The organism is Brevibacterium sp. HMSC063G07 (assembly GCF_001810665.1).
In the GTDB taxonomy this organism is placed as follows: Bacteria; Actinomycetota; Actinomycetes; order Actinomycetales; family Brevibacteriaceae; genus Brevibacterium.
In genome coordinates, this window is sequence record NZ_KV802350.1 from 125,306 (window position 1) to 225,409 (window position 100,104).

General features: G+C 62.9%; 97 protein-coding genes (1 of these 97 running past the window's edge). 77 read left to right on the plus strand and 20 right to left on the minus strand.

Annotation, left to right across the window (positions count from 1 at the left end):
- The 3 genes in view from HMPREF2757_RS12215 to HMPREF2757_RS05945 are tightly spaced (at most 22 nt apart) and all read left to right on the plus strand, a layout consistent with a single transcriptional unit that may run on beyond the window.
- Nucleotides 1–408: the 3' portion of an ATP-binding protein gene (locus HMPREF2757_RS12215; RefSeq protein ID WP_370919387.1), read on the plus strand. It extends 213 nt beyond the left edge of the window; 408 of the gene's 621 nt are visible here — the last part of the coding sequence; its start codon lies off the left edge, out of view; the stop codon is at nt 406–408.
- On the plus strand, nt 405–1,613 hold the full coding sequence (gene dprA, locus HMPREF2757_RS05940; protein ID WP_070574249.1) for a DNA-processing protein DprA: 1,209 nt from the start codon (nt 405–407) through the stop codon (nt 1,611–1,613). The genes HMPREF2757_RS12215 and dprA overlap by 4 nt, the downstream gene beginning before the upstream one ends.
- A 22-nt stretch (nt 1,614–1,635) precedes the next feature.
- Nucleotides 1,636–2,598, plus strand: coding sequence for a tyrosine recombinase XerC (locus HMPREF2757_RS05945; RefSeq protein ID WP_070574251.1), 963 nt, complete (start codon nt 1,636–1,638; stop codon nt 2,596–2,598).
- A gap of 20 nt (nt 2,599–2,618) precedes the next feature.
- Here the strand turns inward: HMPREF2757_RS05945 and HMPREF2757_RS05950 are convergent, their stop codons facing one another.
- A complete protein-coding gene (locus HMPREF2757_RS05950) occupies nt 2,619–3,629 on the minus strand; it encodes a peptidoglycan DD-metalloendopeptidase family protein (RefSeq protein ID WP_070574253.1) in 1,011 nt (336 codons plus the stop codon).
- Nucleotides 3,630–4,022: 393 nt separating this feature from the next.
- Between HMPREF2757_RS05950 and rpsB the strand changes: the two genes are divergently transcribed.
- Entirely contained in the window at nt 4,023–4,880 is an 858-nt protein-coding gene (gene rpsB, locus HMPREF2757_RS05955; protein WP_070574255.1) for a 30S ribosomal protein S2, read from the plus strand.
- A 41-nt stretch (nt 4,881–4,921) separates the two neighbouring features.
- Nucleotides 4,922–5,749 carry a translation elongation factor Ts gene (gene tsf / locus HMPREF2757_RS05960; RefSeq protein WP_070574257.1) on the plus strand — a complete coding sequence of 276 codons (828 nt, stop codon included), beginning with the start codon at nt 4,922–4,924 and terminating at the stop codon, nt 5,747–5,749.
- Between the two features lie 148 nt (nt 5,750–5,897).
- Here the strand turns inward: tsf and HMPREF2757_RS05965 are convergent, their stop codons facing one another.
- A complete protein-coding gene (locus tag HMPREF2757_RS05965) occupies nt 5,898–6,920 on the minus strand; it encodes a YeiH family protein (protein ID WP_070574259.1) in 1,023 nt (340 codons plus the stop codon).
- A gap of 165 nt (nt 6,921–7,085) precedes the next feature.
- Here HMPREF2757_RS05965 and pyrH point away from each other — a divergent pair, with 165 nt between their 5' ends.
- The 6 genes from pyrH to HMPREF2757_RS05995 all read left to right on the plus strand — a co-directional run bounded on the left by pyrH (nt 7,086) and on the right by HMPREF2757_RS05995 (nt 11,988).
- Nucleotides 7,086–7,829: a UMP kinase gene (pyrH, locus tag HMPREF2757_RS05970; protein ID WP_070574261.1), complete on the plus strand. Its 744-nt coding sequence runs from the start codon at nt 7,086–7,088 to the stop codon at nt 7,827–7,829.
- Nucleotides 7,830–7,856: 27 nt separating this feature from the next.
- Nucleotides 7,857–8,414, plus strand: a complete 558-nt coding sequence (gene frr, locus HMPREF2757_RS05975; RefSeq protein ID WP_070574263.1) for a ribosome recycling factor — start codon at nt 7,857–7,859, stop codon at nt 8,412–8,414.
- A gap of 19 nt (nt 8,415–8,433) precedes the next feature.
- On the plus strand, nt 8,434–9,333 hold the full coding sequence (locus tag HMPREF2757_RS05980; RefSeq protein WP_256278277.1) for a phosphatidate cytidylyltransferase: 900 nt from the start codon (nt 8,434–8,436) through the stop codon (nt 9,331–9,333).
- Nucleotides 9,334–9,399: 66 nt separating this feature from the next.
- A complete protein-coding gene (gene rlmN / locus HMPREF2757_RS05985; protein WP_070574267.1) occupies nt 9,400–10,728 on the plus strand; it encodes a 23S rRNA (adenine(2503)-C(2))-methyltransferase RlmN in 1,329 nt (442 codons plus the stop codon).
- A gap of 41 nt (nt 10,729–10,769) precedes the next feature.
- The gene (locus tag HMPREF2757_RS05990) at nt 10,770–11,327 is read left to right on the plus strand and encodes a DivIVA domain-containing protein (protein WP_070574268.1); all 558 of its coding nucleotides are present in this window, start codon (nt 10,770–10,772) and stop codon (nt 11,325–11,327) included.
- A gap of 10 nt (nt 11,328–11,337) precedes the next feature.
- The gene (locus HMPREF2757_RS05995) at nt 11,338–11,988 is read left to right on the plus strand and encodes a hypothetical protein (RefSeq protein ID WP_070574270.1); all 651 of its coding nucleotides are present in this window, start codon (nt 11,338–11,340) and stop codon (nt 11,986–11,988) included.
- Between the two features lie 126 nt (nt 11,989–12,114).
- On the opposite strand, the gene HMPREF2757_RS06000 is transcribed toward HMPREF2757_RS05995, so the two are convergent.
- Complete coding sequence (locus tag HMPREF2757_RS06000) at nt 12,115–13,311, minus strand: acyl-CoA dehydrogenase family protein (RefSeq protein ID WP_070574272.1); 1,197 nt, start codon at nt 13,309–13,311, stop codon at nt 12,115–12,117.
- Between the two features lie 130 nt (nt 13,312–13,441).
- Between HMPREF2757_RS06000 and dxr the strand changes: the two genes are divergently transcribed.
- From dxr to HMPREF2757_RS06030, 6 genes are all read left to right on the plus strand, one after another.
- The gene (gene dxr / locus HMPREF2757_RS06005) at nt 13,442–14,647 is read left to right on the plus strand and encodes a 1-deoxy-D-xylulose-5-phosphate reductoisomerase (RefSeq protein WP_070574274.1); all 1,206 of its coding nucleotides are present in this window, start codon (nt 13,442–13,444) and stop codon (nt 14,645–14,647) included.
- The gene (locus tag HMPREF2757_RS06010) at nt 14,644–16,077 is read left to right on the plus strand and encodes a M50 family metallopeptidase (protein ID WP_070574276.1); all 1,434 of its coding nucleotides are present in this window, start codon (nt 14,644–14,646) and stop codon (nt 16,075–16,077) included. Before dxr ends, HMPREF2757_RS06010 begins: the two co-directional genes overlap by 4 nt.
- A gap of 171 nt (nt 16,078–16,248) precedes the next feature.
- Nucleotides 16,249–17,253: a TAXI family TRAP transporter solute-binding subunit gene (locus HMPREF2757_RS06015; protein ID WP_070574278.1), complete on the plus strand. Its 1,005-nt coding sequence runs from the start codon at nt 16,249–16,251 to the stop codon at nt 17,251–17,253.
- A gap of 94 nt (nt 17,254–17,347) precedes the next feature.
- On the plus strand, nt 17,348–19,399 hold the full coding sequence (locus tag HMPREF2757_RS06020; protein ID WP_083304136.1) for a TRAP transporter permease: 2,052 nt from the start codon (nt 17,348–17,350) through the stop codon (nt 19,397–19,399).
- 83 nt (nt 19,400–19,482) lie between these two features.
- The gene (ispG, locus tag HMPREF2757_RS06025; RefSeq protein ID WP_070574448.1) at nt 19,483–20,631 is read left to right on the plus strand and encodes a flavodoxin-dependent (E)-4-hydroxy-3-methylbut-2-enyl-diphosphate synthase; all 1,149 of its coding nucleotides are present in this window, start codon (nt 19,483–19,485) and stop codon (nt 20,629–20,631) included.
- On the plus strand, nt 20,628–21,509 hold the full coding sequence (locus tag HMPREF2757_RS06030; protein ID WP_070574280.1) for a GNAT family N-acetyltransferase: 882 nt from the start codon (nt 20,628–20,630) through the stop codon (nt 21,507–21,509). Before ispG ends, HMPREF2757_RS06030 begins: the two co-directional genes overlap by 4 nt.
- Before the next feature lie 76 nt (nt 21,510–21,585).
- On the opposite strand, the gene HMPREF2757_RS06035 is transcribed toward HMPREF2757_RS06030, so the two are convergent.
- Nucleotides 21,586–21,978, minus strand: a complete 393-nt coding sequence (locus tag HMPREF2757_RS06035) for an RNA-binding S4 domain-containing protein (RefSeq protein WP_070574282.1) — start codon at nt 21,976–21,978, stop codon at nt 21,586–21,588.
- A 102-nt stretch (nt 21,979–22,080) separates the two neighbouring features.
- On the opposite strand from HMPREF2757_RS06035, the gene HMPREF2757_RS06040 reads away from it, so the two are divergent.
- On the plus strand, nt 22,081–23,904 hold the full coding sequence (locus HMPREF2757_RS06040; protein ID WP_070574283.1) for a proline--tRNA ligase: 1,824 nt from the start codon (nt 22,081–22,083) through the stop codon (nt 23,902–23,904).
- Nucleotides 23,905–24,001: 97 nt separating this feature from the next.
- On the opposite strand, the gene HMPREF2757_RS06045 is transcribed toward HMPREF2757_RS06040, so the two are convergent.
- Together HMPREF2757_RS06045 and HMPREF2757_RS06050 are read right to left on the minus strand one after the other, a co-directional pair.
- Nucleotides 24,002–25,021, minus strand: coding sequence for an aminoglycoside phosphotransferase family protein (locus tag HMPREF2757_RS06045; protein WP_070574285.1), 1,020 nt, complete (start codon nt 25,019–25,021; stop codon nt 24,002–24,004).
- Nucleotides 25,018–25,905 (minus strand): DUF4439 domain-containing protein, encoded by an 888-nt coding sequence (locus HMPREF2757_RS06050; RefSeq protein WP_070574287.1) that lies wholly within the window; start codon nt 25,903–25,905, stop codon nt 25,018–25,020. The genes HMPREF2757_RS06045 and HMPREF2757_RS06050 overlap by 4 nt, the downstream gene beginning before the upstream one ends.
- Before the next feature lie 107 nt (nt 25,906–26,012).
- On the opposite strand from HMPREF2757_RS06050, the gene rimP reads away from it, so the two are divergent.
- The 10 genes from rimP to HMPREF2757_RS06100 all read left to right on the plus strand — a co-directional run bounded on the left by rimP (nt 26,013) and on the right by HMPREF2757_RS06100 (nt 35,230).
- Nucleotides 26,013–26,480: a ribosome maturation factor RimP gene (gene rimP, locus HMPREF2757_RS06055; RefSeq protein ID WP_070574289.1), complete on the plus strand. Its 468-nt coding sequence runs from the start codon at nt 26,013–26,015 to the stop codon at nt 26,478–26,480.
- A gap of 64 nt (nt 26,481–26,544) precedes the next feature.
- Nucleotides 26,545–27,504, plus strand: coding sequence for a transcription termination factor NusA (gene nusA, locus HMPREF2757_RS06060; RefSeq protein ID WP_070574291.1), 960 nt, complete (start codon nt 26,545–26,547; stop codon nt 27,502–27,504).
- A 41-nt stretch (nt 27,505–27,545) separates the two neighbouring features.
- Nucleotides 27,546–27,827: a YlxR family protein gene (locus HMPREF2757_RS06065; protein WP_070574293.1), complete on the plus strand. Its 282-nt coding sequence runs from the start codon at nt 27,546–27,548 to the stop codon at nt 27,825–27,827.
- Nucleotides 27,828–27,937: 110 nt separating this feature from the next.
- Nucleotides 27,938–30,829 (plus strand): translation initiation factor IF-2, encoded by a 2,892-nt coding sequence (infB, locus tag HMPREF2757_RS06070; protein ID WP_070574295.1) that lies wholly within the window; start codon nt 27,938–27,940, stop codon nt 30,827–30,829.
- Between the two features lie 23 nt (nt 30,830–30,852).
- Nucleotides 30,853–31,308: a 30S ribosome-binding factor RbfA gene (rbfA, locus tag HMPREF2757_RS06075; RefSeq protein ID WP_070574297.1), complete on the plus strand. Its 456-nt coding sequence runs from the start codon at nt 30,853–30,855 to the stop codon at nt 31,306–31,308.
- 103 nt (nt 31,309–31,411) lie between these two features.
- Entirely contained in the window at nt 31,412–32,248 is an 837-nt protein-coding gene (locus HMPREF2757_RS12125; protein ID WP_070574299.1) for a VldE C-terminal domain-containing protein, read from the plus strand.
- On the plus strand, nt 32,245–33,177 hold the full coding sequence (gene truB, locus HMPREF2757_RS06085) for a tRNA pseudouridine(55) synthase TruB (RefSeq protein WP_070574301.1): 933 nt from the start codon (nt 32,245–32,247) through the stop codon (nt 33,175–33,177). The genes HMPREF2757_RS12125 and truB overlap by 4 nt, the downstream gene beginning before the upstream one ends.
- Nucleotides 33,178–33,244: 67 nt before the next feature.
- On the plus strand, nt 33,245–33,826 hold the full coding sequence (locus tag HMPREF2757_RS06090) for a hypothetical protein (protein ID WP_070574303.1): 582 nt from the start codon (nt 33,245–33,247) through the stop codon (nt 33,824–33,826).
- The gene (locus HMPREF2757_RS06095) at nt 33,819–34,217 is read left to right on the plus strand and encodes a hypothetical protein (RefSeq protein WP_070574305.1); all 399 of its coding nucleotides are present in this window, start codon (nt 33,819–33,821) and stop codon (nt 34,215–34,217) included. Before HMPREF2757_RS06090 ends, HMPREF2757_RS06095 begins: the two co-directional genes overlap by 8 nt.
- Before the next feature lie 29 nt (nt 34,218–34,246).
- Nucleotides 34,247–35,230: a bifunctional riboflavin kinase/FAD synthetase gene (locus tag HMPREF2757_RS06100; protein WP_370919388.1), complete on the plus strand. Its 984-nt coding sequence runs from the start codon at nt 34,247–34,249 to the stop codon at nt 35,228–35,230.
- Here the strand turns inward: HMPREF2757_RS06100 and mtnN are convergent.
- The gene (gene mtnN / locus HMPREF2757_RS06105) at nt 35,159–35,902 is read right to left on the minus strand and encodes a 5'-methylthioadenosine/S-adenosylhomocysteine nucleosidase (protein ID WP_070574306.1); all 744 of its coding nucleotides are present in this window, start codon (nt 35,900–35,902) and stop codon (nt 35,159–35,161) included. The genes HMPREF2757_RS06100 and mtnN overlap by 72 nt on opposite strands.
- Entirely contained in the window at nt 35,902–36,360 is a 459-nt protein-coding gene (locus tag HMPREF2757_RS06110) for an S-ribosylhomocysteine lyase (RefSeq protein WP_070574308.1), read from the minus strand. The genes mtnN and HMPREF2757_RS06110 overlap by 1 nt, the downstream gene beginning before the upstream one ends.
- 124 nt (nt 36,361–36,484) lie before the next feature.
- Between HMPREF2757_RS06110 and rpsO the strand changes: the two genes are divergently transcribed.
- The 5 genes from rpsO to HMPREF2757_RS06135 all read left to right on the plus strand — a co-directional run bounded on the left by rpsO (nt 36,485) and on the right by HMPREF2757_RS06135 (nt 42,897).
- Entirely contained in the window at nt 36,485–36,754 is a 270-nt protein-coding gene (gene rpsO, locus HMPREF2757_RS06115) for a 30S ribosomal protein S15 (RefSeq protein ID WP_070574310.1), read from the plus strand.
- 192 nt (nt 36,755–36,946) lie between these two features.
- Nucleotides 36,947–39,160 carry a polyribonucleotide nucleotidyltransferase gene (locus HMPREF2757_RS06120; protein ID WP_070574312.1) on the plus strand — a complete coding sequence of 738 codons (2,214 nt, stop codon included), beginning with the start codon at nt 36,947–36,949 and terminating at the stop codon, nt 39,158–39,160.
- 8 nt (nt 39,161–39,168) lie between these two features.
- On the plus strand, nt 39,169–40,449 hold the full coding sequence (locus HMPREF2757_RS06125; protein WP_070574314.1) for a M16 family metallopeptidase: 1,281 nt from the start codon (nt 39,169–39,171) through the stop codon (nt 40,447–40,449).
- A 66-nt stretch (nt 40,450–40,515) separates the two neighbouring features.
- Nucleotides 40,516–42,174, plus strand: coding sequence for a thiamine pyrophosphate-binding protein (locus HMPREF2757_RS06130; protein WP_070574316.1), 1,659 nt, complete (start codon nt 40,516–40,518; stop codon nt 42,172–42,174).
- A 96-nt stretch (nt 42,175–42,270) separates the two neighbouring features.
- Nucleotides 42,271–42,897 carry a superoxide dismutase gene (locus tag HMPREF2757_RS06135; RefSeq protein WP_070574318.1) on the plus strand — a complete coding sequence of 209 codons (627 nt, stop codon included), beginning with the start codon at nt 42,271–42,273 and terminating at the stop codon, nt 42,895–42,897.
- 116 nt (nt 42,898–43,013) lie between these two features.
- Here the strand turns inward: HMPREF2757_RS06135 and HMPREF2757_RS06140 are convergent, their stop codons facing one another.
- The gene (locus HMPREF2757_RS06140) at nt 43,014–44,507 is read right to left on the minus strand and encodes a DUF1846 domain-containing protein (RefSeq protein WP_070574320.1); all 1,494 of its coding nucleotides are present in this window, start codon (nt 44,505–44,507) and stop codon (nt 43,014–43,016) included.
- A 63-nt stretch (nt 44,508–44,570) separates the two neighbouring features.
- Here HMPREF2757_RS06140 and dapB point away from each other — a divergent pair, with 63 nt between their 5' ends.
- Entirely contained in the window at nt 44,571–45,311 is a 741-nt protein-coding gene (gene dapB / locus HMPREF2757_RS06145; RefSeq protein WP_083304137.1) for a 4-hydroxy-tetrahydrodipicolinate reductase, read from the plus strand.
- Nucleotides 45,311–45,760: a hypothetical protein gene (locus tag HMPREF2757_RS06150; RefSeq protein WP_070574321.1), complete on the plus strand. Its 450-nt coding sequence runs from the start codon at nt 45,311–45,313 to the stop codon at nt 45,758–45,760. The genes dapB and HMPREF2757_RS06150 overlap by 1 nt, the downstream gene beginning before the upstream one ends.
- Before the next feature lie 66 nt (nt 45,761–45,826).
- On the opposite strand, the gene HMPREF2757_RS06155 is transcribed toward HMPREF2757_RS06150, so the two are convergent.
- Nucleotides 45,827–46,966: a heparan-alpha-glucosaminide N-acetyltransferase domain-containing protein gene (locus tag HMPREF2757_RS06155; protein ID WP_070574323.1), complete on the minus strand. Its 1,140-nt coding sequence runs from the start codon at nt 46,964–46,966 to the stop codon at nt 45,827–45,829.
- Nucleotides 46,967–47,039: 73 nt separating this feature from the next.
- Here HMPREF2757_RS06155 and dapA point away from each other — a divergent pair, with 73 nt between their 5' ends.
- Together dapA and HMPREF2757_RS06165 are read left to right on the plus strand one after the other, a co-directional pair.
- Nucleotides 47,040–47,957 (plus strand): 4-hydroxy-tetrahydrodipicolinate synthase, encoded by a 918-nt coding sequence (gene dapA / locus HMPREF2757_RS06160; protein WP_070574325.1) that lies wholly within the window; start codon nt 47,040–47,042, stop codon nt 47,955–47,957.
- A complete protein-coding gene (locus HMPREF2757_RS06165; RefSeq protein WP_070574326.1) occupies nt 47,954–49,654 on the plus strand; it encodes a ribonuclease J in 1,701 nt (566 codons plus the stop codon). Before dapA ends, HMPREF2757_RS06165 begins: the two co-directional genes overlap by 4 nt.
- A gap of 83 nt (nt 49,655–49,737) precedes the next feature.
- Here the strand turns inward: HMPREF2757_RS06165 and HMPREF2757_RS06170 are convergent, their stop codons facing one another.
- A complete protein-coding gene (locus HMPREF2757_RS06170) occupies nt 49,738–50,466 on the minus strand; it encodes an IclR family transcriptional regulator (RefSeq protein WP_070574328.1) in 729 nt (242 codons plus the stop codon).
- 145 nt (nt 50,467–50,611) lie between these two features.
- On the opposite strand from HMPREF2757_RS06170, the gene HMPREF2757_RS06175 reads away from it, so the two are divergent.
- Together HMPREF2757_RS06175 and aceB are read left to right on the plus strand one after the other, a co-directional pair.
- Nucleotides 50,612–51,997: an FAD-binding oxidoreductase gene (locus HMPREF2757_RS06175; RefSeq protein WP_070574330.1), complete on the plus strand. Its 1,386-nt coding sequence runs from the start codon at nt 50,612–50,614 to the stop codon at nt 51,995–51,997.
- Nucleotides 51,998–52,117: 120 nt separating this feature from the next.
- On the plus strand, nt 52,118–53,716 hold the full coding sequence (gene aceB, locus HMPREF2757_RS06180) for a malate synthase A (protein WP_070574331.1): 1,599 nt from the start codon (nt 52,118–52,120) through the stop codon (nt 53,714–53,716).
- A gap of 117 nt (nt 53,717–53,833) precedes the next feature.
- Here the strand turns inward: aceB and HMPREF2757_RS06185 are convergent, their stop codons facing one another.
- Together HMPREF2757_RS06185 and HMPREF2757_RS06190 are read right to left on the minus strand one after the other, a co-directional pair.
- The gene (locus HMPREF2757_RS06185; protein WP_070574333.1) at nt 53,834–54,604 is read right to left on the minus strand and encodes a fructosamine kinase family protein; all 771 of its coding nucleotides are present in this window, start codon (nt 54,602–54,604) and stop codon (nt 53,834–53,836) included.
- A gap of 21 nt (nt 54,605–54,625) precedes the next feature.
- Nucleotides 54,626–55,042 carry a hypothetical protein gene (locus HMPREF2757_RS06190; RefSeq protein WP_070574335.1) on the minus strand — a complete coding sequence of 139 codons (417 nt, stop codon included), beginning with the start codon at nt 55,040–55,042 and terminating at the stop codon, nt 54,626–54,628.
- A gap of 49 nt (nt 55,043–55,091) precedes the next feature.
- Here HMPREF2757_RS06190 and HMPREF2757_RS12130 point away from each other — a divergent pair, with 49 nt between their 5' ends.
- From HMPREF2757_RS12130 to HMPREF2757_RS06235, 10 genes are all read left to right on the plus strand, one after another.
- The gene (locus HMPREF2757_RS12130) at nt 55,092–55,217 is read left to right on the plus strand and encodes a hypothetical protein (protein WP_256278278.1); all 126 of its coding nucleotides are present in this window, start codon (nt 55,092–55,094) and stop codon (nt 55,215–55,217) included.
- Nucleotides 55,218–55,410: 193 nt separating this feature from the next.
- Nucleotides 55,411–58,140: an FtsK/SpoIIIE family DNA translocase gene (locus tag HMPREF2757_RS06195; protein WP_070574454.1), complete on the plus strand. Its 2,730-nt coding sequence runs from the start codon at nt 55,411–55,413 to the stop codon at nt 58,138–58,140.
- A gap of 17 nt (nt 58,141–58,157) precedes the next feature.
- Nucleotides 58,158–58,766: a CDP-diacylglycerol--glycerol-3-phosphate 3-phosphatidyltransferase gene (pgsA, locus tag HMPREF2757_RS06200; RefSeq protein WP_070574458.1), complete on the plus strand. Its 609-nt coding sequence runs from the start codon at nt 58,158–58,160 to the stop codon at nt 58,764–58,766.
- Nucleotides 58,767–58,771: 5 nt separating this feature from the next.
- Nucleotides 58,772–59,383 (plus strand): CinA family protein, encoded by a 612-nt coding sequence (locus tag HMPREF2757_RS06205; protein WP_083304140.1) that lies wholly within the window; start codon nt 58,772–58,774, stop codon nt 59,381–59,383.
- Between the two features lie 163 nt (nt 59,384–59,546).
- Nucleotides 59,547–59,861 (plus strand): helix-turn-helix domain-containing protein, encoded by a 315-nt coding sequence (locus HMPREF2757_RS06210; protein WP_070574337.1) that lies wholly within the window; start codon nt 59,547–59,549, stop codon nt 59,859–59,861.
- Nucleotides 59,862–59,871: 10 nt separating this feature from the next.
- Nucleotides 59,872–60,099: a DUF3046 domain-containing protein gene (locus tag HMPREF2757_RS06215; RefSeq protein ID WP_070574339.1), complete on the plus strand. Its 228-nt coding sequence runs from the start codon at nt 59,872–59,874 to the stop codon at nt 60,097–60,099.
- A gap of 292 nt (nt 60,100–60,391) precedes the next feature.
- On the plus strand, nt 60,392–60,967 hold the full coding sequence (locus tag HMPREF2757_RS06220) for a hypothetical protein (protein WP_218079077.1): 576 nt from the start codon (nt 60,392–60,394) through the stop codon (nt 60,965–60,967).
- A gap of 464 nt (nt 60,968–61,431) precedes the next feature.
- Nucleotides 61,432–61,857, plus strand: coding sequence for a PKD domain-containing protein (locus tag HMPREF2757_RS06225; protein ID WP_070574344.1), 426 nt, complete (start codon nt 61,432–61,434; stop codon nt 61,855–61,857).
- Nucleotides 61,858–62,102: 245 nt separating this feature from the next.
- Complete coding sequence (gene recA, locus HMPREF2757_RS06230) at nt 62,103–63,179, plus strand: recombinase RecA (protein ID WP_070574346.1); 1,077 nt, start codon at nt 62,103–62,105, stop codon at nt 63,177–63,179.
- Nucleotides 63,172–63,741: a regulatory protein RecX gene (locus HMPREF2757_RS06235; protein WP_070574348.1), complete on the plus strand. Its 570-nt coding sequence runs from the start codon at nt 63,172–63,174 to the stop codon at nt 63,739–63,741. The genes recA and HMPREF2757_RS06235 overlap by 8 nt, the downstream gene beginning before the upstream one ends.
- A 40-nt stretch (nt 63,742–63,781) precedes the next feature.
- On the opposite strand, the gene HMPREF2757_RS06240 is transcribed toward HMPREF2757_RS06235, so the two are convergent.
- Nucleotides 63,782–65,296 (minus strand): phytoene desaturase family protein, encoded by a 1,515-nt coding sequence (locus HMPREF2757_RS06240; protein WP_070574349.1) that lies wholly within the window; start codon nt 65,294–65,296, stop codon nt 63,782–63,784.
- Nucleotides 65,297–65,382: 86 nt separating this feature from the next.
- Here HMPREF2757_RS06240 and miaB point away from each other — a divergent pair, with 86 nt between their 5' ends.
- Genes miaB through dapF form a run of 4 tightly spaced genes read left to right on the plus strand, consistent with a single transcriptional unit; the run spans nt 65,383 to nt 69,378 of the window.
- A complete protein-coding gene (gene miaB / locus HMPREF2757_RS06245; RefSeq protein ID WP_070574351.1) occupies nt 65,383–66,870 on the plus strand; it encodes a tRNA (N6-isopentenyl adenosine(37)-C2)-methylthiotransferase MiaB in 1,488 nt (495 codons plus the stop codon).
- A gap of 47 nt (nt 66,871–66,917) precedes the next feature.
- Nucleotides 66,918–67,520 (plus strand): hypothetical protein, encoded by a 603-nt coding sequence (locus tag HMPREF2757_RS06250; RefSeq protein ID WP_141750198.1) that lies wholly within the window; start codon nt 66,918–66,920, stop codon nt 67,518–67,520.
- Nucleotides 67,517–68,440, plus strand: a complete 924-nt coding sequence (gene miaA / locus HMPREF2757_RS06255) for a tRNA (adenosine(37)-N6)-dimethylallyltransferase MiaA (RefSeq protein WP_070574355.1) — start codon at nt 67,517–67,519, stop codon at nt 68,438–68,440. The genes HMPREF2757_RS06250 and miaA overlap by 4 nt, the downstream gene beginning before the upstream one ends.
- Nucleotides 68,437–69,378, plus strand: coding sequence for a diaminopimelate epimerase (gene dapF, locus HMPREF2757_RS06260; protein WP_070574357.1), 942 nt, complete (start codon nt 68,437–68,439; stop codon nt 69,376–69,378). Before miaA ends, dapF begins: the two co-directional genes overlap by 4 nt.
- A 44-nt stretch (nt 69,379–69,422) precedes the next feature.
- On the opposite strand, the gene HMPREF2757_RS06265 is transcribed toward dapF, so the two are convergent.
- Nucleotides 69,423–70,040 (minus strand): class I SAM-dependent methyltransferase, encoded by a 618-nt coding sequence (locus tag HMPREF2757_RS06265; protein ID WP_070574358.1) that lies wholly within the window; start codon nt 70,038–70,040, stop codon nt 69,423–69,425.
- Between the two features lie 61 nt (nt 70,041–70,101).
- Between HMPREF2757_RS06265 and hflX the strand changes: the two genes are divergently transcribed.
- On the plus strand, nt 70,102–71,790 hold the full coding sequence (gene hflX / locus HMPREF2757_RS06270) for a GTPase HflX (protein WP_070574361.1): 1,689 nt from the start codon (nt 70,102–70,104) through the stop codon (nt 71,788–71,790).
- On the plus strand, nt 71,787–73,754 hold the full coding sequence (locus tag HMPREF2757_RS06275) for an ATP-dependent DNA helicase (protein ID WP_070574363.1): 1,968 nt from the start codon (nt 71,787–71,789) through the stop codon (nt 73,752–73,754). The genes hflX and HMPREF2757_RS06275 overlap by 4 nt, the downstream gene beginning before the upstream one ends.
- Here the strand turns inward: HMPREF2757_RS06275 and lexA are convergent.
- Nucleotides 73,751–74,503: a transcriptional repressor LexA gene (lexA, locus tag HMPREF2757_RS06280; protein WP_070574365.1), complete on the minus strand. Its 753-nt coding sequence runs from the start codon at nt 74,501–74,503 to the stop codon at nt 73,751–73,753. The genes HMPREF2757_RS06275 and lexA overlap by 4 nt on opposite strands.
- A gap of 269 nt (nt 74,504–74,772) precedes the next feature.
- Between lexA and HMPREF2757_RS06285 the strand changes: the two genes are divergently transcribed.
- From HMPREF2757_RS06285 to HMPREF2757_RS06310, 6 genes are read left to right on the plus strand one after another with little or no spacing between them, the layout of a single operon-like run.
- Nucleotides 74,773–75,105, plus strand: a complete 333-nt coding sequence (locus tag HMPREF2757_RS06285) for a LysM peptidoglycan-binding domain-containing protein (protein ID WP_070574367.1) — start codon at nt 74,773–74,775, stop codon at nt 75,103–75,105.
- 54 nt (nt 75,106–75,159) lie between these two features.
- A complete protein-coding gene (gene hisB, locus HMPREF2757_RS06290) occupies nt 75,160–75,765 on the plus strand; it encodes an imidazoleglycerol-phosphate dehydratase HisB (protein WP_070574369.1) in 606 nt (201 codons plus the stop codon).
- A complete protein-coding gene (locus HMPREF2757_RS06295; protein ID WP_070574371.1) occupies nt 75,762–76,358 on the plus strand; it encodes a hypothetical protein in 597 nt (198 codons plus the stop codon). Before hisB ends, HMPREF2757_RS06295 begins: the two co-directional genes overlap by 4 nt.
- Nucleotides 76,355–76,975, plus strand: coding sequence for an imidazole glycerol phosphate synthase subunit HisH (gene hisH, locus HMPREF2757_RS06300; RefSeq protein WP_070574373.1), 621 nt, complete (start codon nt 76,355–76,357; stop codon nt 76,973–76,975). The genes HMPREF2757_RS06295 and hisH overlap by 4 nt, the downstream gene beginning before the upstream one ends.
- Before the next feature lie 8 nt (nt 76,976–76,983).
- On the plus strand, nt 76,984–77,721 hold the full coding sequence (gene priA / locus HMPREF2757_RS06305; protein WP_070574375.1) for a bifunctional 1-(5-phosphoribosyl)-5-((5-phosphoribosylamino)methylideneamino)imidazole-4-carboxamide isomerase/phosphoribosylanthranilate isomerase PriA: 738 nt from the start codon (nt 76,984–76,986) through the stop codon (nt 77,719–77,721).
- On the plus strand, nt 77,718–78,578 hold the full coding sequence (locus HMPREF2757_RS06310) for an SseB family protein (protein WP_070574377.1): 861 nt from the start codon (nt 77,718–77,720) through the stop codon (nt 78,576–78,578). The genes priA and HMPREF2757_RS06310 overlap by 4 nt, the downstream gene beginning before the upstream one ends.
- Nucleotides 78,579–79,098: 520 nt before the next feature.
- Here the strand turns inward: HMPREF2757_RS06310 and HMPREF2757_RS06315 are convergent.
- The 3 genes from HMPREF2757_RS06315 to HMPREF2757_RS06325 form a co-directional block, all read right to left on the minus strand.
- Entirely contained in the window at nt 79,099–80,598 is a 1,500-nt protein-coding gene (locus tag HMPREF2757_RS06315; RefSeq protein ID WP_070574379.1) for a catalase, read from the minus strand.
- Between the two features lie 22 nt (nt 80,599–80,620).
- Nucleotides 80,621–81,052 (minus strand): Fur family transcriptional regulator, encoded by a 432-nt coding sequence (locus HMPREF2757_RS06320; protein WP_070574381.1) that lies wholly within the window; start codon nt 81,050–81,052, stop codon nt 80,621–80,623.
- Nucleotides 81,053–81,185: 133 nt separating this feature from the next.
- Nucleotides 81,186–81,584 (minus strand): DUF1844 domain-containing protein, encoded by a 399-nt coding sequence (locus HMPREF2757_RS06325; RefSeq protein WP_070574383.1) that lies wholly within the window; start codon nt 81,582–81,584, stop codon nt 81,186–81,188.
- Nucleotides 81,585–81,856: 272 nt separating this feature from the next.
- On the opposite strand from HMPREF2757_RS06325, the gene infC reads away from it, so the two are divergent.
- From infC to HMPREF2757_RS06360, 7 genes are all read left to right on the plus strand, one after another.
- The gene (infC, locus tag HMPREF2757_RS06330) at nt 81,857–82,492 is read left to right on the plus strand and encodes a translation initiation factor IF-3 (RefSeq protein WP_070574385.1); all 636 of its coding nucleotides are present in this window, start codon (nt 81,857–81,859) and stop codon (nt 82,490–82,492) included.
- A gap of 82 nt (nt 82,493–82,574) precedes the next feature.
- The gene (rpmI, locus tag HMPREF2757_RS06335) at nt 82,575–82,775 is read left to right on the plus strand and encodes a 50S ribosomal protein L35 (RefSeq protein WP_019174918.1); all 201 of its coding nucleotides are present in this window, start codon (nt 82,575–82,577) and stop codon (nt 82,773–82,775) included.
- A 51-nt stretch (nt 82,776–82,826) separates the two neighbouring features.
- On the plus strand, nt 82,827–83,216 hold the full coding sequence (gene rplT, locus HMPREF2757_RS06340) for a 50S ribosomal protein L20 (RefSeq protein ID WP_070574386.1): 390 nt from the start codon (nt 82,827–82,829) through the stop codon (nt 83,214–83,216).
- Between the two features lie 96 nt (nt 83,217–83,312).
- The gene (locus HMPREF2757_RS06345) at nt 83,313–84,224 is read left to right on the plus strand and encodes a TrmH family RNA methyltransferase (protein ID WP_070574387.1); all 912 of its coding nucleotides are present in this window, start codon (nt 83,313–83,315) and stop codon (nt 84,222–84,224) included.
- A gap of 50 nt (nt 84,225–84,274) precedes the next feature.
- Entirely contained in the window at nt 84,275–85,315 is a 1,041-nt protein-coding gene (gene pheS / locus HMPREF2757_RS06350; RefSeq protein WP_070574388.1) for a phenylalanine--tRNA ligase subunit alpha, read from the plus strand.
- Nucleotides 85,315–87,843 (plus strand): phenylalanine--tRNA ligase subunit beta, encoded by a 2,529-nt coding sequence (gene pheT / locus HMPREF2757_RS06355; RefSeq protein ID WP_070574389.1) that lies wholly within the window; start codon nt 85,315–85,317, stop codon nt 87,841–87,843. The genes pheS and pheT overlap by 1 nt, the downstream gene beginning before the upstream one ends.
- Nucleotides 87,844–87,853: 10 nt before the next feature.
- Entirely contained in the window at nt 87,854–88,666 is an 813-nt protein-coding gene (locus tag HMPREF2757_RS06360) for an SDR family NAD(P)-dependent oxidoreductase (RefSeq protein ID WP_070574391.1), read from the plus strand.
- A 69-nt stretch (nt 88,667–88,735) separates the two neighbouring features.
- Here HMPREF2757_RS06360 and HMPREF2757_RS06365 read toward each other — a convergent pair whose 3' ends face one another.
- Nucleotides 88,736–89,707 carry a quinone oxidoreductase family protein gene (locus HMPREF2757_RS06365; protein ID WP_070574393.1) on the minus strand — a complete coding sequence of 324 codons (972 nt, stop codon included), beginning with the start codon at nt 89,705–89,707 and terminating at the stop codon, nt 88,736–88,738.
- Nucleotides 89,708–89,780: 73 nt separating this feature from the next.
- Here HMPREF2757_RS06365 and argC point away from each other — a divergent pair, with 73 nt between their 5' ends.
- From argC to tyrS, 9 genes are all read left to right on the plus strand, one after another.
- Nucleotides 89,781–90,878, plus strand: coding sequence for an N-acetyl-gamma-glutamyl-phosphate reductase (gene argC, locus HMPREF2757_RS06370; RefSeq protein ID WP_083304142.1), 1,098 nt, complete (start codon nt 89,781–89,783; stop codon nt 90,876–90,878).
- Complete coding sequence (gene argJ, locus HMPREF2757_RS06375; RefSeq protein WP_070574397.1) at nt 90,875–92,026, plus strand: bifunctional glutamate N-acetyltransferase/amino-acid acetyltransferase ArgJ; 1,152 nt, start codon at nt 90,875–90,877, stop codon at nt 92,024–92,026. The genes argC and argJ overlap by 4 nt, the downstream gene beginning before the upstream one ends.
- Complete coding sequence (gene argB, locus HMPREF2757_RS11440; protein ID WP_083304143.1) at nt 92,023–92,958, plus strand: acetylglutamate kinase; 936 nt, start codon at nt 92,023–92,025, stop codon at nt 92,956–92,958. Before argJ ends, argB begins: the two co-directional genes overlap by 4 nt.
- Nucleotides 92,951–94,147 (plus strand): acetylornithine transaminase, encoded by a 1,197-nt coding sequence (locus HMPREF2757_RS06380; protein WP_083304144.1) that lies wholly within the window; start codon nt 92,951–92,953, stop codon nt 94,145–94,147. Before argB ends, HMPREF2757_RS06380 begins: the two co-directional genes overlap by 8 nt.
- On the plus strand, nt 94,144–95,082 hold the full coding sequence (argF, locus tag HMPREF2757_RS06385; RefSeq protein WP_070574401.1) for an ornithine carbamoyltransferase: 939 nt from the start codon (nt 94,144–94,146) through the stop codon (nt 95,080–95,082). Before HMPREF2757_RS06380 ends, argF begins: the two co-directional genes overlap by 4 nt.
- Nucleotides 95,079–95,600: an arginine repressor gene (locus HMPREF2757_RS06390; RefSeq protein WP_070574403.1), complete on the plus strand. Its 522-nt coding sequence runs from the start codon at nt 95,079–95,081 to the stop codon at nt 95,598–95,600. The genes argF and HMPREF2757_RS06390 overlap by 4 nt, the downstream gene beginning before the upstream one ends.
- Before the next feature lie 44 nt (nt 95,601–95,644).
- Nucleotides 95,645–96,853: an argininosuccinate synthase gene (locus HMPREF2757_RS06395; protein WP_070574405.1), complete on the plus strand. Its 1,209-nt coding sequence runs from the start codon at nt 95,645–95,647 to the stop codon at nt 96,851–96,853.
- An 83-nt stretch (nt 96,854–96,936) separates the two neighbouring features.
- Nucleotides 96,937–98,346 carry an argininosuccinate lyase gene (gene argH, locus HMPREF2757_RS06400; RefSeq protein ID WP_070574407.1) on the plus strand — a complete coding sequence of 470 codons (1,410 nt, stop codon included), beginning with the start codon at nt 96,937–96,939 and terminating at the stop codon, nt 98,344–98,346.
- A gap of 110 nt (nt 98,347–98,456) precedes the next feature.
- On the plus strand, nt 98,457–99,746 hold the full coding sequence (gene tyrS / locus HMPREF2757_RS06405) for a tyrosine--tRNA ligase (protein WP_070574409.1): 1,290 nt from the start codon (nt 98,457–98,459) through the stop codon (nt 99,744–99,746).
- Nucleotides 99,747–100,104: the final 358 nt, after the last annotated feature.

Genomic DNA, 100,104 nt, shown 5'->3' on the forward strand with positions numbered 1-100,104 from the left:
CGCTACCGGGCCAAGCTGTCCGGGCCCCTGATGGACCGTGTGGATATTCAGCTGACGGTCCAGCCGATCAGTCCGGCGGACCTGCACAGAAAAGAAAAGCGAGAAGGCTCGGCAGAAGTCGCGCGGCGGGTAGCTGAAGCACGGCGGGTGCAGGCGCAGCGGTATCGCGATGACGGCTTTGCACTCAATGCGCGCGCTCCCGGCAGTCGACTCCGTGAGATCTTCCGCTTCACCCCGCAGGAAACAGCACACCTGGACACCGCTTTGGAACGCGGCACGCTCTCCATGCGCGGCTATGACCGGGTGCTGCGCATTGCCGCGACAATTGCCGACCTGCGCAGCATTGATCGGCCGGGCCGTGATGATCTCATGGCGGCGGCCGCGCTGAGAACCCAGGAGCAGCTATGACCGACCCAGCCGAACTGAGAGCCGCGGCAAATCTCATGCGCACCGCTGAACCGACTGACCGGATGCTCGCGGTGTGCATACGCGCGGAAGGACTGACCGAAACGTGGCGCGCCCTCAGCAGCACCGCCCGCGACGACGGCCCCGATAACAGCAGGGCACGAAGCTTCATAGCAAGCTGCGCGGCCGGCTTCGGCATCACCGTGAGCACAGAAGCGGTGACGAAAGCCGCCGAGCGGTGGAAAACCAGAATCACCGGACAGGACTGTGATGCTGACCGCGACCTGCGGATTATGGAACGGCTGGGCGCTCGCCTCATTGCACCGGGCTGTGCCGAATGGCCACAACAGCTGGACGATCTCGGCCTGGACGCTCCCACCGCCCTGTGGGCGCGGGGGCCGGGAAACCTGAACGACCTGACTTCTGTTTCGTGTGCCCTCGTCGGTGCGCGCGCGGCGACCGGCTACGGGACAGCACTTGCCAAGAACACGGCGTTCGAACTGGCCCGTGACCGGGCGACCGTCATTTCCGGCGGTGCGTTCGGCATCGACGCGGCAGCCCACGCCGGAGCCCTTGCCGCATCGGTCGGACAGGCCTCAACGATTGCACTTATGGCCGGGGGAGTGGACCGCATGTACCCGCGCGGCAATGCGGATCTGCTGGAAGAACTGTGCCGAAATCACCTGGTGGTCTCAGAGTGCCCGCCGGGTGCCACGCCGATGCGGCACAGATTCCTTGCCCGCAACAGGCTGATAGCAGCCCTGTCAACTGCGGTTGTGGTTGTTGAAGCGGGGTGGCGTTCCGGTGCGATCAACACCGCGCACCATGCGGCTGAACTCTGTCGACCCCTGGGTGCTTTTCCCGGACGGGCCTCCGATGCTGAGTCCGCCGGATGCCACAGGCTCATTCGGGAAGGAGGCGCTGTGCTCGTGGCCGAACCAGACCACGTGCGCGAACTGCTCGGCACCGCAGATGTTGCAGAACTGTTCAGTCGCGAAAGTGCCCGAGCGCAGCGCGAACCGGCTGACGGGCTGAGCGATGCTGAGCTCAAAGTGTTCTCCGCGCTTCCCGTACAGCGCGGAGTCGACTGCTTAACCCTCGCGGTACGCGCAGGGCTGGACCCGCAGAGCACACGGGCTGCGCTCGCCGCACTCGAACTTGCCGGACTGGCACACCGCAGCGGTGACGCGTGGCAGAAGGGTCGCTGACCCAAGCCGCTATCCTGGGCCTATGACCTCGAACCTTCCCCACGAGGCACTGCCGACCGAGTACGCCTCGGCGCTGGAGGACTACGAATCCGAACTCACGGTCCACCAGACAGTGTCCGAGCACACGCGGCGTGCTTACTGTGCAGATGCGCGTTCCGTTCTCGAATTCCTTGTGCGCGCAGCCGGCGGTCAGCCGATCGCCCTGCGTGACGTCGAACTGGCAAACCTGCGCCAGTGGCTCATGGAGATCCACGAACACGGAGCTTCTGCCAGCACAGCGGCACGCCGCATAGCGGGAGTCAGGTCGTTCTTCACCTTTTTGCGCCGCAGTGGCCGCATCGAAGCATCGCCCGCCGAGCGCCTGCAGGCGCCGAAGAAGCCCGGCCGCCTGCCGGCGGTGCTCAAACAGCGCGCTGCGGAAACCGTACTTGCCAACACTGGGCAGACAGCTGGTGAAGACTCGGAGCAGGCGTCGGATCCGAACCCGGTTCAGCTGCGTGACCGTGCCATGGTCGAACTGCTCTATGCCACGGGCATGCGCGTATCTGAGCTGACGAGCCTCAACCTGGACTCCGTTGACTTCGCAAACAAGCTCATCACGGTGCTCGGCAAGGGCCGCAAAGAACGCCGGGTGCCTTTCGGCGGTCCATCAGAAGCAGCGCTGAACGCATGGCTGGACGAGGGGCGGGAAGCTCTGGCTGCAGAGCCTGAAGCCCTGTTCGTCGGTGTGCGCGGAAAGCGCATTGACCCGCGCCAAGTTCGCGAAGTCGTGAGCAGGGCAACGGCCGGCTACAGTGATTCCCCGCGGCTGTCACCACACGGACTGCGGCACTCTGCGGCCACGCACATGGTGGAAAACGGAGCTGACATTCGCCAAGTGCAGGAAATGCTGGGGCACGCCAGTCTGAGCTCCACCCAGATCTATACCCACGTTTCCCTGCAGCGGCTCAAAGACACCTACCGGCAGGCCCACCCGCGCGCATAAGAACCGGAACCAGGTGGAGGTCAGCCCGCGCGGAACTCCCAATGCCACGGTTCAGGCAGCGAACCCGACGGCTGGGCCCAGGGCGGGTGCACCCACCCGAACCGGGATGCGTTCGCCTTCATCCACTTATGCTGCGCGGTGCCGAAGCTGTTGATGCCTGAGCCTAGGTCCACAGCCAATGCCCACCCGTGGTTGGAACGCCCAGGGGTTGCCGCCCACTTGCCCTTGCGTGCTTTCAGCGTCACCTGTGTCTGGTAGTCGCGGTAGGAATCTGTCACCGAAATCGGATGGCCGAACCTCTGGGCAAATGCCGCAGAGAGTGCATCGAAGCCTTTTGCGGCATCACACCGCAGTCGGTGGCCGGGAGCTGACCGCAGCGGGCACAGCGCCACAGTGGGAATGCGGCCGTTGCTGTAGCCGCCCCACGCGCCGGCCCCTGACTTCCCGACTGAGGTTCCCTGTGCCGCGGCAGGCAGGCGGTCAGGTGCTTGCGCCTCGGGCAGCAAGATTGAGGCATCGGAAACAAAGAAACCAGCCGGATTCACATAGTCCTTAGCCCGGTCCGCCTTCCAGACCCCGACGTGCACACAGCCGTCAGCGCAGTGTGACGTATCCGCAACAGTGCCGATCACCTGCCCTGCAGCAACCTGATCGCCCTTGCGCACAGTGCCCGCGACGGGTTCGAACGACACTGCGTAGCCGCCCACCTCGAGACTGATAACCGGTTTGCCCGCGACTTTCCCGACAAACCGGACTGTGCCGGCAGCGGGGGAGCGGATCGACTCACCGACTGCTGCGGCAACATCGATCCCACGGTGGCCCGCATTCCAGTTCTGTGCGGGCTTGTCGAAAGCCCGCACAATCTGCAGACCCGGAACGGGGGTCAGCCAACGGTGCGCAGCGTCGACTTCGGCGCCGTCGGTGTTCTGCGCGTAGGCAGAATGTGGCCCACCCACCGCGATCAGTGCGGCAAACACAGAAGCTATGGCAACAGAAACAGCAGCAGATAGAGCAGAGGTGATGACTTTCATGCGGACAGTTCAGCGCGCATCATGCCCTACCCGCGAGACCCGGAAGACAGCTGTGGGAAACCCCGCCGCAATCCCCAGACACGAGAACGGGAGTCACATTCACCCCTGAATTCCACCTCGCGAGCCTCTGCACTCAGCTGCCCGTTTTGCCCAGGTTGAGCGACACCGTAGAATAGAACCAGCAGAAGCGTGTCTGCTTCTGACTTCGCGCATCCGATTGAACCGATCTGCCGCAGGTGCGCGCTGTCCACAGCCAATGGATCCCAAGTCCAGTGGAAAGCGCGTCGGCAGATCCGCGGGTGCCAGGACCAACCGAAACCCGTTCCGCGATCGAGTCCCAAAGCTCACCGCAGGAACCCTAGGCGCGCAAGCGCACAGAAAGGAGACCACGGCATGGCCGTCGTCACCGTTCGCCAGCTGCTCGAATCCGGCGTTCACTTTGGTCACCAGACCCGCCGGTGGAACCCGAAGATGAAGCGCTTCATCTTCACCGAGCGCAACGGCATCTACATCATCGACCTGCAGAAGTCGCTGGGCTACATCGACACCGCCTACGACTTCGTGAAGGAAACCGTCGCCCACGGCGGTTCGATCCTCTTCGTCGGCACGAAGAAGCAGGCCCAGGAAGCAATCGCAGAACAGGCAGCGCGCGTGGGCCAGCCCTACGTCAACCAGCGCTGGCTCGGCGGTATGCTCACCAACTTCCAGACGATCGCCGGTCGTCTGCGCCGCCTGAAAGAACTCGAAGAAATCGACTTCGAGGACGCCGCGGGCGAAGGCCGCACCAAGAAGGAACTGCTCATCCTGTCCCGCGAAAAGGACAAGCTCGAGCGCACCCTCGGCGGCATTCGCGACATGCAGCGCACCCCGTCAGCAGTGTGGGTTGTCGACACCAAGAAGGAACAGCTGGCCGTTGACGAAGCTCGCAAGCTCGGCATTCCGGTCATCGCCATCCTCGACACCAACTGCGACCCCGACGTTGTCGACTACCCGATCCCGGGCAACGACGACTCGATCCGCTCCGTCAAGCTGCTGACCCGCGTGGTTGCAGACGCAGTCGCCGAAGGCCTCATCAAGCGCCACGGCGGCAGCGAAGAGGGCGAAAAGAACGTTTCCGCCGTCGAACCGATGCCCGAATGGGAGCGCGAACTCCTTGAAGGCAAGTCCGAGGGCGCCGCAGACAAGGCCGAAGCTGACAAGACTGAAGCTGAAAAGTCCGAAGACAAGGCCGCTGACAAGCCCGAAGCCTGACCCCACGTCCCTTCGACCCCGTATCTTCCAAAGGAGATTCCATGGCGAACTACACCACAGCTGACATCAAGGAGCTGCGCGAAAAGACCGGCGCAGGCATGATGGACGTCAAGAAGGCACTCGACGAAGCCGAAGGCGACAAGGCCAAGGCCGTTGAGATCCTCCGCGTCAAGGGCCTGCAGGGCGCTGCCAAGCGCGAAGGCCGTTCCACCTCGGACGGCGTTGTGTTGGCCCGCGTTGAAAACGGCGTCGGCACCATGATCGAGTTCAACTCCGAAACCGACTTCGTCGCCAAGTCCGACACCTTCAGCAAGCTCGCTGAAGAGGTTCTTGACCTGGCCGTGTCGAACAACGCCGACAACGCTGAGACCCTGCTGAACACCGAAATCGACGGCAAGCCGGTTTCGCAGATCATCACCGAAGGCGGGGCATCGCTCGGCGAGAAGGTCGACCTGCGCCGCGTGGGCCGTATCGAAGCTCCTTCGATCGCGCAGTACATGCACCGCACCAACAAGGACCTGCCCCCGCAGGTCGGCGTTCTCTTCGCCTACGAAGGCGGAGACGACCAGGTTGCACACGATGTCGCAGTGCACATCGCAGCCATGTCGCCGAAGTACTTCTCGCGCGAAGACGTCCCGGCTGAGATTGTCGAAAAGGAGCGCGAAGTCGCCCTGGAGACCGCCAAGAACGAAGGCAAGCCGGAACGGGCCATCCCGAACATCGTGGAAGGCCGCGTGAACGCATTCTTCAAGGACAACTGCCTGCTGGACCAGGGCTTTGCCAAGGAGCCCAAGACTCCGGTCTCGGCTGTTCTGAAGGACGCCGGTATCGACGCTCAGGGCTTCCTGCGCTTCCGCGTGGGCGTCTGATCGTCTGAACTGCTGAAGAAATGCCCCTCGGCTGACTGCCGAGGGGCATTTCTGCGTCTGCGGTTCTTCTGTCCGGTGGTCGGCAGGATATGCGGGGAAGACTCACGAGGTGCCGCTTGGCTTCCGCTGCTTCTTCCCGCAGTACCTCTCAGGCCACGAGAAGCGCGCCGCTCAGCGCGGCTGAGGCGACACCCAGGGTCACGAGGGCTGCCAGGATGAGAGGACGCAGGCCCATGCGAACAAGGGACCGGAAATGAACACCGAGGCCCAAACCAAACATGGCCGCGGTCAGAAAGATCTTCTGGACCCAGTCGGCGCCGGTGAGGAACCATCCGGGCAGAGGCAGGAACGTTGTCGTGACAGCCGCGACGATGAACAGCGCGACCCACAGCGGAACGAGAGGGGGACGTTCGGAAGATTCCCTGCTGTCGGAAGCTCCGCCTCGTACCATCCAGCGGCCCAGGAAGAACACGACCGGAGCGAGCATGAGCACCCGGGCGAGTTTGACGATGACCGCGGGTTCAAGGGCTGCCGGACCCAGAATGCCGCCGATCGCAGCGACCTGCGCGACTTCGTGCACACCGGCCCCCGTCCAAATGCCCGCTGTGCGAGGGGCAAGGTCCCACAGACCGGCAAGCGGGGGCACCACACCGATCATGATGGTTCCGAACAGAACCACGAGCGCGACGGCAGCCGCCGTGTCTTCTTTCCGAGAGCGCAGAGTGCTCTGCGCGCCGCCGACTGCTGCTGCACCGCAGATCGAGAAACCGCAGCCTATCAGCATTGACAGGTCACGGCCCACTCCCAGCAGTCGGCCCAAGCCGACGCTTAAGAAGAAGCCTCCCGCAACAAGCACTATGACCAGCACGATCACGAGAGGGCCCAAGGCCGCGATGTCCGTCAGCGACAGCTGAAAGCCCAGGGCGATGATTGCCGCGCGCAGCAGCGGTTTTGACGCAAAGGCAACCCCGGGGTCAAAGCGCGCCGGCAGCGCAGGCAGCAGGTTGCGCACCAGCACGCCCAGAACAATGGCCATGAGAACCGAACCCGTGTGCGGAATTGCAGCGGCTAATGCGAAAGCAATACCTGCGGCAAGGCCGCACAGCAGAAGACCCGGCAGCAGCTTCAACAGCGCGGACAGTGAGGGGAGTGAGTGGACGGATGTATTCACGCCCTCTACTATGCTCCCCGCGGGTGTCGGCACCGCACTCGGCCCGGTGGATTCGGACGCTGAGAGCGGCTGCGGGGCGCCTGTCTGCGTGCCACAAGGCGGAATGCAGAATCGGCAGGCGCGGATGGGTAGACTGGGAGCGATCCAAACGAAGGAAGGAAGCAGATGCCGCACACCGTGAGTGAGAGTCCGAAGCCCGAAGCCACACATCGGCGCAGGGTCCTGCTCAAACTCTCCGGCGAAGTGTTCGGCGGCGGCTCGGTCGGAGTGAACCCCGATGTCGTCGCATCTGTCGCTCGTGAAATCGCGCCCACTGTCGGCGAAGTCGAAATGTCGATTGTCGTCGGCGGCGGCAACTTCTTCCGCGGGGCCGAACTGCAGAACGGCGGCATGGACCGCACGCGCGCTGACTACATGGGCATGCTCGGCACCGTCATGAACTGCCTTGCACTGCAGGACTTCCTGGAACAGCTCGATGTGGACACCCGCGTGCAGACGGCGATCCCCATGCCGCAGGTGGCTGAAAGCTACATTCCGCGCCGAGCCATGCGACACATGCAGAAAGATCGCGTCGTCATCTTCGGCGCCGGTGCGGGCCTGCCGTTCTTCTCAACCGACACCGTCGCCGCTCAGCGCGCGCTGGAAATCCACGCGGACGAAGTTCTCGTGGCCAAGAACGGAGTCGACGGCGTCTACACGGCCGATCCCAAATCCGATCCGACGGCGCAGAAGCTCGACAGCATCTCCTACCAGGACGCTCTGCAGCGCGGGCTCAAAGTCGTCGACGCGACAGCTTTCAGCCTGTGCATGGACAACAACGTTGCTATGCGCGTCTTCGGTATGGAAGGCGAAGGAAATCTGCGCTCGGCCATCATGGGCGAGAACATCGGCACCGTGCTCTCTGCCTGAGAGCCAGCACTATTCATAGGAGACACAATGATCGATTCTGAGCTCAAGGACGCACGCGGCCGCATGGACGGCGCCGTAGAGGCCACCCAGGAGAACTTCGGTTCCGTGCGTACCGGCCGCGCGAACCCGCAGCTGTTCGCCAATATTCAGGTTGAGTACTACGGAGTGCCGACCCCGCTGCAGCAGCTGGCCTCCTTCCAGGTGCCCGAAGCTCGCACCCTCCTGATTTCACCGTTCGACCAGTCGGCATTGGGCAACATCGAGACCGCCCTGCGCAACTCCGACATCGGCGCCAACCCCGCCAACGACGGCAACGTCATCCGCGTGGTCCTGCCGGAGCTGACCGAAGAACGCCGCCGCGAGTACGTCAAGATTGTGCGCGGCTACGCGGAAGACGGCAAAGTGGCCATCCGCAACGTCCGCCGCCGAACCAAGGACACCCTCGAGAAGTTCCAGAAAGACGGCGACCTCGGCGAAGACGAAGTCCGGGCGGGCCTGGCCGAACTCGACGAGCTCACGAAGCGCAAGACCGACGAAATCGACACGCTTCTTGCGGCCAAAGAAAAAGACCTGATGGAAGTCTGACTTGACTGCTCAATCACCCTTGACTTCCTCAGACGACAGCGCGGAAGCACAGCAGACGCCGTCGCCTGAGGAAGTCACACCTCCGGCGGAAAAAGACTACGGAAAAGCAGGACGGAACCTGCCTGCCGCAATCGGGGTCGGCGTGGGCATCGGCGGGACCGTGCTGGTCAGCCTCCTCGTCTACCCTCCGGCGTTCCTTGTCATCGCCGTCATCGGGGTTCTCGCCGCCACGTGGGAACTGTCCACCGCACTGTCTCGCTCCGGGGCAGATGTCTACCGGCCGCTGACCATGACCGCAGCTGCCGGCCTTGTGCTGTCGAGCTGGTTCGGCGGGCGCGAAGCCGTATGGGTCGCATTCACCCTTTCAGCGGGCATCATCATGCTCGTCTCGCTTATGACCGGGCGGCCCAATCCGGTCAAAGAAGTGTCCCTGTCGCTGTTCGCCCTGACCTATGTCGGGCTCATGGCGGCGTTCATCGTCTACATCCTCCACCAGCCGCAGGGCAATCTTCTGCTCATCACGTTCCTGGCCCTGGCCGTGTCCTCTGACACCGGGGGATACGTGTTCGGCGTGCTGTGGGGCAAGCACCCCATCGCACCGAAGATCTCGCCGAAGAAATCCTGGGAGGGGTATGCAGGTTCGACCGTGTTCGCCGTGACCGTCGGAATCTGCATGGCCGTTTTCGCCTTCCACGTGCCCTGGTGGGAAGGCGCTGTTCTCGGTCTGGTGATCCCAGCCTTCGCAACGCTCGGGGACTTTTCGGAATCCATGATCAAACGCGATCTGGACCTCAAAGACATGGGCAATCTGCTGCCGGGCCACGGTGGTGTCATGGACCGATTGGACTCGATCCTGCCCAGCGCCCCCGTCGTTCTCGTGCTCTACACAATTCTGCCGGGGTTCATCACCACAGGCTGATGAGGACGACGATCACACGCTCCCCTCGGGCCACTGGCGCGGGAGCTTTGGAATAATGGGGGAGTCATGAGCAACACGCGTCGCAAGCAGGTCCGCCCCGTCGTCGAACACGAAGACGGCTCAACATCCAAGACGCCTACCCGCGATGGCCGCCCGCTGCTGAACTTTCGCGCACCGCGCGTGACCCAGCCGCCGCGGCACTTCGCCGACATGTCGATGGAGGAACGACAGGACGCCGTGCGCGAACTCGGTCTGCCCGCCTTCCGCGCCAAGCAGCTGTCCAATCACTACTTCCAGCGCAACATCACCGATCCTGCGCTCATGACAGACATCCCGGCCGATAAGCGCGATGCTCTTGCCGAAGCCTTCTTCCCACCGCTGCTGAGCGAGGTCCACCGGCTGAAGACCAAGAACGGCGACACCATCAAATTCCTGTGGCGTCTGTTTGACGGCGCACTCGTCGAATCCGTTCTCATGCGCTACCGCAATCGCATCACCCTGTGTGTGTCGTCCCAGTGCGGCTGCGGTATGAACTGCCCGTTCTGCGCCACCGGCCAGCAGGGGCTCACCCGCAACATGTCAACAGCCGAAATCGTCGAACAGGTCATCCGAGCCAACCAGGCTATCGCCGCAGGGGAACTCGCACCGACCGCGGAGCCGGACATCAACATGCTCGGCGAACAGGCAGCCGCGGTCGGCGACGAATCCGGCGAATCCGACGTAGGCGCTCAGACCGGTGCGCACACCAGCGCTGGCGACAAACCCTCTGCCACCCAAACACCCGCTGGCCAAGAGCGGGTGACGAACATCGTGTTCATGGGAATGGGCGAACCCCTTGCCAACTACAAACGCGTCATGAACGCCATCCGCCGCTTCACCGACGCCGCCCCGCACGGCCTGGGAATGTCGCCGCGGCGCATAACGGTTTCAACGGTGGGGCTGGTGCCGGGCATCCGCAAACTCATGAGCGAAGATATTCCCGTCACATTCGCCCTGAGCCTGCACGCACCCGATGACGGCCTGCGCAATGAGATGATTCCGGTCAACACACGCTGGAATGCCGACGAGGCGATTGACGCCGCCTATGACTACTACCGCACAACGGGCCGTAGGGTGTCGATTGAATATGCCCTCATCAAAGACATGAACGACCACGCGTGGCGGGCAGACCTTTTGGCAAAGAAGCTCAATGCCCGAGGCAGGGGCTGGGTGCACGTCAACCCGATTCCCCTTAACCCCACTCCGGGCTCGGTGTGGACCGCATCTGAACCGCAGGTTGCCCAGGAATTTGTAGACCGCCTGGTTTCGGCCGGAATTCCCACCACTATTCGCGACACCCGCGGACAGGACATCGACGGTGCCTGCGGTCAGCTGGCAGCGTCCGGCGAGGACTGAGACAAGCCGAACACAGCACGCATCACCTAAGAGGAGACCACATGGAGAAGAGCTTCCCCAGGATGTCGGGGTGGAAGTCCGGCTATGATCCCGGACAGGTTGACAGCTTCTTCAAGCGAGCCCGCGAATCCTATGAGCGCGAACAGCCCGGCCCGGGTGATCTCGATGCTCGCGCAGTGCGCACCGTGGGCTTCGATTTGGTGCGCCGCGGCTACCACGTCGGTGTTGTCGACGCGGCTCTCGACCGTTTGGAGGACGCGTTTGCCAAATCGTCTCGCGAACGGCTGATTGCCGAAGAGGGCGAAAAGGCGTGGATGGACAGACTGTCTTCTGCAGCCGGGTCGCTGCAGGCCCGTTTGGAGCGTCCTCGCGGTGAGCGGTTCGAACTTGCCGCCGACCGCACCATCGGCTATGACCTCGCTGAGGTCGACGAACTGTGCGACAAGATCAGCGCCTACTTCACACAGGGCCGGGCGATGAGCGTCGACGAGGTGCGCCGAGTTCTGTTCCGCACCCGCCGCGGGGAGCGAGCCTACGATGAAGACGAGGTCGATGCGTTCATCGACCGTGTCGTGGAAGTCATGGCCTCTGTCGACTGAGGGGATCTCTGTGAACGCCGATCTGCATTGGTTCCGCAAGCCTGCGACCAACGGTCCACGGGACAAGGGGACGTTCAACCCTGTCTTCGAACTGCTTGACCACCCGATTGCTGTGGGCCGCGGTGGGGAGGCATTTGCCTCTGGCGAGTGCGAACTGAGCTATGAGGACGCATTGGATCGCGCTGCGAAGTTCGCCGGGATTATGCGCGCTGTGTCCGAACCGGCCCCGCAGATGCTCATTGTTGAAGACGGGCTGAAGCCGACAGCTCTGCTGCTGGCTGTTCTCGGGGCAATGCGCGTGGGCACGTGCGCTGTCATCGGTTCAAAGGGACTGACTCCGCGGCAGAAAGCAGAAGCGCCGATTCTGCGGTCGGCATCTTCTGCAGCCATGCAGCATCAGGCGCAGGCCGTTGCTGAATCGCAGGCGCGCGCTGGAATGCACACTGCCACTCGGTCACTCGATACGCACTTTGAGGGTGCGGAGCTGCTGGCCGATGGGCCGGACAGCGCACCGTCTGCTGTGGACACGCTCATGAAGCAGGCGGCCTTCAAACACGCGGCCGCCGAGCCGCTGGGACCCGGACGTACGCTCATGCGCCTTGACGGCATTGAGGTTACGGCCCTGGAAAGCCTCGAAGCAGTGCGCACTCTGCTGCGCTGATCAGAGCGAACCGAACTCACAGCAGGCGGCCTGGCTGTCGCCGCATCAGCCCTCACAGCCGCGAAAAGGCCCCGCTCCCTGTTCGGAAGCGGGGCCTTCTCGCGTTAGCAGTGCCTCAGCTGTGGATCAGGCGAAGGCGTTGATGCCGGTGAGCGCACGGCCCAGCGTGAGCTGGTGAACTTCGTGTGTGCCTTCGTAGGTCAGCACGGTTTCGAGGTTGATGGCGTGGCGCAGCGGCGAGTATTCGCTGGTGATGCCCGAACCGCCGAAGAGTGCGCGCAGGTCGCGGGCGATGTTCATAGCGGTGTCGACGTTGTTCATCTTGCCAAGCGAAATCTGCTCGGGGCGCACGCCGTCCTTCGAGTCCTTGAGATCGCCGAGGTGTGACGCAAGCAGGGTGATGTTCGAGTACTGGCCGAAGGCCTTCGCCAGTTTCTGCTGCGAAATCTGGAAAGCGGCCAGCGGCTTGTCGAACTGGATGCGGCTGCCGGTGTACATGAGTGCCTGTTCCAGGGAGTCGCGAGCAGCACCGGTGACACCCCAGACGATGCCGTAGCGGGCTTCTGAAAGGCAGGACAGGGGTCCCTTGAGTCCCTCTGCCTTCGGCATGACGGCCGAACCGGGCAGGCGGACGTTGTCCAGGACGATTTCACCGGTGATGGAGGCCCGCAGTGACAGTTTGCGCTGGACGGTGGGGGTTTCCACGCCGGGGGTGTCGGTGGGAACCACGAAGCCGCGGATCATGGGACGGCCCTTGGCATCGGTTTCGTCGGTCTTGGCCCACACGACGGCGACGTCTGCGACGGGGGAGTTGGTGATCCACATCTTGGCGCCGTTGAGGATCCAGTCGTCGCCGTCGCGCTTGGCGGTGGTGCGCATGTTCGACGGGTCCGATCCGACATCCGGTTCGGTCAGGCCGAAGCATCCGATGGCCTTGCCTTCGCCCATGCGGGGCAGCCATTCTTCCTTCTGCTCTTCCGAGCCCCAGTGGTGAATGGCGAACATCGCCAGCGAACCCTGGACTGAGACAAGCGAGCGCAGGCCCGAGTCGACTGCTTCGAGTTCACGGCAGGCGATGCCGTACATGCGGGCAGAAGCGCCGGGCAGCGTGTAGCCGTCCAGGTGCATGCCGAGCAGGCCGAGCTCACCGAGGCCTTCAGCGAGTTCACGCGCGGGAATGGTGCCTTCGAGGTACCAGTCGCCGATTTTTTCGCGCACGTTTTCATCCAGCCAGCTGCGGACGATGCCAGCCCATTCGCGCTCTTCTTTCGAGAAGAGGTGATTGAGTCCGAGGATTTCGTCCGGGTGTGAGGTCTTGGCCATTTCACTCCTTTGTTCAGAGGGCTCAGGGAGGACTTCCAAAAAAGAGTATAGCCGAGATATGTATTTTCTGTGACGAATATCCCCTGGTCCCTCTGAGCGCGGGTTCAGCGACGTCTGCCAAGATAGCCGGGTGCTTCACATCTCAATTCTCGGCTCGACCGGTTCCGTTGGGACGCAGACCCTCGACGTCGTCAGCGCCCACCCTGACCGCTTTCAGATAGTCGGTCTCGTCTGTCACACGAATATTGCCGCCGCAGCCGCGCAGGCCGTTCGCTTTCGCGCAACTGCCCTGGGTGCTGTCGGTGCCGCATCGGCTGACGAGGTGGAGCGGGCCGTCGCATCTGCCGCGGCCGCCGCTTCGGTTGCGAACCCCGTGGAGCGGGTGTTCGTCGGGCCACGGGCAGCTGACGATGTTGCGAAGCTCGAAGTCGATACGGTCCTCAACGCCATCACGGGTGCTGCCGGTCTGACGGCGACTCTGGCTGCCCTTGAGCGCGGCACAGATGTCGCGCTGGCAAACAAAGAGTCGCTCATCATCGGCGGCGATGTCGTCATGGAAGTCGCTGCGCGAACGGGTGCGCGCCTGCTTCCGGTCGATTCTGAGCACTCTGCCGTGTGGCAGGCCCTACGGTCTGGCCGCCGCGAAGAAGTCAGCCGTTTGGTGATCACGGCAAGCGGGGGGCCCTTCCGCGGGATGACGGAGTCTGAACTTGAGGCGGTCACACCGCAGCAGGCGCTGAAACACCCCACGTGGGACATGGGCAAGGTCATCACGACGAATTCGGCAACGCTTGTCAATAAGGGTTTGGAGGTCATTGAGGCGCATCTGCTCTTCGACATTCCCTACGAACAGATCAGTGTGGTCGTCCACCCGCAGTCGCAGATTCACTCCATGGTCGAATATGTCGACGGCTCCACGATCTCGCAGGTCAGCCCGCCGGATATGAAGCTGCCGATCGCCTACGCCCTCGGCTATGAGGAACGGCTGTCGAACATCACGGCACCCAACCGCTGGGACGAGCCGACACAGTGGACATTCGAACCGGTTGACCACGATGCGTTCCCCGCCTTGCGCTTGGCCGTGCGCGCCGGCCGGATCGGCAGCACCGCACCGGCGGTCTACAACGCGGCAAACGAAATCCTGGTGGATGCCTTCCACGATGGGAAGGTCTCCTTTCTCGACATCAGCAGGGGGCTGAGTGCAGCACTCGATGCGCACACACCGCACAACGGGAAGCTGACGGCCGAGCTTGTCTTGGCGGCTGATGGCGAGGCCCGCACGTTCGCCCAGCAGTGGGTGGCCGAACGGGCAGCGCACGGGGGAGAGCGTTCATGACCGCCCTGCTGTACGCATTGGGAATCGTCTTCATGCTCGCAGTCGTCGGGCTGTCCATTGGGCTGCACGAACTGGGACACCTGGTGCCCGCCAAGCGCTTCGGGGTGAAGGTCACCCACTTCATGATCGGCTTCGGCCCGACCCTGATTTCGTTTAAGCGCGGTGAAACCCGCTACGGCATCAAACTGCTGCCGCTGGGCGGCTTCATCGCCATGCCGGGCATGTATCCGCCGAAGCAGGCGGTTCACGCTCGGGCTGAGGAGCTGCGCGGAGTCGAATCAGCACACGACATTGTGGAGGCCGACGCCCAGCGCCGGGCGGTTGAAGGCGTCTGCGGGCAGCAGGGCGCCGGACGAAAGCGCGTGTTCGAACAGAGCGCGGAGGACGCCCGAGAATTCTCCAATCGAGGAATCGCACCGGGAGAAGAAGGCCGCACCTTCTACGCCCTGTCGGTTCCCAAGCGCTTGGCCGTCATGTTCGGCGGGCCCGCCGTCAACCTCGTCCTCGGGATCGTCTTCTTGGGCATTGTGCTCATGGGCATCGGCGTTCCGGGACTGTCCACCCAGCTGTCCGGGGTTGTTGAATGTGCCGTCGACGCCGAAACCGCACAGAAGCGCGGGCCCGATGCCGAATGCCAGCCGGGTGATACTCCCGCCCCGGCAAAGGCTGCCGGTCTCAAACCGGGAGACACGATCACCGCCGTCGCCGGTACGCGGGTAGACACCTGGGAGCAGGTGCAGAAGATCATTGCCGACAGCGCCGGCAGGACCGTCACCGTGGCTTACGAACGCGGCGGCGGTGAGCACACTGTGCAGGTGCCTATCATCGAAACTGAGCGCGCGGTCTACGACGACGATGGAAAACAGAAGTTCACTGCCGACGGAAAGCCGGAAACCGCCACCGTCGGCTTCTTGGGGGTCTCACCGCAGAAGAAGCACTATCCGCTGTCACCGGCGCAGTTCCCGGCCGAAGCGGGCAAGGCACTCGGGCAGACCTTCGCTGCGTTGGCGACTCTGCCGGTCAAACTCGTTCAGATCGGGAATGTCGCTCTCGGGGGAGCGGAGCGCGACCCCAACGGGCCGATGGGCATGGTCGGTGTGGGCCGAGTTGCCGGCGAAATCGTGTCGGCAGACGCTTTCGCGGTGGTCGACAAGGTGCAGCTGGGCCTGAGCCTGGCGGCATCGCTCAATCTGTTCCTGTTCGCGTTCAACATGGTTCCGCTTCTTCCTCTGGACGGCGGGCACATCGCGGTCGCCCTCTACGAAGGAGCTCGCCGCAGGATCAACCTCTCTCGCGGTCGAGGACTCATCGGCCCGTTCGACACCGCAAAGCTGCTTCCCCTGACCTACGGGGTCGTGGGAATTCTGCTGTGCATGACAGCACTGCTCGTCTACGTCGACATCGTCAAGCCCGTCAGGCTGTTCGGCTGACACCTGCGGCTGAGCCCCGGGGCTGGAGAACTACCGGCAGGAAGCTTGTCTGAGCGCCCGCTGAGGGATTTCTGGCAGTGCGCCCAGAAGATGCGCTATTCTTCTCACAGCCATTTGGACGTATGACCTGCCGCACGTTTCTGCGTCGGCGGGCCCAGACATAGGAGCCTCATGAAGAAGAGCGTTCTTCTCAAGATTGCAGCTGCCGCAAGCGCAGCCGCTCTCGTACTCACCGGATGTGAGCGCGGCGGAGCCGAGGGCGGCTCGGCGGCACCGGAAGAGAACTTCACCAAGGACCTGACTTTCGGCACCGGCGGCACCGCGGGCGTCTACTACCCGCTGGGCAACGAATACGCCCGCCTCCTGCAGGACACGGACGCAGACCTGAAGGTCAACGCCGTCGAAACCGACGGTTCTGTCGACAACCTGGGCCGCATTGCCAAGGGCGACGCTCAGCTGGGCTTCACCCAGTCGAACACCGCAAACGATGCCGTGCGCGGAACCGGCGATTTCGAAGAGGTCGGCAAACTCAGCAACGTCGGCTGGATGGGCCAGCTGTACCCGGAAGCCGCCCAGATCATCACGCTTGAGAAGAGCGGCTTCGACTCGGTTGAAGACCTCAAGGGCAAGAAGATCGCCGTCGGCGCACCCGGTTCCGGCACCGCCGCGGTTGCCAAGCTCATCCTCGACGCCTACGGCTTCAAGGAAGGCGACTACGAACCCTACGAAGAGAGCTTCGCGGATGCCCGCTCCAAGGTGCAGGACGGCAACATCGACGCCTCTATCGAAATCCTCGGCGTCCCGGCTGCCGCGCTGTCGGAACTGTCTGCCAACGCCGACGTCAAGCTCCTTCCCATCGACAAGGACAAAGCCGAGAAGATCGCAGCTGAATCCGAATACGAAAGCTACGAAATCCCCGGCGGCGCCTACGACTTCGCCAAGGACCCGGTCCAGACGGTGACCGTGTTCGCAACGATTGTCGGCTCGACCAACCAGATCAGCGAAGAAGACGGCTACGCCATCACCAAGTCGCTGTACGAAGACGCCGGTAAGATCTCGCTGGCGCAGGGCAAGCTCATCAAAGTCGAAGACGCTCTGCTCGGCCGCGGCGATGTCCCGCTTCACCCCGGCGCTAAGAAGTACTTCGAAGAAAAGGGCGTCGAGGACCAGAACTGATCCTCTCACCCTCGGCTGACAACCGCGGCGACGGCGCGCTGAGCGCCGTCGCCGCGTGGGCCGTCTAGACCATCCCCACGACAGGCAGAAGATCATGACTCCCTCCGATACCGCCAAAAACCCGGACCCAAGTCCCGTCGCTGACACGGCGCCCATGGACCAGAAACAAGCGCAGGACCTCGCAGACAAGGTCATGCGCGACCTGGACAGCGCTTCGCGTCACCGCATCAACTCCGACATGGGGCCGTGGCGCATTGCCGTCTTCGTCCTGTCTGTCGCACTGACCGTCTTTCAGCTGTACACAGCGCTCTTCGGCACTCGCCCCACACTGATCCAGGGCTCGATCCACGTTGGCGGGGCCATGGGCATCATCTTCCTGCTGTACCCGCTGCACAGGAGCCTGTGCCTGAAATCTGATAAGAACCGCAAGGCCTACTACACGGCTCTCTCCGTTGACACTGTGCTGTCGCTGCTGGCAATGGGAACCTCCGTTTACCTGCTTGCCAACTACACCTATCTGACGGGTGTCGGCGTGCAGATCCACGGCTATTCGACTCTCGACACGATCGTCGCGCTTGTTGCGATCCTCCTGATCCTCGAAGCCACCCGCCGCTGCGTGGGCCTGCCGATCGTGATCATCGCCGTTGTTGCGCTGCTGTACTTCTGGCTGGGCAACTACTCGCCGATCATGCGCTACCACGGCACCACGTGGCAGAACATGGTGCAGCAGACCTACTATTCGTCGCGCTCGATCTTCGGCGTGCCGATCCAGGTGTCCTCGAGCTTCATCTTCCTGTTCCTGTTCTTCGGCGTCATTCTGGTGCGCACCGACATCGGCGCCTACTTCAATTCGCTTGCATTCCGCCTGACCGGCCGCTTCGCCGGCGGCCCGGCAAAGGCTGCAGTCGTCGCCTCGGCAATGCAGGGAACCGTGACCGGCTCATCGGTCGCCAACGCTGTGACGTCCGGTTCTTTCACGATTCCGCTGATGAAGAAGGTCGGCTTCGGCCCGAAGTTCGCCGCTGCGGTCGAAGCAACCGCGTCGACCGGTGGTCAGATCATGCCGCCCGTTATGGGTGCGGCCGTGTTCATCATGGCCGAGTACACGGGTGTTCCCTACTCGCAGATCATCCTCATTGCGATTGTCCCGGCGTTCCTCTACTTTGCAGGCGTGATGCTCGCGGTGCACTTCGAAGCGCGCCGTCTGCGCATCGAAGGCTACTCAAAGGACGAACTGCCGCGCTGGAAGATGCTGCTCAAGCGCCTTGACCAGCTGCTGCCGCTGGGCGTGATCATCGTGACGCTTCTGGCTGGCACCACGCCGCAGAAAGCCGCACTGTGGGGCATTCTCATTGCCTTCGTCATCAGCCTTCTGCGCGCCAGCACTCGCCTGGGCTTCAAGGACACGATCCTGCTGCTGGAAGAGGGCGCGAAGACCGCTCTGCCCGTCATTGCCGCCTGTGCGACTGCGGGTATGGTCGCAGGCATTGTGACCGCCACCGGTCTGGGCGGCCGTCTGGCCGATGGCATCCTCACCGCCGCGGGTGAGAACTTCTTCCTCGTTATGTTCTTCACCATGATCGCCTGCCTGGTGCTCGGCATGGGCTTGCCCACCACCGCCAACTATGTCGTCACGGCCACCGTGGCAGCGCCGATCCTCATTTCGAATTTCGATGTGCCGATTCTGGCTGCGCACCTGTTCGTGTTCTACTTCGGTCTGCTTGCCGATGTGACCCCGCCGGTCTGCCTTGCTGCCTACGCGGCTTCGGGCATTGCCGGTTCGAACCCGCTGAAGTCCGGTGTCACGGCGCTCAAGGTGGCTGTCGCCGGCTTCCTCGTGCCCTATGTCTTCGTGATGGAGCCGGTGCTGCTGTTCCAGGGCGACCAGAATCCGCTCATGTTCATCCCGGTGTTTGCGACAGCGCTGCTGGGCATGGCTGTGCTTTCAGCGGCTGTCGCAGGGTTCTACTTCCGCAAACTCGTTGCGTGGGAATCCGTCATCCTGGCACTTGCAGGCCTTCTCCTTGTCTACCCGGTCATCGCAATGTCGCTTCTTGGCCTGGCTATTGCGGTCGTCATGGCCATCTACCAGCGGATGACCGAGCGAAAGAAGACTCTCGGCACATCCACAGGAGCCGGGGTCTAGAATCGTTCTGCGGGCCGCAGGCTACGGTCCAGGCCCGCAGAACTGTGCACATCCCCGCAGCCTCGTTCGAAAGGGAACCGCCTGTGACATCGGTCAATCTGGGAATGCCGAAACCACCCCCGCCTGTTCTGGCTCCCCGCCGCAAGACCCGGCAGATCAAGGTCGGAAGCGTCGGAGTGGGATCGGAATCCCCGGTCAGCATCCAGTCGATGACGACCACCAAGACCACTGACATCAACGGCACGCTGCAGCAGATCGCTGAGCTCACCGCTGCCGGCTGCGATATTGTGCGCGTAGCCTGCCCGTCTGCTGATGACGCCGAAGCGCTTCCCGCGATCGCCCAGAAGTCGAAGATCCCGGTCATCGCTGACATCCACTTCCAGCCGAAGTACGTCTACGCGGCCATTGACGCTGGCTGTGCCGGTGTGCGCGTCAATCCCGGCAACATCCGCAAGTTCGATGACCAGGTCAAGGAGATCTCCAAAGCTGCCGCGGACGCCGGAGTGTCGCTGCGCATCGGCGTCAACGCCGGTTCGCTCGATAAGCGGATCATGGAGAAGTACGGTTCGGCCACCCCGGAAGCCCTCGTTGAGTCCGCAGTGTGGGAAGCGAGCCTTTTCGAAGAGCACGATTTCCACGACTTCAAGATCTCGGTCAAGCACCACGATCCCGTCGTCATGGTGCAGGCCTACGAAATGCTCGCCGAGCGCGGCGACTGGCCGCTGCACCTGGGCGTGACCGAAGCCGGTCCGGCATTCCAGGGCACGATTAAGTCTGCAACCGCCTTCGGCGCCCTGCTCTCCAAGGGCATCGGCGACACCATCCGCGTGTCGCTGTCCGCACCGCCGGTTGAAGAGGTCAAGGTCGGCGAACAGATTCTGCAGTCGCTCAATCTGCGTCCGCGCAAGCTTGAAATCGTGTCGTGTCCGTCCTGTGGGCGCGCTCAGGTTGATGTTTTCGAACTTGCAGAAAAGGTCACGGCCGGCCTTGAGGGCATGGAGATTCCGCTGCGCGTGGCCGTTATGGGCTGTGTTGTCAACGGCCCGGGCGAGGCTCGCGAAGCCGACCTCGGTGTTGCCTCCGGCAACGGCAAAGGCCAGATTTTCGTCAAGGGCGAAGTCATCCGCACCGTACCGGAATCGAAGATCGTCGAAACGCTCATCGAAGAGGCCCACCGCATTGCCGAAGAGTCCGATCAGCCTTCCGGTCCGCCCGAGGTCATCGTCGGGTGACGACGCTTGCAGCCCCGCTGCTGCATGAGCACACCGACTGGTTCGCCGCGGAGATCGCCCGTGATCCCGCGGCGAACGTCTTCCTGCAGGCACTGCTGGAACGCTCGCGCACAGTGGAGATAGCCAGTCCCGCGGGCCGGATGGTGGGGTGTTTTCGCGACGGACGGCCGGTTGCCGCCTACTGGCTGGGCAACACGATAGTTCCCCTGGGCGCGGATCCTGAGAGCAATTGCGTTATGGCTGGAATCCTCAACCATGAGGGGCGCAGGCCGTCGTCTTTTGTCGGGCCCGCCGAGCAGATTCTGGATCTGACCTCCCGGCTGAACTGGGGCCCGCCCCGGGACCGCAGGCCCAACCAGCCGCTGCTCAGTGCGCTTGCCGCCCCGACCGCTGTGCCGGACCCCCTGGTCCGGCAGTTCTCCCCGTACGAGGCGGAGGTCGTGTTTCCGGCGTCTGTCGCCATGTACGAAGAAGAGGTGGGTCACTCACCTCTGGAAGGCGGAAGCACGGGCTATCGCAGGCGGGTCGAGTCTCTCATTGCCGGGGGTCTGTCGCTTGGCTACACGGCACGCACCGGGCCCACCGGGCAGCCTATGCCTCTGTGGCCCAACCGAATGTCTGACGAACAGGTCGTCTTCAAGGCCGATATCGGGATCGGCTCGGGTGTGTCAGTTCAGGTGCAGGGTGTGTGGGTGCACCCCGAGTATCGCGGCAGGGGACTCGCTTCGCGCGCCATGGCTGCTGCAACCGCTCTCATTCGGCGTCGCTTTGCTCCGACAGTCACGCTGTACGCCAACAGCCACAACGTGCCGGCCCTGCGCGCATATGCAAAAGCCGGGTTCGTTCCCGTGGGCACATTCGCGACAGTCAACTACTGAGATCCAAGCGGGTCTGCTTTCGTGAGAAGCCGGTGCAGGCGAGCAGACAGCGGGACCGGGGCGGCACCTCGTGAGTTCAGCGGGAAGTGCGGCCGCGCAGCCGGTCCCAGGCCCGGCGGTCTTTTTTCGTGGGTCGACCGGCGCCCTTTTCGCGCTTGGGCACCGGGGCGCGCAGCAGGGGGTTCGGCGGGGGAGACGTGTCGATGTAGCAGGCCGCGGCCATAGAAGCCGGTCCTCGAGTGTCGAGAAAGCCCTGCACCGTGAGCACTCGCTCAGCGCCCGGTCTGCGGATGACGACAACTTGGCCGATCTTAACCTTGTCCGCGGGTTTGGCGCGGTCGCCGTCAATGCGCACGTGCCCGGATTTGATCTGCTTCTGCGCCAAAGACCGGGTTTTGAACGCGCGGACGGCCCAGAGCCACACATCGATCCGCTGGCTTGCACCGGCGTCAAAGTTCAGCTCGGGCATAGGCCTCCTTCCGCTGTGGTCGACCGGGTGGTGAAGATGCTGCGAACAACTGTAGCGCCGGTGATAATCTTGCCCCGATACCTGCCCGATAAAGGAGCCCACATGACCCTGCGGCTGTCGAATCTGTTCGTCCGGACACTGAAAGAAGATCCGGCCGATGCCGAAATCAAAAGCCACAAACTGCTGCACCGCGCCGGCTATATTCGCCGAACCTCGCCCGGTATCTTCTCGTGGCTGCCGCTGGGCCTGAAAGTCCTTGAACGCGTCGAAGCGATTGTCCGTGAAGAAATGGAGCGGGCAGGAAGCCAGGAAGTCCACTTCCCGGCGCTGCTGCCGGCTGAACCCTATGAACAGTCCGGCCGCTGGTCCGCGTTCGGCGAGGGCATATTCCGGCTCAAGGACCGCCGTGAGCACGACTACCTCCTGGCTCCGACCCACGAAGAGGTGTTCACCATGCTGGTGTCCGACCTCTACTCGTCCTACAAGGACCTCCCGTTGAGCCTGTACCAGGTTCAGACTAAGTACCGCGATGAAGCTCGCCCGCGAGCGGGCCTGCTGCGCGGGCGCGAATTCATCATGAAGGATGCCTACTCCTTCGACATCGACGACGCAGGCCTCGACGTTTCCTACGAAGCCATGCGCCGGGCCTACATCAACGTCTTCACGCGTCTGGGACTGCCCTACGTCGTGGTTGAAGCAACCCCGGGTGCGATGGGCGGTTCCGGCACTCACGAATTCCTCTACCCGACGGAGGTCGGTGAAGACACCTACGTCCGCTCTGAAGGCGGCTACACCGCCAATGTCGAGGCTGTCACCACGCCGCTGGCCGCCCCGGTGCCCTTTGACGGTCTGCCAGAAGCGCAGGTCATCGAAACGCCGGATTCGCGCACCATCGAAACTCTCGTTGCAAGTGCGAACGAAGTCTTCCCGCGCGCCGAGGGCCCGTGGACGGCGGCGGATACGCTCAAGAACGTCGTGTGCGCTCTCATCCACCCCGACGGCGAACGCGAAGTCATCGTCATCGGCCTGCCCGGCGACCGTGCGGTCGACCTCGACCGCGCTGCCGGAACCGGTCTACTCGGCGATGGTGAAATCGACCTTGAACCGGCAACCGAAGACGATCTCAAAAAGCATCCGGGCCTCGTGGCCGGGTACATTGGCCCCGGAAACTCGCTGGACGCCGCTGTTCTGGGTGCGGAGAGCTCGACGGGCATCCGCTACTTCCTCGACCCCCGGGTCTCCGAGGGCACGCAGTGGATCACCGGAGCGAACGAAGACCGCAAGCATGTCTTCAACCTCACCGCCGGCCGCGACTTCACCGCAGACGGCTATATCGAGGCGGCTGAGATTCGCGAGGGCGACCCCGCCCCGGACGGCTCGGGTCCGCTGCAGTTGGCCCGCGGTGTTGAAATCGGCCAGATCTTCAAACTGGGCACCCGCTACGCAGAAGCTCTCGGCTTGAACGTGCTTGATGAAAACGGCAAGTCCCGTGTTGTCACAATGGGCAGCTACGGCATCGGCGTCACCCGTGTTCTCGCCTGTCTGGTCGAAGAGTTCGCCGATGACAAGGGTCTGCTGTGGCCGGTGCACTTGGCTCCGGCGGACGTTCACATTGTTGCCACCGGCAAGGGCGACGAACCCCTGGAAGCTGCTGAGAAGCTCACCGCGGCCATCGAAGAAGCCGGTTTCCGGGTTCTGCTCGATGACCGTCCGAAGGTTTCACCGGGCATGAAGTTCGGCGACGCCGAACTGCTGGGCGTGCCGAACGTGCTCGTCGCAGGCCGCGGCCTGGCAGAAGGGCTCGTAGAGCTGCGCGATCGCTTCACGGGCGAATCGACCGAACTGCCTGTTGACCAGGCAGCCGACGCAGTCATCGCCCGTCTGCGGCAGCAGTACGCCGAACAGGACGCCATCGAACTTCTGTAGCCGTCACGTGCTGGCACTCGAAGCGTCAGCTGCAGGCCAACGCCCGCGCCCCACGCGAAAAGGCTGGGCCACCGGCGTTGGCTCTGTGATCGGCGGCTCAGCCCAGCGGTTTGAGCTGCTGAGCGGTGATTCCCTGCACGCTGACTCCGGTGAGCGCGCGGGCAACCCACAGCGAGCGCTCTGCGTCTTCGAGCAGCCGGGGACTGCCCTCTGAGGCAGCGCGCAGATACCAGAACATGTTCTGGACTTCGCGAGCGACGGACGCGCCCATCGCCCCGCTGGGATTGATCTGTGCGCAGTGCGATAGCTCTGCAGCGAAGCCGCGCAGCCAATCAGCCTGCCCTTCGGGATCTGCCCCTGGGATTTCGCCCAGCCGGTTCCACATGAGCGGAGCAAGCATGTATTCGGTGGGGCCTGTCAGCGGCTGAGGGTCGATGGCCTTCCACGTGGCGATTCCGGCGGCATCGGGATTGCCTGCAAGGATGTTGTAGTAGTGCAGGTCGGCGTGCAGCAGCCAGCTGTCGGCAGCGCCGGCGAGCTCTTTGGTCCACGACAGGGCCGTAGCGATCACCTGTTGGTCGGCGGGTGTGAAGGCGGGGAAGTCCTCAACCAGGCGGACATCGACATCAAAGCGCTTGAGCCACGCCGCGGCAATGTCCTGCACGCGCACGAATCCGCTGGTGCCGGGCACCCGCAGCGCCTGCACAAGCTGGCCCCAGATGGGTGCTACGGCGTGCAGCGGTTCTGTCGACAGATTGACTTCGGTGCGCAGCCTTTCCTGCAGGGTGGCGCGCAGGGACGGGTCGTCTTCGATGATGCGCACGGCACCGTGTCCGCCCCAGGCGCGCAGCGCCCGAATGGTCTGTTCGTGCACGGTCGGATTGTCGGCGTTCGGGGCGGCTATGCGCAGTGCGGCGGGAAAGCCGTCGTGCAGCCGAACCGGAATGACGAGGCTTTCAGCGCCCGCCCAGGGTGAGCCTGGCTGGGGGTCCGCCGTGAGCTTCCACCGGTCGAACAGCTCGAACACGATGTGGTCCAGCGCCGCAGCCCAGGCCTGTGCGCGTTCTTCGCCTTGGGTCTGCGTTGCCGAATTGAGCAGCACTGCGGGCACTTTCACTGGGCTTCTCCTTCGTAGCGCAGCAGCTGAAAGCCGCCGAAGCCGATGCGAGCGTCAGCACTCGCTTTGAGTTCGCGGCTGGCCAGGGACACCGCAGCGGGGTCTTCGAACACCCCGAACAGCGCGGCAGCGACGGTGTCTTCCAGTTGTTGGGCGAGTTTCCGCGCTGATGCCGGATCAGACGGATTGTGCGGCAGGCGCCACGCGGGCCGGTTTGCGGCTTCTTCGCGTTCGGCCTGCTTCAGGAGCGTGTTGGCGTCTGCGGCGGCGTTGGCCAGTGCTTCCATGCGGGTGGTTGCCAATGTGCGCTCGCGGCTGTCGGGTTTCACTGCAAGGGCCGCCTGGGAATAGCCGTAGGAGGCTTTGAACGCGGCCTTGGCGAATTCGCGCAGGGGGTCGGTGCCGCCGTCGGGGCGGTATGTCGGTCGGTTTGAGAGTTCCGGGAAGCCCTGTGCGGGAAGCTTGGCGAAGCGCTCCTGGATTGGCTTCCATTCCGGTACGAGGTTCGATGCGCCGACTGCCACGTCGATGATGATTGCCGTCTGCGGGCCGCCGAGTGTGTGAATGTCGCGCAGCACGAGGTCGACGATGGAGTGCATGGCTGAAACAAAGCTCTGCGGCTGTGGAGTCTCTGCGGAATCGGCTCTGTCTGAAGACCACGGCGGACCGATCGCGGCGGTGAGCCTGGTGCGCTCTTCTTGGTGGTCGTGGTCGTCTATGGAGGACAGCACTGCGGCAATCCGGCCGCGGGAGGACTCTTCGGCTTCTGCCTGCATGCGGTCTTCTGGCGAGCCCAGGCGCAGGCCGCATCCCGACAGCGCAGCAGTCGCGCTGAGCACGAGGAATGCGCGCCTGCTGGTGTGCTTTGGACGGGTGTTGGCCATCTGCTCATCCTACTCGCCGCGCGTGCCCAGCTGTGAAGTGAAAGCCCGTCCGCGGCCTGTCGGAGGGTGCGTTGTCCCTGTGTTCGGCGTGCAGCAAGAATAGGGGCATGGCTTATTCAGAAGACGACATCGCCCAGGCAGCCGCGGGCCCCCTGGAAGAACTGGGCTTGTTGGTGGAAGAAGTGAAAATGCACGCCGCGGGTGTTCACCGGCGATTGACGGTCACAGTGGATCTTGCAGGCGACACGACTGAGGCCGTCTCTTCGGATCTCATCGAACAGGCCACTCGCGCCATTTCCGATGTGATCGATCCGCTCCCGCTGTTCAACGACAAGCCCTATGAACTCGAAGTGTCGTCCCCGGGCGCGCTGCGACCCCTGACCGAACCGCGTCACTTTCGCCGCAACGTCGGACGCACCATCGAAGTAAGGCCTGTTGGTGGAAGGAAAACAGCCGGTGTTCTGACCGCGGTGACCGGATTGGGCATTGTGCTCGAACCCGGTTCGGGCCGTGAACCGGTGGAGTTCTCATTCGACGGAATTGAAAAAGCCCAGGTGGTTCTCAAGTTCCGCTGATGCGGCACTGCGCCAGCATGAACTAGGGTTGAACAGGACCGACAGGACAGAAGAGGAGCGGGCAGTGGACATCGATCTTGGCGCACTGAGGCTGATTGAAAGCGAGCGCGAAATCCCGATGACGACGCTGGTGGGCCTGATTGAGCAGGCTCTGCTGAGCGCGTACCACAACATGGAGGGCCACTACCCGGACTCCCGTGCGGACATCGACCTGACAACCGGCAAAGCCACCATCTGGGCCACGGAGTTCGACGCTGATGACAACCCCATCGGAGAGTTTGACGACACACCTGAGGACTTCGGTCGGATTGCCGCTATGACGGCCCGCAATGTTATCCACCAGCGTCTGCGGGCAGTTGAAGACGAAGGCGTGCTCGGATCGTTCCGCGACAAAGAGGGCGAAATCGCCTCCGGCATCATCCAACAGGGACGCAACGCCGCCATGATCCAGGTGGACCTGGGTGAAGTCGAAGCTCTGCTGCCGCCGCACGAACAGGTTCCGGGCGAAGACTATCCGCACGGACGGCGCATCCGCGTGTTCATCGCTGACGTTCGCCCTGGAAACAAGGGGCCGTCGATTACGGTTTCGCGTACGCACCCGAACCTGGTGCGCAAGCTGTTCGCCCACGAAGTTCCCCAGATCGCCGACGGTTCGGTGGAGATCGTCTCGGTTGCGCGCGAAGCTGGGCACCGCACCAAACTCGCCGTGCGGGCGACCGTGCCGGGGCTGAACGCCAAGGGCGCCTGCATCGGGGAAATGGGCACTCGAGTGCGCGCGGTGATGAATGAGCTCGGTGCAGAGAAGATCGACATCGTCGACTACAGCGAAGACCCGTGCGCCTTCATCGCCAACGCTTTGAGCCCGGCAGAAGTCGAGCGGGTCGAAGTCCTGGACGCCGACTCGAAGATGGCACGAGCCTATGTGCGGCCGGACCTTCTGTCGCTTGCAATCGGCAAGGAAGGACAGAACGCCCGCCTGGCCGCCAAGCTGACAGGGTGGAAGATCGACATCGTCGAAGCCTAGTGCCCACAGGCTGGCCGAGCCCGTGCTGTAGACTGAACGGCGTGGTCTCTTCAAACAGCGCGCCCGAACGCATGTGCATCGGGTGCCGTGCAAGAGCACCGCAGAACGACCTCCTCCGTCTGGTGCTGCAAACCGAGCCCCTTCGGATTGCAGTCGATGAGGACCGAGCGCTTCCCGGCAGGGGCGCTTGGATTCATCCGCAGGCAGACTGCCTTGAAAAGGCAGTGAAGAAGAGCGCATTCGCAGCTGCCTTCAAGCAGAGAATCCCGCGCAGCGCATACGAAGATCACGGAAAGTGGTTGCAGAAGATGGATAACAAGTAGTGAGTGCTCAGAAATGACACCCAAGACTTACGGACGTGGACAGTGAAATGAGCACTGTTCCGACTCGATGAGGTTCTCTCCTGTCTGGAGGGGACCCGGACAGGAGAAAAGTGGCTAAGCCCCGTGTTCACCAGCTTGCAAAAGAGCTGGGAACGACAAGCAAAGAAGTGCTTGCGAAGCTTCAGGAAATGGGCGAGTTCGTAACATCGGCATCGTCAACCCTGGAAGCTCCCGTCGTGCGCAAGGTCCGCGAGGCCTTTGACGGTGCAGACAAGCCCGCAGCCGACGCAGCGTCGGCTGCTGAGAAACCGGCGGCGAAGAAGCCCGCCGCGAAGTCGGCCAGCACAAAATCGACGGCAGGCAAAAAGCCGGCAGCCAAGCCGACCCCAGCAAAGGCGACAACTGCTGAATCGACGGCCGCTGAGAAGCCGGCAGCGAAGTCGACCGCCGCGAAACCGGCTGCCCCCAAACCCGCACCCAAGTCGGCAGCTCCCAAGCCCGCCGCACCCAAGCCGTCGGCCCCGGCTGCCAAGAAGCCCGCGGCTCCCAAACCAACTCCCAAGCCCGCAGCGAAGCCCACTTCCAAGTCGGCGGCAAAGAGCGAAGAAGCCCCGGCACCTCGTCCGGCAGCACCTCGGCCCGGTGGCTCACGCCCCGGCAACAACCCCTTCGCTCCCAAGCAGGGAATGCCCACGCCCGGTCCTCGTCCGGGGGGGCCCCGCCCTGGCCCGCGGCCCGGTGGCTCACGCCCCGGCAACAACCCCTTCGCTCCCAAGCAGGGAATGCCGAAGGGCGACCAGCGTCCCGGCGGGCAGGGCGGCAAGCCCGGACCGAAGCCCGGCGGCGGTCGCCCCGGTCCTCGTCCCGGTGCTCCTCGCCCCAACCCGGCGATGCTCAAAAACTCAGCGCTCAACCAGCCCGCACCCGGTCGCGGCCGCGGCGGGCAGGGCGGTCCCGGAGGCCCCGGCGGTCCCGGTGCACCCGGTGCTGGTCGTCCGGGCGGTCCTCCGCGCGGCGGCGGTCGTCCCGGCGGAGGCCGTCGCGGTCCCGGCCGCGGTGGAACACAGGGTGCTTTCGGACGCGGTGGCCCCTCCGGTCGCCGGCGCAAGTCCAAGAGGGCTAAGCGTCAGGAAATGGAGGAAATGCAGGCGCCGTCAGTCGGCGGCGTCAAGGTTCCCCGCGGTGACGGCTCCACACCGCTGCGTCTGCGCCGCGGTGCGTCGCTGGCGGACTTCGCCGAGCGCATCGAAACCGATCCCACAAACCTGGTGACGATTCTGTTCCACCTGGGTGAGATGGCGACTATCACGCAGTCGCTGGATGAAGACACCTTCAAGGTGCTGGGCGAAGAGCTCGGCTACAGGATCGAAATCGTCTCGCCCGAAGACGAAGACCGCGAACTGCTCGAAAGCTTCGGCTATGACCTCGAAGCAGAAGAGGCTGAAGACGAAGACGACGACCTCCTGCAGCCTCGCCCGCCGGTGGTCACCGTCATGGGTCACGTCGACCACGGTAAGACGCGCACGCTGGATGCGATCCGCAAGACGAACGTCATTGACCGTGAGTCCGGCGGCATCACCCAGCACATCGGCGCCTACCAGGTTACGGTCGAACACGAAGGCGAAGAGCGCAAGATGACCTTCCTCGACACCCCGGGCCACGAAGCCTTCACGGCTATGCGTGCTCGCGGTGCGAAGGCCACCGACGTCGCGGTCCTCGTTGTGGCAGCCGACGACGGCGTTATGCCGCAGACCATCGAAGCGCTCAACCACGCGCAGTCCGCCGGTGTGCCGATTGTCGTGGCGGTCAACAAGGTCGACAAGCCCGAGGCCAACCCGGACAAGGTCATGCAGCAGCTGACCGAGTACAACCTCATTGCCGAAGAGTACGGCGGTGACACCATGTTCGTGAAGATCTCGGCAAAGCAGGGCACCGGGATCGACGAACTGCTCGAATCCGTGCTGCTGACCACCGACGCCGCCTTGGACCTGCAGGCCAACCCGGACCGGGAAGCACGCGGTGTCGCCATCGAAGCGAAGCTCGACCGCGGTCGCGGTGCTGTCGCAACCGTGCTCGTCGACTCCGGAACCCTGCGCCAGGGCGATGCGATCGTCTGCGGATCCAGCCACGGCCGCGTTCGGGCCATGTTCGATGAAAACGGCAACACGGTCGAAGAAGCCGGTCCGTCGCGTCCCGTGCAGGTGCTCGGTCTGTCGAGCGTGCCGCGGGCAGGCGATTCGTTCATGGTCGTCGGCGATGACCGCACGGCGCGTCAGATCGCTGAGAAGCGCGACGCTCTTGAGCGCAACGCGGCAGCTGCGCGCAGCCGCAAGCGCATCAGCCTCGAAGACTTCACGAAGGCGATCGAAGAGGGCAAGATCGACATGCTCAACCTCATCCTCAAGGGTGATGTGTCGGGTGCTGTCGAAGCTCTCGAAGACTCGCTGATGAACATCGAGGTCGGCGACGGCGATGAAGTCGGCCTGCGAATCATCCACCGCGGTGTCGGTGCAATCACCGAAAACGACATCAACCTCGCAACGGTCGACAACGCAATCGTCATCGGCTTCAATGTCCGCCCCGAAGCCAACGCTCGCGACCTCGCAGATGCCGAAGGCGTTGACGTTCGCTACTACTCGGTGATCTACGACGCGATCGATGACATCGAAGCAGCACTCAAGGGCATGCTCAAGCCGGAATACGAAGAGGTGCACATCGGTTCTGCCGAGATCCGCGAAGTGTTCCGCTCCTCGAAGTTCGGCAACATCGCCGGTTCGATCATTCGCGACGGCTCCATCAAGCGCAACGCAAAGGTTCGTCTGACCCGCGACGGTGTCGTCATCGGCGACAACCTCTCCGTCGAATCGCTGCGCCGCTTCAAGGATGACGTCACGGAAGTCCGCGAGGGCTACGAATGCGGTATCGGTTTGGGCAAGTTCAATGACATCCGCGAAGGTGACATCCTCGAAGCCTTCGAGATGCAGGAAAAGCCCCGCGACTGAGACTGGAATAAGGAGCCTCTGACATGAGTGATCCCACACGCGCCCGCAAGATTGCCGACCGGATCAAAGTCATCGTGGCTGAAACTCTCGAAACCCGGGTGAAGGATCCGCGGTTGGGCTTCATCACGATTACGGACGTCCGCGTAACCGGTGACCTGCAGAATGCAACCGTGTTCTACACCGTCTTCGGGGACGACGAGCAGCTGGCATCAACGCAGGCGGCGCTGGAATCAGCACGCGGTCTTATCCGCTCGGCAGTGGGCAAGGGGCTGGGCATTCGCCTGACCCCGACTCTCGAGTTCACTGCCGACGCGGTTCCGCAGGCCGCCGAGGACATTGAAAATCTCCTGGCGAAAGCCCAGGCTCGCGATGCCGAAATCGCTGCAGCATCGAAGGGCGCTGTTCCGGCGGGAGACGAAGACCCCTACCGCAAGCCCAGGGAACGCCAGCCGAAAGACGAATTCGATTTCGACGGCTGACCGAGTGTGACGAAACTCGTAGGGGGCGGCTTTGCATTGTGCAAAGTCGCCCCCTATGCTTTTATAAAGCTTCGGTAACGTTGATAAAGGATTGGAAACATCAGTGGGTAAACACTCGGCACCTAAGAAGAGCGCTTTCGCTGACGTCGCTGATCTTTTCGGAGCGCTTCGCCCCTCCAAGCCCGGCCGTCGATCGGCCCGTCATGACGCAGAGCCCCTGACGTCCGCCGGAATTCTCAGCAAGATCAACCGCCGGCCAGTGCTCTCGGCCATCGCCGTCCCTGTTGCAGCCAGCGCCGCAATTGCAACATCCGCGGCCGTTATGACTTCCAAGGGCTCCGGCGAAGACAATCCGGCCGCGTTTGCGTCGAAGCTCGCGCCGGAAGCCGAGACCGTTTCTGCCGAGGCTCCCAAGGACGCCGACAAGGACGTAGGGCCCGGCGCGGTCTCCATTGCCGAACCGGTCCAGGAGAGTTCTGACGAGCCCGCGGGCTCCAATGGCGAAACCTCGAGCAGTGCATCCTCCGGCAGCAAGGGTTCCTCCGGCAAAGCCTCATCCGGTGGTTCCGCTGCGGCTTCGGGCAGCGTGTCCGGCGAGAAGTGCTCCGTGTCCTCGTCGATTGAGGGCGGACTCACTCCCAACGCGATTTCCGTCTACCGTGCTGTCTGCGCCGAGTTCCCGCAGGTGAAGTCCTACGGCGGTCGCCGCAATGATCCCGGTTCGGACCACAACTCCGGTAACGCCGTTGACATTATGATCACCGGTTCGACCGGCGACGCCATTTCCGACTACCTCATCAAGAACTCCTCTAAGCTCAACGTCAAGTACATCATCTGGGAGCAGCGCATCTGGATGCCCGGCCGCGGCTGGAAGCAGATGGAAGACCGCGGCGGAGCGACCGCGAACCACTTCGATCACGTTCACGTTTCGGTGAAGTGACGAAACCCGCTTCTGGTCCCACCGGCCTTCTGCTGATTGACAAGCCCGGCGGGATCACCAGCCACGACGCGGTTGCGCGCACTCGTCGCTGGTATGGCACCCGCAAGGTAGGCCACGCCGGAACTCTTGATCCGATGGCCACGGGCCTCCTCGTGCTGGGCTTGGGGCAGGGGACCAAACTGCTGACCTATGTTGTCGGGGCTGACAAAACGTATACCGCGACTGTGCGCTTGGGCTCTTCGACGCCCAGCGACGATGCCGATTCTTCACCCGACCGCTTCGCGGACCCCGCAGTTCTGGCTGCGGTGACCGAGGCAGACGTCAAGGAAGCAGTTGCGAGGCAGACCGGGTCTGTTCAGCAGGTGCCGTCGGCCGTTTCGGCTGTGAAGATTGCGGGCAGAAAGGCCTATGAGCTTGTGCGAGCCGGCGAAGACGTCGAACTCAAAGCCCGCTCTGTGACGGTTTCGCGCTTTGATATTCACGATGTCCGGCGAAGTGAGTCGCACATTGACGTTGATGTTTCCGTGGACTGCTCCACGGGAACCTATGTTCGCGCTTTGGCCCGCGATATCGGCGAGGACCTTGGCGTCTACGGTCACCTGACCGCGTTGCGCCGGACGCGGATCGGCCCTTTCTCTGTTGAGGATGCTCACCGCCTGCCGGACCGCGACCGGGTTGACGAGGTGCCTCCGCCGCAGCTGTTGGACCTCGGTTCGGGTGCGTCTGCACTTATGCCCGCGGTGACGATGGATGCGGCAGCGGCCCGGGGGCTGCTGCAGGGGCGCTTTCTGCCGATTGCAGGGGCTGATTCGTCTGTGGAGAGGTGCGCGGCGATCGCTGACGGGAGACTTGTGGGAATTGTCGAACCTCGGCAGGGCCTCTGGAAGATTGCGGTGGGCACAGCATCTCTCGATGAGTACAAGCGCTAACAGCTTGTAAATGCATAAACAAGTTATTTCGCTTGTGCGTTCAGATCCCTATTGCAATACTGTAGATATGTTCGTCATCAACGCCGACCAACGCAGCTCTCGTACTGAAGCAGACCGTGTTCCGCAGCTGCTTACGGCCGCTGCGGACTGTGCGGCTGCTTTGCCCTTTGAGCGGACAGTCGGCGACGAGGTCCAGGGTGTGTTCGCCAGCGGAGCGGACGTACTGGCCGCCTTGGAGATCATTCTTCGCAGCGGTCGCTGGTCTGTCGGGATCGGCATCGGCGCCGCGCAGCTTGCTGATCGGCCTTCAGCTTCCAGGGGAAGCGCTTTCATCGCTGCACGTGATGCAGTTGAAATCGCAAAGAACCGCTGGCAGGAAATCGCCGTGTGCTCACCGAATGGCACTGTGGAGCCAGCGCAGACGCTTGCCTGCTTGACCGGTCATTGGATCGAGAGGGCCAGTGAAAGGCAGTGGTCCGTTCTGCGCTTGGCTCGAAACCACACTCAGAGGCAAGTCGCCGCACAGCTGCAGATTTCGCAGCAGGCTGTATCCGACTCTCTGCGAGCTTCAAAGGCTGCGGCGATCGACGAGGGGATGACGCAGCTGGAGGTGCTTCTCGACCGAGAGGACGGACGCTGTGATGTATGAACTGCTCGCCGCTTTGGCTGCGGGTGTTGCCGCGTCGCTTATCGGCTGGCCGGTGACATCGCTCATTCTGCGGGCTGCTGCAAGCAGGCGGGAGCAGCCGGGCCTGGACATCAGGGAAGAGCCGACACTGCAGGACACACCGGCTATTGACTCTCCGGGCCTGCTGCGAGGGGGACTGTGGATTGGCCTGCTTGAAAGGTTCACTGCGGCAGTCGCCATTGCGCTGGGCCAGCCCGAGATTCTCGCCGTTATCGTCGCGCTCAAGGGGCTCGGGCGCTTTCCCGAACTGCGTGCATCCCGCGCCGCCGGGGAGCGGTTCATCATCGGCAGCCTGGCATCGCTGGCGGTGGCCGGTGTGCTGGGTGAAACAGCCCGCTTTCTCGTGCGCTAGGCTTAGCCCGTCCCAAAGAAAGGAGCGTCGTGGAGATTTTCCGGTCGACAGCAGAATTTGCTGCCGGGCCCAAGCGCCTGCAGACGGCTAATGCCGTGACGATCGGCAATTTCGACGGTGTTCACCGAGGTCACCGGTTGGTGCTGGGCGAACTGGCCGCCGCGGCTGAACGACTTGACGTTCCCTCCGTCGTGCTGACTTTCGATCCGCACCCGGCGGCCGTGCACAGTCCCGAACACGCTCCGAAGCTCATTATGGGACTGCACGAGAAGCTTGAGAAGATTGCCGAAACAGGCGTTGATGCGGTTCTCGTCCAGCACTATACGCTCGACTTCGCGCAGGCGAGCCCTGAGGAGTTCATCCGCGACTATCTGGTCGGGCAGCTGCACGCCAGCGCTGTTGTCGTCGGCAGCGACGTGCGCTTCGGCCAAGGAAACTCGGGCGACCTCGAAACACTGCGCACCTACGGAAGACAGTGCGGAATCGACACCGTCATCGGCCTTGACGACCTCGGCGATGACGGTGGGCGGTACTCCTCGACGGAGATCCGCGCGCTCATCGACGCAGGCGATGTCGAAGCTGCAGCCGGCATCCTGGGTGAGCCGCATTCGGTGACGGGAACGGTCGTCCACGGCAATGCCCGCGGGCGCGAACTCGGCTTTCCCACGGCCAACCTGGGTTTGGTCGACGGCATGATTCCCGCAGACGGGGTCTATGCGGGCTGGACTCGCTTCAACGGCGGCGAGCGCATGCCCACGGCAATATCTGTGGGATCGAACCCCACGTTCTACGGTGACGACCGGCGGGTGGAAGCGCACATCATCGGCGTGGACTTCGCAGACTTGGATGTCTACGGCGAAGAGGCCGAAGTCGAATTCACCCATCGCATTCGCGGCCAGGTTGTCTTCAGCGGTCTGGATCAGCTGATCGAGCAGATTGCCCTAGACGTCCGCGATATCTGTACAGCGCTGGGAATTGAATGCCCGCAGCAGGCCGAGAGTCGCTTGGGCTGATATGCGGGCAGCCTCGTCGAGGCTGAGAGAAAAGTCCTGGCCGGCCTTGGGTCCGCACAGATCAGAAACCGCCCGCACCCCGGCAAAGGGAATGCCGAAGGTGTGGGCCGTCTGCGCTATGGCAGCTGTTTCCATGTCCGTGCTCAGTGCTGCGGGGAACGTGGTGCGCATATGGCCGATATTGGCTTCCGTGATGAACGACGCGCCGGATAGGGCTTCGCCGAACTTCACATGGCCTTTGCCGTCAGCCCACTGCCGAGCCGCGGTCAGCAGGCGGGCATCTGCCGGATAGTCGGTCGGCATATTCGGCACCTGGCCGGGTGCGTAGCCGAAAGCCGTCGCATCAGAATCGTGGAAGCGAACGCTGTCGGCCACCACGACATCGCCCACAGAAGTGTCTTCTCCGACCCCGCCTGCCGAACCGGCTGAAAGAACAGCGCTGGGTCGGTAGAGCATGGCGGCCTGGGTCGTCGCGGTCGCCGCATTTGCAAGGCCGATGCCGCTGCGAACGAGCACGGCCGTTCCGAAGTCAAAGCCCAGCAGCTGAAAATCTGCTGGGCCCTGCGTGCGCAGATGCTCGTGGGATTCTGCCGCAGCCAAAAAAGGTGCGGCCTCTTGGTCCATGGCCACCTGAATGACAAAAGCGTCGTTCGGCGACTGGCGTGAGATCATCAGGCAAACACCCGGTCCCAATCGCTGCGCTTGGCGAGGAAGTCCCGCACTGCGGTCTTAGCGCCGTCAAGAGAATGGCTGGCTGCCCAACCGCACTGCTTTTCATTTGCAGCCGGCACCGAATCGGCTTCGAGGAGGTCGTCGAACGCCTTTTCGAGGATGGGAAGGAACGCATCCGGTTCGAGGCCGTTGGTCAGCGCGTAGAAGCCGGTCTGGCAGCCCATGGGGGAGAAGTCAACGAGCGCGTCGGTGTGATTGCGCATGTGGTGGGCCGTCATGTGCTCAATCGAGTGAATCGTCGCCATGTCCAGGTGTTCCCTGTTGGGCTGGCAGAATCGGACGTCGTATTTGATGAGTTCGACTCCGCCGGGAAACTCCGAGCGGTCGGCAACGCGCACATAGGGTGCGGCGACGGCGGTGTGATCGAGGCTGAAGGATTCTACGTTCGTGGTGTCCATGGCTCGATTATCGCAGAGGGGAGCGAACGTGTTAAGGTGGACTCCGCCGTTTTGCCGGCCGCGGTCTGATAGGGCATTCGCACCAGGCGAGTGCGCCGCGCAGCGATTTCTGAAGGAGAACCGCATGGCACTTGACAAGTCCGTTAAGCAGGAAATCATCAAGGAATACGCGACCCACGAAGGCGACACCGGTTCCCCGGAAGTTCAGATCGCCGTCATGAGCCGCCGCATCAAATACCTCACCGAACACTTCAAGGAGCACAAGCACGACCACCACTCGCGTCGCGGTCTGCTCCTGCTGGTCGGTCAGCGCCGTCGTATGCTCAAGTACCTCGCTGAAACCGACATCGAGCGCTACCGTACGCTCATCGCGAAGCTCGGTCTTCGCCGCTGATCATCTGATTTTCAACCGCCAGCCCGCCTGCATCCCGCAGGCGGGCTGGTGTGCTTGATACACTAAACAGTGTCCAAGCCCGCATGCTGCCGGTGATCGACAGTGGCCTCCGCAACTGAGAGTGTGCGTGGGCTTCGATCGAGCACCGGGTGCGGGGACACTTCAAGTCATCCCCTATGAACGGAGACTCTTTTGGGTATTCACCCTTATTCTTCAGTTGCCCACATTGACAACGGGCGCTTCGGATCGCACACCGTGCGCTTCGAAACTGGTCGCCTGGCCCAGCAGGCCAACGGTTCGGCCGTTGCCTACCTCGACGACGACACCATGCTGCTGTCGACCACGACCGCCAGCAAGAACCCGCGCGAAGGCTTTGACTTCTTCCCGCTGACCGTCGACGTCGAAGAGCGCCAGTACGCAGCCGGCAAGATCCCCGGTTCGTTCTTCCGCCGCGAAGGACGCCCCACCACCGACGCGATCCTCACGTGCCGCCTGATCGACCGTCCGCTGCGCCCGTCCTTCGTCAAGGGCCTGCGCAATGAAGTCCAGGTGGTCGTCACGGTCATGTCGATCAACCCCGACCACATCTACGACACGCTGGCCATCAACGCCGCCTCGATGTCCACCCAGCTGGGCGGACTGCCGTTCTCCGGCCCCATCGGCGGTGTGCGCATCGCACTCATCGAAGACCAGTGGGTTGCATTCCCCAACCACTCCCAGCTGAAAGACGCTGTCTTCAACATGGCGGTTGCCGGTCGGGTCGTCGACGGCGACGTGGCCATCATGATGGTCGAAGCCGAAGCCGGCGACCAGGCGTGCGACCTCATCAAGGCAGGCGGCCAGAAGCCCACGGAAGAAGTCGTAGCCGGCGGCCTGGAAGCCGCTAAGCCCTTCATCCGCGAACTGGTTCGCGCACAGGAAGAACTCGCCGAGAAGGCAGCCAAGCCGGTCGCTGAGTTCCCCATCTTCAAATCCTATGAAGACGATGTCTACGAAGCCGTGAAAGAAGCTGCCTACGACAAGCAGGCAAAGAACTTCCAGATCGGCGACAAGCAGGAGCGCGAAGCCGCCGCTGACGCTCTGCTGGACGAACTCTACGAGCAGCTGGGTGAGAAGTTCGACGGCCGCGAAGCTGAAATCGCCGGTGCCCTCAACGCCATCACGAAGGACATCATCCGCCAGCGCATCCTCACCGAACAGGTGCGCATCGACGGACGCGGCCTGAAGGACATCCGTCCGCTGTCGGCCGATGTAGACGTTCTGCCCCGCGTTCACGGCTCGGCCCTGTTTGAGCGCGGCGAAACCCAGATTCTCGGCGTTTCGACCCTCAACATGCTCAAGATGGAGCAGCAGATCGATTCGCTGGCGCCGGAAACCTCCAAGCGCTACATGCACCACTACAACTTCCCGCCCTACTCGACGGGTGAAACCGGTCGTGTGGGAAGTCCCAAGCGCCGCGAAATCGGCCACGGTGCTCTCGCTGAGCGCGCCCTCGTTCCGGTTCTGCCCAGCCGTGAAGAGTTCCCGTATGCCATCCGCCAGGTGTCGGAAGCCCTCGGTTCGAACGGTTCGACCTCGATGGGGTCCGTGTGTGCTTCGACCCTGTCGCTGCAGGCAGCCGGTGTGCCGCTGCGCGCACCCGTAGCGGGCATCGCCATGGGCCTTGTCTCGGACATCATCGAAACCGAATCCGGACCGCAGCGCGCCTACGCTGCGCTGACCGACATCCTCGGTGCCGAAGACGCTTTCGGCGACATGGACTTCAAGGTCGCGGGAACGGAAGACTTCATCACTGCAATCCAGCTGGACACCAAGCTCGACGGCCTGCCGGCCTCCGTGCTGGGTGCCGCCCTGAAGCAGGCGAAGGAAGCTCGCCAGGCCATCCTCGAAGTCATGCACGAGGCCATCGACGGTCCCGCCGCGGAAATGGCGCCCACTGCTCCGCGCATCCTCTCGGTTGTCATCCCTGTTGACAAGATCGGCGAGGTCATCGGCCCCAAGGGCAAGATGATCAACCAGATACAGGAAGACACCGGCGCGGAGATCTCGGTCGAAGACGACGGCACCGTCCTGATCGGCTCGACCGACGGCCCGTCGGCCGAAGCTGCTCGCGATGCCATCAACGCTATCGCCAACCCGCAGGTTCCGGAAGTCGGCGAACGCTACCTGGGCACCGTTGTGAAGCTCATGAGCTTCGGTGCTTTTGTGTCGCTGAGCCCCGGCAAGGACGGTCTGCTGCACATCTCTGAGCTGCGCAAGCTCAACGGCGGCAAGCGCGTTGACGATGTCGAAGACGTCATCGGCGTCGGCCAGCCCATCCAGGTTGAGATCTCGAAGATCGACGACCGCGGCAAGCTGTCGCTGGTACCGGTCATCGACGAAGAACAGTCCTCCGACGAAGACTGACTCCGGTCTTGACTGAACCTCTTCACCGGGAGGACAGTGCGGTTACCCGCACTGTCCTCCCGTCTGGTATTCGCGTCATTACGGAGACGATGCCGGGTCTGGGCTCGGAGACCATCGGCATCTGGGTCGGCTCGGGTTCGCGCAGCGAAACAGAACGTACTGCCGGTTCCACTCACTTCCTCGAGCACATGCTGTTCAAGGGAACCCGACAGCGCACGGCAAGGGACATAGCGCGGGAATTCGACAGGCTCGGAGGGGAAGCCAATGCGGTGACCGCAAAGGAGTACACCGCCTACTATTCTCGCTGTCTCATCGACGACCTCGACCGTGCAGCTGAAGTGCTCTGCGACATGGTGTTCAATTCGCTTCTGGACCCAGTGGAGTTCGAACGCGAGCGCAAAGTCATCATCGATGAACTGGCAATGGCGGCTGATGATCCGGTCGATGTTCTCTACGAGCACTACGATTCGATCATCTACCGCGGTTCCGGCCTCGGCCGGCCCGTGGGAGCCACGAAACAGCGGATCGAACAGCTGGACCAACGCGAACTCGTCGAACACTACGCGCACGCCTACACCGGTCCGCGCATTGTCATTGCCGCCGCCGGAGGAGCAGGGCACGAAGCCGTAGTTCAGGCGTGCCGGCGGGCAGCGGAGCATCTGCCCGCCCCGGTGGGCGGCACCTCGTCAGCTGTGCACGCAGGCGAACCGGCACCTGTCTTCCACGCCGATCGCAGCGCCTTGGTCAAGCCGACCGAACAGCAGGTGCTGCTGGCAGGGGTTGAGGGCCTGCACCTGGGCCACCCGGACCGCTTCACTCTTGCGGTTCTGCAGATGCTTTTGGGAGGGGGAATGTCCTCGCGGCTGTTTCAGAGCATCCGCGAAGAGCGCGGCCTTGCCTATTCGGTGCACTGCGCGGGCTCCCAGTTCAGCGATATCGGTGACTTCGGCATCTACGCCGGCTGCGCCCCGGAAGATGCCCCAGAGGTCCTGCGGCTGATCCGAGCGGAATGCGCCGAACTGGCCGAAAACGGGCCGACCCCTGCCGAGGTGGCAGACACCGCCTCTGCCAGCGCGGCTTCGGCTGTGCTCGCCATGGAGAGTTCGGCGGTTCGGATGAACCGTTTGGGCCGCAGTGAGCTGACCGGACAGCCGCTGCTGACGACTGACGAAATCGTCGAGCGGACCCGCTCGGTGACCCCGGAGGACGTGCGGGAACTCGCCGCGCGTCTTTTCAGCAGCGAGTGGGCCCTGGCGACGGTCGGTCCGCGTGACGACCTCGACTTCTGATACTTCGAACACCCTTCCCCATCAACAGCTTCTGCGCACTCGATGCCACTGAGCGAAAGGACGACGATGAACACCACCGGCGGACGCCAGCTTGCCGCGGCCCTCAAAGCACACGGCATTGAACAGGTGTACGGCATTCCCGGCACGCACAACCTTGAGATCTTCGCGGGCCTGCACAGTGAGGGAATACGCGTCATCACGCCTCGGCACGAACAGGGCGGCGGCTATGCGGCCGATGGTTCGGCACGGGTTTCAGGCAAGCCGTCTGTGCTCATCACAACTACCGGACCAGCTGCGCTCAACGCTGCGGCAGCCATGCTGCAGGCGCACTCGGATTCGGTTCCGGTGCTGTTGATCAGCCCGGGTGTTCCCGTGCGCCACCCCGGTCTGGGCAATGGCCTGCTGCACGAGGTCCGCTCGCAGTCGGGTGTTTTCGATTCGATTGTGGAATCGTCGGTGCGTGTGACATCGCCCGGTGAAATCCCACAGGCGGTCGCTTATGCGTTTGCGACGATGACTACGGGCCGGAACAAGCCCGTCTACTTGGAAATCCCACTGGATGTCATCGAGGAGGACGGCCCGCACACACCCGTGCAGCCGGTGTCCGCAGATGTGCGGCTGCCGCTGGACGAGGCTGCCCTGGACTCTGCTGCCGCGGCACTTGAAGCCGCAAAGAAGCCGCTGCTGATAGCAGGGGGAGGTTCACGAGGTGCCGGTCGGGCAACCGCGCAGCTGGCGGAAGCGCTGGGCGCTCCAATTGTGGAGACTACCGCGGGAATGGGAGTTCTCGAATCGCCCAACCGGATCGGCGCTATCGGCGGCCTGGCAGCCTTCCACACGTTGCTGGGGGAATCGGATGCGCTCATCGCGGTGGGCACGGAGCTCGCTCCGAGTGAATTCTGGGACCCCGGCATGCGGCTGCCGGAAACCGTTGTGCGCATCGACATCGACCAGCGCGCCATGATCACCAACGCCGCACCGTCACATCAGCTTCTGGCCCGTGCCGAGGAGGCTGTGGCCGGTCTTGTCGACAGGCTCACCGGGCAGCCTGCGGAAGGCGAGCTGTGGTCGCAACCGCTGACACAGGAAATCGAAGCTGAACGCTCTGAGTGGCACAAACCGTTTAAGGCCCTGACTGAAGCACTCAACATTCACCGGCAGACGATTGACGGTTCGCTGACTTTGGTGGGCGATTCGTCCATGTCGTGCTATTACGGTCTGCAGCTGGGTGTCCGACTGCGTGAAGGTGACCGCTATCTGTACCCGGCAGGCGGCGGAACTCTGGGCTATAGCCTGCCGGCCGGCATCGGCGCCAAGTTCGGCCGTCCGAGTGATGAGGTCATCGCGGTTGCAGGCGACGGCGGGGCGATGTTCACTATCCAGGAGCTCATGGCAGCGGTGGAGCACCGGCTGGCAGTGTCGTTCATCATCATCGACAATGGCGGCTATGGCGAAATCGCCCGCGAAATGCTCGAACGCGGTGATGCGCCGACAGCCGTTGCGCTGGGCAGGCCGGACTTCGTTGCCCTGGCGAACGCGCTGGGTATGCAAGCGCAGAAAGTCACCGACGCCTCGCAGTTGGCGACAGGTTTGGCCGAGGCGCGCGAAGCACAAGCACCCCGCCTGTTCGTCATGGACGAACATTCGCCCACAGCCGAGTATCTGGTCAACAATCCGCAGTTCGGCAAGTCAAAACCGTCGGCGCGTCCGGTGCATATGGAATAACGGGCCGGACAGGCGCCGTTGTAGCAGGTGACGAGCTTCGATAGGCTCGAAAGCGATAGCGACAGACGTCGCTCGTTGACTTCTTAGGAGGAAGACATGACCGTCAAGTACGAACTTCCCGATCTTTCCTACGACTACGCAGCTCTGGAGCCGCACATTTCGGCACAGATCATGGAGCTGCACCACAGCAAGCACCACCAGACCTACGTCAACGGTGCGAACACTGCACTTGAGAAGCAGGCCGAAGCACGCGACAAGGGCGACTTCGCAGCCGCTGCCAAGGCATCGAAGGACCTCTCCTTCAACCTCGGCGGCCACGTCAACCACTCCATCTTCTGGAACAACATGTCCCCGGACGGCGGCGACAAGCCGACCGGCGAACTCGCTTCGGCTCTCGATGACGCCTTCGGCGATTTCGACAAGTTCCGCGGTCACTTCGAAGCTGTTGCCACCAGCATCCAGGGCTCCGGCTGGGCTGTTCTCGGTTGGGACCTGCTGGGCCAGGCTCTCACCATCGAGCAGCTGTATGACCAGCAGGGCAATGTGCAGATGGGCTACGTCCCGCTGCTGCAGCTGGACATGTGGGAGCACGCTTTCTACCTCGACTACAAGAATGTCAAGGCCGACTACGTCAAGGCCTGGTGGAACGTTGTGAACTGGGAAGACGTACAGGCTCGCTTCGAGCGCGCACGCAAGCAGGGCGAAGGCCTCCTGCTGGGCTGATAGCTCCACGCACAGAAGGCGGGGAACAGTCTCACTGTTCCCCGCCTTTTCTGTGTCTGTCCGTCTCGTGTGCTGGGCACGGCGGCTGCACTGCCGCTGCGCCAGCCCGCTCAGATTCAGCGCTTGTGGTAGAGGGACTTTCGCTGGTATTTGGGGTCTGAGGTCACGCGCATCTGCAGATTGCGGAACACCTCTTGGTCGACCGAGCCGAGCAGAGTTGTTGTGTGCACATCGCAGCTGCGCAGCTCTTTGAGCCTATCCAGCGCAGCGGCGGCGTGGTGGTCAGCCGTTGCCGAGGCAGACAGCGCAATGAGGACTTCGTCCATGTGCAGACGGGGGTTGCGGCTGCCCAAATGCTGGGTCTTGAGCGTCTGTATGGGCTCAATGTTCTCCGGCTGCAGCAGGTGGACGTCCGCGTCGATGCCCGCCAGGTGCTTCAGAGCGTTGAGCAGCATCGCCGCGGAACACCCCAGCAGTTCGGAGGTTTTGCCGGTGATGATCGTGCCGTCGTGCAGCTGCATGGCCGATGCGGGCTGACCGGTTGATGCTTCGAGGTTCTGGGCAATGCCGATGATCGGCCGGTCCGCCTCAGTGATGTGTGCTTTGCGCATGATCACGGCAATCCGCTCAGAAACGGTGTCGTCGAGGTTTTCTCGGCGCTCGTCGGCGAGTGCGGTGAAGTAGCGGCGGATGATCTCCTGCTCGGCGGCCTGGCGGACGATGTCGTCATCGCTGATGCACATGCCCGCCATGTTGACGCCCATGTCGGTGGGGGACTGGTAGGGAGATTCCCCGTAGAGCTCTTCGAGGGTGGCTTTCAGCAGCGGGAACACTTCAATATCGCGGTTGTAGCTCGTAGCTTCCCTGCCGTGGGCGCGGAGGTGGTAGGCATCGATGACGTTGATGTCGTCGAGATCAGCCGTCGCGGCCTCGTAGGCGAGATTGACCGGGTGGTCCAGGGGAAGGTTCCAGATGGGAAAAGTTTCGAACTTCGCGTAGCCGGAGGTGATGCCGCGGCGGCTGTCGAGGTAGAGCTGCGACAGGCACGTGGCGAGCTTGCCCGATCCCGGGCCGGGGCCGGTGACGACGATGAGGTCCCGGGTGGTTTCGACCCAGTCGTTTTGGCCGAAGCCGTCTTCGCTCATGATGAGCGAGGTGTTGCTCGGGTATCCGGGAATGGTCACGTGTCGGGCAACGGTGAGCCCCAGCCGTTCGAGCTTGGTGATGAATTCGCGGGCTTTGAGGTTGCCTTCGTCCAGCTGCGTCATGACGATGTTGTCCACGGTGAAGCCCTCTTCGCGGAAGGCGTCGATCAGGCGGAGAACGTCGTCCTCGTAGCTGATTCCCAAATCAGCGCGCATTTTGTGGCGGTCCAGATCGCGGGCGCTGACGCAGACGAGGATTTCGAGTTCGTCTTTCAGTTCGGCAAGCATGGCCAGTTTGTTGTTCGGGGTGAAGCCCGGCAGAACCCGTGAGGCGTGATGGTCGTCGAAGAGCTTGCCGCCCATTTCGAGGTAGAGCTTGCCGCCGATGTCCCGGCGTCGCTGGGCAATGTGTGCTGACTGTTGGCGGATGTATTCTGCGCTGTCGAATCCGAGGGGAGCCTGCATGGTCTTTGATATTAACACCGCGGTGGGATGACAAAATGGGTCTGACCAACAGAAAGGAATCACGTGGCAGTCAAAGTCGGAGTCATCGGAGCATCAGGACGTATGGGCTCGCACGCCGTCGAAGCAGTGAAGGCAGCCGACGGCATGGAGTTGGTGGCGACGATCGGCCGTGAAGACGATCTTTCGTCCGTCGTAGAAGCCGGGGCTGAAGTCGCTGTTGAACTCACCGTGCCCAAATCAACGGAGGACAATGTTCACTTTCTGGTCAGCCGCGGCATTCACTGTGTTGTCGGCACGACCGGGTGGAGTGAGGAACGTCTGCAGCGCCTGGCAGAGCTTGCGCAGCAGCATCCGGACGTCGGTGTTCTCATCGCCCCGAACTTTTCAATCGGTGCGGTCTTGGCCATGCAGTTCGCTGAACTTGCCGCGCCCTATTTCGAATCCGCGGAGGTCATCGAAATACACCACACGCGGAAACTCGATGCCCCCTCCGGCACAGCAGTCTCAACAGCCCAGCGGATTGCCGCGGTGCGCAGCGATGTAGGCCTGCCGGACGTTCCCGATGCAACCGAAGAAGACCCTCACGGTGCCCGTGGGGCCGTGGTCGACGGCATTCATGTTCACGCCGTCCGCCAGCTGGGGATGAACGCCTCAGAGGAGATCCACTTCGGCTCGGCACATGAAGCGCTGACCATCCGCACCGATTCGCACTCGACCGAGGCCTTTATGCCGGGAATCATCACGGCTGTCAGAAAGGTTGATCAGCACCCCGGTCTGACGGTGGGGCTCGAAAAGTACCTCTGATGTCCAAGGCGAAGATCGGGGCGACAGTCATTTCGGCGCTGCTGGCCCTCTACCTCATCTTCATGGTGCAGCGAGGCGCCATCATGCTGCGTGAACCCAGCATCGTCGCGAAGGTGCTTGCCGTGGCACTGCTCGCGCTGCCGATCATCGGCGCGTGGGCGCTCATCGTCGAGCTCCTCTTCGGTGCTCGCATTGAGCGCCTGGGCAGGCAGCTTGCCGCGGAAGGCGGTCTGCCGCCCGACGATCTTCCTCGCACGCCGGGCGGGCGGATTGTTCGCGAAGCCGCTGACGAGCAGTTTGAACTCTTCGCCCGCGAAGCAGAAGAAGCCCCCGGCGACTGGCGCTCGTGGTTCCGCCTGTCGATGGCCTATGACGCGGCGGGGGATCGTCGGCGCGCCCGCAGCACCATGCGCAAAGCCATCAGCATGGAGCGAACCACCCGCGGCTGACTACGGCGGCTGCCTGAAATCTGACCGCAGCCAGTCTCAGCTCAGGCGGTCCCGCATTATTCGACTTCAGCGCACCGTCAGACGCACAGCCGCGGATGCAGCTGCCTCCAGCGGTCCGCGCCGTGAGATGACAGCCTTCCACACCACGGCAATGCCGATGAGCACGACCGCGTGGACGGCGTACTCCGCGGTGGGGTCCATGCCCTTCGTCAGTTCAAGCAGAACGACGTGCAGCGAATATACGGTGAGTGTCATTGAGCCCGGTGCGTGCAGCGGCAGCAGCAGCCGCGCGGCGGCCACGGGGAAGCTGATGAACAGCAGGCAGAACACGCCGATGGCCGCCGCCGCTGCCCCCGCTGTGCCGATGAGGTCCAGGGGAGTGCCGGTGTGCGGTCCGCTTACTGCTAGCCACCACGGGGTGTCGGTGGGGACGGTTCCCCAGTTGCCGTAGATCGTGGCCTGTTCGAGAAGGCCCGGTTTCTCGGCTGCCGAAGCCGAAAGCACCTCCCAGCCGTGCCACACCATCAGCAGGCTCGAGACGGCTGAAGCCATGACGGCTGCTCCCAAGCCCGCGGCTGTTGCTGTTATCGCGGACTTCCGTGACCAGCGGACGTGCGCTAAGGCCATGCCCACGAGGATGTAGCTCATCCACTGCAGCGCCGGGTAGTAGCCGGTGAGGACAATCGACTGCAGAAGGCCCACCGGATCGAAAAGCGAATAGAGGCTTGGGACCGCGAGGTCCTGTTCGAGCTGCCAATGCGCACGGATGGCGTGGGAGGCGAAGGGGGAAGCCACAAGCCACACGGCAGCCAGTGCTGCCAGCGTGCGCCCGCGCAGGGGCAGCAGGACAGAGGCTGCGATGAACAGGAAACCGTAGACGGTCAGAATGATTGCCAGGCGAGTGCTGATGGTGCCGAGCAACAGACCTACCGTGAAGATGATGACCCCGCGAACAACCGCGGCTGCGATGGCTTTGCCCGGGGTGGACAGTGATCGTGACTGTGAGGCCAGAACGAGCGAAAACCCGGCCAGAACAGCAAACAGGGCGCTTGAACGACCGGCGAACATCACGGCCCAGGTCGGTTCGAAGTCGTCAGTATTGAGACGGTAGACATGGGTGACGACCATGCCGAAGAGAGCTGAGCCGCGGGCCGCATCAATCCAGAGCAGACGCCCCTGCGGAAAGACCCTGTCAATCGGGTTCATGCTTGTGATTGTGCCACGGTCCGCCGCCGAGTGAGGAAGCACAGCCCCAGCCGCTGACGGTACAGTAGGAGGCATGGCTACACAGGGAGATTCACAAGCAGCGCAGGCGACCGCCGCTTTCGGTCGCGTTGGTACGGCTATGCTGACGCCCTTCAAGGGCGAAGACGTCGACTTCGATGCGGCGCAGGCGGTGGCCGAACACCTGGTGAACACGGGCAACGACATGCTGGTCGTCTCCGGCACCACTGGCGAATCTCCAACAACGTCATTTGACGAAAAGGGCGACCTGCTGCGCGCGGTGAAAGAAGCTGTTCCCGAGCACGTGCGCATTGTCGCGGGCATCGGCACAAACGACACGCGCAGCAGTATCGCCAATGTCGAACAGGCCGTCGAAGCCGGAGCCCACGGACTTCTGGCCGTCACCCCGTACTACTCCAAGCCATCGCAGGCGGCGATCGCTGCGCACATGCGGGCAGTCGCCGGGGCTTCGGACCTGCCGCTGATGCTCTATGACATTCCAGGCCGTTCGGGTGTTCCCATTGAAGCCGAAACGCTGATCGAGCTTGCCGATTGCCCTACAATCCTGGCGGTCAAAGATGCCAAGGGCGATATCGCATCGTCTATCGAGGTCATGGCGAAAACCGACCTCGTCTACTACTCGGGCGAAGACGCCCTCAACCTGCCGCTGCTTGCCGCCGGCGCCGTCGGCGTAGTGTCGGTCGCCGGGCACGTAGTCGCCCGCCCTCTGTCTGAAATGGTGGATCTGGTCGCTGCGAATGACATCGCCTCGGCTCGCCGCCTGGCCCTGGACCTTGTTCCTGTGGTCGACGCAATCATGAATCACATGCCCGGGGTGGTTTCCGCTAAGGCCTGTCTTGAACTCATGGGCGTGATTCCCTCCCGCGCAGTGCGCATGCCTCTTCTGCCGGCCACGCCAGAACAGGTCGACTTCCTGCGCCGAACATTGGAAGGACACGGTTTTCTTCAGTGATTGAACTGCCAACCGACCTCGGAACACCCCCGAAGGTCGACACAAACGCCCTGCGGATCGTAGCTCTCGGCGGTCTCGGTGAGGTTGGGCGCAACATGACGGTCTTCGAGACCGGCGGCAAGCTCCTCATCATCGATGCCGGTGTGCTCTTTCCCGAAGAAGAACAGCCGGGAGTCGATCTCATCCTGCCGGACTTCTCGTACCTCGACGGGCGGGAAAAAGACGTTGTCGGCATTGCGCTGACCCACGGCCACGAAGATCACATCGGTGCTGTGCCGTATTTGCTGCGCAAGCTGGGCCGCGACGTCCCGATCCTCGGCTCGACTCTGACACTGGCTCTCGTGGAGCCGAAGCTCAAAGAGCACCGCGTGAGGGCCAGAACGAAAGTCGTGTCCGAAGGCGACCGCGAAAAGCTCGGTCCGTTCGACCTTGAATTCATTGCCGTCAACCATTCGATTCCTGATGCTCTTGCCGTTTTCCTGCGCACAGACGCGGGAACCATCCTGCACACCGGCGACTTCAAAATGGACCAGCTGCCGCTGGATGGGCGGATAACAGACCTGCGCTCTTTCGCCAGGGTCGGAGAAGAAGGTGTTGACCTTTTCCTCACTGATTCCACGAATGCGGAAGTTCCCGGCTTCACCGCTCATGAGCGCAATATCGGGCGGGTCCTCGAACAGCAGTTCAGCCACGCATCGCGCCGGGTGATCGTGGCGTCCTTTGCATCGCACGTCCACCGCGTGCAGCAGGTTCTCGAAGCCGCAGTCGCCCACGGTCGCAAAGTGGCCTTTGTCGGCCGCTCCATGGTGCGGAATATGAAGATCGCCCAGGAGCTCGGCTATCTCAAAGCGCCCGCGGGCTCCATCATCGATCTCAAACAGGTTGACGATCTTCCCGAAGACCAGGTTGTGCTCATGTGCACCGGTTCTCAGGGCGAGCCCATGGCCGCACTGTCGCGCATGGCCAACGGCACCCACCAGATCGACCTCAACGAAGACGACACCGTCATCTTGGCAAGTTCGCTTATCCCCGGGAACGAAAACTCAGTGTCCCGCGTGATCAACGGTCTGATGCGCTTGGGCGCAACCGTCATCCACAAGGGCAACGCCGCGGTTCACGTCTCCGGCCACGCTTCGGCAGGTGAGCTCCTGTACGCCTATAACATCGTCAAACCCAGAGGCGTTATGCCGGTGCACGGCGAATGGCGCCACATGCTGGCCAACGCCAAACTGGCGATGGACACCGGGGTGCCCAAGGAGAAGGTCGTCGTGGCTGATGACGGCTGGGTTGTCGACCTCAAGAACGGGCAGGCCTCAATTGTCGGGGCCGTGCCGTGTGAGTACGTCTTCGTTGACGGCAAATCGGTCGGCTATGTCACGGAAGACGATCTGCGCGACCGCCGCGTGCTTGCCGGCGAGGGCTTTGTGTCGATCTTCATGACGATCGATGTGAAGAACCGCGAAATCGTTGCCGGACCGGAAATCCACACGCGGGGTGTCGCTGAGCACGACCGCGTGTTCGACACCATCAAGCCGAAGATCGCCAAGGCGGTGGAGGACGCTCTGGACGACGGAGTGAAGAATCAGCACCGTCTGCAGCAGATCATCCGCCGCACCATTGGCCGCTGGCTGTCGACCAAGCTGCGCCGCGGTCCCATGATCGTGCCGATGGTGGTGCTTGTCGGCGGCGAAGACTGATTGCCGAAGCTGCGAGACCTGCTGGCTGGGCGAGGGGCACACCCTCGCCCAGCCTGTTTATATGAGGCATGTTGGAGCGTGCTTCAGTGCCGAGAAGCCCACACTGCGGTCAGCCTTGCCGCGGCGGTGTGCAGCGCCTGGGCGACCGATTCGTAGACGTCTTCTGCCAGACGGGAAGTCGGCGATGATGTCGACAGCGCTGCCGGCACCGGTGCGCCGGGCACATGAACTGCCAGGCAGCGAACGCCCACTTCCTGTTCTTCGTCGTCAAGGGCGAACCCGCGTTCTCGGCTCAAGGCCAGTTCCGCGCGCAGCGCCTGGTCATCGGCAGCCGAGGCGGAGGCGAGTATCGCGTCGACTTCACCGGGTTGCAGGTGGGCCAGTGTCGCTTTGCCCACGCCCGAACTGTGCATGGGAACTCGGGCGCCGACTTCTGTGAACATTCGCATGGATCGGCGGGACGCGGCTTGGGCGACGTAGGTCATGGTCGTGCCCTGCATAAAAGCGAGGTTGACGGTCTCTCCGAGTTCTTCTGCCAGGCGGTCGAGGATCGGCTGGAGGTCATAGCCGACCTGGGACGCTGCCTGCGCTCCCAGTCGAATGAGGGCGGCTCCCAGGGAATAGCGCTTGTCGGGCAGCTGGCCCACATAGCCTCGGGCTGACAGGGTCGCCAGGATTCGGTGAACTGTCGGGGCGGGCAGGTTCAGCTGTTCTGCAAGGTCGATCGAGCGGGCGGCTCCGCCCATGGAGCCGAGCGCTTCGAGTACGTCGAGGGTGCGGTCAACCGATTGGACTCGCGACGTCGGTGCCATTGTGCCTCCTGACTGCACGCACAAACCGGTGCGATGTAGAACACATCTAGGGTAGTATATTGATTTCGCTAGGTGGAAATGTAAATTCATTTTCAGACTCTGCTGCCTATACGCAAAATGCCGCTGATACTCAAAAGGTGGGCCGATGCTCGAAGAACTGATCTCCTCCCTGCCCGACGGTGTTGTCACCGTCAATCCAGACCAGATGGAGGCGTACCGTCGCGACCGCGCGAACGATCCCAATGCCGGAATGCCGCTGGCCGTTGTGCGGGCTCGCAGTGCCGAACACGTGCAGACTGCAGTTCGCTGGGCTGCCGAGCATGACGTTCCCGTCATTCCCCGTGGTGCCGGTTCCGGTCTGTCCGGCGGTTCGACCGCGCAGGACGGCGCCATCGTCATCTCCCTGGACAAGATGCGCGACATCACCATCGACGTTGCAACCCGCACGGCCGTCGTGCAGCCCGGCGCGTACAACGGGGAGGTCAATGCGGCGGCGCAGGCAGAGGGGCTGTGGTACCCGCCGGACCCTGCTTCGCGCGAGTTCTGTTCGATCGGCGGCAATATTTCGACCAACGCCGGCGGTCTGTGCTGCGTGAAGTACGGTGTCACAACGGACTACGTTCTGGGGCTGAAGGTGGTGCTGGCCGACGGCAAGCTCATCACCCTGGGCGGTCCGCGCGTGAAGGACGTGGCGGGCTTTTCGCTGACCAAGCTGTTCATCGGCTCCGAAGGTGCGCTCGGCATCGTCGTGGAGATCACCCTGCGGCTGGTTCCCAAGCAGCGCACCCCCTCGACCCTCGTGGCTGTCTTCCCCAGTCTCGAGTGCTCCTCGAAGGCGGTGCTCGACATCACCCGCGGCATGCAGCCGTCCATGCTCGAATTCATGGACAATGCGACCATCAACGCGGTTGAAGATGACCTGCGCATGGGGTTGGATCGCGCTGCGGCTGCCATGCTCATCATCCAGTCGGACGAGCCTGCCGAGTTTGCCGCATTCGAAATGCAGCGGATGGAAGACATCTGCAACGCGGCCGGGGCCACCGAGTGTCTGTCGACAACCGACCCGGATGAAGGTGAGCAGTTCGCCTTTGCTCGCCGTCATGCAATTCCGGCCATTGAGAAGACCGGCTCCATCCTTCTGGAGGACGTCGGCGTCCCCATTCCCAAGCTGGGTGACCTCGTTGTGGGCATTGCCGAGATCGCAGAGCGCAATGGTGTGCGCATTCCCGTTATGGCCCACGCCGGTGACGGCAACACCCACCCGCTCGTCGTCTTCGACCCCACTGTTGAAGGCGAAGAGGAGCGGGCCAACAAGGCCTACGGTGAGGTTATGAGCCTGGCCATCAACCTGGGCGGAACCATCACGGGTGAGCACGGCGTCGGCAAGCTCAAGCAGCCGTGGCTGAAGGACTACCTGGGCGACGATGTGTACGAACTCAACGAGCGCATCAAAAAGGCACTGGATCCCCAGGGCATTCTCAATCCCGGGACGATGGTTGTCGTAGGACCGCACGCTAAGCCCAACGCCTGATTCTGGCTATGCGGAGGCCTGTTGGGGCGGCTGTTGACTCCAGCGGGACCTTCCGCCTAATCTTTCAATGTGTGAATCAAAGATTTCACAATGTGGAATCACACGAATAGGAGACAGACAATGACCACTGCCGATCTGCAGCTTCCTGAAGGCATGGAAATCACCGCTGAGCTCAAACCCGAATACTCCAAGGTCCTCACCGCTGAGGCCCTGCAGCTCATCGCCGACCTCCACCGCAAGTACGAAGGCGAACGCCAGGAGCGCCTGGCGGCGCGCATCGAGCGTCAGAAGTTCTTGGACGAAGGCGGCGAGCTCGACTTCCTTGAAGAGACCAAGGCCATTCGCGAAGACGATTCGTGGCAGGTGGCACCTCCGGCCCCCGGTCTGGAGGACCGCCGTGTTGAGGTCACCGGCCCCACCTACCGCAAGATGACGATCAACGCGCTGAACTCCGGCGCCAAGGCGTGGCTGGCCGACCAGGAAGACGCCAACACCCCCGCCTGGGATTCCGTCATCGGCGGGCAGATCAACCTGCTTGACGCGACCAACCGTGAAATCGACTTCGTTGCCGAAGAGACCGGCAAGGAATACAAGCTGCGTCCAGATGAAGAGCTGCCCACCATCATCGTCCGCCCCCGCGGCTGGCACATGACCGAAAAGCACATCCTCGTGGACGGCAACCCCGTCTCCGGTTCGATCGTCGACTTCGTTCTGTACTTCGCAAGTGCAGGCCGCAAGCAGATCGAAAAGGGCCGCGGCCCGTACTTCTATCTGCCGAAGATGGAATCGCACCTGGAAGCGCGCCTGTGGAACAACATCTTCGTTGATGCCCAGGAAGCTCTCGGTGTTCCGCGCGGCACCATCCGCGCCACCTGCCTCATCGAGACCTACCCGGCGGCATTCGAAATGGAGGAGATCCTCTACGAACTGCGCGAACACTCCTCGGGTCTGAACGCCGGTCGCTGGGACTACATCTTCTCGGTCATCAAGACCCACAGGAATAAGGGCGAAGACTGGATCACCCCGGACCGCGCCCAGGTCACCATGACCGTTCCGTTCATGCGCGCCTACACCGAACTTCTGGTGCGCACCTGCCACAAGCGCGGCGCGCACGCCATCGGCGGTATGTCGGCCTTCATTCCCTCGAAGGATGAAGAAGCCAACAAGAAGGCCTACGACCAGGTCACGAACGACAAGTCGCGTGAGGCCGGCGACGGCTTCGACGGTTCGTGGGTTGCCCACCCCGGAATGGTGGAAACCTGTAAGGAAGCCTTCACCAAGGTTCTGGGCGAGCGCCCCAACCAGATCGACAAGAAGCGCGAAGACGTCAGCGTTTCCGCGACTGACCTGCTCAGTGTGAAGGACACTCCCGGCCAGATCACTGAAGGCGGGCTGCGCACCAACATCTCGGTGGGCATCCAGTACGTCCAGTCGTGGCTCAACGGCAACGGCGCAGCCGCCATCAACGGTCTGATGGAGGACGCCGCGACCGCAGAAATCTCGCGCAGCCAGGTGTGGCAGTGGGTGAAGGAAGGCGTGAAGCTCGACGACTCCGGCGAGCAGATCACGAAGGACTTCGTCCAGAAGCTCATCGACGAAGAGACTGCCAAGCTCTCGGGTGACAACCTCGAGCAGGCAACCAAGCTCTTCACCGAAATGGCGCTGGATGAGGAATACCACGACTTTCTCACCCTTCCCGCCTATGAACTGCTGGGCTGATGGAGCCCTGAGCTGAAGGCCTTCCGCCTGACGCTCGCACACTGTGGCCCTCGCGAAGTATTCGCGGGGGCCACAGTGTGTTCTGGCTTCTGCCGGAGAGCAGTTGCCAGGTGGCAGCTACTTGCCGCGCAGAACCTCTGCCGCGGCAGAAACCGTGTCCGGGGTGTACATCGACCCGAACAGGTGAACGTGGGCCAGAAGGCCGAAAAGCTGGTGGGCGGGAATGTCGTTCCGCCACTTCTTCGGCATGGCGTGCTCGGACTCATAGCCGGCATAGATCTCATCGAGGTGAGGCGCACCGAACATGGCGAGCATCGCCAAATCCTCTAATCGGTGGCCGCCGTGGGCCGCCGGGTCGATGAGCACCGCACCGTCGACCGTCCACATGAGGTTCCCGCTCCACAGATCCCCGTGGACGCGTGCCGGATCTTCGGCGGGCCCACCGGCTATCCCGTCGTAGGCCCCATCAGCGATGAGGTTGACAGCGTCTTCAACCGTGCTTGCGCCCCGGTCGCCCAGCTGCCCACGGGTCCGTTCCAACAGCGGGCGCAGACGATCTTCCGCCCAGAACTCACCAAAGGATTCACGAGGTGCCGTCGGCACCTCGAACGGCTGACTCAGGGGACCGAAGTAGGCGGGGGAGTGGGGCGCCCAGCCGAACCCGGATGCTCCGCTGTTGTGCAGGAGGGCCAGCTGCGCACCAAAGGTGCGCGCCGCCTCGGGAGTCGATGGGGCAGGCTCCAGTCGTTGAAGCTCCAGCCGGTCATCTGCCACGCCGAGTACGCGAACCACCGGAATGACTCCCGGTTCAGCAAGCCACCGCAGACCGGCGGCCTCGGCTTCGAAGAAACCGGCAGGTGTACCGTTGCGCTGCTTTGTGAAAGTCATGTCTTCAGTCTATGAGCAGCCTTATGACCTCGACCCGCTGCCGCGGATTTCGACGTACAGCCATCTGGCTGCAGCCGCAATAGCGTAAATGAGTGTGGTGGATGCTGTGGTGGGCAAAGCGACATAAAGAAGAGTAAGAAAGACGCTCTCTATTGACCATTTCGGGCCAGAAGGATAAAGAGCCATTCCAGCCAGCGTGCAGAGCACAGTGAACAAGAGCAGTGATAGAATCACAGCCCACATTGTCCGCATGGCCCTCGTCGCAATAATAAAACCGGCGGCGACGATAGCAGGAACAGTTGTGACCCCTACGTAATATTGATTATATTCGCGTGGGCCATAGGGTCCGAACGGAAAATTAGAATAAAAGCAAAAGCAGGCTGCGGCACTGATCAAGATGCTCACTGCAAGCGCAATTCGATGGAAGCTCAAAGCCATATCCTTAGTGTAAATCTATTGCCGGGGTCGATGCAGAGCTGGCCGATTCATGGCTCGCACCACGGATCTTCGCGATGGCCCGCATGAGGTGGTAGATGCCGCGGAAGAGCACCGTGATGAACAGGAGCGCAGCGACCAGATGCGGTTCATGATTCTCCTCGTGTTGGCCAATTGACGCGCTACACGCCGCAGACCACAGAATACGCGGCACGGGCCGCCAGCGGACCTAATATGGTTCCATGGCGACCAGTACGACTTCCCCCGCTGCTGGTAAGCGCAGAAAGCGCGCGAGCAGAGCACCTGCCGAACCCGAAGCGGGGCCCAAGAAAGCAAACCCGGTGACCGGGGCATGGATGGGAGTTTCCCGCATGGCAGGCGACCGAACCCGCAAGGTGTTCTCAGAAGAACCCAACGACGACCCATCGCCAACCCGCCGTGACGGCACCGGGTTCTTCCTCATCGGATTGGCCCTCGTCATTGCGGCCTTTGAATGGTGGAACATTCCCGGCGCCATCGGCGGAGCTGTGCGAGCTGTCGTCGAAGGCACCGCCGGCCGTGTCGCTCTTGCCCTGCCGGTCATCTGCGTGGGCTACGCCGTGCGCCTGTTCATGCGCGGGGCGGACACACGCGGCAACAACCGCATTCTGTTCGGCATCATCGGCTTCATCGCCGCGGCAGCTGGTCTTGCGCACATCTACGCCGGGGTGCCCACGTTCGCCAATTCGCACGAGGCGATGGCCAACGGGGGAGGCGCCATCGGCTTCCTCTTGGCGACCCCTCTCGTGGCTGCTGTCACCGAATTCGTCGCAGTTCCGCTGCTGATCCTGCTGGGTCTGTTCTCAGTGCTCGTCATCACCGCAACCCCGGTTCAGGAAATACCGTCGCGCCTCATGGGCGCCTACGACCGACTGACCGGGGGTCGGTCGTCGCACTCAGAAGACGATGAGCACGGCAATGTGGATCTGGTTGCCGAGGGTCGGCGCACGTCGACTTTGAAGCCGATGGGAGCCAAGCGCCGGAGTCGGAAGAAGCAGGATGATGACGACGCCGAAAAATCGCGGGCCTATGACAAGGCGGTGATCGAAGAGTCTGAACTTCCGCCGTCGCAGCAGCAGACCACCGTTATGCCCACAGCCGGTGCTCCGACAGCCGGGAACGCCGACGATGCCGCGACAGAAGTCTTTGATGTGGACGCACCCAAACCGGGTCAGCGCCGTAAGACGAAAGCCGAAAAAGAACGTGCTGAGCTTAAGAAGAGCCTGGGCATGGACGATTCGGCTGACGCGGGAGCCCCGGGTGGGGCGGGGGCTGTCGGCGCGGCCAAAGCCGGAGATGTTGTTCCCGCTGTTTCCACACCGGCCCCGCACCCGACGGGCGAACTTCCTGAGCGGGTCACTCAGCTGTCGCTTGACGGGGATGTCACCTACACACTGCCGAGCACCGACCTGCTGACGGCCGGACCGCCGGCTAAAGAGCGCTCCGAAGCCAACGACCGCGTGGTCGCGGCGCTGCGCGATGTCTTCCACGAATTCAAGATCAATGCCGAAGTGACCGGCTTCAGCCGCGGACCAACGGTCACCCGCTACGAGGTTGAACTGGGGCCGGGCACAAAGGTTGAGAAGATCACCAACCTGTCGAAGAACATCGCCTACGCGGTGGCCAGTGCAGAAGTGCGCATCCTTTCGCCGATTCCCGGCAAGTCCGCCATCGGCATCGAAATTCCCAACAGCGACCGCGAAACCGTGGTCCTCGGCGATGTTCTGCGCTCCGGAGCTGCCCGTCAAACTGAACACCCGATGGTCGTCGGAGTCGGCAAGGACGTCGAAGGCGGCTTTGTCGTTGCCGACCTGTCGAAGATGCCCCACATGCTCGTAGCAGGTGCCACGGGCTCCGGTAAGTCAAGCTTCATCAACTCCATGATCACCTCGATCATGATGCGGGCGACCCCGGACGATGTGCGCATGATCCTCGTCGACCCCAAGCGCGTTGAACTGACGATCTACGACGGCATCCCGCACCTCATCACGCCCATCATCACCAATCCGAAGAAGGCTGCAGAAGCCCTCGAATGGGTCGTGAAGGAAATGGACGCCCGCTATGACGACCTTGCACACTTCGGATTCAAACACGTGCGCGAGTTCAACAAAGCCGTCCGCGAAGGCAAGCTCACACCCCCGGCCGGTTCAGAGCGCAAACTCCAGCCGTACCCCTACCTGCTGGTGGTCGTAGACGAACTCGCCGACCTCATGATGGTCGCTCCGCGAGACGTTGAAGCCTCCATTCAGCGCATCACCCAGCTGGCCCGCGCAGCCGGCATCCACCTGGTCCTGGCAACCCAGCGGCCCTCGGTGGATGTTGTTACCGGCCTGATCAAGGCAAACGTGCCCTCCCGCCTGGCATTTGCGACCTCGTCGCTTGCTGACTCCCGCGTGGTCCTCGACCAGCCGGGTGCTGAAAAGCTCATCGGCCAGGGTGACGCGCTGTTCCTGCCGATGGGAGCATCGCGGCCCATGCGCGTGCAGGGGGCGTGGATCAACGAATCTGAAATCGAAAAGGTCGTTGAACACGTCAAGGGGCAGCTTTCGCCGAATTACCGCGAAGACGTCCAGCAGGCCAGCCCGCAGAAGCAGATCGACGAAGAGATCGGCGACGACATGGACGACCTGCTGCAGGCGGTCGAACTCGTTGTCACAACCCAGTTCGGTTCGACCTCAATGCTGCAGCGCAAGCTGCGCGTGGGATTCGCGCGTGCGGGACGGCTCATGGACCTTATGGAGTCCCGCGGAATCGTCGGTCCCTCCGAAGGCTCGAAAGCCCGCGACGTGTTGGTCAAACCGGAAGACCTTCCGTCCACACTCGCCTACATCAAGGGTGAAACACCGCCGGCAGAAGAATCTGACACCGGCAGCGCAGCGGCGGCCGACCCAGCCGCATCCAGCGCTGCTGCAGCCAGCGGACCGCAGGTGAGCTCCACCTCGTCAGATCCGCTCAGCCATTCCGACTACACGGATGCGAGCGGGCGGACCTACGACGCCGAAACCGGGCTCGAGGTCGTTGAAGCCGGCGGGGAGGACGCCTGGGACCTCACCGGCCGCTGAGCGGTACAGTGAGCATGATGGAAACTTCGACTCAGGCACCCAGTTCGTGGAATGTGCCCAACGCTTTGACGGTCCTGCGGATCCTCATGGTTCCGCTGTTCTTGTGGCTTCTGCTGGCCCAGGGCGGGCAGGACCCGGTCTTACGACTGTGGGCTTTCGGCATTTTCTGCCTGGCGATGATCACGGATTGGATTGACGGGACTATTGCCCGCAAGTACGGGCTGATCACCGACTTCGGAAAGATCGCCGACCCGATTGCCGACAAGGCGCTCATGTCTGCGGCGTTCATCGGCCTGGCGATCATCGGCGGGCCCGGCGGTCTGCCGTGGTGGGTGCCGGTCATCATCCTTGTGCGCGAATACGGCATTACCGCAATGCGCCTGATTGTGGTCAAGAAGATCGTGCTGCCGGCTTCGAAGGGCGGCAAGATCAAGACTGTTCTGCAGACTGTGGCCGTGGGCCTGCTGCTCCTGGTGGTTCCAGTTGGGCATTTGGGCATTTCCGGACTGACCGTGGGACTGCTCGTTGTGGCGTGGGTGATTCTCGTCGCCGCGATTGTGCAGACCCTGTGGTCGGGTATGCAGTACGTGGTCGATGTCGGCAAAGCGCTGAAGCAGGCGGGCTGACAGCCATGAGTGGACCGGGCGCGGTCGATACCGTCGAAGGCGGCGGGCCGCAGTCTGCTGAGCTGTCGTCTGCTGAGCCGGGGCCAGTGGAGCCGCGGTCTGCTGATCCGCGGCCCGGTGCCCGCGAAGTGATTGCGGCGGCATCACAGCGGGGTCTTACAATCGCAGCCTGCGAATCGCTGACCGCGGGCCTGCTTGCGGCTTCGCTGGCCGATGTGCCTGGCGCTTCGGCCGTTCTGCGCGGCGGATTGGTCACTTATGCCACCGAACTCAAGCACACGCTGGCCGGGGTTGACGCCGATCTTCTTGCGCAGCGCGGTGCGGTTGATCCTGATGTTGCACTGTCAATGGCCCGAGGCGCCGCCCAAGTCTGCGGTGCCGAGCTCGGGATCTCCTGTACGGGGGTTGCCGGACCGGATCCGCAGGACGGCAAACCCGTGGGACGGGTGTACATCGGGCTGTGGCAAACCGGTGGGGCCGGTCGACCTGGGGACAGTGGAGCCGACGCCGAAGGGTGCGGACACGTTCAGCGGTACGACTTTTCGGGCAGTCGAGCACAGATTCGCAGTCAGGTTGTCGACGCTGGTTTGGACCTGCTGGCTCGCGCTCTCGGCTGAGCACACTGGGGTGCCGGCAGATGGGAGCCGGGCAAGCTGAATGGTTCATCTGTGCTTGTGTCTGAGCCTGCCTGTAGTCTTGGGAACAAATCTTTGCCAGTCGTGGTTGTCTGTTAAGAATGAATGATCAACTGTTTACGAGTCGCCTAGAGGGAGGCCACCTATGACTCTCGTCCGCACGGAAATCGGCGACACCCTGCGCTCGGCGCGACGCCGTCAGAACCGCACCCTGCGGGACGTTTCTACCGGTGCGCGCGTGTCACTCGGCTACCTCAGCGAAATTGAACGCGGGCAGAAGGAAGCCTCGTCGGAGCTTCTGGCTTCTATCTGCTCTGCTCTCGACGTCCCGCTGTCCGCTGTTCTGCGGGAAGTCAGCGACCGCATCGCTCTGGCTGAAAGCGTCGAAATTCCGGACACCGTGCCAGCTGAAATGTCTGAAAGCTACTTGGGTGGGGACGCCCTGGCGCCCCAGCGATGATTGGCAGCTGATGCAGCACACGGTCTACTGGGAGCTCATGGAAGACGAATTCGGTGCGATGCGCGCCCGTTCGCTGCATACCGACCTCGCACTGAGTTCGCTTGACTCCCGCACGCCGGCCGAAGCTTTCGATGCCGGTTTTGAACCACGCGAAATCTGGGAAGCCGTCTGTGACAGCACAGGGGTTCCATTTGAACGCCGTTTGGGCAAAGACAAACCACTGTCGACACCGTTCTGAATCGCGTCGGGTTCTGGCGGAGCATGGTTTGCACCGGAGGAACATTCTGCAGATGAGGGCACAAACCGAGGCGATCCGTGTATTTTCGCCTGCGTTTGTGCCCTCATCTGCGCAGTGATCGAAGCCTCAGCGGGTTTTATCCACAGATTCTCGGTGAGGTCTGGTAATGCGGGTCTCGAATCAATAGCCTGGAGACAGTTCACAAAGGTGTGGCGAACAGGAATTGATCATGTTCTCTCTGTCTGGGCAGTCTCGTAGTGGCGGCTCGTGCATGCGAAAAGTGCGTCGTGGAGTGGCTGCGGCGCTTGTTGGGTGTTTGGCTGTATCGGGGTGTTCGGGCGGAAAGCCCGAAGGCCAAGGCGCGGACGGGTCTGAATCTGGTTCGCCGTTCGCGGCTCCGGAGGACTCGACCCCGACTGTTCCTGAGTACAAGGTCGAAGACGGACTTGTGCTGTCAGCTGATGACAAACGGCTAGCCGACGAAGCGGTTGTCTTCTTTACGGAGTACATGGCCGCAGCGAACCGAGCTTACAAAGACGGCGGTGTCTACTGGGACAAGTTGATCGATATGTCATCAGGTCCACTGCGTGAAGCGCAGAAGGACAGTCGGCGAGAAGCGGAAACCAATGGAATCGCTGCGAAAAATGATCTGAAAACAACTCAGCTGTCCGTCGGAAGTGTTGACCAAGAGCGTGCGCATGTGTTCCTGACAGTATGCATGCATTATGACGAGTGGTCGCTTTCTGGGGCGCAGAACGAGCAGGGCGATAGGAAAGGCGAGCGAGTCGTAGCAGGTTTCGACGTTCTCAAGCAAGGCGAGATCTGGACTGCAGACGAGCTGTCAAGCGTGGAGTCGAAATGCGCTTAGTTCGCCTGTTGCTGTTGGTCTCATTAACTGCTGTGTTTTTGGGGTTGCATCCATTGGTTGTAGCGGCGGCCGAATGCCGAATTCTTCAAACCCGAATGGACTGTTCAAACACGAAGACACGCACTGGTAATTCGCCCCGCCCAAGTCCAGGTAAGTCTCAAAGCCGTCCTCGTCCTAACCAGGCCGATAAGCGTCCGAGCAGGCCCACGGGCAATAAGTCGGGGGCTGGTTCGGCTGAGCCTCCTCCTCCGGTTGTTCGGTGGCACAACAAGTGTGGTGCGAGGCCGATTGCTGTTGATGGCGGTCATTGCTGGGTGCGGCATGAGCAGCCCCGGCAGCCAGCCGCCCCGAGTTCTCCCTCCCGCGGGCAGGCCCCGGTTCAAGAAGCGCCTGCGCTTCCCGCGGTTCCTGTTGTTACGCAGAGGGATTTTCAATCTGTTCCTCTGTCCGCAGGAGTGGTTCACGTGTGGCCGAACGGCTGGGGTGTAGCTGGGAAGCGGACCGCGTTTTGGACCGAGGACACCACCCAGACGAAGACGCTGACGATGTTGGGCCAGCAGGTCACCGTCGAGGCCGTCCCGGTGTCGTGGCGGTGGGATTTTGGTGACGGAACGGTGAAGTGGACGCATTCACCGTGGCGCAAGCCGGTGAGCTTGGAGCGCGCTGGTTTCTATCATGTGTACAGCAAGGCTGAGCGCGTAAAGGTGACTGTCACGGTCAGGTATGAGGGCCGATACCGTGTGGGTGACGGTCCGTGGACGGATATTGATGGGACAGCTGAGAAGACAAGCCCACCGCGGGATGTCACTGTCTATCGGTATGAGAAGTATGTGGTCAGTGAGCACTGCAAGCGCCGCAATTGCCTAGAGGAAAATCGGGCCAACCGCTGAATTCCACCACTCGCACAGGCGGCTGCTGCAGCGCGCCATGGAGGCCTCCCAGGCAGGCTGTGGAGCAGCAAGAAGTTTCGGTGCGCCCAGTCGAGCAGACACACCGGAAGCAATATAGAACACGTGTTCGGGTACGTGTATTGTTGTCCTGCCAGCGAAAAAGTTATCCACAGCTTTTGAATTGGCGTTCTCTATGTCAGTGCCTCGGTCTACAGTCAGAGCACAACGTCCAATGAGGAGGATCCATGGCAAGCAAGCCAGCATCGCGCACCGCTGAAGAACGGGCAGCGGAACAGAAGACCAAAGCTCTTGACTCAGCGCTGGGGCAGATTGACCGGCAGTTCGGCAAAGGCACCGTTATGCGTTTGGGTGACGAAGAGCGTCCGCCCATTGAAGCAATTCCCACTGGTTCGCTCGCGCTGGACGTAGCACTCGGTGTCGGCGGTCTGCCGCGCGGTCGCGTCATTGAAGTCTACGGCCCGGAATCATCCGGTAAAACCACCGTTGCGCTGCATGCTGTCGCCAGCGCTCAGCAGGCCGGCGGTCTAGCAGCGTTCATTGACGCCGAACATGCACTTGACCCGGTGTACGCCAAAGCGCTCGGCGTCGACACCGACAACCTTCTCGTGTCGCAGCCGGACACCGGCGAACAGGCTCTGGAAATTGCGGACATGCTCATTCGCTCCGGCGCTCTCGACATCATCGTCATCGACTCCGTCGCAGCTCTCGTGCCCAAGGCCGAAATCGAAGGCGAAATGGGCGACTCCCACGTGGGTCTGCAGGCGCGGCTGATGTCGCAGGCGCTTCGCAAGATCACCGGTGCGCTGGCCAACTCCAAAACCACCGCCATCTTCATCAACCAGCTGCGTGAAAAGGTCGGCGTCTTCTTCGGTTCACCCGAAGTCACCTCCGGTGGTAAAGCACTGAAGTTCTACGCCTCCGTGCGCATTGATGTTCGCCGCATTGAAACACTCAAAGAAGGCGCAGACGCCGTCGGCAACAAGACCCGCGCCAAAGTGGTCAAGAACAAGGTGGCTCCGCCCTTCAAGCAGGCTGAATTCGACATCATCTACGGCAAGGGAATTTCCCGCGAAGGCAGCATCATCGACATGGGCGTAGACAACGGCATCATCCGCAAATCCGGTTCCTGGTTCACCTATGACGGTGATCAACTGGGCCAGGGCAAAGAGAACGTGCGCCGCTTCCTAGCGGACAATCCTCAGCTGCGTGACGAAATCGAACTGAAGATCCTCACCAAGCTGGGCATTGTTGGCGCTGACGAATCAGCAGAAGACCAGGAGGAGACTCCGGCCAATGCCTGACACAGTTGGCACTGTTCGCCAGCTGCAGGACCAAATCGACGCGATCTCCGCGGAACACGCCGCGGAGACTCGCGACGACTACCGCATCCCCTCAGACGACCCTGAGTACAAGCGGGCCAAAAAACGGGCACTCAACATCCTCAGTGCCCGCGACCATTCCTCAGCTGAACTGCGCGACAAACTGCTGAAGAAAGAACACCCAGAAGACGTCGTTGAGACCCTGATCGACAAACTCACCAACGCAAACCTGCTTGATGACAGGGCCTACGCCCACGGCTACGTGCGCGCCCAACGACAGAGCCGCAGCCTTTCAAAGAAAGCACTGCGTCTGCAGATGCGCAAAAAGGGCCTACCTGACGGTGCGGTGGCAGAAGCACTCGACGACGTCCAAGCAGAAGACGAACACGAACTCGCGTTCTCCGTCGCCATGAAAAAAGCGCACAGCACCCGCGGGCTTCCCCGAGAAGTCCGCGAACGCAGAATCCTCGGCATGCTCGCCCGTCGCGGATTCCCCACGGGCATCTGCCTCGACGTCACACGCCGAGCACTCGACGAAGTCTGACCTCAGCGGCTGGGCGGGCGCTCGGGTTAGTCCCCAGCTGTCAGCCGCCGGACCGGGGACTCAAGCTGACGGGCTCGTTTATGCCGAAGGTCTTGCGCAACACCGTGCGCATAGCCTCATAACCGCAAATACCATGCACGCCGGGGCCCGGCACGGCAGCCGCTGAACACAGAGCAACCCGTGCCGTAGTCCCATCGACAGTGCGAACCAAACCAAAAGAATAGGGATCCCACGCAGGCCGAGGCCGGGCCACAAGGCGATACGCGTTAACACTGCCAGCCGCAATGTCACCGCCAACATAGTTCGCGTTGTGCTCACTCATCCTTGACGCAGGAACACAGCGCGAGGCAACAACAACATCGCGGAAGCCAGGAGCAAATCGCTCAATCTGCCGGACCACATGCTCCGTAACGTCAACGGAACACCCCAAGGGAACGTGTGCATAGGTCCACAGCGGGCGCAAACCGCTCGTCTCACGTGATGGATCAGCAACCGTCGGATCACTCGCGAGAACCAGCGGCAACGGCGGCATCACACCTTGGGAGACCGCATGCTGTGATGCAGCGATTTCCGACCACGTGCCGCCCAGGTGAACCGTGCCGGCCAGGCCTACATTCGGATCGCGCCACGGAACAGGGCCTGACAGAACAAGGTCAACCTTGGCAACACCACTGTGATGCCCAAGAGAGCGCAAGCTCCTCGTCACTGAGCCGGGTAAGTGCTCGGCAAAGATTCCTGCCGCAGCTTCCGCCGTCGTATCGCACAGATACGCTCGCGCAGGCGGCAACTGGGAAGAATCGGAAATATGAGCACCGGTGACAAATGACCCGCCATGGGCCTCAATGTCTGCCACAAGAGCATCCACAATCGTCTGAGACCCACCTCGCGGAATGGGCCAACCATCCCGGTGACCCGTCATCGCGAGCATGAGCCCCACACCCGCAGACGACAGCGTGCCCAACCGGCCAGGGGAGTGAGCTGCAACCCCACCCAACAGGGCGCGAGCCCGAGCCTTAGAAAACAACCCCGCACCACCGGCCCGCGCGACCTTGGCCACCGAACCAACAAAGCGTGCAGCCGCGGCGGCACCTCGGGCCTTCAGAACCTCACGCGGCACGCTCCGCTTCGACCCCAGACCCAGCGCGACCACCGCCTCGGGAGCCTCAAGCAAAGGCAAGAACAGATCACGCCAACGCGACCCGTCGACACCCAGTTCGGCAGCTGTCCGATCCAGGCTGTGCCACGCAACCGCGGAAGGCTCATCCTCAAGAGGGTGCGCGTAGGAGGCTTCTGGCAGAAGCAGGTCGACACCTCGGGAAGGGAGATCAAAAGCAGAAAAGAAAGGCGAAGCAACAGCAAGGGGATGAACAGCCGAACACAGATCGTGCACAATCCCGTCAGCCAAACCCAGGTCCGCAGTGCGCGCCCCACCGCCCAGCGTTGGCTGAGCCTCGTACACGACAACCCGCAGACCCACCCGAGCAGCCGTCACAGCAGCCGCCAAACCATTCGGGCCCGAGCCAATGACAACAACGTCAGGATGTGGGTCGCTCATGGTGCGCAGTATTCCACAGTGACATCTACACCACCGGCCATACGACACTGCAGAACCCGCACACCCAACGGCTAGAATGACGCCTGATGACTGAGGCAACGATGACTGACACAGCAACCGCACGCCCTCGCACCTACGAGGTCAAAACCTACGGATGCCAGATGAACGTGCACGACTCCGAAAGACTCTCGGGGCTTCTTGACGACGCCGGATACTCCCCAGCGCAGACCGGCGAACAGGCAGACATCGTCGTCTTCAACACCTGCGCGGTACGCGAAAACGCCGACAACCGCCTGTACGGAAATCTGGGCCGCTTAGCCGAGGTCAAAGAACAGCGCCCCGGCATGCAGATTGCCGTCGGCGGCTGTATGGCCCAAAAAGACCGCGATACCATCGTCAAACGCGCCCCATGGGTCGACGTGGTCTTCGGCACCCACAACATGGGATCACTGCCTGTGCTGCTCGAACGCGCACGCCACAACCAGGAAGCCCAAGTCGAGATCAAAGAAAGCCTCGACGTCTTCCCCTCGACCCTGCCCACCCGCCGCGAATCCTCCCACTCCGGGTGGGTGTCGATTTCTGTGGGCTGCAACAACACGTGCACGTTCTGCATCGTCCCTGCTCTGCGCGGCAAAGAAAAAGACCGTCGCCCCGGCGACATCCTCGCCGAAGTCGAAGCACTCGCAGCCGAAGGCGTTGTCGAAGTGACCCTGTTGGGTCAGAACGTCAATTCCTACGGCACCGAATTCCGCGACAGGGGCGCATTCGCAAAACTGCTGCGCGCTGTCGGCCAGGTACCCGGCATTGAGCGCGTGCGCTTCACCAGTCCGCACCCGGCGGCATTCTCCGACGATGTCATCGACGCTATGGCCGAAACCCCCACTGTCATGCCGCAGCTGCACATGCCGCTGCAGTCCGGATCGGACAAAGTGCTCAAAGACATGCGGCGTTCCTATCGCACCAAACGGTTCATGGGCATACTCGACAAAGTGCGCGAACGCATTCCGGGTGCCGCCATCACCACCGACATCATCGTCGGCTTCCCCGGAGAAACCGAAGAAGACTTCCAAGACACAATGGATATCGTCGAACAGGCCCGCTTCGCCCAGGCCTTCACGTTCCAGTACTCCATTCGGCCCGGAACCCCGGCGGCAGACATGGATAACCAGATCCCCAAGGACGTCGTCCAGGAGCGTTTCGAGCGCCTGACCGCTCTGCAAGACCGCATCTCTCTGGAAGAGAACGAGGCGCTGCTCGGCTCTGAAGCCGAAATCCTCGTGACCGGACTGCCCGATGAGGAACACGGCAGGTTCTCAGGCCGCGCCCGGGACAACCGGCTGGTTCACGTCAAGGCCGACCCGGACACCACCGTGCGCCCGGGTGACTTCGTGACCACCACGCTGACGGAGGCCAAGCCCTACTTCCTCATCGCGGATGCCCCATACACACTGCGCACATCCCCAGCCGGTGACGCGTGGGACCTCGCACAGGCAGACAGCTGTGGTGCAGGCTCCGGCTCAGCAGGTCCTGCTGGTCCCACTGTCCTGGGCATGCCGACCATCCGCACGCGATGACCTTCCGCGCCGCCGTTGTCCCAGCCGCGCCGGTCTACACGGCCGGCGTGACACGCACCCGGACACCAGCGGAAGACACGTTGCGCCAGTCCATGCTCACCGCGATCGCGTGGGCCGCCGGCGGCAGCACAGAAATCGGCACAGACGCTGACACCCCAATCGTGGGGCTTGGGCCCTACGGCATCGACCGAGGCGTCGACATGCACACGGGCGAGCTCCTCACCGGTAGCGCATGGCAGGCCGCGGTCGCTGAACTGCCCGATGAGGCCGCCCGTCAGGCTGTTCAGGACGCGTGCGCCCGCGCTGGATCGGCCGCCCTGCTGGCGGTCGAGGCGGGGCTGACCCCGGTCCCACTGGACCGCGCACAAGCCGCACTCATCACCTTCGACTTCTCTGCCACCTCGACCCCCGATGGGCCCCTGGCCCCCGTCGACGGCGCGGCAGAACACGACCGGGCCCTCATGGAAGCCATCAAAGCCGGTCAAGTTCAAGCCCTGGCACAAGCAGCGCAGGATTCCCGCACCTTTGCGTCGAACACCGAGTCGCTGCAGCGGCTGCTCAGCGCACACCGCCAGCCCGACGTCCACGTTGACTATGACGCAGAAACTCTCAGCACCCGCACCGCTGTGCTGCGGATGGAGTTTCCGTGACAGCGCACACCCGTCCGGTCATCAACATCGTCGGAGCAACGGCAACCGGCAAATCCGACCTCGCAGTCCGCCTAGCCGAACACTATGGCGGCGAAATCATCAACGCCGACGCCATGCAGTTCTATCGGGGAATGAACATCGGCACGGCAAAGATCACGCAGGCCGAAACCAGGGGAGTGCCGCACCACCTGCTCGACGTTCTCGACGTGACCCAAGACGCAAGCGTCAGCGAGTTCCAACAGCAAGCCCGCGCTCTCATCGCCGATATGCGAGCCCGAGGCGTGCTGCCCATCCTGGTGGGCGGGTCTGGCCTCTACGTGCGGGCGGCAACAGATGTCATGAACTTTCCGGGAACCGACCCGCACCTGCGCTCACGCCTGGAGCGAATAGCGCAGCTTGGCGGCACACACGACCTCCACGGGCTGCTGACGGAACTCGACCCGGAAGCCGGCGCGAAGATCAAGATCGAAGACACCCGGCGCATCGTGCGTGCCGTCGAAGTCATAGCGCTTACTGGTGAGACCTTCACATCGCACCTTCCCGAATACACCTACGCTATGCCGACCGTCCAGATCGGCCTGCGCATGAAACGCGATGACCTGCGTGAGCGCATCAGCACCCGCGTCCACTGCATGATAGAAAACGGCTGGGTTGACGAGGTTCGTGCGCTCATCACCGCGGGCATAGAGGAGTCGACGACCGCTGCTGCCGCAATCGGCTATCGACAGCTGATCGCCTATGTGCGCGGCACCATGACACTCGAAGAGGCCATCGAACAGACCATCATCCGCACGGGCCAGTTCGCCAAGCGGCAGGAAACCTGGTTCAAACGCGACCCGCGCATTCATTGGCTGCCTGCAGACGGCCCTGAGCTCTTCGACCAGGCGCTGGCCATCATCGACAGGCAGGAGACCGCATGAAACTCACCAAGGGCCACGGAACTGAAAACGACTTCCTCCTGTACGCCGACGACACTGTAAGGTTCGACCCGCACGCGATCGCCGCGGTCTGCGACCGGCGCACAGGCATCGGCGCCGACGGCGTTATCCGTGCGGCGACCATCGGCTCGGTTGATACGCCGACAGCCCGCGTTGCCGAGGAAGCCGGCGCCCAATGGTACATGGACTACCGCAACGCAGACGGCTCACCAGCGGAAATGTGCGGAAATGGGGTGAGGGTCTTTGCCCACTTCCTGCGTGAAACCGGGCTTCAGATGACCGAAAAGCTCATCATCGGAACGGCCGTCGGCCCCGTGATGGTTGAAACGACTTCCAGCCCGTTCGCCACAGACAGCAGCACCGGCGGAAACTCCGAAAATGGTATGGACTGCAATGTCGAAGGTGCAGACTCGGCCACCTGGTACCGCGTTCGCCTGCCGCGCGGGCCCAAGCCGATAGCCGATGACGCCTTCGCCGCTGTTGCAAACCTCCGTCCGCCCAGGCCCGCGGCGAGCGTCGACATGGAGAATCCCCACACCGTCGTCGCTGTGGCCCAAGCAGCTGAACTCGAAGCGCTCGACCTGCGCAAACCACCCGAAGTCCAGCCCGTACCGCCAGACGGCACGAACGTCGAGTTCATCGTCATCGACCACGGCCCGCTGCCCGAAGTCACCAACCCCCGCCTGCAGAACGCAGGGCGTTTGAGCATGCGCGTATACGAACGAGGTGTCGGGGAGACCCGCGCGTGCGGCACCGGGGCGTGCGCGGCGGCGCTGGCCGCCAGCCACTGGGCCGGGAAGGCGGCACCTCGAGAATGGTTCGTCACTCAACCGGGCGGAACAGTGCTCGTCGAGGTGGAAGATGATGTCGCGATTCTGTCCGGTCCCGCTGTTCTTACAGCAGAAGCGGCTCTTCTATGAGCGCCGCCGCCGTGGCGCTGTCACGCTGCCGGTATAGGCGGTCGTCACTTCGGCGCGACAGCTGAAAGGACCCGAAACCCCTTGGACGATGCAGCGCGGGAAACGGTGAAGCCTTCCGGCAGGTTTTCCTGCATCCATATCTGCAGCGAGTCTGAACCGAGGTTTTTGGCTACTGCGAGTAGTGCTTGCCCGCCGGGCTTCAGTCGGGGCAGCCAGGTCAGCAGAAGTTCGTGCAGCACGTCTTTGCCCACGCGGATCGGCGGGTTGGACCAAATCGCGTCAAAGCGCACATCGTCTGGAATCTGTTCGGCGGTGACGGGGCGGATTGAGTTAAGTCCCGCCTCGGCGGCATTCTTCTTTGTCAGCTGAAGTGAGCGTTCGTTGACATCGAGTGCCCAGACGCGCGTGGACGTCCCGGCATCGCGGGCGCTGAGACCGGCGTGCAGCGCTATCGGGCCCCAACCGCACCCAAGGTCCAGCACATTGCCGCAGGGAACCTCGGGCAGGTGGTCGAGCAGAACGGCGGTGCCTTTGTCAACGCGGCCGGGGGAGAACACGCCGGAGTCAGTCGTGACTGTCAGGTCGTGACCGGCCAGGCACACCTGCAGCGACCGTGGTCGTGACTGTGCGTTCGGGGTGGAAGAAAAATAGTGCTCGCTCACAGCCCTCAAGCCTACGCGCTCATGGCGCCGAAGGCTGTGCCCTGTGGGACAATGGGCCGCAATGCGAGAAGAAGACAAACTTTCAGCCCCCGGTGCCTCGAGTGCTGAAGACAGCACCCCCGGCAGCTCGGGTGAAGCCCCCGAGGAACCCCGCTCCGGCACCTCAACAGGCGAGTCCAGCCGCGAAGACGACATCCTCAACCGCGTCCTGTCGCGGGCTGACTCATCGCTCACAGCAGCGGAGCTCGCCGCTGACGACGACACCAACTTCGACGTCCAGGAGCGTGCCGCACTGCGCCGTGTGGCCGGGCTGTCGACGGAACTCGAAGATGTCACGGAAGTCGAATACCGTGACGTCCGCCTGGAAAACGTGGTGCTCGCAGGCGTGTACACCGACGGTACCGCCGAAGCTGCTGAAGACTCCCTGCGGGAACTTGCCGCCCTTGCCGAAACAGCTGGATCGACTGTCCTCGACGGTGTGATTCAGCGGCGCGACACTCCGGACCCGGCCACCTACTTGGGCCGCGGCAAAGCGCGCGAACTCGCCGAAATCGTGGCCGCCGTCGGCGCTGACACCGTCATCTTCGACTCCGAACTCGCCCCTTCCCAGCGTCGTGCCCTCGAAGACGTCGTCAAGGTCAAAGTCGTCGACCGTGTGGCGCTCATCCTCGACATCTTCGCTCAGCACGCCAAGAGCCGCGAAGGCAAGGCACAGGTCGAACTCGCACAGCTGGAGTACCTGCTGCCGCGTCTGCGCGGCTGGGGTGAATCCATGTCGCGGCAGGCCGGTGGACAGGTGGCCGGCGGCGCGGGAATCGGTTCGCGCGGTCCCGGTGAGACCCAGATCGAACTCGACCGGCGGCGCATCCGCAAGCGCATGGCGAAACTGCGCCGCGATATCGCCAAAATGACGCCTGCCCGCGAAGTCAAACGGTCTTCGCGCAAACGCAATCGCATCCCGTCGGTCGCGATCGTCGGCTACACCAACGCGGGCAAGTCGAGCCTGCTCAACCGGCTGACCGATGCCGGGGTCATGGTGCAGAACGTCCTGTTCGCCACCCTCGACCCCACCGTGCGGGCAGCCGAGGCGGAAGACGGACGCACCTACACGCTGACCGACACGGTCGGCTTCGTGCGCAATCTGCCGCACCAGCTGGTCGAAGCGTTCCGCTCCAGCCTGGAAGAGGCCGGGCAGGCGGATGTGCTTCTCCACGTGGTCGACGGTTCGCACCCCGACCCGGAGGGACAGATCGCGGCCGTCCACGATGTCCTCGCCGATGTCGTCGAGCCTTCCGTGCCGGAACTCATTGTCATCAACAAGGCCGACATCGCCAAGCCCGATGCGGTTGCACGGCTTATGCGCCGCCACCCAGGGGCCGTGGCGGTCTCCGCCCACACCGGTGAGGGCCTGGACATTCTGCGCACGACAATCGCCGATGCGCTGCCGCACCCCGAATTTGAGCTCACCGCCCTCATTCCCTACAGCCGCGGCGATCTGCTGTCTGCAGTTCACGAAGACGGCGAAATCGAGCGGATCGAGCACATTGACGAAGGTACTGTCGTTCACGCATTCGTCAACGGCGAACTCGCCGCCCAGCTCGAACCTTTCCGGCGGCCCGACATGTTCGCGGGCGCTTCATCTGAACCCAGCTCGCACGAGCTGCCGATTCCCACAGCCGCGCCCACCTCGCCCGAGCCCGTCACACCCGATCCCACCTCGCGTGATGAACCCGCGGGGGAGCGCGCGTGAAGGACGCTGCCGAGCTGCTGGGGACGGCCGTCGCCGCACTGCACGGCAGTCCCCGCGAGGGCCAACAGCAGATGGCCGAGGCTGTGAACTCGGCGTTGGAAAGCGAAACGCACCTGCTGGTGCAGGCCGGGACAGGCACGGGAAAGTCCTTGGGCTACCTCGTGCCCGCGGTGCGCTATGCCGTCGGCTCCGGCGAGCGGGTGATCGTCTCAACCGCAACGCTGGCGCTGCAGGCACAGATCATCGACCGCGACATCCCGCGGCTGGCAAAAGCCCTGCGCGAAGACCTCGGACGTCGACCGAGTGCGGCCGTACTCAAGGGACGCCGCAACTACCTGTGCAAACACAAACTCGCCGGCGGATACCCAGATGACGAGGCGGGGCTCCTGTTCGACACGGGAGCTGACGATGCGGCACACCGGGGCGGATCCATGAGCGCCCTAGAATCTGAGATCGCCCGCATCCGCTCGTGGGAACAGTCCACAGATACGGGCGACCGCGACGATTTGGTGCCCGGAGTCTCCGACCGCACGTGGTCCCACGTGTCCGTCAACGCCTACGACTGCCTGGGCCAAAAGTGCCCCATGGTCGAAGAATGCTGGGCTGAACTTGCACGCACAAAAGCCTCTGGTGCTGACGTCGTGGTCACCAATCACGCCCTGCTGGCAATTGATGCCTTCGGCGAAAACTCAGTGCTGCCGTCCCATGCGGCAGTAATCATTGACGAAGCCCACGAACTGCGCGACCGCGTGACATCGGCCCTTACCGGCAGTCTGACCGACACGATGCTCTCGGCAGCCCACTCGGCGGCGCGGAAGCACTCGGGGGCAACACCGGCGGCTCTCAGCGATTTCGACACTGCCCGCACGTCGCTGTCTGATGCGCTGGCGCAGGCGGAAGCGGGTCTGCTGCGGATGTGGCCCGAACCCCTGCAGGACGCGGTCGTGGCTGTGCGTGACAGTGCTCGCACACTGCTGAGCGCCTGCGGTGAGGCCGAGCGGGGCAAAGAGGCCGATTCGGGCTTGACGGTTGCGCGCGCTCGCATTCAGGAGGTTTTCGATCTTGCGGAGCGCATGACCGACGGCAACGCCAACGACGTCGTCTGGGTCAGCCGCAGTTCGTTTCGGGGTACGGAGACCGTCAGCCTCGTGATCGCTCCGCTGTCGGTTGCCGGCACCATGCGCCGCGGCCTGTTTGAAGAAGCAACCGTTGTCGCAACATCTGCAACCCTGGCGCTGGGCGGCCGATTCGAACCGGTCGCAGCGTCACTCGGTCTGGCGGGCCCTGACAGTCCGCGCTATGACAGCCTCGACGTGGGCTCGCCGTTTGACTACCCCAAGCAGGGCATCCTCTATGTTGCCGGCCATCTGCCCAAACCCGGCCGCGGAGGCCTCAATGTCGAACAGCTCGAAGAGCTGCGCGAACTCATAGAATCCTCCCGCGGGGGAGCGCTCGGACTGTTCTCGTCGAAAGCCGCGGCCGAGCAGGCAGCCGAATACATGCGCGAGTACACCGATCTGCCGATTCTGCTGCAGGGCGAAGACGGCCTGGGCAGCCTGGTGCGGTCCTTCAGCTCCGATGCTGACTCCAGCCTGTTCGGCACCATCTCCCTGTGGCAGGGAGTCGACGTTCCAGGTGATGCCTGCCGCCTGGTCCTCATCGATCGGATTCCCTTTCCCCGCCCGGACGATCCTCTCTCCACCGCCCGCACGGAAGCCGCCGCCCGCCGAGGTGCCAACGGCTTCATGGCCGTCTCTGCAACTCACGCTGCTCTCAAGCTGGCACAGGGGGCTGGGAGACTCATCCGCTCAACATCGGATCGCGGTGTCGTCGCGGTGCTTGATTCGCGCTTGCGAACGGCTCGCTACGCGAACTTCCTCATGGCAACACTTCCGCCCATGTGGAGAACAGAGAGCCCCGCGGTGGTCCGCGGGGCTCTCGAAAGGCTCAAACCGGAAGATTAGATGCGCCGGATGACCGCGGTCACAACACCCATGATGGTGGCAAAGGTGCCGTCAATGGGGGCGTAGTCAGGGTTCTGCGGCAGCAGCCACTGTTTGCCGTCCTTGCGCTTGAGCGTCTTGACCGTGGCTTCGTCATCCAGAAGGGCGGCGACTATTTCACCGTTCTCGGCGGTCGGCTGGCTGCGCACCACAACCCAGTCGCCGTGGCAGATGGCCGCATCGATCATCGAGTCTCCGACGACGTTGAGCAGGAACAGATTGTCGCCGGCGCCGACTAGCTGGCGCGGCAGCACGAACACGTCGTCCACGTTCTGCTCTGCCGTAATGGGACCGCCGGCGGCAATGCGGCCGACCACTGGAACGGCGGCCGCGTTCGAGGAGCTCTCCACCGCTGGGGCTTCGGCGACCTCAGCGGGGTTGACAACCTCGATTGCCCGCGGACGCTTGGGGTCGCGCCGCAGATAGCCGAGCTTCTCAAGCTGATTGAGCTGGTGTGCAACAGACGACAGTGAGGCCAGCCCCACCGACTTTCCGATCTCGCGCATGCTCGGCGGATAGCCGTTGCTGTGCACTGACGCTTCGATGGTCTCCAGCACCTGCCGCTGCCGGGCAGACAGTGAACGGTCGTCCGCGGCAGCTGAAGCGACCGGCAGGGAAGACTCGCTGTCACGGTGCCTGCGGAACGTGCTGACCTCCTTGGCCACATCGGTGTCGCGCGGGCGGCCGCGAGTTCGACGCGACTGAGTCATGACTCTGTCCTCTCAGCCCAAACCCTGACGTTTCTGCCGGTCAGAAGTGTGGAGCAGGTTATGTCAGTGCCTCGTGGGAGGCTCTGAAGCGTGGGAATCGGATGCAGTGTTCGAATCCATTTTCACATAGATGTTCGACAAACAGCGGATTCTGTTCTAATGTGTGTCTTAGAACATCAGTTCGAATAATGCGAATGGCCGTGGGGCAAGCGGCCGTCCGCGCCATCGCATTGTCGGGGTCGAACGCTTCGACTGTGTTAGGAGGAAGAATGCACACGCTCGCTCGCGCATCGCACCGTTCGGTAAGGGAAGGCCGGATCTTTTGGGTGCGCCGCATGGTGGCTCTCGCCGTCATTGCAGTGGTTGCTCTGTGTGCTGTCCTCCTCATCCGGCCGGAGGCTTCGGCTTCGAATGCGGAACCGGCTTTTGCTGATGACACCCGGGTGGTCGTCGTAGAAGAGGGCCAATCACTGTGGGAAATCGCCCGCGAAGCAGCCGGCTCGGAAGATGTTCGCGACGTCCTTACCGTCATCGTCGACATGAACGGGCTTGACTCATCGACGGTTCACCCTGGTCAGCGTATTCTCGTGCCCTCCCGATAGGATTGGGGCGACCGCGCCGCGCGGTCGGTCGCAGCCGAACGGAAACGAGGATTGATGCCCCAGAGGATCGGGACGGCGTCACGTCATACCAGCGAATCAAAGGTCGACGTCACAATTGATCTTGACGGAACAGGGAAGTCCGAGATCTCCACGGGCGTGCCTTTCTATGACCACATGCTTGACGCTCTGGCCCGCCACTCTCTGTGCGACCTGACGGTCAAGGCCGAAGGCGACATCGATATCGACGTCCACCACACTGTCGAAGACACCGCCATCACCATCGGTTGGGCGCTGAAAGACGCGGTCGGAGACAAAGCGGGCATTCGACGCTACGGCGACGCTGCCGTTCCCCTTGACGAAGCCCTCGCACAGGCCGTTGTCGACATCAGCGGTCGCCCGTACTTCGTCCACACCGGTGAACCCGAGGGCTTCCAGTACGCCATGATCGGCGGTCACTTCACCGGCTCTATGGTCAGCCACGCTTTGGAATCTCTGTCCATCAACGCGGGGCTGACCGTCCATCTCGCGCTCGTCGCCGGCCGGGACCCCCACCACATAGCGGAAGCAGAATTCAAAGCCTTCGCTCGCGCCCTTCGCATGGCACTTGAAGCCGACCCGCGCACCGGTGGGGCCATCCCCTCCACAAAGGGGGCCCTGTGAACACGGCGCTCGTAGTCACACCCTTCGGCGATCCCAAGCAGCTCGCTGCGGCTTGCGTGCTCAGCGACATTCGCGGCTCCGTCGTGCCCGTCGGCGGCTTCTCGGCCATTGTTCTTGACAACGCCAGCCGCGAACACGCCACGGAAGTCACCCAGAAGCTGTCGAAAATGGCAGGCCGCTACGAAGTCCTGCTGCTCGTCCGCGAAGACGACGCCATCGCGTCCGGGCATTACCGCGCCGGCAAACGGCAATCGGAAGTTCCCGCGGGGCTGGCCCTGCAGAATCTGCCCGAGGACGTTGAACGCCTGCTGCTGGGGCAAGCTGAGCCTGCCGACATCGAAGGCGCCCAGCACACAGCCGACATCAGCAAAATGCAGGCAAGCGCACTGACCATGACGGGTGCCCGCGCTGCAATTGCGCGCACCGCAATCGTCTGGATGATCGTGGCCGCGGCTGCGTTCATCGCGCTGGTCATCGGCGCCGTTGTCGCCCTCAGCGGCCCCTGGTACATGTGGATTGCCACGGCACTGGCCGCGGGTGTGTTCGGATTCAGCCTCTTCCGCATCAACAAGCTGCTTGGTCGCAGACAATGACCACGGTAGCCGTTCTCGATGCCGGGTCGGGCAATGTGCGCTCTGCGGTGCGGGCGCTCGAAGCCGCCGGCGCTGAGGTCCAGCTGACCGCCCAGCCGCAGTACCTGCTTTCGGCTGACGGGCTCGTAGTGCCGGGCGTCGGGGCCTTCGCATCCGTCATGGACGAACTGCGAGCCGTTGGCGCGCCCGCCATTATCCGCGAAAGGATTGAACGCGGGATGCCGGTCTTGGGCATCTGCGTGGGCCTGCAGGTCATGTTCGACCAGGGCACCGAACACGGTCTGACTGCCGAAGGCCTCGGCTTGTGGAATGGGTCTGTGACAAAGCTTTCAGCCCCCGTTGTTCCCCACATGGGGTGGACCACGGTGCGGCCACCGCAAGGTTCGCTGCTGTTCAACGGAATCACCGAAGAACACTTCTACTTCGTCCACTCCTATGCGGCACACACAGCGCCCAGCACAGGGGAAGCAACGTACGCAGAGCACGGCGAAAAGTTCATTGCCGCGGTTGAGGACGGCCCTCTGAGCGCTGTGCAGTTCCATCCGGAAAAATCTGGTTCGGCAGGGCTGAAGCTTCTTGCCAACTGGATCGCAGGCCTCGACGATTCCCACACCTAGGAGAAACAGTGACCGAAGCAGACCGCCTTGTGCTCTTTCCCGCAGTCGACATTGTCGGGGGCAAGGCCGTTCGCCTGCACCAGGGCGAGGCCGGCACCGAAACCGACTACGGGCAGCCGTTGGAAAACGCTGTGAAGTTTCAGGAGGCCGGAGCGGAATGGCTCCATCTGGTCGACCTCGACGCTGCTTTCGGTCGCGGTGACAACCGCGAGCTCATCCAGGAGCTCATCGCCTCGGTTGATCTCAAGGTCGAACTCTCCGGCGGAATTCGCGATTCAGCGGCACTCGAAGCCGCTCTCGAAATCGGCGCGGCCCGCGTCAACATCGGCACTGCCGCAATTGAAAACCCCACATGGACTGCCGACGTCATCCGCCAGCACGGTGACGCCGTTGCGGTTGGACTCGACGTGCGCGGTGATGTGCTCGCCGGCCGCGGCTGGACGAAAGAAGGCCGAAGCCTGTGGGACGTCCTCGAAGAACTCGAAGCCGCGGGCTGTTCGCGCTACGTCGTCACCGACATCAACACTGACGGCACCCTCAGCGGCCCCAACACGGAGCTTCTGCAGAAAATCGCAACGACCACGGGCACGCCGATCACCGCATCCGGCGGCATCTCCTCACTTGATGACCTTGTTGCCCTGCGCAAGCTCGTTCCAGCGGGCGTGGACTCCGCAATCATCGGCAAGGCTCTCTACGCCGGTCGATTCACCATGAGCGAAGCACTCGAAGTCGCCGGGCGTCCATGACAGACAGCACACCAGACGAGCCTCAGCTGCCCGAACACCTGAAAGCTATGTTCGGAGGTGCCGTGAGGCCAGATGGTTCTGCGTCGCCTGACGGTCATGCTGACTTCGACTCAGCCCGGACGGGCCATCAGGCTGACTCAGCGGGTACTGCGTGGAAGGGTCGTGAACTCAAGCCGAATCCCTTCGCCGGTGACACCGGCGAAGCTGACCCGCAGGTGACTGCGGCCCTCGACAATGCAACGGCCAATCCTTTTGACCCGACGGCCCACATCGGCGTAGTCGAGGCGCTCAAAGACTCGCGTGTTTACGCCCCCATTCTTCCGGAAGCGCTCAGCAAGTCCGTGGGGGAACACGGGCTCATGGTCGACAACAGCTCGGATATGGCTATGGTGCGTCTGTCATCCGAAGACGGCCGCGAGGTCACACCGTGCTTCACTGCCATTCCGCTTCTCACCCAGTGGGGGACTCAGGCTAGGCCCGTGCCGATCGAGGCCGAGCGCCTGGGCCTGGGTGCAGTTGACGAAGGCTCCCAACTGGTCATCATCGACCCTGGCAGTGATCACGCATTTTTGCTGCGCAGGCCGGCACTGTGGGCTTTTGTGCAAGGGCACGCCTGGACGCCATCGTGGGCCGACCGGGAAGTCGCGCAGGCCATTGGAGAAGCCGCAGCGCAGTTTCCATGGATCGCATCGGTCGGCGCAGGACCAGGCAGCAGAAGGATAGTGACGGGAGGTCCCGAACTGGCAATCATCCTCACACTGGAGGGTGAACCAGATTTCAGTGCCTTCCAGGCCCGCCTGGCAGAGCACCCCGTCATCGTCGACCGCGTCGATTCTCTGACCATCACCGTCCGCTGAGCTCAAAGGCCATAGCCCACACCCTTTGCCCCAAGGGCATCAGCCACGTCCGAACCCCGCGGCTGCAAGCCGCACCTGACTCCAAAGGCTTTAAGCCGCACGCGCACCTGACCTGAAGAGCCATAAGCAGTACAGGCGGATAGCCGCGGGTGCCGCACAACCGCCCTCCACCTCGGCACCCAGCCTGACTTGGGCACCCAGGCGCCATCTGCGCCTACGCTTTAGCAACAGAAACTCCCGTTAGCAGTGGTTGTCTTCGGGTGGATCCGCAGCTAAGGGGAGTTTGTGTGCGGCTAAAGCGCAGATTCCGGCTCAGGGGTGCTTCCGTACGGTCTGAACTCGCCAGAAGGGCATGTGCGAGAAACCGCAAGCGCTGCAACGCCCCCGCCCACCAAAACAACACCCAAACGCAAAAACACGAACGCCCCGACAGAGAATCTGCCGGGGCGCCCGTGTTTTCAGCCAAAGCCGCGCCAAGCTAACGCATAACGCGCAGCGCAGCTAACGCAGCTGAAGAAGATCAGGCCTGTTCCTGCTTCTTCTTAGCTTCGGTGACAACAGTTTCGATGCGGTTGCCGAGCTCTTCGTCGACGTTCTTCCAGTACTGGAAGACCTTGGGCAACAGCTCCTTGTCCCATACGCCCATGACGTGACCGGAGATGTTGTGAACCAGGCGGTCGCGAGCAGCGTCGTCGAGCACGTTGCGCACAAGCTCGCCGGCCTGGTTGAAATCACCGTCGTTTTCGCGCAGCGTCTGAGCGGCGCGAACGACGTCCGACTGCGGAACGTCAACCAGGTTGACGTCGGTAGCGGCGGACTCATCCGCATGCGGGCCGTCGTACGAGTTCGGTGCGTACTCAGGCTGGTCGGCCGGGTACAGTTCGTAGCGCATCTGGCCGTCGCGGCTGTAGTTGTGCTTGGGCGACTTCGGACGGTTCACCGGCAGCTGGGCGTAGTTCGGCCCAATGCGGTGACGGTGGGTGTCCGGGTAGGAGAACAGGCGGCCCATGAGCATCTTGTCAGGCGATAGTCCGGTGCCCGGAACGAGCGAAGCCGGGTTGAATGCGGCCTGCTCGATCTGTGCGAAGAAGTCTTCCGGGTTGCGGTTGAGCTCCATCTTGCCGACCTCGATCAGCGGGTAGTCCTTGTGGGACACCGTCTTGGTGACGTCGAAGATGTTGGTGCCGTAGGTGAAGCCCTCTTCGTAGGGGATGACCTGAACGGACAGGGTCCACGTGGGGAAGTTGCCTTCCTTGATGGCTTCGAACAGGTCGCGGCGGTGGAAGTCAGCGTCGATGCCGGCCATTTCGTCGGCGTCATCAGCGGAGAAGCCTTCGTGGCCGTACTTGTCGATGAATTCCTGCTTCTGGTCCGAGTGGAAGTGGTACTTGACCCAGAAGCGTTCGCCGGCTTCGTTGATCCACTGGAAGGTGTGGGATGCGTAGCCGTTCATTTCACGCCACGAGCGCGGGATGCCGCGGTCGCCCATGAGGTAGGTGACCTGGTGGGCCGATGCGGGTTCGTTGACCCAGAAGTCCCACTGCATGTTGTGATCGCGCAGGCCGGTCTGCGAGCTGCGCTTCTGCGAGTGGATGAAGTCGGGGAACTGGATGGCGTCGCGGATGAAGAAGATCGGGGTGTTGTTGCCCACGATGTCGAGGTTGCCCTCTTCGGTGTAGAACTTCAGTGCGAAGCCGCGGGGGTCGCGCCAGGTGTCGGGCGAGCCCTGTTCGCCGGCGACGGTCGAGAAGCGGGCGAGCATTTCGGTTTCGGCACCGGGCTGGAAGACCTTGGCCTTGGTGTACTTGGAAACATCGCCGGTGACGGTGAACGTGCCGAAAGCTCCGCCGCCCTTGGCGTGGACGACGCGCTCGGGAACGCGTTCGCGGTCAAACTGTGCGAGCTTCTCAACCAGGTAGTAGTCCTGCAGAAGCGTGGGGCCGTCAGCGCCGAGCGTCAGCGAGTGAACGTCGCTGCCGACTGGGATGCCGAAGTTGTCGGTTGTGCGGTTGGTTGCCATGAGTCCTCCTGGGTTGTCGGAGTTACAGAGAGTTCCTGAGCTCGCACTGGGGGCACTGCCCCCAGTAGACGACTTCGGCTTCGTCGATTGTGAAGCCGAAGTCCTCGGCGGGGCTCAGGCACGGAGCGCTGCCGGGTGCGCAGGCGACATCGCGGATGTCACCGCATGTTCGGCACACGAGGTGATGGTGATTGTCGTTGCGGTTGATTTCGTATCTGGCCGACGCGAAGCCGGCCGGATCGATGACCCTGACAAGCTGTGTGCGCGCGAACGCGCTGAGCACGTCGTACACCGTCTGCACTGACACCGTGCCGAGTTTTTCGCGCACTGCGCGGAAGACCTTGTCGGCGTCTGCGTGGGTGTGGTCGTGTTCCAACACGTCATAGACCGCCAGACGGGGCGCAGTCACGCGCAGTCCGGCGGCTCTGATCGTGTCGGCAGCACTCGTGGTCACAACTCAACCGTAGGCGTTTTCTGGAATGAGTCCAAGAAAGGGGAGCCTAACTCGCCAAAAGGCCGCTCGGCACCACGAGGTGCCGGCTGGGAATGCGTGCTTCGTTTGGAAGTGTCGGGCCGTGCGGGGGAGCTCAGGAAACGGGGCCGGTGTACTTTTCGCCCGGGCCTGAACCGGGAACGTCGGGGAAGGGGGAGGCTTCGCGGAAGGCCAGCTGCAGGCTGCGCAGGCCGTCTCGCAGGGGCCGGGCGTGCTGGTCGCCGAGGTCGACTGCGGACGAGGTGACAAGACCCGCCAGTGCGTTGATGAGCTTGCGCGCCTCATCGAGGTCCTGTAGGTCTTTGCCATTGGACTCTTCAGTGTCTTCGGCCAGTCCGCACTTCACGGCAGCGGCACTCATCAGGTGGATGGCCGCAGATGAAATGACCTCGACAGCAGGTACGTCGGCAATATCTCGCAGCGCCTGCTGCTCTGCGCGCGCGTGGTCGGCGGCAGTGTGATCATCGGAAAAAGTGTGGCGGTTTTCTGTCATGTCCCCAAGCTTCCCACATCCGAGTGTGAAAAACGCCTGAGTGTCGTGTAAGCTGGAGGGCGTGCAAAGTGGAGATTGACTCCCACCTGGATTGCCAAGGGCAATCGGGTCAGCGAAAACAGCTGGCACAAGCGGGCTTCAGGATCTGCTTTCCGGCTGTTGGGCACTGAGGTGAAGAATGTTCACCGGCAGCGTTTCAAGCTCCCTTTGCGTGTTCAAAGGGAGCTTTTCTGTTCCCTTGAACACCGTGATCACCATCTGAGTTAAGGAGCATGCACATCAGCGAGCCGCGCATCAACGATCGGATTCGAGTACCTGAGGTCCGTCTGGTCGGGCCCAACGGAGAGCAGGTCGGGATCGTCGCCATCCGCAAGGCACTCGACCTGGCACGCGAAGCCGATCTTGACCTCGTCGAGGTTGCGCCCAAGGCGAAGCCTCCGGTGGTCAAACTCATGGACTACGGCAAGTTCAAGTACGAAACTGCCCAGAAGGCACGCGAAGCACGGAAGAATCAGGCCAACACGGCCCTGAAGGAAATCCGGTTCCGACTCAAGATCGACGACCACGACTACGAAACCAAGAAGGGCCACGTCGTCCGCTTCCTCAACGGCGGAGACAAGGTCAAGGTCATGATCATGTTCCGCGGACGCGAACAGTCCCGCCCGGAAATGGGCATGCGGCTGCTTGAGAAGCTGGCCGAGGAGGTTGCCGAATACGGCACCGTTGAATCCTCACCTCGGCTTGATGGACGCAACATGGTCATGGTGCTCGCACCGACGCGTTCGAAGTCAGACGCCCGCGCAGAATCGCGCAGGGAGACCGCGGGTGCCAAGGGCACATACACCGAAGTCAAGTCGCGTCGCGACCGCGCTGCTCAGGCCAAGGCCGAGCAGCGAAACCAGAACTGACATCGGTTCAGGAGCGCCCAGCGCCCCAGAGCCACTACCCTCGGGACGGGTTTCCGAGGGCCGACTGAAGGAGAACGGCACAATGCCGAAGCAGAAGACCCACAGCGGTACGAAGAAGCGCATCCGCGTCACCGGCAGCGGCAAGCTCATGCGCGAAGGTGTCGGCAACCGCCACCTCGCAGAAGTCAAGAGCTCGCGCCGTAAGCGCCGCATCAGCGGCACCGACAAAGTCATGACCGGCGGCGACGCCGCCAAGGCCCGCAAGCTGCTGGGCAAGGCCTGACCAAAGCGCACCACAGCCCTACCGCTGTGACATTCATCTGAAGGAGTACACGTGGCACGTGTCAAGAGGGCTCTCAATGCCCACAAAAAGCGCCGGGTCATCCTCGACCGGGCGAGCGGCTACCGCGGACAGCGTTCGCGCCTGTACCGCAAGGCCAAAGAACAGGTCATCCACTCGCTGGTCTACAACTACCGCGACCGCCGCAAGCGCAAGGGCGATTTCCGTCGCCTCTGGATCCAGCGCATCAACGCTGGCGCCCGCGCCAACGGCATGACCTACAACCGCTTCATCCAGGGTCTCAAAGCCGCTGGTGTTGAAGTCGACCGTCGTATGCTCGCCGAACTGGCCGTCAACGACGCAGCCGTGTTCACCAAGCTTGTGGAAGTCGCCAAGAACGCACTTCCGTCAGACGTGAACGCGCCGAAGACGCCTGCTGCCTGAGTGCAGCTGTGAAAACGCGGGGGCTGTTTGGCCCCCGCGTTTTCGTTTCCCGACAGCTGAGGCTGCGCATACCGTCCAGAAGAACTGAGTGAGGTTATGGAAAGCGACATCCATCCCGGTCTGCACGGGCCGGAAGTGACGTCCCCGAAATCCCGCCGACTGCGCGAAGCCGCGAAGCTCGACCGCAAACAGGGTCGGGCCAAGTCGGGAAGATTCCTCGTAGAAGGTCCGCAGGGCATCCGCGAGGCCTTACGCCACCAGGCCGAAAACCGCCCCAAGGCCGTGACGCTGCACGTTGAGCCCGGTCAGGCGGCACCGCGGGGGACAGGGGCCGTCCTCGATGTGTGGGCGACCGTCGAAGCGGCCGAGCGCAACCCCGACATCATCGAGGCCGCGCGCAAAGCCGGCATCAAAATCAAGCAGACGGCTCCGGAAGCGCTGGCTTCGGTGGCTGAGACTGTTAACAGCCAGGGAATGATCGCCGTCGTCGAACAGCTTCACGCTGACTTGACCTCGGTGGTGACCAAGGAGGCAAAGCTCCTTGTCGTGCTCAGCCAAGTGCGGGATCCCGGCAACGCCGGAACCGTCCTGCGCGCAGCGGATGCCGCCGGTGCCGATGGTGTCATCATCACCTCCTCGAGTGTTGACGTCTACAACCCGAAGGCCGTGCGATCGACCGCCGGATCGATCTTTCACCTGCCGGTGGTGACCGGGGTCGGCCTTCCAGAAGTCACCGAACTGGCGCGCGCCCGCGGCCTGCAGATCCTCGCCGCTGACGGCCATCCGCCGGCTCACGACCTTCACGTTCCGTGGGATACCGGCCTTGACCTCGCCCGTCCAACCGCGTGGGTGTTCGGCAACGAAGCCTGGGGACTTCCAGAAGCTGATCGAGCGCAGGCCGACGCCGCCGTGGCCATCCCCATCTACGGAAAAGCAGAAAGCCTCAATCTGGCCACCGCCGCCTCGATTGCCGTCTATGAATCCGCCAAGCACGTCCGCATGATCTGACGGTTCGCTAGACTGCAGAACGTTGTCCAACCATCTGAGAAAGAAGGCAGATGTCCGTCATTGACCCGCTTGACGAGGCTGCCGTCACCGCTGCAATGGAGGAAGCGCTGACGGCTTTTGCCGCAGCCGACGACCTCGACGAACTCAAGACGGTTCGCATTGCGCACATGGGTGATAAAGCCCCGCTGGCCCTTGCCAACCGCGAAATCGGAAAGCTCGACAAATCCCAGAAGGCCCAGGCCGGAAAGCTTGTGGGCACATCACGCGGACGGATCGCCCAGGCCTTTAAAGCCCGCCAGGAAGAACTCGAAGCCGAACGCGACGCCCGCGTGCTCGTCGCCGAGGCCATTGACGTCACCGGACCCTCCACCCGTCGGCCGGTCGGCGCCCGCCACCCGCTGCAGCTGCTGCAGGAGAAGATTGCCGATCACTTCGTCGGCCACGGCTGGGAAGTTGCGGAAGGCCCCGAAGTCGAACACGAATGGCTCAACTTCGATTCGCTCAACTTCGGTCCCGACCATCCGGCCCGCCAGATGCAGGACACGTTCTTCGTCGAGCCCGCATCGGCCCACCTGGTCATGCGCACCCACACTTCGCCGGTGCAGTCGCGTTCGCTGCTGAACCGCGGTGTTCCTCTCTACGTGGTCTGCCCCGGCAAGACCTTCCGCACTGACGAACTCGATGCCACGCACACCCCGGTGTTCCATCAGGTTGAGGGCATCGCCATTGACAAGGGCCTGACAATGGCACACCTGAAGGGCACGCTCGATGCTTTTGCCCGCGCCATGTTCGGTCCGGAAGCATACACGCGCCTGCGCCCCAGCTTCTTCCCGTTCACCGAGCCGAGCGCCGAAATCGACTTCTGGTTCCCCCAGAAGAAAGGCGGCCCCGGCTGGATCGAATGGGGTGGCTGCGGCATGGTCCACCCCAACGTGCTGCGCGCATCCGGCATTGACCCGGATGTCTACCAGGGCTTTGCCTTCGGCATGGGCATCGAACGCACGCTCATGCTGGGTGAGGGAATCAACGACATGCACGACATGGTGGAAGGCGATATCCGCTTCTCGAAGGCTTTCGGAGTGATGAACTGATGCTCGTACCCTTGGAATGGCTGGCCGAATACGTCGACCTGCCTAAGAACCTCGACGCTCACGAACTCGCTGCTGAACTTGCTGGCATCGGCTTGGAAGAAGAGGACTACATCGGTCCGGCAGTCACCGGCCCGCTGGTTGTCGGCCGAGTCCTGACCTGCGAACCCGAAAAGCACTCCAACGGCAAAACCATCAACTGGTGCACCGTCGACGTCGGCCGCAAGGAACCACAGGGCATTGTGTGCGGTGCACACAACTTCGGCGTCGGCGACTACGTTGTCGCAGCGCTGCCCGGTGCTGTTCTGCCCGGTGATTTCGCCATTGCGGCACGCAAGACCTACGGCCACATCTCTGACGGCATGATCTGCTCGGCGCGCGAACTGGGCTTGGGTGATGATCACGACGGCATCATCGTGCTCACCGAGTTCGGCTTTGCCGATCTGACCGCCGGCCAAGACGCCGCGGAACTGCTGGGGCTGAACCACGAAGTCCTCGACGTCAACATCACGCCCGACCGCGGATATCAGATGTCGATGCGCGGCATCGGCCGCGAATACGCTCTTCTGAAAGAGCAGAACTACGCCGACCCCGCTCTGGCGGTCGCCCCGGTCGTTGCCGGTGAGGGGCACCCGGTCGAGCTCACCGACGACGCCCCCATTCACGGCAACGACGGCTGCACCCGCTTCACAGCCCTGCGCGTGCGCGGCATCGACCCGACAGCACAGACCCCGTTCTGGATGGCCAAGCGCCTGCTGGAGGCTGGCATGCGTCCCATTTCGCTGGTCGTGGACATCACCAACTACGTCATGCTCGAACTCGGCCAGCCGCTGCACGCCTACGATCTCGCCAACGTCGGCGAGCGGATCGTCGTGCGCCGCGGTCGCAAGGGCGACAAGCTCACCACGCTCGACGACGTCGAACGGAGCATTCACCCAGAAGACGTGGTGGTCACCGGAATCAGCGCCGACGGCAGCGAAGAGCTTCTCGGCCTGGCCGGTGTCATGGGCGGGGCAGATTCCGAAGTCAGCGACACGACCGTCGATGTGCTCATCGAAGGCGCTCACTGGGACCCCGTGTCGATTGCCCGCACAGCCCGCAGGCACCGCCTGCCGAGCGAAGCCGCCAAGCGCTTCGAACGCGGAGTCGACCCGGCGCTGGGCCCGGCCGCAGTCGCCCGCGCCGCACAGCTGCTCACCCAGATGGCAGGTGGCCAGGCAGACGCAACAGCATCGATCCCCGGCAGTCTTCCGGCGCCTCGTGAGGTGAGCCTGCCGAAGACCCGCACGGCAGAACTCGTGGGCATTGACTACACCGATGACCAAGTGATCGGCGCCCTGCGCGCCGTCGGCTGCGAAGTCGACGACAGCGGTGCCGACTACAGCGTGACAGTGCCGTCGTGGCGCCCGGACCTGACCGACGCGGAAGACCTCGTTGAGGAAATTGCGCGAGTCAACGGCTACGACCAGATCCCGTCAATTGTTCCGCAGGCCCCTGGCGGAGAAGGGCTCACCCGCCGCCAGACATCCCGCCGCGCGGTGTCGAACCTGCTTGCCGACCTCGGCCTGACAGAAGTGCTGACCTACCCGTTCACGTCAGAAGCACGGCAGGACGCCCTCCGGATTCCGCAAGACGATCCGCGACGGAACAACCTGCGCTTGGCCAACCCGCTCAGCGACGACCAGCCGCTGCTGCGCACCGAGCTGCTGCCGACACTCGTCGACGCGCAGCTGCGCAACCAGGGACGCGGCTTCAAGGACACCGCACTGTTCGAAATCGGGCTGGTCACCCAGCCTGAAACTGCCCAGCTGCCGGCCAGTGAAACCTTCGCACCGGGGTACTACCCCACGGAAGAAGAGCGCGCAGCGATCTTTGACGCTGTTCCTCACCAGCCGCTGCACGCGGCTGGGATCGTGTCGGGCAACTGGGACCTCGAAGGCGTGTGGGGCAAGGGCCGCAGGGCCGAAGCGATGGACGTGATCGAGATCGTCAAGCGAATCGCAGCGGCTCTCGGCCAGAGCGTGACGCCGACGGCGTCTGACCGCGCACCGTTCCACCCCGGCCGCTGCGCTGAATTCCGCCTGGCAGACGGCACGCTGTTCGGCCACGCCGGTGAGCTGCACCCCAAGGTCGTCGAAACGCTCGGGCTGCCGGCCCGCACGGTTGCATTCGAGGTCGTTCTCGATTCTGTACTGGACACTCCGGCAGAGCGCCGCTGGTCGGGTGCCCTGTCCACCTACCCGGTGTCCAGGCAGGACGTGGCGCTCATCGTGGATGACAGCATCGCGATCGGCGACCTTGTAGACACCATGCGCGAAGCCATCGGCAGCGATCTCGAAGGGCTTGAACTGTTCGACGAGTACCGGGGCGAACAGGTGGGGGAAGGCAAAAAGTCGCTTGCATTCCGCATGACCTTCCGGGCCGCCGACCGCACTATGACAAGCGACGAGGCCTCGGCCCTGCGCGAAGCCGCAACCGCCGCAGTCGAAAAGGCATACGGTGCGGTAGCCCGCACCGGCGGGGAGGCGTGAGCGCAGAGTCATGAGCACCGTCCTCATCACCGGAGGTTCGCGAGGCATCGGCCACCACCTGGCCGATGGCTTCGCGGCCGACGGGTGGAACGTCATCCTCACGGCAACTGATGAAGCCCGTGCGGCCTCTGCGGCCCAGCAGATCGCCCAGGCTCGCGGCACCCGGGTCATTGGTGTGCAGCTCCAAGCGGCAGACCCCGCATCAGTTGAGGCTCTTGCCCAGCGCACCGCAGAAATCGAAGAGCAGCTGGGCGAGCCCATTACGACGGTCATCAACAACGCCGGCGTGGTGGAAAGCCCAGAAGGCCCCGTGTGGAATGTTCCCGCCGAGCAGTTGATGCGCACGCTTGATACGAACATTCGCGGGCCGTTCCTCGTTGTTCGCGCCTTCGCCGAGCGCCTGCTGGAAACAGCCGACACAACGGGCCGGGCGTGCCGGATCATCGATCTCAATTCCGGTTCCGGCGCGCAGGGAACACCCGCTTACGCTGCCTACTCGGCATCCAAGGCAGCCCTGTTCCGCCTGGCTGATTCGGTACACGTCTACGGCTATGACAAGGGCCTGCGGATCTTCGAAATGGCCCCGGGGGTCATCGAATCCGACATGACCGGCTCGATGGCAATGCACGACTGGCGGGGCAGTTCCGACTGGACTGATCCCGAAGACGTCGCAGCTTTGGCCCTCGCGCTCGCCTCGGGCGACCTCGACGCCTATTCCGGCCGCTTTGTGCGCGCAGGCCTCGACACCCCGGATTCGCTTGCCGAGACCGCCGCGGCTGGTCTTGCCGACGACTTCCGTCGGCTGGCCGTGCGCATGGACTGACCCAGCAGAAGAACGAGGCGGAGCTCACCGATCTCGGTGAGCTCCGCCTCGTTCTCTGTGTCGACTGAATCAGACCGTCAGCACGACCTTGCCGGTGGTGGCGCGGCCCTCGAGTGCTTCGTGGGCCTGGCGGGCCTGTTCGAGCGGGAAGGTCTGGCCGACGCGGAATTTCAGCCATCCCTCGTCGAGTCCCGCAAAGAGCTGCCCCGCGCGCTTGTGCAGTTCTTCGGGAGAGTCGATGAACCACTTCGTGGAAGGCCGGGACAGGAAGATTCCGCCGCTGGAGTTCAGCCGCTGAATGTCGAACGGCGGAACAGCACCGGAGGCTGCCCCGAAGAGCACCATGGAGCCGCGCGGGCGGATAGAGGCCAGCGAGGCGTCGAAAGTGTCTTTGCCGACCCCGTCATAGGCGACGTCAACGCCCTTGCCGTCGGTGAAGGCCATGACCTCCTCGCGGATGTCGACACCGTCCCCGTAGAGGAAAACGTGATCAGCTCCCGCTGCGCGGGCCAGTTCGGCCTTTTCTTCTGTTGACACCGTGCCGATGACCCGGCCGCCCAAGTGCTTGATGAACTGGGTCAGCAGCAGGCCGACACCGCCGGCGGCAGCGTGGACGAGAGCCGTCTGGCCTGGCTTGATTTCGTGGGAGTCTGTCACCAGGTACTGCGCGGTCATCCCCTGCAGGGGCACGGCGGCAGCGGTTTCGAAGTCCACGCCGTCGGGCAGGGGCAGCAGCTCTTCGGCCTTGACCACGATGTTCTGCGCGTAGGAGCCGTGAACGTCTGTCCAGGCCACGCGCTGACCGACGTCAATGCCCTCAACGCCCTCGCCGAGTTCGGCAACGACCCCGGAGCCTTCAACGCCGACGATGTGAGGAAAGGGCATGGGGTACATGCCGCCGCGCCGATAGGTGTCGATGAAGTTCACGCCGGCGGCTTTGACGTCGACGAGGACTTCGCCGGGACCGGGGGAGGGTGTTTCGACTTCGGTGTACTCAAGAACTTCGGGTCCGCCTTGTCGGACTGCCTGAACTGCGTACATGTTCCTCCTTGAAATGCTGGCAACAGCAGGATGACTGATGAATAATTTATCTTGCCAATGTATGCTTATGCATATGGTTTATTCAGTCGCGGTATCGGGAGCCACGGGATACGCGGGCGGGGAAGTCCTCCGCCTGCTGGCAGGCAACCCGAGCTTCACGGTGACAACCGTCTGCGGACACTCCACAGTCGGTGATCTCCTTGGAGAGCAACAGCCTCACCTCCACGCTTATTCCGACATGACGATTGCGGACTCTTCGGCCGCGACTCTGGCCGGGCACGACGTTGTGTTCCTGGCCCTGCCGCACGGCCAGTCCGGAGCAATTGCCGCTGAGCTTGAAAAGCTCAGCCCCGCAACCCTCATCGTGGACCTCGCTGCCGATCACCGGCTCATCGACCCGGACGCGTGGAGAAGCTACTACGGTTCGGAACATCCCGGCACGTGGACCTACGGCCTGCCCGAGCTCATGCTCGGTGGCCCCGGCAGCACGGACCACACCACCCAGCGGCGGCAGCTGCAAGGTGCCACGCGCATCGCCGTGCCCGGATGCAATGTCACGGCGGTGACCCTCGGAGTGCAGCCGCTCGTGCACGCGGGACTTATCGACCACACCCGGCTGACAGCCGTTTTGGCCAACGGCGTATCAGGTGCGGGCAAGGCTCTCAAACCGCACCTGCTGGCCTCCGAGATCCTCGGCGGGGCCAGCCCGTACGCGGTCGGCGGAACCCATCGCCACATCCCCGAAATCGAACAGAACCTCGCTCTTGCGGCAGGTGAAGATCCCCTTGCAGGCTCCGCCCGCATCACTTTCACCCCGACGCTCGTGCCGATGTCCCGCGGAATCCTGGCAACCGTCTCGGCGCCTCTTGCGGCCGGTGCTGATGTCGGCCAGGCACAGGAGAAGATCAGCGCGGCTTTCGCCTCGGCCTATGATTCCGAACCCTTTGTCACCGTGCTGCCGCACGGCCAGTGGCCCAACACGTCGGCGACCGCGGGATCTAACCAGGCCCACCTGCAGTGGGCCCTCGATGGCCGCGCCGCGACCGTCACGGTCTGTATTGCCATTGACAACCTCGTCCGCGGCACCGCAGGCCAAGCGGTGCAGTCGGCGCACATTGCGCTCGGACTCGAAGAAACATCAGATCTTCCACACGAAGGAGTTGCACCGTGAGCGTCACCGCAGCACCGGGCTTTCGCGCCGCCGGAACCACCGTCGGCATCAAGCCGAGCGGCAAAAAGGACTTCGCCGTAGTCATCAACGACGGTCCCAGCACAAACGCCGCCGTCGTCTACACCTCCAACAAGTGCAAAGCGAACCCCGTGAAGTGGTCACAGCCGCGCACGCGCGACGGCCAGGTCCGTGCGGCCATCATCAACTCTGGCTGCGCCAACTGCTTCACGGGTGACTTCGGCTTCGAAACGACGAAGCTGACCGCGCACGCGGTTGCGGATGCTGTCGGATGCAGTGCTGACGACGTCCTCGTGTGCTCCACCGGGCTCATCGGCACCGGGGGAGAGGACTTCCGCACCCGGCTGGTCGGGGGAGTTCCGGGTCTGGTCGAATCTGCGTCCGCGTCCGGTGGCGCCGATGCCGCACAGGCCATCCTCACCACGGACTCTGTTTCCAAAGAAGCGCTCGCGGAAGGCTCCGGCTACACCATCGGCGCAATGGCCAAGGGTGCAGGCATGCTCGCACCGTCACTTGCGACGATGATCGTCGTCATCACAACCGATGCCAAGCTCAGCCCAGAACAGCTCGACCGGGCGCTGCGCAGTGCAACGGCCAAAAGCTTCGACCGGCTGGACTCCGACGGCTGCCGGTCGACTAACGACACCGTCGCACTGCTGTCGTCGGGGGCCGGAGCAGAAGCGGACGAAGCCGAATTCACAGCCCTGCTGACCGAGGTGTGCACTGACCTTGCCCGCCAGCTCATGGCCGATGCCGAAGGTGCCGCCCACGACGTTGAAATCACCGTTACAGGAGCCGCGAGCGAAGACGACGCCGTCGAAGTCGGCCGCACCGTGTCGCGCTCAAACCTTGTCAAGACAGCACTTATGGGGGAGGACCCCAACTGGGGTCGCGTTCTCGCGCAAGTCGGCACAGCGCAGGCGGAGTTTGATCCCGAAAACCTCGACGTCAGCTTCAACGGAGTTCAGGTGTGCCGGGCAACTGCACCGCACGAAGACCCCGCGAAGGTGAAGTTCGGCCGCAAGATCAACATTGAGATCAACCTCAACAGCGGCCAGGCCGAAGCGACGATCTTCACCAACGATCTCACCCACGAATACGTCACCGAGAACAGCTCTGCAGCATCATGACCGACAAACTCTCACCCGCCCAGCGCCTGGTCAAAGCGCAGACCAAAGCGGAGATCCTCACGGAGGCTCTGCCGTGGATCAAGACTTTCGCGGGCGCCACCATAGTCATCAAATACGGCGGCAACGCCATGGTCTCCCCGGAGCTGCAGCAGACTTTTGCGGATGACATCTCGTTTCTGCGCTTTGCCGGCATCCGCCCGATCGTCGTCCACGGCGGTGGGCCGCAGATCAGCACGATGCTCGACCGGCTGGGAATCGAAAGCGAATTCGTCGCCGGTCAGCGCGTGACCTCTGAAGAAGCCATTGACGTCATCCGCATGGTGCTCTCCGGTCACGTGAACCGCAGCATTGTGTCGCGCATCAACGAACACGGCTCGGCAGCTGTCGGCCTGTCGGGTGAGGACGGCGATCTCCTGCTGGCTGCCCCCGCGTCTGTCGAGGTGGATGGCGAGCTCACGAGTCTCGGCCGCGTCGGCAACATCACGTCTGTCAATACACAGCTGCTGCACGACCTGCTGGATTCCGGGCGCGTTCCGGTGGTGTGCTCTATTGCTGCCGAGCTGGGCGCCAGCGGCGACAATCCGCTCAACGTCAACGCGGACCTGGCCGCTGCGGCAATTGCCCGGGAGATGCGGGCCGATAAGTTCATCATGCTCACCGACGTCCCCGGACTCTACGCTGACTGGCCTGACACCGACAGTCTCATCAGCGAAATCGCTCCGGCTGAGCTGCGCGAACTGCTGCCGAAGCTCGACTCCGGCATGATCCCGAAGATGACTGCCGCACTCGATGCGGTGGATGCCGGTGTCAAACAGGTGCACGTTGTCGACGGCCGCACCGCGCACTCGGTCCTTCTGGAAATCTTCACGGACATGGGAATCGGCACGCTCATCGCCGACGTCAAACCCGCCAAGGGAGGAACCAATGGCTGAATGGCTGGATGATTATCGCGGCAGTCTGCTGCCGGTGTACGGAGATCCGCAGAAGAAGCTCGTCACGGGCAAAGGCGCGGTAGTCGAAGATTCCGATGGCAGGCGCTATGTCGACTTCCTCGGCGGCATTGCGGTGAACAGCCTGGGACACGCTCACCCGGCAGTTGTCGAAGCCGTCAGTCGGCAGACCGCCGAACTGGGGCAGATCTCAAACTTCTACACCTCGGACCAGCAGATTCGTTTGGCCCAGCGCATTCTCAGCACAGCGCAGGCGCCGGCCGGTTCGAAGGTGTTCCTGTGCAATTCCGGCAGTGAAGCAAACGAGGCCGCCGTCAAACTCACCCGCCGCGCCAAGCCCGGCCGCACCGGGATCATCGCGGTGGATGGCGCTTTTCACGGCCGCACTATGGGTGCGCTGTCGCTGACGGCAAAAGAGGCCTACCGCCAGCCTTTCGCTCCGCTGGTGCCAGGAGCCCAGCATGTTCCCTTCGGTGACGTCCAGGCGCTTCAGAACGCGGTGGATGAGAACACCTCGGCAATCATCATCGAACCCATTCAGGGGGAAGCGGGGGTGCGCCCCCACCCCCGGGGCTATCTCACGGCGGCACGTGAAGCAGCCGATTCCGTGGGTGCCCTGCTCATCTTCGATGAAGTGCAGACCGGTGTCGGCAGGACCGGCAGCTGGTACGCGTTCCAGCACCCGGCGATCGGCGAGGGTGTGCGGCCCGACGCAATGACCTTGGCCAAGGGTCTGGGCGGGGGCCTGCCGATCGGCGCGCTCGTGACCTTCGGAGAAGAAGTCTCTTCCCTTCTCACGGCCGGCCAGCACGGCACAACGTTCGGAGGCAATCCCATTGCGTGCGCGGCAGCCAACGCGGTTCTCGATGTCATCGAAGCAGACGCCGTCCTCGACCACGTCCGCGAAGCCGGGCTGCTGCTGCGCCGGGGCCTCGACTCCATTCCGGGAGTCACCGATGTCCGCGGTGAGGGTCTGCTGCTGTCCTTCGACATTGCGCCGGTCTCAGCGAAGAAGTTCACCGCGGCCGCACTCGAGGCCGGTTTCCTCGTCAACGCCGTGGGCCCGAACCGTATCCGCCTGGCACCGCCGCTCATCATCAGCCCCGATGAGATCCGCGCTTTTCTTTCCGCCGTGCCGGATATCCTCAAGAAAGGAGGACAGAGCGAATGACCCGACATTTCCTCAAAGACACGGACCTGACACCGGGAGAACTGGGTGAAGTCCTTGACCTCGCCCAGAGGATGAAAGCCGAGCCCTACGCTTTCCAACCGTTGGCAGGACCGCAGACGGTGGCCGTTGTGTTCGACAAGACGTCGACGCGCACCCGCGTATCGTTTGCCGCAGGAATCGCTTCCCTCGGGGGCAGTCCGCTCATCATCAACCCCGGTGAGTCTCAGATGGGCCACAAGGAGTCGATTGCCGATTCGGCGCGAGTGTTCTCTCGCATGGTGTCTGCCATCGTGTGGCGCACCTTCGACCACGCGGGGCTGGAGGAAATGGCCGCGCATTCGAGCGTGCCGGTCATCAACTCGCTGTCGGATGACTTCCACCCGTGCCAGCTGCTGGCCGACCTGCTGACCATCCGCGAGCACCGCGGCACGGGTGAAGGCAATGGCCTTGCCGGGCTCAAACTTGCCTATTTCGGCGACGGAGCGAACAACATGGCGCACTCCTACCTTTTGGCCTGCGCGAATGCTGGAATGGACGTTGCCGTTGCCGCACCCGCTTCGGCACACCCGGCTGTCCACATCGTGGAAGAAGCGCGCTGCCTGGGCGAAACGACCGGCAGTTCGGTGCTCGTCACGGAAGACCCCGCCGCAGCCGCGCACGCCGCCGACGTCCTCGTAACCGACACGTGGATCTCCATGGGGCAGGAAGACGACGGCCGATCCGGCGAGGACTCGCCGTTCGTGCCGTATCGAGTCACTCAGGATCTCATGGACCTGGGACGGAACCCGATCTTCATGCACTGCCTGCCCGCCTACCGGGGGCACGAGGTGGATGCCGAAGTCATCGACGGTCCCGCTTCCGTTGTCTTCGACGAGGCTGAGAACAGGCTGCACGCGCAGAAAGCGCTTCTCGCGTGGCTGGTGGGGCGCTCATGACAGCGCCTCAACAGAGCGCATCCGTTCCCAGCACAAAAACTGCCCGCCATTCGCATATCGCGGACATCATCCGCAGGCACCGAGTGCGCTCGCAGTCGGAACTGGCCGGCAGACTCGCCGATGCGGGCATCCTCGTCACTCAGGCCACGCTGTCGCGCGACCTGGTGGAACTCGGAGCGGTCAAGGTCCGCACGAGTGCCGGAGCGGTCTACGCCGTTCCGGGAGAAGGCGGTGACCGCTCCCTAGAACAGGGTGTGGGAGGCGAACTCATCGACGCGAAGCTTCAGCGGCTTCTCGAAGAGCTGCTGGTTTCAGCGGAAGCCTCCGGCAACCTCGTCCTGCTGCGCACCCCGGCCGGTGCCGCCCAGTACCTGGCCAGCGCCCTCGACCGTTCGTCGCTGCCGAACGTGCTGGGCACCATTGCAGGTGACGACACCGTTATGGTCATCGCCCGCAAACCGGACGGGGGAGAAGAAGTCGCCCGCTTCATGCTCGACCTGGCCGCAGACAGCGTGTGACCACAGACATTCAGAACTCAGACACCAGAAGAAAGGAGAACACAATGACTGATCGCATTGTTCTCGCATACTCCGGCGGCCTCGACACCTCTGTCGCCATCGGATGGATCCAGGAAGCCACCGGCAAGGAAGTCGTCGCAATGGCCGTCGACGTAGGCCAGGGCGGGGAAGACCTCGAAACCGTCCGCCAGCGCGCCCTGGACTGCGGTGCCGTCGAAGCCTATGTTGCAGACGCGCGCGACGAATTCGCCGCCGAGTACTGCATGCCGGGACTGCAGGCGAACACCATGTACATGGACGCCTACCCGAACGTCTCCGCTCTGTCGCGGCCGCTGATCGCCAAGCACCTCGTCGCAGCCGCCCGCCAGTACGGTGCGAGCACCGTCGCCCACGGCTGCACCGGCAAGGGCAATGACCAGGTGCGCTTTGAAGTCGCCATCACGACCCTGGCTCCCGACCTCGACTGCATCGCACCCGTCCGCGACCTTGCGCTGACGCGCGAAGCGGCAATCGAATACGCCGAAAAGAACGACCTTCCGATCATCACGACCAAGTCCAACCCGTTCTCCATCGACCAGAACGTGTGGGGGCGCGCTGTTGAGACCGGCTTCCTCGAAGACATCTGGAACGGCCCCACCAAGGACGTCTACGACTACACCGACGACCCGGCGTTCCCACCGGCTCCCGATGAGGTCGTCATCACCTTCGAACAGGGCATTCCGGTTGCCATTGACGGTGAGGCCGTGACACCTCTGCAGGCGATTGAGAAGCTCAACCACCGCGCAGGTCAGCACGGCATCGGCCGGATCGACATCGTCGAAGACCGTCTGGTGGGCATCAAGAGCCGTGAAATCTACGAAGCTCCCGGAGCGATCACGCTGATCGAAGCTCACCGTGAACTCGAGCGCATCACGCTGGAGCGCGAGCAGCTGCGCTTCAAGCGCTCCGTGGAGCAGCGCTGGACCGAACTCGTCTACGACGGCCAGTGGTTCTCCGAGCTCAAGGGCTCGCTCGACGCGTTCATCCTCGATACGCAGAAGCACGTCAACGGCGATATCCGCATGACCCTGCACGGTGGCCGCGCTGTCGTCACCGGACGGAAGTCCCCGAACTCGCTGTACGACTTCGGGCTGGCCACCTACGACGAGGGCCAGACCTTCGACCAGTCGGCTGCCCGCGGCTTCATCGACATCTACGGTCTTTCGGCCCGCACGGCCAGCGACCGCAACCAGCGGGTTCAGAACCAGGCGTGATGAGTGCCCGACTCGGCCCGGCCGGTCAGAATGGACTGGTCGGGTCGAGCCGGGGCTTTACGGTGTGCAGAAAGGATTGTGACGTGACAGAACGAGTAAGCCTGTGGGGCGGGCGGTTCGGCTCCGGTCCCGCCGACGATTTGGCAAAGCTTTCGAAATCGACGCATTTTGACTGGCGTCTGGCACAGTATGACCTGGCCGGTTCGCGTGCTCACGCTCGCGTTCTGCACAGGGCTGGGCTGCTTGACGAAGCCGAACTCGAGGGGATGCTCAAGGCCCTCGACGAACTGGGCCGTCGGGTGGCATCGGGAGAGTTCGCTCCCGTTGAATCCGACGAGGACGTCCACTCTGCTCTTGAACGCGGTCTGCTTGAGATTGCCGGAACCGAGCTCGGCGGCAAGCTGCGAGCCGGCCGCAGCCGCAACGACCAGATCGCCACAATGGGCCGGATGTACGTTCGCGACTCTTCGCGCGTCATTGCCCAGCAGGTTCTTGCTGTTGTCGAAGCGCTCGTGACCCAGGCGGCAGCCCACCCGGATGCTCCCATGCCCGGCCGCACGCACCTTCAGCACGCTCAGCCGGTTCTCCTTGCCCACCACCTGCTGGCCCACGCGTGGCCGCTCATGCGTGACGTTGAAAGGCTCATGGACCTTGACAAGCGAGCCGCGGTGTCCGCCTATGGTTCGGGCGCTCTGGCTGGTTCTTCACTCGGTCTGGACCCGCAGGCGGTGGCGGAGGACCTCGGCTTCCCCACCTCGACGGAGAACTCGATCGACGGCACCGCCAGCCGCGACATCTTCGCCGAGTTCGCGTGGGTGACGGCGATGATCGGCGTGGACCTTTCTCGTCTGTCCGAAGAGATCATCCTCTGGAACACCAATGAGTTCTCCTTCATAAAACTGTCGGACAACTACTCGACTGGATCGTCGATCATGCCGCAGAAGAAGAACCCAGACGTCGCCGAGCTCACCCGCGGAAAGGCGGGACGGCTCATCGGCGATCTGACCAGCCTGCTGGTCACACTGAAAGCTCAGCCTCTGGCGTACAACCGCGACCTGCAGGAGGACAAAGAGCCGATCTTCGACGCGGTTGACACGCTCACACTCCTGCTGCCGGCGTTTGCCGGCATGATCGCCACGGCGGAGTTCAACACTGAGCGCATGGCGCAGCTTGCTCCGCGCGGTTTTGCGCTGGCAACCGATATTGCCGAATGGCTGGTCCGCGAGGGTGTGCCGTTCCGCGTGGCGCACGAACTTTCCGGTGCTGCCGTGAAGAAAGCCGAAGACCGCGGTGTTGAACTGTGGGATCTCAGCGATGCCGACTACGCCGAAATCTCCGAGCACTTCACCCCGCAGATGCGCGAAGTGCTCAGCACCCTGGGCGCTGTCGATTCGCGCAATGCCAAGGGCGGAACCGCTCGCAGCGCCGTGCAGACTCAGCTGGAAAACGCGCGGGCCCAGCTTCGCCTGCTCAGCGAGTTCGCCCAGAACTGACCAAACTCGACACGGCGGCCGCGTGCACCTTGGGCACGCGGCCGTGTCTGTACACGTAGAATGCCCTGTGGAGCTCAAGCTCCCACAGAGCAGAAACAGAAAGGCCAAAAGTGACCGACGTCCTCAGCGATCTCCAGGCTCGCGCAATTGCCGCGCAGACGACCGACGAAGACGCTCTTCGAGCAGCTCTCACCGGCGGGTCGCTGACGTTCTATGTTGGCTTCGACCCGACTGCGCCCAGTATTCACATGGGCAATCTGGTGCAGGTGCTCGTTGCCCGCCGCCTGCAGATGGCAGGCCACAACCCGCTCATGCTCGTCGGCGGTGCGACCGGTCTGATCGGCGACCCGCGGATGTCGGGGGAGCGGACCCTCAATGAACGCGATGTCGTTGAGGGCTGGGTTGAGAAGATTCGCTCCCAGATTGAACGCTTCCTGGACTTCGACGGTCCGCACGCGGCTCGCATGGTCAACAATCTCGACTGGACCAAGGACATTTCCGCACTGGACTTCCTGCGTGATGTTGGCAAGCACTTCTCCGTTAACCGCATGCTGGCCAAGGAAGCCGTTGCCGCGCGTCTGAAGTCTGAAGACGGCATCTCGTTTACCGAGTTCGCCTACCAGCTGCTGCAGGGCAATGACTACCTCGAGCTCAACCGCCGCTACGGTGTGACGCTGCAGACCGGCGGTTCGGATCAGTGGGGCAATCTCACCAGCGGTGTTGATCTCATTCGCCGCGTTGAGCGCAAATCGGTGCACGCCATGTCCACGCGCTTGATCACCAAGGCTGACGGCACCAAGTTCGGCAAGACCGAATCGGGCACCGTGTGGTTGGATCCCTCGCTCACCTCGCCGTACGCTTTCAGCCAGTTCTGGCTCAACACGGCAGATGCCGATGCGCCGGGCTACCTCCGCGTGTTCTCGCTGCGTCCGCTGGAGGAAATCGAAGACATCATCGAGCAGTTCCAGGCTGAACCGCACAAGCGCTTGGTGCAGCGAACCCTCGCCGAGGACGTCACGACTCTCGTACACGGCAAGGAAGAATCCGATCAGGCGTTCGCCGCCGCGGCTGCGCTGTTCGGCACTGGTGACCTGCGCGAACTCCAGCCTTCCACGCTGGGTTCGGCACTTGCTTCGCTGCCGAGTCTGGAAGTCGACAGCTCTGCGATCCCGGCGGGACTGTCGGTTGCTGACGCTTTTGCGGGATCGGGGATCGTAAAATCGAAGGGCGACGCCCGTCGTGCTGTGAAGGAAGGCGGCGCCTACATCAACAACGAGCGGGTCACGGATGCCGAGGCGCCGCTCACCGGTCAGCAGCTCCTTCCGATTGACGGGGGATCGGCTGTTCTGCTGCGTCGCGGCAAGCGAACGCTGGGTGCTGTGATCGTGCGCGATAACTGACCGAAGTCGGTCCGCGAAGACGGAAGAAGGGAGCGGATTTGCGTCCGCTCCCTTCTGTGTACTAAGTTAGCCCTCGCTGCCGAAAACGGGCGGGTGCGAGTCCGCCGGTGATGTAGATGCTGATTCAGGCAACTGGATCAGGCAGCAGACTCGGAACGGAGTTCTTCGAGTGACTGGCTTCACACGGAAGCAAGTTGCAAAGAGAAAATCCGCAGGGTAGAGTAGAGATCCGGTCGCAGGGAAACCTGAGATTAACGGATTGAAACCTCGGCCTGAACATAGCAATTCTGGAAGGTTCGCTGTTGCGGACTGAAAGGTTTTGGCGTCTGTTCTTTGTCAACTCAATAGCGTGTTTGTT

Bases quoted from the DNA above. Each gene is read 5' to 3' on its own strand.
- dprA (WP_070574249.1), top strand. From the start codon at position 405: ATGACCGACCCAGCCGAACTGAGAGCCGCGGCAAATCTCATGCGCACC.
- HMPREF2757_RS05945 (WP_070574251.1), top strand. From the start codon at position 1,636: ATGACCTCGAACCTTCCCCACGAGGCACTGCCGACCGAGTACGCCTCG.
- HMPREF2757_RS05950 (WP_070574253.1), bottom strand. From the start codon at position 3,629: ATGAAAGTCATCACCTCTGCTCTATCTGCTGCTGTTTCTGTTGCCATA.
- rpsB (WP_070574255.1), top strand. From the start codon at position 4,023: ATGGCCGTCGTCACCGTTCGCCAGCTGCTCGAATCCGGCGTTCACTTT.
- tsf (WP_070574257.1), top strand. From the start codon at position 4,922: ATGGCGAACTACACCACAGCTGACATCAAGGAGCTGCGCGAAAAGACC.
- pyrH (WP_070574261.1), top strand. From the start codon at position 7,086: ATGCCGCACACCGTGAGTGAGAGTCCGAAGCCCGAAGCCACACATCGG.
- frr (WP_070574263.1), top strand. From the start codon at position 7,857: ATGATCGATTCTGAGCTCAAGGACGCACGCGGCCGCATGGACGGCGCC.
- rlmN (WP_070574267.1), top strand. From the start codon at position 9,400: ATGAGCAACACGCGTCGCAAGCAGGTCCGCCCCGTCGTCGAACACGAA.
- HMPREF2757_RS05990 (WP_070574268.1), top strand. From the start codon at position 10,770: ATGGAGAAGAGCTTCCCCAGGATGTCGGGGTGGAAGTCCGGCTATGAT.
- HMPREF2757_RS06000 (WP_070574272.1), bottom strand. From the start codon at position 13,311: ATGGCCAAGACCTCACACCCGGACGAAATCCTCGGACTCAATCACCTC.
- HMPREF2757_RS06010 (WP_070574276.1), top strand. From the start codon at position 14,644: ATGACCGCCCTGCTGTACGCATTGGGAATCGTCTTCATGCTCGCAGTC.
- HMPREF2757_RS06015 (WP_070574278.1), top strand. From the start codon at position 16,249: ATGAAGAAGAGCGTTCTTCTCAAGATTGCAGCTGCCGCAAGCGCAGCC.
- HMPREF2757_RS06020 (WP_083304136.1), top strand. From the start codon at position 17,348: ATGACTCCCTCCGATACCGCCAAAAACCCGGACCCAAGTCCCGTCGCT.
- HMPREF2757_RS06035 (WP_070574282.1), bottom strand. From the start codon at position 21,978: ATGCCCGAGCTGAACTTTGACGCCGGTGCAAGCCAGCGGATCGATGTG.
- HMPREF2757_RS06040 (WP_070574283.1), top strand. From the start codon at position 22,081: ATGACCCTGCGGCTGTCGAATCTGTTCGTCCGGACACTGAAAGAAGAT.
- HMPREF2757_RS06050 (WP_070574287.1), bottom strand. From the start codon at position 25,905: ATGGCCAACACCCGTCCAAAGCACACCAGCAGGCGCGCATTCCTCGTG.
- rimP (WP_070574289.1), top strand. From the start codon at position 26,013: ATGGCTTATTCAGAAGACGACATCGCCCAGGCAGCCGCGGGCCCCCTG.
- rbfA (WP_070574297.1), top strand. From the start codon at position 30,853: ATGAGTGATCCCACACGCGCCCGCAAGATTGCCGACCGGATCAAAGTC.
- HMPREF2757_RS06090 (WP_070574303.1), top strand. From the start codon at position 33,245: ATGTTCGTCATCAACGCCGACCAACGCAGCTCTCGTACTGAAGCAGAC.
- HMPREF2757_RS06095 (WP_070574305.1), top strand. From the start codon at position 33,819: ATGTATGAACTGCTCGCCGCTTTGGCTGCGGGTGTTGCCGCGTCGCTT.
- mtnN (WP_070574306.1), bottom strand. From the start codon at position 35,902: ATGATCTCACGCCAGTCGCCGAACGACGCTTTTGTCATTCAGGTGGCC.
- HMPREF2757_RS06110 (WP_070574308.1), bottom strand. From the start codon at position 36,360: ATGGACACCACGAACGTAGAATCCTTCAGCCTCGATCACACCGCCGTC.
- rpsO (WP_070574310.1), top strand. From the start codon at position 36,485: ATGGCACTTGACAAGTCCGTTAAGCAGGAAATCATCAAGGAATACGCG.
- HMPREF2757_RS06130 (WP_070574316.1), top strand. From the start codon at position 40,516: ATGAACACCACCGGCGGACGCCAGCTTGCCGCGGCCCTCAAAGCACAC.
- HMPREF2757_RS06135 (WP_070574318.1), top strand. From the start codon at position 42,271: ATGACCGTCAAGTACGAACTTCCCGATCTTTCCTACGACTACGCAGCT.
- HMPREF2757_RS06140 (WP_070574320.1), bottom strand. From the start codon at position 44,507: ATGCAGGCTCCCCTCGGATTCGACAGCGCAGAATACATCCGCCAACAG.
- HMPREF2757_RS06150 (WP_070574321.1), top strand. From the start codon at position 45,311: ATGTCCAAGGCGAAGATCGGGGCGACAGTCATTTCGGCGCTGCTGGCC.
- HMPREF2757_RS06155 (WP_070574323.1), bottom strand. From the start codon at position 46,966: ATGAACCCGATTGACAGGGTCTTTCCGCAGGGGCGTCTGCTCTGGATT.
- dapA (WP_070574325.1), top strand. From the start codon at position 47,040: ATGGCTACACAGGGAGATTCACAAGCAGCGCAGGCGACCGCCGCTTTC.
- HMPREF2757_RS06170 (WP_070574328.1), bottom strand. From the start codon at position 50,466: ATGGCACCGACGTCGCGAGTCCAATCGGTTGACCGCACCCTCGACGTA.
- HMPREF2757_RS06175 (WP_070574330.1), top strand. From the start codon at position 50,612: ATGCTCGAAGAACTGATCTCCTCCCTGCCCGACGGTGTTGTCACCGTC.
- aceB (WP_070574331.1), top strand. From the start codon at position 52,118: ATGACCACTGCCGATCTGCAGCTTCCTGAAGGCATGGAAATCACCGCT.
- HMPREF2757_RS06185 (WP_070574333.1), bottom strand. From the start codon at position 54,604: ATGACTTTCACAAAGCAGCGCAACGGTACACCTGCCGGTTTCTTCGAA.
- HMPREF2757_RS06190 (WP_070574335.1), bottom strand. From the start codon at position 55,042: ATGGCTTTGAGCTTCCATCGAATTGCGCTTGCAGTGAGCATCTTGATC.
- HMPREF2757_RS12130 (WP_256278278.1), top strand. From the start codon at position 55,092: ATGGCTCGCACCACGGATCTTCGCGATGGCCCGCATGAGGTGGTAGAT.
- HMPREF2757_RS06195 (WP_070574454.1), top strand. From the start codon at position 55,411: ATGGCAGGCGACCGAACCCGCAAGGTGTTCTCAGAAGAACCCAACGAC.
- pgsA (WP_070574458.1), top strand. From the start codon at position 58,158: ATGGAAACTTCGACTCAGGCACCCAGTTCGTGGAATGTGCCCAACGCT.
- HMPREF2757_RS06205 (WP_083304140.1), top strand. From the start codon at position 58,772: ATGAGTGGACCGGGCGCGGTCGATACCGTCGAAGGCGGCGGGCCGCAG.
- HMPREF2757_RS06210 (WP_070574337.1), top strand. From the start codon at position 59,547: ATGACTCTCGTCCGCACGGAAATCGGCGACACCCTGCGCTCGGCGCGA.
- HMPREF2757_RS06215 (WP_070574339.1), top strand. From the start codon at position 59,872: ATGCAGCACACGGTCTACTGGGAGCTCATGGAAGACGAATTCGGTGCG.
- recA (WP_070574346.1), top strand. From the start codon at position 62,103: ATGGCAAGCAAGCCAGCATCGCGCACCGCTGAAGAACGGGCAGCGGAA.
- HMPREF2757_RS06235 (WP_070574348.1), top strand. From the start codon at position 63,172: ATGCCTGACACAGTTGGCACTGTTCGCCAGCTGCAGGACCAAATCGAC.
- HMPREF2757_RS06240 (WP_070574349.1), bottom strand. From the start codon at position 65,296: ATGAGCGACCCACATCCTGACGTTGTTGTCATTGGCTCGGGCCCGAAT.
- miaB (WP_070574351.1), top strand. From the start codon at position 65,383: ATGACTGAGGCAACGATGACTGACACAGCAACCGCACGCCCTCGCACC.
- dapF (WP_070574357.1), top strand. From the start codon at position 68,437: ATGAAACTCACCAAGGGCCACGGAACTGAAAACGACTTCCTCCTGTAC.
- hflX (WP_070574361.1), top strand. From the start codon at position 70,102: ATGCGAGAAGAAGACAAACTTTCAGCCCCCGGTGCCTCGAGTGCTGAA.
- lexA (WP_070574365.1), bottom strand. From the start codon at position 74,503: ATGACTCAGTCGCGTCGAACTCGCGGCCGCCCGCGCGACACCGATGTG.
- HMPREF2757_RS06285 (WP_070574367.1), top strand. From the start codon at position 74,773: ATGCACACGCTCGCTCGCGCATCGCACCGTTCGGTAAGGGAAGGCCGG.
- hisB (WP_070574369.1), top strand. From the start codon at position 75,160: ATGCCCCAGAGGATCGGGACGGCGTCACGTCATACCAGCGAATCAAAG.
- hisH (WP_070574373.1), top strand. From the start codon at position 76,355: ATGACCACGGTAGCCGTTCTCGATGCCGGGTCGGGCAATGTGCGCTCT.
- HMPREF2757_RS06310 (WP_070574377.1), top strand. From the start codon at position 77,718: ATGACAGACAGCACACCAGACGAGCCTCAGCTGCCCGAACACCTGAAA.
- HMPREF2757_RS06315 (WP_070574379.1), bottom strand. From the start codon at position 80,598: ATGGCAACCAACCGCACAACCGACAACTTCGGCATCCCAGTCGGCAGC.
- HMPREF2757_RS06325 (WP_070574383.1), bottom strand. From the start codon at position 81,584: ATGACAGAAAACCGCCACACTTTTTCCGATGATCACACTGCCGCCGAC.
- infC (WP_070574385.1), top strand. From the start codon at position 81,857: ATGCACATCAGCGAGCCGCGCATCAACGATCGGATTCGAGTACCTGAG.
- rpmI (WP_019174918.1), top strand. From the start codon at position 82,575: ATGCCGAAGCAGAAGACCCACAGCGGTACGAAGAAGCGCATCCGCGTC.
- HMPREF2757_RS06345 (WP_070574387.1), top strand. From the start codon at position 83,313: ATGGAAAGCGACATCCATCCCGGTCTGCACGGGCCGGAAGTGACGTCC.
- pheS (WP_070574388.1), top strand. From the start codon at position 84,275: ATGTCCGTCATTGACCCGCTTGACGAGGCTGCCGTCACCGCTGCAATG.
- pheT (WP_070574389.1), top strand. From the start codon at position 85,315: ATGCTCGTACCCTTGGAATGGCTGGCCGAATACGTCGACCTGCCTAAG.
- HMPREF2757_RS06360 (WP_070574391.1), top strand. From the start codon at position 87,854: ATGAGCACCGTCCTCATCACCGGAGGTTCGCGAGGCATCGGCCACCAC.
- HMPREF2757_RS06365 (WP_070574393.1), bottom strand. From the start codon at position 89,707: ATGTACGCAGTTCAGGCAGTCCGACAAGGCGGACCCGAAGTTCTTGAG.
- argC (WP_083304142.1), top strand. From the start codon at position 89,781: ATGGTTTATTCAGTCGCGGTATCGGGAGCCACGGGATACGCGGGCGGG.
- argB (WP_083304143.1), top strand. From the start codon at position 92,023: ATGACCGACAAACTCTCACCCGCCCAGCGCCTGGTCAAAGCGCAGACC.
- HMPREF2757_RS06380 (WP_083304144.1), top strand. From the start codon at position 92,951: ATGGCTGAATGGCTGGATGATTATCGCGGCAGTCTGCTGCCGGTGTAC.
- argF (WP_070574401.1), top strand. From the start codon at position 94,144: ATGACCCGACATTTCCTCAAAGACACGGACCTGACACCGGGAGAACTG.
- HMPREF2757_RS06390 (WP_070574403.1), top strand. From the start codon at position 95,079: ATGACAGCGCCTCAACAGAGCGCATCCGTTCCCAGCACAAAAACTGCC.
- HMPREF2757_RS06395 (WP_070574405.1), top strand. From the start codon at position 95,645: ATGACTGATCGCATTGTTCTCGCATACTCCGGCGGCCTCGACACCTCT.